General features: G+C 53.0%; 82 protein-coding genes, 1 pseudogene and 2 riboswitches (1 of these 85 running past the window's edge). Of the genes and pseudogenes, 25 read left to right on the forward strand and 58 right to left on the reverse strand.

Going from position 1 to position 89,374, the window contains the following annotated elements; genetic code table 11:
* Positions 1 to 462, reverse strand: the beginning of a protein-coding gene (locus M2298_RS23015) for a citrate synthase/methylcitrate synthase (protein WP_173597977.1). 642 nt of this gene lie to the left of the window's left edge; the window shows 462 of its 1,104 coding nt (coding positions 1-462); its start codon is at positions 460 to 462; its stop codon lies off the left edge, out of view.
* A gap of 119 nt (positions 463 to 581) precedes the next feature.
* Positions 582 to 1,496 carry a LysR family transcriptional regulator gene (locus M2298_RS23020; protein WP_280649137.1) on the reverse strand — a complete coding sequence of 305 codons (915 nt, stop codon included), beginning with the start codon at positions 1,494 to 1,496 and terminating at the stop codon, positions 582 to 584.
* A 261-nt stretch (positions 1,497 to 1,757) separates the two neighbouring features.
* Between M2298_RS23020 and M2298_RS23025 the strand changes: the two genes are divergently transcribed.
* Positions 1,758 to 3,404: a DUF6583 family protein gene (locus M2298_RS23025; protein WP_122966625.1), complete on the forward strand. Its 1,647-nt coding sequence runs from the start codon at positions 1,758 to 1,760 to the stop codon at positions 3,402 to 3,404.
* A 63-nt stretch (positions 3,405 to 3,467) separates the two neighbouring features.
* On the opposite strand, the gene M2298_RS23030 is transcribed toward M2298_RS23025, so the two are convergent.
* The 3 genes from M2298_RS23030 to M2298_RS23040 all read right to left on the reverse strand — a co-directional run bounded on the left by M2298_RS23030 (position 3,468) and on the right by M2298_RS23040 (position 6,237).
* Entirely contained in the window at positions 3,468 to 3,914 is a 447-nt protein-coding gene (locus M2298_RS23030) for a metal-dependent hydrolase (protein WP_229049798.1), read from the reverse strand.
* Positions 3,915 to 3,966: 52 nt separating this feature from the next.
* A complete protein-coding gene (locus M2298_RS23035; RefSeq protein ID WP_122966626.1) occupies positions 3,967 to 4,329 on the reverse strand; it encodes a cupin domain-containing protein in 363 nt (120 codons plus the stop codon).
* 84 nt (positions 4,330 to 4,413) lie between these two features.
* Positions 4,414 to 6,237 (reverse strand): SgrR family transcriptional regulator, encoded by a 1,824-nt coding sequence (locus M2298_RS23040; RefSeq protein ID WP_280649151.1) that lies wholly within the window; start codon positions 6,235 to 6,237, stop codon positions 4,414 to 4,416.
* Positions 6,238 to 6,357: 120 nt separating this feature from the next.
* Here M2298_RS23040 and M2298_RS23045 point away from each other — a divergent pair, with 120 nt between their 5' ends.
* Positions 6,358 to 7,545, forward strand: coding sequence for an MFS transporter (locus tag M2298_RS23045; RefSeq protein WP_242772962.1), 1,188 nt, complete (start codon positions 6,358 to 6,360; stop codon positions 7,543 to 7,545).
* Positions 7,546 to 7,680: 135 nt separating this feature from the next.
* Here the strand turns inward: M2298_RS23045 and M2298_RS23050 are convergent, their stop codons facing one another.
* The 5 genes from M2298_RS23050 to M2298_RS23070 all read right to left on the reverse strand — a co-directional run bounded on the left by M2298_RS23050 (position 7,681) and on the right by M2298_RS23070 (position 11,936).
* A complete protein-coding gene (locus M2298_RS23050) occupies positions 7,681 to 9,369 on the reverse strand; it encodes a methyl-accepting chemotaxis protein (protein WP_280649138.1) in 1,689 nt (562 codons plus the stop codon).
* Between the two features lie 190 nt (positions 9,370 to 9,559).
* Positions 9,560 to 10,141 (reverse strand): ATP-dependent Clp endopeptidase proteolytic subunit ClpP, encoded by a 582-nt coding sequence (clpP, locus tag M2298_RS23055; protein WP_122966630.1) that lies wholly within the window; start codon positions 10,139 to 10,141, stop codon positions 9,560 to 9,562.
* A gap of 30 nt (positions 10,142 to 10,171) precedes the next feature.
* A complete protein-coding gene (locus M2298_RS23060) occupies positions 10,172 to 10,426 on the reverse strand; it encodes a hypothetical protein (RefSeq protein WP_122966631.1) in 255 nt (84 codons plus the stop codon).
* Complete coding sequence (locus tag M2298_RS23065; protein ID WP_122966632.1) at positions 10,423 to 11,016, reverse strand: winged helix-turn-helix domain-containing protein; 594 nt, start codon at positions 11,014 to 11,016, stop codon at positions 10,423 to 10,425. Before M2298_RS23065 ends, M2298_RS23060 begins: the two co-directional genes overlap by 4 nt.
* Positions 11,017 to 11,177: 161 nt before the next feature.
* A complete protein-coding gene (locus M2298_RS23070) occupies positions 11,178 to 11,936 on the reverse strand; it encodes an MBL fold metallo-hydrolase (RefSeq protein ID WP_122966633.1) in 759 nt (252 codons plus the stop codon).
* A 123-nt stretch (positions 11,937 to 12,059) separates the two neighbouring features.
* On the opposite strand from M2298_RS23070, the gene M2298_RS23075 reads away from it, so the two are divergent.
* The 3 genes from M2298_RS23075 to M2298_RS23085 all read left to right on the forward strand — a co-directional run bounded on the left by M2298_RS23075 (position 12,060) and on the right by M2298_RS23085 (position 13,023).
* Entirely contained in the window at positions 12,060 to 12,473 is a 414-nt protein-coding gene (locus tag M2298_RS23075; protein WP_217023181.1) for an Lrp/AsnC family transcriptional regulator, read from the forward strand.
* Positions 12,474 to 12,580: 107 nt separating this feature from the next.
* Positions 12,581 to 12,862 (forward strand): hypothetical protein, encoded by a 282-nt coding sequence (locus tag M2298_RS23080; protein WP_217365341.1) that lies wholly within the window; start codon positions 12,581 to 12,583, stop codon positions 12,860 to 12,862.
* Between the two features lie 26 nt (positions 12,863 to 12,888).
* Complete coding sequence (locus tag M2298_RS23085; protein ID WP_280649139.1) at positions 12,889 to 13,023, forward strand: hypothetical protein; 135 nt, start codon at positions 12,889 to 12,891, stop codon at positions 13,021 to 13,023.
* 166 nt (positions 13,024 to 13,189) lie between these two features.
* Here the strand turns inward: M2298_RS23085 and M2298_RS23090 are convergent, their stop codons facing one another.
* Entirely contained in the window at positions 13,190 to 13,498 is a 309-nt protein-coding gene (locus tag M2298_RS23090) for a cupin domain-containing protein (protein WP_063229484.1), read from the reverse strand.
* A 299-nt stretch (positions 13,499 to 13,797) separates the two neighbouring features.
* On the opposite strand from M2298_RS23090, the gene M2298_RS23095 reads away from it, so the two are divergent.
* On the forward strand, positions 13,798 to 14,964 hold the full coding sequence (locus M2298_RS23095) for a cation:proton antiporter (protein WP_173599923.1): 1,167 nt from the start codon (positions 13,798 to 13,800) through the stop codon (positions 14,962 to 14,964).
* 116 nt (positions 14,965 to 15,080) lie between these two features.
* Positions 15,081 to 16,220: a glycerate kinase gene (locus M2298_RS23100; RefSeq protein WP_217023182.1), complete on the forward strand. Its 1,140-nt coding sequence runs from the start codon at positions 15,081 to 15,083 to the stop codon at positions 16,218 to 16,220.
* 186 nt (positions 16,221 to 16,406) lie between these two features.
* On the opposite strand, the gene rpmG is transcribed toward M2298_RS23100, so the two are convergent.
* Both rpmG and M2298_RS23110 read right to left on the reverse strand, forming a co-directional pair.
* Positions 16,407 to 16,556, reverse strand: a complete 150-nt coding sequence (gene rpmG, locus M2298_RS23105; RefSeq protein ID WP_063229390.1) for a 50S ribosomal protein L33 — start codon at positions 16,554 to 16,556, stop codon at positions 16,407 to 16,409.
* Between the two features lie 22 nt (positions 16,557 to 16,578).
* Positions 16,579 to 17,787: a GTP-binding protein gene (locus M2298_RS23110; protein WP_173599924.1), complete on the reverse strand. Its 1,209-nt coding sequence runs from the start codon at positions 17,785 to 17,787 to the stop codon at positions 16,579 to 16,581.
* A 202-nt stretch (positions 17,788 to 17,989) separates the two neighbouring features.
* Between M2298_RS23110 and M2298_RS23115 the strand changes: the two genes are divergently transcribed.
* Positions 17,990 to 18,751, forward strand: a complete 762-nt coding sequence (locus M2298_RS23115; RefSeq protein ID WP_122966639.1) for a DUF3800 domain-containing protein — start codon at positions 17,990 to 17,992, stop codon at positions 18,749 to 18,751.
* Between the two features lie 294 nt (positions 18,752 to 19,045).
* Here M2298_RS23115 and M2298_RS23120 read toward each other — a convergent pair whose 3' ends face one another.
* The gene (locus M2298_RS23120) at positions 19,046 to 19,996 is read right to left on the reverse strand and encodes a hypothetical protein (RefSeq protein WP_173599925.1); all 951 of its coding nucleotides are present in this window, start codon (positions 19,994 to 19,996) and stop codon (positions 19,046 to 19,048) included.
* 225 nt (positions 19,997 to 20,221) lie between these two features.
* Between M2298_RS23120 and M2298_RS23125 the strand changes: the two genes are divergently transcribed.
* The 3 genes from M2298_RS23125 (at position 20,222) to M2298_RS23135 (ending at position 23,795) form a co-directional block, all read left to right on the forward strand.
* Complete coding sequence (locus M2298_RS23125) at positions 20,222 to 21,583, forward strand: VCBS repeat-containing protein (RefSeq protein ID WP_173599926.1); 1,362 nt, start codon at positions 20,222 to 20,224, stop codon at positions 21,581 to 21,583.
* Positions 21,584 to 21,661: 78 nt separating this feature from the next.
* Positions 21,662 to 22,372, forward strand: coding sequence for a response regulator transcription factor (locus M2298_RS23130; RefSeq protein WP_173599927.1), 711 nt, complete (start codon positions 21,662 to 21,664; stop codon positions 22,370 to 22,372).
* On the forward strand, positions 22,359 to 23,795 hold the full coding sequence (locus tag M2298_RS23135; RefSeq protein WP_122966643.1) for an ATP-binding protein: 1,437 nt from the start codon (positions 22,359 to 22,361) through the stop codon (positions 23,793 to 23,795). The genes M2298_RS23130 and M2298_RS23135 overlap by 14 nt, the downstream gene beginning before the upstream one ends.
* A gap of 350 nt (positions 23,796 to 24,145) precedes the next feature.
* Here M2298_RS23135 and M2298_RS23140 read toward each other — a convergent pair whose 3' ends face one another.
* Both M2298_RS23140 and M2298_RS23145 read right to left on the reverse strand, forming a co-directional pair.
* Positions 24,146 to 25,561, reverse strand: coding sequence for an amidase (locus M2298_RS23140; RefSeq protein WP_280649140.1), 1,416 nt, complete (start codon positions 25,559 to 25,561; stop codon positions 24,146 to 24,148).
* The gene (locus M2298_RS23145) at positions 25,554 to 25,742 is read right to left on the reverse strand and encodes a hypothetical protein (RefSeq protein WP_173599929.1); all 189 of its coding nucleotides are present in this window, start codon (positions 25,740 to 25,742) and stop codon (positions 25,554 to 25,556) included. Before M2298_RS23145 ends, M2298_RS23140 begins: the two co-directional genes overlap by 8 nt.
* Positions 25,743 to 25,951: 209 nt before the next feature.
* Between M2298_RS23145 and M2298_RS23150 the strand changes: the two genes are divergently transcribed.
* Positions 25,952 to 28,270: a transporter substrate-binding protein gene (locus tag M2298_RS23150; RefSeq protein WP_173599930.1), complete on the forward strand. Its 2,319-nt coding sequence runs from the start codon at positions 25,952 to 25,954 to the stop codon at positions 28,268 to 28,270.
* Positions 28,271 to 28,279: 9 nt separating this feature from the next.
* Here M2298_RS23150 and M2298_RS23155 read toward each other — a convergent pair whose 3' ends face one another.
* A complete protein-coding gene (locus M2298_RS23155) occupies positions 28,280 to 28,912 on the reverse strand; it encodes a nitroreductase family protein (RefSeq protein WP_173597965.1) in 633 nt (210 codons plus the stop codon).
* A gap of 134 nt (positions 28,913 to 29,046) precedes the next feature.
* Between M2298_RS23155 and M2298_RS23160 the strand changes: the two genes are divergently transcribed.
* Positions 29,047 to 29,802, forward strand: a complete 756-nt coding sequence (locus tag M2298_RS23160; protein WP_280649141.1) for an SDR family NAD(P)-dependent oxidoreductase — start codon at positions 29,047 to 29,049, stop codon at positions 29,800 to 29,802.
* A gap of 230 nt (positions 29,803 to 30,032) precedes the next feature.
* On the opposite strand, the gene M2298_RS23165 is transcribed toward M2298_RS23160, so the two are convergent.
* The 10 genes from M2298_RS23165 to M2298_RS23210 all read right to left on the reverse strand — a co-directional run bounded on the left by M2298_RS23165 (position 30,033) and on the right by M2298_RS23210 (position 41,929).
* Entirely contained in the window at positions 30,033 to 31,706 is a 1,674-nt protein-coding gene (locus tag M2298_RS23165; protein ID WP_122966650.1) for a b(o/a)3-type cytochrome-c oxidase subunit 1, read from the reverse strand.
* Positions 31,707 to 31,722: 16 nt separating this feature from the next.
* Positions 31,723 to 32,190, reverse strand: a complete 468-nt coding sequence (locus M2298_RS23170) for a cytochrome c oxidase subunit II (RefSeq protein WP_063229376.1) — start codon at positions 32,188 to 32,190, stop codon at positions 31,723 to 31,725.
* 24 nt (positions 32,191 to 32,214) lie between these two features.
* The gene (locus M2298_RS23175) at positions 32,215 to 32,382 is read right to left on the reverse strand and encodes a cytochrome c oxidase subunit 2A (RefSeq protein ID WP_122966651.1); all 168 of its coding nucleotides are present in this window, start codon (positions 32,380 to 32,382) and stop codon (positions 32,215 to 32,217) included.
* A 218-nt stretch (positions 32,383 to 32,600) separates the two neighbouring features.
* Entirely contained in the window at positions 32,601 to 34,301 is a 1,701-nt protein-coding gene (locus M2298_RS23180) for a YcdB/YcdC domain-containing protein (RefSeq protein WP_280649142.1), read from the reverse strand.
* A 158-nt stretch (positions 34,302 to 34,459) separates the two neighbouring features.
* Complete coding sequence (locus M2298_RS23185; protein ID WP_063229374.1) at positions 34,460 to 35,116, reverse strand: response regulator; 657 nt, start codon at positions 35,114 to 35,116, stop codon at positions 34,460 to 34,462.
* Positions 35,091 to 36,182, reverse strand: coding sequence for a PAS domain-containing sensor histidine kinase (locus tag M2298_RS23190; protein ID WP_122966653.1), 1,092 nt, complete (start codon positions 36,180 to 36,182; stop codon positions 35,091 to 35,093). The genes M2298_RS23185 and M2298_RS23190 overlap by 26 nt, the downstream gene beginning before the upstream one ends.
* A 227-nt stretch (positions 36,183 to 36,409) precedes the next feature.
* The gene (locus tag M2298_RS23195) at positions 36,410 to 37,393 is read right to left on the reverse strand and encodes a copper amine oxidase N-terminal domain-containing protein (RefSeq protein ID WP_280649143.1); all 984 of its coding nucleotides are present in this window, start codon (positions 37,391 to 37,393) and stop codon (positions 36,410 to 36,412) included.
* 141 nt (positions 37,394 to 37,534) lie between these two features.
* Positions 37,535 to 38,236 (reverse strand): sporulation protein YunB, encoded by a 702-nt coding sequence (yunB, locus tag M2298_RS23200; RefSeq protein WP_122966655.1) that lies wholly within the window; start codon positions 38,234 to 38,236, stop codon positions 37,535 to 37,537.
* Between the two features lie 46 nt (positions 38,237 to 38,282).
* The gene (locus M2298_RS23205; RefSeq protein WP_173599935.1) at positions 38,283 to 41,087 is read right to left on the reverse strand and encodes a calcium-translocating P-type ATPase, SERCA-type; all 2,805 of its coding nucleotides are present in this window, start codon (positions 41,085 to 41,087) and stop codon (positions 38,283 to 38,285) included.
* A 107-nt stretch (positions 41,088 to 41,194) separates the two neighbouring features.
* Positions 41,195 to 41,929, reverse strand: a complete 735-nt coding sequence (locus tag M2298_RS23210; RefSeq protein WP_122966657.1) for an MntP/YtaF family protein — start codon at positions 41,927 to 41,929, stop codon at positions 41,195 to 41,197.
* A gap of 237 nt (positions 41,930 to 42,166) precedes the next feature.
* Between M2298_RS23210 and M2298_RS23215 the strand changes: the two genes are divergently transcribed.
* Together M2298_RS23215 and M2298_RS23220 are read left to right on the forward strand one after the other, a co-directional pair.
* Positions 42,167 to 42,754 carry a TetR/AcrR family transcriptional regulator gene (locus M2298_RS23215; protein ID WP_122966658.1) on the forward strand — a complete coding sequence of 196 codons (588 nt, stop codon included), beginning with the start codon at positions 42,167 to 42,169 and terminating at the stop codon, positions 42,752 to 42,754.
* A gap of 12 nt (positions 42,755 to 42,766) precedes the next feature.
* A complete protein-coding gene (locus M2298_RS23220) occupies positions 42,767 to 43,387 on the forward strand; it encodes an HXXEE domain-containing protein (RefSeq protein WP_173599974.1) in 621 nt (206 codons plus the stop codon).
* Between the two features lie 151 nt (positions 43,388 to 43,538).
* Here M2298_RS23220 and M2298_RS23225 read toward each other — a convergent pair whose 3' ends face one another.
* From M2298_RS23225 to kdpB (M2298_RS23265), 10 genes and pseudogenes are all read right to left on the reverse strand, one after another.
* Entirely contained in the window at positions 43,539 to 44,507 is a 969-nt protein-coding gene (locus tag M2298_RS23225) for a sporulation protein (protein ID WP_280649144.1), read from the reverse strand.
* A 35-nt stretch (positions 44,508 to 44,542) separates the two neighbouring features.
* Positions 44,543 to 45,412 carry an arginase family protein gene (locus M2298_RS23230; protein WP_274874766.1) on the reverse strand — a complete coding sequence of 290 codons (870 nt, stop codon included), beginning with the start codon at positions 45,410 to 45,412 and terminating at the stop codon, positions 44,543 to 44,545.
* A 35-nt stretch (positions 45,413 to 45,447) separates the two neighbouring features.
* Complete coding sequence (locus tag M2298_RS23235) at positions 45,448 to 46,227, reverse strand: hypothetical protein (protein ID WP_122966664.1); 780 nt, start codon at positions 46,225 to 46,227, stop codon at positions 45,448 to 45,450.
* Positions 46,228 to 46,240: 13 nt separating this feature from the next.
* Complete coding sequence (locus tag M2298_RS23240) at positions 46,241 to 48,574, reverse strand: universal stress protein (RefSeq protein WP_280649146.1); 2,334 nt, start codon at positions 48,572 to 48,574, stop codon at positions 46,241 to 46,243.
* 16 nt (positions 48,575 to 48,590) lie between these two features.
* The gene (gene kdpC, locus M2298_RS23245; protein WP_122966666.1) at positions 48,591 to 49,151 is read right to left on the reverse strand and encodes a potassium-transporting ATPase subunit KdpC; all 561 of its coding nucleotides are present in this window, start codon (positions 49,149 to 49,151) and stop codon (positions 48,591 to 48,593) included.
* A 44-nt stretch (positions 49,152 to 49,195) separates the two neighbouring features.
* A complete protein-coding gene (gene kdpB, locus M2298_RS23250; RefSeq protein WP_274874762.1) occupies positions 49,196 to 51,235 on the reverse strand; it encodes a potassium-transporting ATPase subunit KdpB in 2,040 nt (679 codons plus the stop codon).
* A 26-nt stretch (positions 51,236 to 51,261) separates the two neighbouring features.
* A complete protein-coding gene (kdpA, locus tag M2298_RS23255) occupies positions 51,262 to 52,935 on the reverse strand; it encodes a potassium-transporting ATPase subunit KdpA (protein WP_122966668.1) in 1,674 nt (557 codons plus the stop codon).
* A gap of 48 nt (positions 52,936 to 52,983) precedes the next feature.
* Positions 52,984 to 53,061 carry a potassium-transporting ATPase subunit F gene (locus M2298_RS28305; RefSeq protein ID WP_083955723.1) on the reverse strand — a complete coding sequence of 26 codons (78 nt, stop codon included), beginning with the start codon at positions 53,059 to 53,061 and terminating at the stop codon, positions 52,984 to 52,986.
* Between the two features lie 589 nt (positions 53,062 to 53,650).
* Positions 53,651 to 53,794, reverse strand: a riboswitch (cyclic di-AMP (ydaO/yuaA leader).
* A 112-nt stretch (positions 53,795 to 53,906) separates the two neighbouring features.
* A complete protein-coding gene (locus tag M2298_RS23260; RefSeq protein WP_173597952.1) occupies positions 53,907 to 54,608 on the reverse strand; it encodes a putative bifunctional diguanylate cyclase/phosphodiesterase in 702 nt (233 codons plus the stop codon).
* 68 nt (positions 54,609 to 54,676) lie between these two features.
* Positions 54,677 to 55,941 (reverse strand): annotated as a pseudogene (gene kdpB / locus M2298_RS23265) (potassium-transporting ATPase subunit KdpB); the annotation flags it as partial.
* Between the two features lie 186 nt (positions 55,942 to 56,127).
* Here kdpB (M2298_RS23265) and M2298_RS23270 point away from each other — a divergent pair.
* A complete protein-coding gene (locus M2298_RS23270; protein WP_063229353.1) occupies positions 56,128 to 56,496 on the forward strand; it encodes a Na-translocating system protein MpsC family protein in 369 nt (122 codons plus the stop codon).
* Positions 56,497 to 56,564: 68 nt separating this feature from the next.
* On the opposite strand, the gene M2298_RS23275 is transcribed toward M2298_RS23270, so the two are convergent.
* The 14 genes from M2298_RS23275 to M2298_RS23340 all read right to left on the reverse strand — a co-directional run bounded on the left by M2298_RS23275 (position 56,565) and on the right by M2298_RS23340 (position 72,227).
* The gene (locus M2298_RS23275) at positions 56,565 to 56,975 is read right to left on the reverse strand and encodes a hypothetical protein (protein WP_122966671.1); all 411 of its coding nucleotides are present in this window, start codon (positions 56,973 to 56,975) and stop codon (positions 56,565 to 56,567) included.
* A 21-nt stretch (positions 56,976 to 56,996) separates the two neighbouring features.
* Positions 56,997 to 57,929, reverse strand: a complete 933-nt coding sequence (locus tag M2298_RS23280; protein WP_122966672.1) for a glycine betaine ABC transporter substrate-binding protein — start codon at positions 57,927 to 57,929, stop codon at positions 56,997 to 56,999.
* The gene (locus M2298_RS23285; protein ID WP_122966673.1) at positions 57,926 to 58,768 is read right to left on the reverse strand and encodes an ABC transporter permease; all 843 of its coding nucleotides are present in this window, start codon (positions 58,766 to 58,768) and stop codon (positions 57,926 to 57,928) included. The genes M2298_RS23280 and M2298_RS23285 overlap by 4 nt, the downstream gene beginning before the upstream one ends.
* Positions 58,752 to 59,972 carry a quaternary amine ABC transporter ATP-binding protein gene (locus M2298_RS23290; RefSeq protein WP_217023200.1) on the reverse strand — a complete coding sequence of 407 codons (1,221 nt, stop codon included), beginning with the start codon at positions 59,970 to 59,972 and terminating at the stop codon, positions 58,752 to 58,754. Before M2298_RS23290 ends, M2298_RS23285 begins: the two co-directional genes overlap by 17 nt.
* Before the next feature lie 432 nt (positions 59,973 to 60,404).
* Positions 60,405 to 60,551, reverse strand: a riboswitch (cyclic di-AMP (ydaO/yuaA leader).
* 162 nt (positions 60,552 to 60,713) lie between these two features.
* Positions 60,714 to 61,769 carry an ABC transporter ATP-binding protein gene (locus M2298_RS23295; RefSeq protein ID WP_280649147.1) on the reverse strand — a complete coding sequence of 352 codons (1,056 nt, stop codon included), beginning with the start codon at positions 61,767 to 61,769 and terminating at the stop codon, positions 60,714 to 60,716.
* On the reverse strand, positions 61,766 to 63,508 hold the full coding sequence (locus M2298_RS23300) for an ABC transporter permease (protein ID WP_280649148.1): 1,743 nt from the start codon (positions 63,506 to 63,508) through the stop codon (positions 61,766 to 61,768). Before M2298_RS23300 ends, M2298_RS23295 begins: the two co-directional genes overlap by 4 nt.
* Positions 63,498 to 64,577, reverse strand: coding sequence for an ABC transporter substrate-binding protein (locus tag M2298_RS23305; protein WP_173597950.1), 1,080 nt, complete (start codon positions 64,575 to 64,577; stop codon positions 63,498 to 63,500). The genes M2298_RS23300 and M2298_RS23305 overlap by 11 nt, the downstream gene beginning before the upstream one ends.
* Positions 64,578 to 64,613: 36 nt before the next feature.
* Entirely contained in the window at positions 64,614 to 65,393 is a 780-nt protein-coding gene (surE, locus tag M2298_RS23310) for a 5'/3'-nucleotidase SurE (protein ID WP_122966676.1), read from the reverse strand.
* A 15-nt stretch (positions 65,394 to 65,408) separates the two neighbouring features.
* Complete coding sequence (locus tag M2298_RS23315; protein WP_173597949.1) at positions 65,409 to 66,191, reverse strand: sugar phosphate isomerase/epimerase family protein; 783 nt, start codon at positions 66,189 to 66,191, stop codon at positions 65,409 to 65,411.
* A complete protein-coding gene (locus M2298_RS23320) occupies positions 66,167 to 66,988 on the reverse strand; it encodes a PHP domain-containing protein (RefSeq protein ID WP_122966678.1) in 822 nt (273 codons plus the stop codon). Before M2298_RS23320 ends, M2298_RS23315 begins: the two co-directional genes overlap by 25 nt.
* A gap of 296 nt (positions 66,989 to 67,284) precedes the next feature.
* Positions 67,285 to 67,485, reverse strand: a complete 201-nt coding sequence (locus tag M2298_RS23325; protein ID WP_063229343.1) for a copper ion binding protein — start codon at positions 67,483 to 67,485, stop codon at positions 67,285 to 67,287.
* Positions 67,486 to 67,574: 89 nt separating this feature from the next.
* Complete coding sequence (locus M2298_RS23330) at positions 67,575 to 69,992, reverse strand: heavy metal translocating P-type ATPase (protein ID WP_173599968.1); 2,418 nt, start codon at positions 69,990 to 69,992, stop codon at positions 67,575 to 67,577.
* A gap of 204 nt (positions 69,993 to 70,196) precedes the next feature.
* Positions 70,197 to 71,123: a pseudouridine-5'-phosphate glycosidase gene (locus tag M2298_RS23335; protein ID WP_122966680.1), complete on the reverse strand. Its 927-nt coding sequence runs from the start codon at positions 71,121 to 71,123 to the stop codon at positions 70,197 to 70,199.
* Between the two features lie 3 nt (positions 71,124 to 71,126).
* Entirely contained in the window at positions 71,127 to 72,227 is a 1,101-nt protein-coding gene (locus tag M2298_RS23340; RefSeq protein WP_122966681.1) for a carbohydrate kinase, read from the reverse strand.
* 182 nt (positions 72,228 to 72,409) lie between these two features.
* Between M2298_RS23340 and M2298_RS23345 the strand changes: the two genes are divergently transcribed.
* The 4 genes from M2298_RS23345 (at position 72,410) to M2298_RS23360 (ending at position 74,874) form a co-directional block, all read left to right on the forward strand.
* Positions 72,410 to 72,844, forward strand: a complete 435-nt coding sequence (locus M2298_RS23345) for a MarR family winged helix-turn-helix transcriptional regulator (RefSeq protein WP_122966682.1) — start codon at positions 72,410 to 72,412, stop codon at positions 72,842 to 72,844.
* 125 nt (positions 72,845 to 72,969) lie between these two features.
* On the forward strand, positions 72,970 to 73,596 hold the full coding sequence (locus M2298_RS23350) for an FMN-dependent NADH-azoreductase (protein WP_122966683.1): 627 nt from the start codon (positions 72,970 to 72,972) through the stop codon (positions 73,594 to 73,596).
* Between the two features lie 76 nt (positions 73,597 to 73,672).
* Positions 73,673 to 74,059 (forward strand): DoxX family protein, encoded by a 387-nt coding sequence (locus tag M2298_RS23355; RefSeq protein ID WP_122966684.1) that lies wholly within the window; start codon positions 73,673 to 73,675, stop codon positions 74,057 to 74,059.
* A gap of 53 nt (positions 74,060 to 74,112) precedes the next feature.
* Positions 74,113 to 74,874 carry a pirin family protein gene (locus M2298_RS23360; protein ID WP_173599966.1) on the forward strand — a complete coding sequence of 254 codons (762 nt, stop codon included), beginning with the start codon at positions 74,113 to 74,115 and terminating at the stop codon, positions 74,872 to 74,874.
* Between the two features lie 164 nt (positions 74,875 to 75,038).
* Here the strand turns inward: M2298_RS23360 and M2298_RS23365 are convergent, their stop codons facing one another.
* On the reverse strand, positions 75,039 to 75,479 hold the full coding sequence (locus M2298_RS23365; RefSeq protein WP_167470392.1) for an Lrp/AsnC family transcriptional regulator: 441 nt from the start codon (positions 75,477 to 75,479) through the stop codon (positions 75,039 to 75,041).
* Between the two features lie 195 nt (positions 75,480 to 75,674).
* Between M2298_RS23365 and M2298_RS23370 the strand changes: the two genes are divergently transcribed.
* Positions 75,675 to 76,856 carry an MFS transporter gene (locus tag M2298_RS23370; protein WP_173599965.1) on the forward strand — a complete coding sequence of 394 codons (1,182 nt, stop codon included), beginning with the start codon at positions 75,675 to 75,677 and terminating at the stop codon, positions 76,854 to 76,856.
* A gap of 89 nt (positions 76,857 to 76,945) precedes the next feature.
* On the opposite strand, the gene M2298_RS23375 is transcribed toward M2298_RS23370, so the two are convergent.
* Together M2298_RS23375 and M2298_RS23380 are read right to left on the reverse strand one after the other, a co-directional pair.
* Positions 76,946 to 78,457 (reverse strand): acetyl-CoA hydrolase/transferase family protein, encoded by a 1,512-nt coding sequence (locus M2298_RS23375; RefSeq protein WP_122966687.1) that lies wholly within the window; start codon positions 78,455 to 78,457, stop codon positions 76,946 to 76,948.
* 150 nt (positions 78,458 to 78,607) lie between these two features.
* The gene (locus M2298_RS23380; protein ID WP_122966688.1) at positions 78,608 to 79,279 is read right to left on the reverse strand and encodes a LytTR family DNA-binding domain-containing protein; all 672 of its coding nucleotides are present in this window, start codon (positions 79,277 to 79,279) and stop codon (positions 78,608 to 78,610) included.
* 174 nt (positions 79,280 to 79,453) lie between these two features.
* On the opposite strand from M2298_RS23380, the gene M2298_RS23385 reads away from it, so the two are divergent.
* From M2298_RS23385 to menC, 4 genes are all read left to right on the forward strand, one after another.
* Positions 79,454 to 81,478, forward strand: coding sequence for a sigma-54 interaction domain-containing protein (locus M2298_RS23385; RefSeq protein WP_280649149.1), 2,025 nt, complete (start codon positions 79,454 to 79,456; stop codon positions 81,476 to 81,478).
* A gap of 180 nt (positions 81,479 to 81,658) precedes the next feature.
* The gene (locus M2298_RS23390; RefSeq protein ID WP_122966703.1) at positions 81,659 to 83,080 is read left to right on the forward strand and encodes a YfcC family protein; all 1,422 of its coding nucleotides are present in this window, start codon (positions 81,659 to 81,661) and stop codon (positions 83,078 to 83,080) included.
* Positions 83,081 to 83,152: 72 nt separating this feature from the next.
* Positions 83,153 to 84,295, forward strand: coding sequence for a M20 peptidase aminoacylase family protein (locus tag M2298_RS23395; protein WP_280649150.1), 1,143 nt, complete (start codon positions 83,153 to 83,155; stop codon positions 84,293 to 84,295).
* Positions 84,296 to 84,350: 55 nt separating this feature from the next.
* Complete coding sequence (gene menC, locus M2298_RS23400; protein WP_274874751.1) at positions 84,351 to 85,499, forward strand: o-succinylbenzoate synthase; 1,149 nt, start codon at positions 84,351 to 84,353, stop codon at positions 85,497 to 85,499.
* A gap of 66 nt (positions 85,500 to 85,565) precedes the next feature.
* On the opposite strand, the gene M2298_RS23405 is transcribed toward menC, so the two are convergent.
* From M2298_RS23405 to M2298_RS23420, 4 genes are all read right to left on the reverse strand, one after another.
* The gene (locus M2298_RS23405) at positions 85,566 to 86,474 is read right to left on the reverse strand and encodes a hypothetical protein (protein WP_173599964.1); all 909 of its coding nucleotides are present in this window, start codon (positions 86,472 to 86,474) and stop codon (positions 85,566 to 85,568) included.
* Positions 86,475 to 86,589: 115 nt separating this feature from the next.
* The gene (locus M2298_RS23410) at positions 86,590 to 86,883 is read right to left on the reverse strand and encodes a HesB/YadR/YfhF family protein (protein ID WP_173597943.1); all 294 of its coding nucleotides are present in this window, start codon (positions 86,881 to 86,883) and stop codon (positions 86,590 to 86,592) included.
* Between the two features lie 147 nt (positions 86,884 to 87,030).
* A complete protein-coding gene (locus M2298_RS23415; protein WP_122966694.1) occupies positions 87,031 to 88,320 on the reverse strand; it encodes a sensor histidine kinase in 1,290 nt (429 codons plus the stop codon).
* The gene (locus M2298_RS23420; RefSeq protein WP_122966695.1) at positions 88,320 to 88,994 is read right to left on the reverse strand and encodes a response regulator transcription factor; all 675 of its coding nucleotides are present in this window, start codon (positions 88,992 to 88,994) and stop codon (positions 88,320 to 88,322) included. The genes M2298_RS23415 and M2298_RS23420 overlap by 1 nt, the downstream gene beginning before the upstream one ends.
* Positions 88,995 to 89,374: the final 380 nt, after the last annotated feature.

Genomic DNA, 89,374 nt, shown 5'->3' on the forward strand with positions numbered 1-89,374 from the left:
CGCCGTGTGATCCAGTTCCGGGTTAGGGGAGATCGGCTCGCGGCCTTCCAGACAGGCGAAGCGATACGCCACGATTGTAGGCATTTTCGCAGCCAGCGCAATCACCTCGTCAATCGTTGGCGGGAAGCCTTGGGAGGAGCTGCCCAGCGCGGAAACGCCTGTGCGCAGCACACTCATCATATCGACATCTGCCGGGATCAGCTTCAGGATTCCTTTGACATGCTCCGGCAGTTCGCGGTTTGCTTTCAATTTATTCTTTAATTCCGTCAGCTCCTGCTCGCTTGGCAAATGGCCGAACCAGAGCAAGTGCGCTACTTCTTCAAACGTGTGGTGAATAGCCAGATCGCGCGCCCAATAGCCGCGGTATACGAGCAATCCGTTGATTCCGTCTACCAGGCTCAGGTCTGTCTCCGCTACGGCGATTCCTTCCAGACCGATTGCCAAAGGATGTTGTTTTGTCATGATCGCCACTCCTTTTTCTTCTCTTTTCCCTTCAGTATATCGATTATTAATATGGAAGGGAAATAAAAGAAAAACCCGCTATCAATCACATTTTATAATCATTTGGCCCTTTGCTCTCCCTACTGCCTTCCCCCTTGCACAACCGAAGGCATCGGCGGATAGAGCGCCTGCAAAATCTCCATGAAATGCTTGACTGGCTCGCTAATTCCCACTTTCGGCACGAGCAGGTAAGAAGCCACCTTTGGCAGCACAAGCCCCGGCGTCGGCAGCTCGATAAAGCGATTTTCAAACAAATCCCGACTGACAGCCGACCGGGGCAAAAAAGACACGCCAAGCCCGTCTTCAATGAAGCGTTTGGTGATGTCCACCTGCGATACCGCCATCGTGCGCAAAGCAAGTCCTCTCTGGCGCAAAAGCAGCAGCAAATCGTCCCAGTAGCCCGGGTGATTGTGGGTCAGCAAACGGTTCGCCTGCACTTCCTGCTCCCAATCAGGCAAAGGAGCATCCATGTCGCCTCCGCTATGCGGTACAGCGAACACCACCGGATCTTCATACAGCAAGTACGTATCCAGCTGAAACTCGCCTGGCACCATCCGGGTCAGTCCCAAATCAGCCTGTCCACTCTGCACGAGCGGGCCGATCTCCACAGATTCGGCAATTTTGATCGAAATGTCTACATCCGGATATTGCTTGGTGAAACGGTGGAGCAGATGGGAGAAGCGGGCGCGGGCAATAATCGGCGAGACAGCCAGATGAAGCTTCTCCCGGTATCCTTGCCGCCACGCCTGCAAATCTTCCATGCTGTGGTGCCACTGTTCCAAAAGACCTTTTGCATGCGGCAGATAGCGCTTGCCCGCTGCCGTCAGCCTGACGCGTTTCCCAACCCGTTCAAACAGCTTGATCCCCAATTCCTTCTCCAGTTGTCGAATATGCTGGCTGACCGTTGGCTGGGCGATAAACAGCGCCTCAGCTGTCTGATGAAAATTTTCTGTTGTAGCCGCTACCAAAAACGTCTGCAGCACGCGAAAGTCCACACAATCTCCTCCTATCCATCCCCTTGTCTCTGTAGCCCGAAAAGCCGTCTGCCTTACCTGTTGTCGATTAGACAAGCTGTCCAGGGTGAAAAATTGGAACAAACACTTATATTTTTGGGTCTTTCTTCCTCATTTTTGAAAAAATTTACTGGAAATCACTTTCATCCTTCCCCCTTATGGTACAATACAAAATCGAGTGCGAAAAACCATTTACGGTTCGTACGCAAAAAAAAGAGAGAGTGTTACAAAGGGGAGGAACTCATGGAAACCACTACAAACGTGAACCCGCCACGCAAAAGCTCCAAAAAACCGCTGCTGATTGCGGGAGCAGCTGCTGTCGTTATTTTGGGGGGGCTCGGAACGGCCTACGCCAAATTCGACTTGTTCAAAAGCGCAAAAACGATCTACCTGCAATCGGAAGCGGAGAGCATGATGAAGTTCTCGTCCAACGTTTCCAAGGCTTATGGGGAATACGAAGAGTACATGAAGCCATATCTGGAAAAGCCTGTGCACTCCACAACCGAACTGTCTGATATTGCGATAGATGCTACAATCCCAGACCCGCAAGCACAAAAAATTCTCGATCTGCTGAAGAGCGCGAAAGTCGTCATGCAAAGCAACATCGACGAGCAAAAGCACCAGCAGCAAGGAAATCTCGAAGTTCATCTGAAAGACAAGAAGCTGGCTACGATTGAGTACTTCATGAACGACTCGCAGTTTGGCTTCCGTCTGCCTGATTTTTACTCGAAATACGGCTACATGGACTTGAAAGACCGCGATGCCCTCAAGCAAAAATACGGTCAAGAGATGCCTAAGCGTTTCCTCACCTATCGCGAACTGATGGAAGCAGTCCGCTTCAACCAGGATGAAGTGAAAAGCGTGCTGACTCCGTATGCTTTGCTGTACGCAGATTCGATCAAGGACACGCAAGTAGCAATCAACAAGGATGCTTCCTTCTCGGAAGAAGGCTTCAAGGAAAGCGCTCGTGAAATCACTGTGACTTTTACCGAAGAAGAGGCAAAAGCGCTCGCAACCAAGCTGGCAGAAAAAGCGAAAGCGGACACGAAGCTGTTTGATCTGATCTACACCCGCTACCACAACGTCGCTACCTTGATGGCTGACAGCGGTTATGTGGTAGATGAAGTTTCCAAAGAAGAGTTCAAGAAAGACTACGATCAAGGCTTCGATGACTTGCTGAAAGACATTAGCGACAGCTCTACAGCGAGCAAGGAACAAGTGAAAATGGTCGTGCTCGTAGACGGCGATCACCAAATCTTGTCCCGCAAACTGATGTTTACTGGGGAAGACAACAAACAGGAAAACTTGTTCTTCTCAAGCACCGCTTACCAAAAAGGCGCGGACAGCTACTATCGCTTCGCCATCCACAACCCGGAAGATCCGAAAAACGGCGAAGTATCCTACACGTACAAAGCGACTGAGCAAAGCGGCAAAACAAACGGCAAGCTGAATCTCCTGGTAAAAGAGAACGAGCAGCCAGCGCTTGATCTGTCGACAACATTTGAAACCGTCAAAGAAGGCAAAAAAGTAGACGGCAAGTACGATTTCGCAGTCGTTCTGGCAGACGAATACTCCGAGCCGATCGCTCTGAGCGGGAACGTCACTGTATCCGAGACATCTACAGATGCCGGGCGCGATTCCGACGCCAGCGTGAAAATCAACTTTGACCAGGCGACTCCAGACATGCCAAAAGGTATCAGCCTGAAAATGAAGTCCAAGCAAGAATTTGGCAAAGCGCTGGAAATTCCAGCCATGACAGCTGACAATGCCCTCAACCTGGCAACCATGACCGATGAGCAAATGATGGAAGTCCAACAAGAGGCAGGAGCCGCAGCAGAAAAATTCATGGCGGAAAACGCCGAACTGGTCCAACAATTCATGATGCCATAAGCATCGCAACTGCGAGAATAAAAAGAACCTTGTCCACTGTGAAGTGCGGCAAGGTTCTTTTTCTTACATATATCCCATGTAGATGATGTAGACGATCGCCGCATAAAAGACGAGACGATCTACGGTTCCATAAAGCGCGCGCGACAGGCGCACACCTACCCAGCCCATTCGCAGCGGCCAAAACAGCTGAATACGCCCCACCAGCATGTCGCTGATCAGGTGCGAGAGCAATCCCCACAAGGCCGCCCAGCCCTCCGGGGAATCGCCCCAAAAAGCAGCCGGAAGCAACAAAATGACCCACGAATGCGTCAGCGTCCGGTGCCCAAGCCCTTTTTGCAGCATTTTGGACACAGGGCCCAGGAAATGCCCCAGCTTGCTTCTCGCCTGATCGATATCTGGCACTAGCGCCATCGTGGCACCGATTACGCTCCCCTTCCAGGAAGGGTACGCCCAGTATCCCGCGATTGCGCCAAGGAGCATATGTGTCTTCCACGTCATTTCTTTTTTCACACCGACTTTCTCAAGATGATCTTCCTCGTGCATGTGGAGTTGGCGTGAACCATTATGCTTCCAACAACGTCATGAAGCTGTCGGGATCAAGCTCCTCTCCCTCGATCACGATCGCTGTCATCCCAGACTCTGTTCCCGATTCGTGACCCTCGCCCGCCTGCCAAAAAGCCGCCTGGCCCGCCTGAATCGGAATCCGCTCGTCATCCTCTCCCCGCACCCAGCCCTCTCCGTTGACCACGAGAAAGAGCTGCGGGCAAACAGCCGGATGATAGCCTACTACCCCGCCGGCTTTTACATGAATACAGCCGATAGACACAGCATCTTTCGTACGCAAAATGCGGGAAAACACCGCGCCGACAGAATCAAAACGCTCGATCTCTCTCCCAGCCTGTTCGTCAAATCGGAATCGTCTCATCGTCTCTCCCCCATTTTTCGCACTGAACTCCTATCTTATCGCAATCGCCACATTCGTGACAGACTCTGTTTTCGGCGCTCTCCTTCATTTTGGTGTGGCGATATGCGCCTGTTTGAACCAGATGTCCTTGTAATTGGCTTGGCCCAGCGCATTTAACGAGACTCCGGCAAGTGCCGAGTGGTAAACCGAATGCTGCCTTGTATGGTACAAAAACAGCAGAGCGCACCGCTCGGCCAGTAGCATCTCGATACGCCGCAGCCTCCTTTGCTGCCCTTCCTCGCCCTGTTCCTCCGTCAAAAGCTCCAGTTCACGATCAATCCGCTCGCGCAAGGCCGGATTCCACAAGTTCCGGGCAAAGCTGATGTCCGAGCGAAAAAACTCGACCATCCCCAAAATCCACTGCTCATCAAAAACCTCTCCCGCCAAAACGAGATCGGCTTGAAGCAATACCTCCGGCTTTTTCAACGTTTCAATCGGCACAATCGTCACATCGACGTGGACACCATGCTCCATCAGCTGTTGCTGCACCCACTCGACGTTGTTTTCATTGCCCGCGCCTTCGTATGTATACAGCTTCAAGCGCTCTCCCCTGTAACCGCTGTCCTTTACGGCAGCCTGTTTTTCCTCGCGGCTTCCCGCTGCCAGAGCGGGTTCGATCCCCGGAACTTCCGGAAAAAAGCTGTAGGCCCGCCCGTAGCGGTTTCCTTTCAGTTCGGCAATCATCTGCTTGCGCGAGAGGATGCTATCCACAGCCTGACGAAAAGCGCGGTTTTGCTGCGGGCCTTGCCGATTCAGGTTAAACGCAAGGTAAGTAGCCCCTCGCTCCACTTGCTTCAACTCCTGCCAGCTGCCCAGCGGCTTCGGCATGCTCCAGGCTGTCTGGAAATGGACTTCTTTTTCCGTAGCAAAAAACTTCTCGCTGCGCTTGTCAAATTGCGGCACTACCCAGATTTCCACCCGATCCAAGTGTGCTCGTCCCTGAAAATAAGCGGGAAATGCCTCCAGAACAAACTGTTGCTCATCATTCGTCACCAGCCGAAAAGGCCCGCTTCCGACTGGCAAGCGACTGAACTCCTCGCCTTTTTGCTGCACCATGTCCACCGGAACGATGGACAGACGATCCGAAGCGAGACAGGCAGGCAGCAGCCGATTGGGCCGTCTTAGCCGGATGTGCAAAACGTTGGCGCCAAGAGCCGCCATTCGCTCCACATCTTCAAGCATCCAGCGATACGGCGATCCCGTCTGAGGATCAGCCACCCGCTCCAATGTCCGAACTACATCCTGCGCGGTCAACTCCCGCCCGTGATGAAACAAGACTCCTTTTCGCAAATAAAAGGTCCACTCCGTCCCTGCCGCATTCGTCTCCCAATGATGAGCCAAACGCGGCTTGTAGGCATGTTCCTTAGCATCGTAGCTGATCAGCGTATCGAAAATTTGCCTGACCATGTGCGACTCTGTGCGTCTGTTCACAAAAGCCGGGTCAAGACGGGGAATCGTTCTGTAAAAAGACATGCGCAGCGTGTCCAATGTCCGCTCTTCGACAATTTGACTGTGAAAGCCGAATTGCCCGGAGAGCCAGTCAAAAAAGCGTTCCCTGCCCCCGGCAGGAAGACGGGACTCTTGCAGCAACTGCATAGCCCGCTCCAGATCGCCTTGCTCAATCTGGGCTTTGGCGAGCGGCATGACAATCTGCTCGACACTGCGCAAAAAGACAAGCTGCGAGCCGATTCCCCGCCCTCTGCCCGGCGTCCATTCGATCCAGCCTTGTTCGACCAGCTGCTTGATGATTTTTTTGACGTTGCGTTCCGTACAGCACAAAATCTCCGCCAGCTCGTGAAGCGTAATCGCTTGCGCTTCGCCCTCCTGCCTGTTGGCAAAATGTTGGCGCAAGCGCAAGTAATGATACACAATCTGCAAAGTTGCCTCACTTCTTTCTGTAAAAAGGGGAACTGCCTCTGCTACTACTCTACCCTTTTTCTTCCCCTTTTTCCAACTACAATGGAGAACGAAAAGGGGGTTTTGATTTTCATGCCGATCTGGCGCAATCGACCGTTTCTCATCTTGTTTTGCACGTCCACACTGCTTGCTTGCGGCAGCAAAGTATACGAACTGGCCCTGCCGCTCATTTTGTACGACATGACGCAGTCAGCCATAGCGATGACCACGATGAAAAGCATCGAGTTTTTGCCCAACCTGCTGCTCGCCATGTTCATTGGCGTATGGGTCGACCGCTTTTCGAAAAAGCGCTGGTCGCAATGGATGGTCTTCGGGCAAATGGTGCTGCTGTTTTCACTGTACGCCTTGTCCGCGGCTGGGCACGCCCAGGTCATTCATTACTACATCGCCGGATTTTTTCTGATGGCGTTCAACTACGGCTTTCAAAATGCAAGGGTGAGCATGATCAAGCAAGTCGTGCCTACGCCGCTGCTCACCGCGGCAAATGCCCGTTTTTCGTTCATGAGCACGTTCATTGAAATTATGGGCCCAGCGATTACCGGATTTATTTTGCTGCTGTCCAGTCTGTACTCAGGGCTTCTGATCACAGGCGTAGCCTATATGCTCGCTTTCATCGCGATCTCGTTCCTGGAAAAAGCCGATCCACCTGCTGCGCAAAAAGCCGGGTTCTGGCAGGAGCTAAAAGCTGGCTGGGCCGAGCTGTTGAGCAATAAACCGCTTTGGCATATCACGCTGCTCGTCATTTTTCTCAACGCGACTTCCGGCATGTACGACGCCATGATCATTTTCTTTGCCAAAGATCATTTGCGTCTCGATACTTCTACATTGGGGCTGGTCTTGTCTGTCGCCGGGCTTGGCGGCTTGATCGGCAGCTCCATCGTCGCTCCGCTGCGGCGGCGCTTTCCGCTCGGGAAAATGATGGGCGTAACGATTCTGTCACTCGGCTTCTCCTCTCTGCTCATGGTCTTCGCCACCAGTACGTGGCTGCTCTGCCTGTCCCTGTTTCTCACCGGGCTGATCGCTACGATTGAAAATGTCTGTATCTGGACGTTTCGCCAGGAGACTACGCCCGCCCATCTGATCGGGCGGATTAGCGGCATTACCGGCTCGATTTTCAAGCTGGGAATCGTCTTCTCTATCTTCGGCTCCGGCTTCATGACGGTGTCGATCGGCCCGTGGGCAGTCTTTCTTGTCGCAGCTCTCGGCAACATGCTGATCTTTCTCGTCTACCGCAAGCTGTCCTTGTGGCGGCTGGCCTGATCCGGCAATCACCGCACTCTCGCTTTATGTGGCAAAGAAAAAGCCACTTGCAGTTTTTTCGTGCCTGCAAGTGGCTTTTCGTCTTCGCGCATGGTGTTTCGCTGCACGACAGCATTCCATTTGGTATCCTAGCCTTTATGCTTTGAAGCGGCTGATCATCTTCTCCAAATCCTCCGCCAAATTGGCGAGAGAAGCAGCCGAGGAATGAATTTCCTGCATGGAGGCAAGCTGCTGTTCTGTCGCCGCAGATACGTCCAAAGTCCGGCTGACAGCGGTGTGCGTGACGGAAGCGATCAGCTCCATCGACGCTGCGACTTTTCCCGTGCTCTCTGTCAAGGTACGCGAGGCTTCCGAAACGCTCTCCACGTCTTTTGCCACACTGACAACCGCATCGCGGATGTGCGAAAAGACTTCGCCCGCCGTCGCGACACCTTCCATCCCCGCTGCCACCTCGTCCGAGCCTTTTTGCATCGACGTTACTGCATCAAGTGTCTCTGCGCGTATGGCGCTAACCAGCTGGGTGATTTCCTGTGCGGACGCAGACGCCTGTTCGGCCAGCTTTCTCACCTCATCTGCGACTACCGCAAAGCCTCTGCCTTGCTCACCCGCCCGGGCCGCTTCGATGGCCGCATTGAGCGCGAGCAGATTGGTTTGACCCGCGATTTGCGTGATCACCTCGACAATTTGCCCAATCTGCTCCGAGCGGCTGCCCAGTCCGCTGACCGCATGAGCCAGTTGCTGCATCGTTTCACCGACGCCGTTCATCTGTTCTACCGCAAGCTGAATCGTCCGGGTTCCTCCCGTCGCCAGCTCCGAGGCGTTCAGTGCCGCAGCCGAGACATTTTGCGCACGCGCAGCGATTTGTCCGATGCCTGCGGTCATCTCCTGCACTTCCTTGTCGCCCTCTTCCACTTGATGCGCTTGCACATCTGCGCCTGTAGCCATTTCCTGGATCGTTTCCGCGATTTGCTCGGTTGCCTTGCTAGTCTGCTCCGAGCTGGCCGTCAACTGCTCTGCCGCAGCCGCTACTTGCTGGGCGTGCCCGCGAATCTGGGAAATGAGCGTGCGCAGATTGGCCAGCATCCGGTTAAAGGACGCAGCCAACTCGCCGATCTCGTCTTTGGAGGACACCGTCAGCTCCTTCGTCAGATCGCCTTCCCCATCTGCTATGGCAGCCAACTGCTCGTTAACGCGATTGAGCGGACGAATGATCGCCCGAATCAACAGTCCGCCAATGACGACAGCTACAAGAACTCCTGCGACACTAAAAGCAATCTGGATGTTGACGGACACGACTTCCCGTTCACGCAGCGACTGATCGTCGGCTTCTTTTTCCCGGCGAACATCCTCCATGAGCGTGCTTACCGTCGAATCAAGCTTCTTTCGCGCTTGCCGCTCCAATCCAAAATGATAGACCATCGATTCTTCCCGTCTGCCTTCGTCCAAAGCTGCCACGGCCTTGTCGCTTGCGGCCAAGTACCCTTGATAAAGTTTCTTCGCTTCTTGCAGCGTTGCTTTTTGCTGCTCCGTAATATCCTCGTACTCGTCCAGCTTTTGAAACAGCGCTTCGATTTTGCCTGCTTTCTCCTTCAACTCCTTGCGATACTCTTCATCGCCCGTGAGCACATAGCCGCGCTCGTCATTGTTTCGACCTGTGAGGGTAAACTGCATCTCGCGCAAATCGGTCAGGAACTCTCCGTCGTCGAGCATCTCCTCATAGGCAGATTTCAGTTGTTGCATATGAATGTACATATATGAGCCTGAGCTGAACATAACGGCCAAAATCAGGCTGAAAGCTAGAATGAATTTGGTTCTGATTTTCAAAAGAGTGCCTCCTCTTGTCGAAATGAATGTGATCATGTCGAAAATACTCGGATACCACCCTTTTTCTTTCCCTGTCCTTTTCCTCTTTAAACCAGGCTAAAAAAATATACGCATGTTTAGGGGCAAACGAAAAAGGCATCCTCGAAAACTAAGTTCCGAAGATGCCTCTGCGTCTATGTTTTACAAGCTTTTACAGCTTTTCAATAACTTTATCGATGATCCCGTACTCAAGCGCTTCGGCGGCGGACATGAAGTAGTCGCGGTCGGCATCCTTTTCGATCTGCTCAACCGACTTGCCTGTACGCTGGGCAATGATCGAGTAAAGCAGATTCCGATGCTTCATGATCCGCTCGGCAGCGATTTTAATATCGCTCGCCTGCCCCTGCGTGCCGCCCCATGGCTGGTGAATCATGACCTCTGCATTCGGCAGGGCGTAGCGTTTGCCGGGCGCTCCTGCCACCAGCAGCATCGCTCCCATCGAAGCAGCCATACCTGTGCAGATGGTGGATACGTCGGGCGCCACGAATTGCATGGTGTCGATGATCGCCATTCCCGCTGTCACCGAGCCGCCGGGGGAGTTGATGTACAAATGAATGTCTTTTTTCGGGTCCTCTGCCGCAAGAAACAGCAACTGGGCCACAATTGCATTTGCTACCTGATCATCAATGGCGCTGCCGAGAAAAATAATGCGATCTTTCAGCAGACGGGAGTAAATATCGTACGAACGCTCGCCATAACTCGTCTGCTCAACGACTACCGGAATCAAATTCATGCCAAACCCTCCTTTATATCCTTTAGGCTTTTAGGCTGCCATGCTCATACGTACGGACTGTGGCGGTACAGCCGCTGCCTTGCTTTTGCCAAACCCGGATGACACCTGAGTGATTACAGCAGGCTGGTCGCTCGAACCGATCGTCCACTCTGTCACTGCTGCTTCCCGTTCCACGTTGTTGCCGTTTGCCGGAAGCATGATGACGTTGTCTGCCTTCGGTTCGACCCGTCTTTCCCACACAACGACTGGTCTTGCTTTTACAGGCGCTGAAGCCTCTGCCTTCATGACGGCTCGCCTCCTTCTTTGGGATACACCGCGAGAATGACCTGATACGTCTCCTGTGCACTTGTCTTCGTCTGATACTTTTTGACGAGCTGATTGACGAGCTGCACGTATTCCTCGACAAAAGCTGCCCGCTGCTCCTCGCTGGCGAGGCGAATGCTCGTATCGAGCGTGGCACTCGGAATTTCTTTTTCCTGATCCGAGCGTTCCAGCAAAGCGAGGGCATCCCGCTTGATCCGCTCAGCCGTCTGGATCAAGTGCGACAAAGCTCCCTGATCCTTCATCTGCTGCACGGTGTCGTTAGCCCAGTTCAGCCCTTCGGAGAGCACGTACGTGCGAGCTATCGCCAAATACAGCACTTCAACCAGATTGCGGACCTGCCGACTCCCTACGCGCCTGACCAGCCCGACCTTTTCCAAAGCTTTCAGGTGATAATTCACCCGCTGTGGAATCTCGTTGATTCCCCGCGCTACTTCCGCCGCTGAAGCAGGCTCCGCCAATCGGCTCAAAATCTCGGCCCTGAGCGGATTCAACAACGCCATCGCCTGCTCGGGCGTTTCGACGATATACGTTTCCAGCTGTTCGTGCGCCACAACAACACCTCATGACATTAATCATTTACGTAAAAATAGTTTATTACGTGACAACTCGTTTGTCAAATGCTGGCCAAGCCCGAATTTGCTCGCAGACGAAAAAGCAGCTCCGTCCGTCAGCGAAGCTGCTTCCTTTTTTCGATCACACCTTACCTCACAGGTCACAGGTGTGCAACGATCTCCCCGTCATTCGGCACGAGGACGCGTTTTTGCAGTTTGTGCTCGCCCAAAAACTCGCGAAGCTCGCTGCGCGACAACAGGCAGTGATTCCACGTCTCCATGTGGGCTACCAGCACGTGACTATCCGGTGCGGCTGCCGCCACAGATGCTATGTCCTCTTTTGTCATCGTGATCGGATCGCCCGCCAAAAACCTTGCCGCCCCGGCGAACACGACGATGGCATCTGGCGAGAACCGTTGAATCGTCTGCCCTACCTCGTCGCACCAGATCGTATCTCCTGCCATGTACAAGGTCGGTTCGCCAGGGGCTTGCAGGACAAAACCGGAAACTGGCCCCATCGCTTTTCCGATCTCGCCTGTCCCGTGCTGCCCGGCTGTCCGATTCAGGCGAATCCCTTGCCAATCATGTTCGTCCTTGATGGCGGTAACCTGTGAAAATCCTTGTTGCAGCAGCATTTCCTCGTCTGGCTGCTGGCAGAACACAGGTAAATTCCGTGGCAACAGACTCATCGCTTTTTCGTCCAAATGATCGCGATGCGTATGGGTAATCACAATCGCGTCAACTCCTGCCAGCACTTCTTCCACAGAAAAAGGCAGGTCGACCAAAGGATTTGCCCGCTGATTCGGCGTGTTCGGTACAGCAGGCAGCTCCCCGGCATCGCTGAACATCGGGTCGATCAAAAACGTGCGGCCGCCGTAAGCCACTTTCAATGTGGCGTGTCTAACAAGTTGAATGTGCATCTCTTCACTGTCCTCCAGTCCCGATCGTATAATAGAAATGAGCTTGCTTTTATTGTAAAAAACAAACGCCTCTTCCCGCGAAACAAATACAGCGCCCCACTTTCACCGTGAAAGGAGATTTCCATGCCAGACCAAACCGACCTCGCCATTTTGGCCTTGCTGCGCCAAAACAGCCGCCTTTTGTGGAAAGACATCGGCGAACAGGTACATTTGAGCGGACAAGCCGTCGGCAACCGCATTCGCCGCCTGGAGGAACAAGGTATTATTACCGGCTACACTACACTCGTGGATGAAACAAAGCTGGCTCCGTCCCTCACTGCCATGGTCACCATGTTCATGAAGACGACCGATCACACGAGCTTTACTCGCTTCGTCACCTCCCGCAGCGAAGTTCTCGAAGCGCATCGCATCAGCGGAGAAGGCTGTTATACGATGAAAATCAACGTCCCTGACCAGTCCGCCCTCAACCGCTTTTTGGATGATCTCCTGCCCTTCGGCAACTATCGCGTCAACCTGTCTATCGGCAAAATCAAATAATCGGATCATTGGCAATGGAATCAATCCCCCTGCTTTTTAGGGTTGCTGGAATATGTGAACAGGAGTAGAATGATGGATACGAAAGGAGGAGGATCGCCGTGGAAGATATGCTGCTGCTGTTTTCACTGGATGATTTCTTCGCCTTGCTCGCCCTCTTTGTGGGTTGCTTCACCTCCGGCTTTTGCCTGAGACGTTGTGATCACCCGCAATTGCAGGCTTTTCGTTGGAGCACGAGTGACAGCTATCAACCCTCCATCAATCCTTGCTCGGTTGAAACTTATCCGATGGCAGCAAGGCAACCGCTGCGCTTCCGCATCATTCGGCGGATTCAGCACGCGAATGGCGACAAGGATACATACAGCTCCCTTTTTTTGGATCGCACGGCTTGAACCACATCCAAAAGGAGGTAGATCTTATGATCGCCAAATATATCGGAGAAGTTTTGTTGTTCGTTGTCGGTTTGCCTATCTTCGCTTACCAAACCGGAGAAAGCTTGCACGCTTTGGCAGACACATTCGCACAAATGTCCGATTTCGTTAACTGGAAATAAACATGTCCGCTAGTGGGCAACGATACAAAAAGACCTGGCCGTCCTGCGACAGTCAGGTCTTTTTCTGCGGAAAAAACCTCGGCGTATTTCGTAAACGCAGATGTGCCCGCATGCAGCAGCATCTTGTCCTTCAAAAAAAAGGAGCGCTTGGTCATGACCACTTGTGTTACTTGGTATGAATGCGGTCGCCTCGCGTTGTCGGCTGGGAAATGACCAGAAATTCCACGTCTGCGCTACTCTCGTTTTTCATCTGATGCTTGGCCCCCGGAGGTACTTCTACCCCTTCCTGGACGCCAATCTCATACCGAACGCCTTCTACTTCAAGTACGGCCTGTCCACAGAGCACGAAAAAAAATTGCCGGGAACGCTCATGATAATGGCGCACCTCCGCCGTATTGGCTGGCATTCGCTCAAAAATGACGCTCAAATCCTGGCCTTTGACCAGATGCCAACCGTCGCAATTGTCGCCCCACATGTAATGCTCGGCATTGTGCTTGCTCACTTTTAGCGTATCGTTTGCCTGTTCCGCCACTGACTTTCCCCCTGTTTTTTACTTTCCATGATGACATGCCCGCAGTCTTGCTGCCACTGTTTCTTTACTTTTTCTCCCCGTTATGTTAAAATGTAATTGTATCGCAAATGAATATTCGTTTCGTTTATGGAGGAGCCTGTCATCATAGGGTTCTTTTTGTCTTTTTTTAGCTGACAAAAAGAAAAACCCCTTGATTACGGGCTCTTTTTGTTTTTTTTCAAAAAGATAAAGGGGGAAACCACATGCTTATTTTTCAGCTGGCTGTCATCTTGATCGCCTCCAAAATCGCCGGTGACATCAGTGTGCGCCTGGGACAGCCGTCCGTTTTGGGGAAGTTGCTCATCGGTATCGTTCTCGGCCCTACTGTTCTCGGGCTTGTCACTGACACGGAAATTTTGAAAGAAATCAGCCAGATCGGGGTCATTCTGCTCATGTTCATCGCGGGTTTGGAAACCGATATAGACGAGTTCAAGCGCACCGCCAAATCCTCCACCAGTGTAGGTGTGGCGGGCATCATCGCCCCTCTGGCTCTCGGGTATGTAGCCGGAATCACGATGGGACTATCCTCGATCGAATCGGTCTTTTTGGGACTCTTGCTCTCCGCGACCAGCGTGAGTATTTCCGTCCAAACGCTGAAAGAACTGGGCAAGCTAAAATCACGGGAAGGCGCGACCATCATGGGTGCTGCTGTGATTGACGACGTTCTTGTCATTTTGGCCCTCGCCTTTTTGATGAGCTTTGCGGGCGGCGACGTCAACCTGGGAATGGTCGTTTTGAAAAAGGTCGCGTTTTTCGCCGCCGTCATTCTCCTGTCGTGGAAAGTGGTTCCATGGGTTCTGCGTAAATTCGCGCCTTTGCAAGTAACCGAATCCGTCATTTCCGCTGCCCTGATTATTTGTTTCCTGTTTGCCTACTTTGCCGAGTATACAGGTGTGGCCGCGATCATCGGCTCCTATATCGCTGGTGTGGCAATCAGCCTGACCACGTACAAGCAAGAAGTCACGCACAAGGTGGAAACGATCAGCTACGCGGTATTCGTTCCGGTCTTTTTCACCTCGATCGGGGTAACTGCGCAGTTTTCCGGTATTGTGGAAAATCTGTGGCTGATCGTCATCCTGAGTGTCATCGCCATTGTCTCCAAGCTCGTTGGCGGTGCCCTTGGCGCAAAAATGACCGGGTTCCCCTGGAAAAATTCAATGGCAATCGGAGCGGCCATGGTATCGCGGGGCGAAGTGGCGCTGATTATCGCCGCCATCGGGTTGGAAAACAATCTGCTGACAGACGATATGTTTGCCGTCTTGATCGTCGTTGTTCTTTTGACGACGATTGTTACCCCGCCGATGATGAAGTGGTTTTTTGCCGACAAGGACGGACAGGAAGAAAAGCTGTTGATGAAAAAGAATGCGTAACCACAAAAAACAGGCTGCTCCGCGTCACGCGACGCCGGGGCAGCTTTTTTCATCGGCAGACGTTTCTTTAACGAGTCGTTTCGGCTTATCATGAAGAAAAAAGGAGGGTGTCCCGCATGAAAGTCGTCATCGCTCCCGATTCTTTCAAAGGAAGTCTCACGGCCAAGCAAGCAGGTGAAGCGATTCGCGCAGGGGTACAACGCGCCTGCCCCCAAGCCGAAGTTGTCGTCTCGCCCATGGCAGACGGCGGCGAAGGAACCATGCAGTGCCTCGTTGATGCCACCAATGGCAAAGTTTTGACTGCGCAGGCCATGGACCCGCTCGGACGCACGATTGCAGCCCAGTTCGGCATTCTTGGCGACGGCGTGACCTGCGTCATCGAGCTTGCCTCAGCATCTGGTCTGTATCTCATCGCCAAAGACGAACGCAATCCGCTGCTCACTACTACATACGGCTTCGGCCAGCTGATTTTGGCGGGACTCGATCACGGGTGCCGACGCTTTATTCTCGGACTCGGCGGCAGCGCGACTAACGATGGCGGTGCCGGAATGCTGCAAGCGTTGGGCTACAGGCTGCTCGATGCAAACAATCAGCCGCTTGCTTTTGGCGGCGGCGAGCTTTCGCGGCTGTCGCATATCGACGACAGCGACAAAGACAAACGGCTGGATGCGTGCCAATTTGTCATCGCCTGCGATGTCGACAATCCGTTTGTCGGTCCAAACGGTGCTTCCCGCGTATTTGGCCCGCAAAAAGGCGCCACCCCGCAAATGGTTCTCGCACTGGACGAGCATTTGCGGCATTTTGCCGACGTGATCAAACAAACGACTGGCACCGCCATTCACGACTTGCCCGGGACAGGAGCGGCAGGCGGCGTGGCAGGGGCGCTTTTGGCTTTTCTCGGCGGCAAGCTGCAATCCGGGATTCAGATCGTCATGGAAACGACCCGGCTCGCTCTCGCCATGGACGGAGCCGATCTCGTCATCAGCGGAGAAGGCCAGGTCGATTTTCAAACAGCGCAAGGCAAGACACCATGGGGCGTAGCACAGCTCGCGCAGCAATGCGGCATTCCTGTCATCGTGCTGGCAGGCTCTGTCGGGGAAGGCATAGAAGCTTTGTACGAAAAAGGCGTTACCGCTGTCATCGGAATCACCAACAAGCCGATGACGCTGGATGAAGCCATGCAGAATGGCGCTTCCCTGTTGAAACAAGCCGCTGAGCAAGTCATGCGCGTCTACGCCTTGGGCAAAAACGGCTGAAACCGTCCGGCCCGTGGCTGGTTCACACTGTTTGCAACTTCCTTCCATCCTTCAGCAAAAAAGCCCTCCCTCGCCTGCGAAGGATCGGTCCGGAACTGACCTGATTTTCGCAGCATGAGAAAGGGCTTTTTTTCATGAAATGGGATGTGGCCGCTTGCGGTCAACAAACGGTCATGACCGCTTTGTTTACTTCGTCTCCCGGTGCAGCGTATGGCGTTTCAGGCGAGGCGAATATTTTTTCAGCTCCAGCCGCTCTGGATGCGTTCTTTTGTTTTTGGTCGTGATGTAGTTCCGATCTCCTGTTTCCGTACACTGCAAAGTAATGTTTACGCGCATGTGACGCTCCTCCTTTATCCTTTTACATCGACATCTCTACGACGGTGCTGGCTGTAGGCAACGGATCAGGGAGCATGCCCCAGTCCGACTCGTATTCCTCGTCCGTCAAGAGACAGGCATCGAGTTGCTCTGTCACCGCTGTCTGATCCAGCCCAATGCCGATGAACACCACCTCTGTCATCCTGTCGCCGTGATTCGGGTCCCAATTGTGCTGCCAATCCGTCTCTTCTGCAAGCACCGCCTGCTGTTCCTCTGGCGGCAGCGCTGCCGTCCAGTACCCGGCTGTTCCCACTTCAATGGACGGCCCTGCCTGACTGAGCGTCATCGCCAGATCATTTCGCGTTGCCAGCCAGAAAAAACCTTTGGCTCGCACGACCTCTTCCGGCCATTGCGCAAGCCATTCGCCAAATCGTTCCGGGTGAAAAGGTCGGCGCGCGCGGTAGACAAATGAAGAAATCCCGTACTCGTCAGTCTCCGGGGTGTGCTCCTCTTTTTGCAGCTCCGCAATCCAGCCCGCCGATTGGCTGGCAGCTTCGAAATCAAACAAGCCTGTATTCAAAATCTCGTGTGGATCGACCTGACCGCGTACGGAGCGAATCAAGCGCGCCTTTGGCTGCAATTTTCTCAGCACAGCTTCCAACTGCTCCAAATCCTCGGGAGCTACGCGATCGCACTTGTTCAAGATCAGCACGTCGCAAAACTCAATCTGATCCACCAGCAAATCGACCACTTCTCGCGTATCGTCCTCGCCCACAGCCTGATCCCTGTCCAACAAGCTTTCCCCCGAGGAAAAGTCATGCCAGAAACGGTAGGCATCCACCACTGTCACCATCGTGTCCAACCGGGTCAACAGCGACAAATTAATCCCGTTCTCCTCATCAACATATGTGAACGTTTGCGCGACCGGAACAGGCTCGCCGATCCCTGTCGATTCGATCAGTATGTAGTCATACCGTCCTTCGAGCGCCAACCGCTCCACTTCTGTCAGCAAATCTTCCCGCAAAGTGCAGCAAATGCAGCCGTTCGACATCTCCACGACCTTTTCATCTACGCGGGAAATGCCTCCCCCTTGCGCTACCAAAGCTCCATCCATATTCACTTCGCTAAGGTCGTTGACAATGATGGCGACGCGCAATCCGTCCCGGTTGTTCAAAACGTGATTGAGCAATGTCGTCTTCCCTGCTCCCAAGTAGCCGCTCAACACTGTTACCGGGATTCTTGTATCGTTCATCAGTTGCTCTCCTTTGTCTGTTTGTTTAACAAAACGTAATCATTACGATTTATGAATCATACTAAACCAACTGAAGTCGTCATGTCAACACAAAACGAAATAATTACGATTTAACGAACTCACCACGGTCCAAAACACGTCCTCTTTCTGTTCCTTTATTTGGTATAATCGAACTATGTCGCAGTCGAAAGTAGGAGCAAATGTGACTTTATACGGGTTTTACACGGATGAGTCAGGAAACAACGGCTTCAACGATATGAAAAACCAGCCGGTACTCTGCTATGCAGGCGTACTTGTTCCGATCCATCACCAAATCCACTTGCACCGTGAAGTGCAGAAAATAAAAGACAACCTGGAAAAAGATATAAAAGCAGCCATCCACGGGATACCCGCCGAGCAATTTCCGCACATCGATTTCTTCAAAAAGTTCGAGATACACGGAAAAGCGTTTATTGATGGCGAAAATTTTTACTATAATTTGTCAGATGCACAACGCTTCCGGGTCGTTGATGAATTGCTGTCTCTGGTGAAAGCTGCCGAGGTAAAAGTGGTGGCGGCCCTTGTCAACAAGCCGCTTTATCAGGCCAAGGCAAAAGAGACGAATCATAACCGGATGCACCTTCATGCGTATACGGAACTCGTGAAGTGCCTCTCAAACGAGATGAGTCATTCCGATTCTTACGCCTTCATCATCTGTGACGACGGCAAGCCTAGCGAACTCAACCATTTTCGTGACGCCTTGCGAAACCCGGCAAATCGCCGGGTGTACCCGGACCTTCAAATCAAATTGTCGCATGATACAAACGCAAACCTGATCCAGCTTGCCGACATGATCAACTTCATCACTTCCGTTTATTTTCGGGCGATCTACGGCTTTCCTCCGCGCAAACGGCACCAGGAGACCCTCTTCGCTCTTTACACCAGGCACCTGAAATCCAAGATCATCACATGGGAGTATAAATAAAAAGAGGAGAACGCACCCAACGTGCGAACTCCTCTTTTCGGTCGTACACAACGTGCGACCTGTTCCTACCCTATCCACAATCCGGCGCTTTTATGCCCAAAACAAATTAAGACACTCTGTTCATAGATCAAAAACTGAGCTACGCACAGAATGCCTTAATTTCATGTGGATTTAGTCGTACACAACGTGCGAGCAAATCCCTCGATTTCTATTGTATGCCTGGTTCCTTTTTTTGTCAAGGCTCATGAACAAGCAAGGAGAAGAGGATTTGCTCTTCTCCTTGCGCCAGTCGCTTTAGCGCAGTCTTTTCATCGCAACAGCTTCTCCATGCACGCCCATTACCGGCTGGTATACAGTGCGATTGTTCAACTGATCCTGCTCCACAACCGGACGAGGACGGTTCTCTTTCCAGGTGATCTGACTGTACACATTGCCTGCAGCCGTAGGCATGGTAACCAAAATGTCCTTCACCTGATCCTGATTGCCATCCGCGATCGCCAATTTTGGCAGCAATCCTTGATCGCGTTTGCCCACGGGGATGATCGTCTGTTGATGATCTTTTCCTTCCCGCACGACCAGCCGCAAATTTTTCGCTGTCTGGTTCATGGAGAAGCCCATTTTGTCTCCGATCAAAAGAATCTGGTCTTTTACCCCATCGCCCGTTACATCGGCATACTTGGTATCCAGTACATATGTACTGTCGCCCCGCATGCTAAAACCGCTATTAATCGAGACTTCCTGCGATGGCAAGTTGTCTTCGTCCGCTTTTTCCACCGTCAGTGACAGCAGTTGCGGCTTGTTGTCAACGACATTCCACACGCTGGTCGCCACTGCAACATAATCCTCGTTGTTGAATCCCCACATAATCTGTTTGCCCATCCAGCGCAGGTTGCCTTTGGCGTCGCGGAAAGGCACGAGTTCAACCAGCTTTTGCGTAAACCCGTCCATCGTCCTCAACAGCTTTCCGTCCGCTTGATAAATCCCTTTGTCCATATACTTCGTCTTGTTCGCGGACAAATCAATTGTCGTGACCGCTTTTGTGCGCAAGTTGGTCACCTTCGCCTGAAATCCAGCGGTAAACTGAACGGAAAACGGGATATCTTGCCCAGGCTGGAGCAGGACTACCGGAGCATATGCCTGCGTCTGGAAAGTGCTCGCATGAACCGGATCGGCTCCCACTCCTGATGCGATGAGAATCGCGCCGCTACATGCGATCGCTGCCATTGCCTTTTGCCATCGTTTCATAATTGTTCTCCTCCTCTGTAAATGGGCATGCTATTTCTTGCCAGATTATTACACCCGTGTATTTCCTTCCCTCTATACATCTCTAACGAGGGGGACAGGGTAAATGTTGCTAGTAAATAATTCCTAAGTTTTCTTGCTCGTTTTTACCGATTTGCAACAACTTTACAGAAGCGGCAAGCTACAATAGAGTCAAATGTGAAGCAGCTACAGAAAGGAACAATCACAATGAAAAAGGCTTGGCTCTTGTCTGCGGCATTCTGCGCTGCCTTGTTGAGCGGTTGCGGCCTGACAGATACTCCAAATGAATTGATGCGCGCCCCTTCGGCTGACGGCGACCAGAAATCGATCAATCAGGCCGTCATGCAATTTTTGCCTGCCGGTTCTCAACTGGCGGTCCCGCTGCACCCTGCGGAAGCAAGCGCTGTCTCCCTGCAAGACTTGAACGGAGACGGGGCTCCCGAGGTTGTCGCGTTTTACAAGTCAGATAAAACCGACTACGAGATCGGCGTGCTGGTGCTGACCCAAAAGCAGGGAAACTGGCAAAAGCTGACTTCTTTTACCGGGATCGGCAATGAGCTGGACTACGTTTCGTTCAACGACCTGACTGGCGACCATATCCCGGAGATGCTGATAGGACTGGGCGGCGGTGACGGCTTGAACAAAGAACTGTCCGTCTTTTCGATCGCCGATGACAAGACCCGGGAACTGATGAAGCAGTCGTATTCGGTAATGGCGGTTGGCGACCTGAACGGAGATCAACAACCCGAGCTTGCCCTGGTCATGCACGATCACACCAACTTCACCTCCAAAGCAGAGCTGTTCGGCGCAAAAGACGGGAAAATTACCAAACTGACTGAGATCGCGCTCGACGGCTACGTAAACGGATACGAACAGGCGATTATCGGCAAAGCATCGCCTACGCGCAATGCGCTGTTTATCGAATCGGGTGTCGGCGCACATTCCTCTGCCACCGACCTGCTGCTCTGGGAAAATGGCGAGCTGCGCAATCCGCTGGCTAAAGTAGAGGGAGAAATGGATTTGACCTTCAAGGCTTATTCTTTGTACAGTGAGGATATTAACGGGGATGGAATTATTGAGGTCGGCACGATGATTCAGCCGCTTGGGACGGAAGATATGGCGATGGCCGAAATTCCTTGGATCTCCTCCTACTTTCAATGGGATGGAAAAACGGGGCTGAAACACGTGGAGGATCACTACCAGAACTTTGCCCAGGGCATCGATCTGAAAATTCCCGATAAATGGCGGGACAAATACTCACTCGCGACCCTCCCCAGCTCCAATTCGTTCACGATGCGCTTTTTCTACTACGGAGAAAACGGGAAAAATAAAGCCGAGCTTTTGACTCTCCAAAGCGTTCCGCAAACCGAGTGGAGCAAATTCGAGAACGGACTCAAGCAGAAGCAAGTTCCTTACGTCCTGCTGAAAGAAGAGGGCAAGCAAGTTTTGATCGCGATTCTGCCGCAAGCAGCACCTAACCTCGGCAAGTCTGCCATGCAGGAGTACCGTGCCATGCAGCTCACTGCCGACGAAATACGCCAGCTCTACAAGCCTTTATCCATTCCGTGATAAAGGCCAGCGCTGTTTACCCGTCCATCGTCCATGGATAGCTGAAAAAGTCGAAATCAGATCAAGGGGATTTGCCTTATGAAGGTTTTATTGCTGGAAGATGAAAAATCGATCCGCGATTTTGTGCGCATCAATCTGAAACGCGAAGGCTGGGAAGTCATCGAGGCAACCACCGGAGAAGAAGCACTGGAGATCGCAGACGCCAATACCGATATCGAGATTGCCATTCTCGACGTCATGCTGCCTGGCATCGACGGCTTTGAAGTATGCGGGCATCTGCGCAAAAAATATCCGCGGCTGGGCATCATCATGCTCACCGCCAAAAGTCAGGAGCTGGACAAAGTAATGGGGCTGGAGTTCGGCGCCGACGACTATGTGTCCAAGCCGTTCAGTCCCGCAGAGCTGTTGGCTCGCGTCAAGGCGCTGCACCGCAGGCTCGCTCCTGTTCCCGCAGCTGTTGAAGACAAAAACGTCATTGATATTGCCCCGTTCACCTTGCTGCTCGATGAGCGGAAGCTGACGAAAAAGGACCAGGAAATTGTCCTGACCCCGAAAGAGTTCGCGATTATCAAGCTGTTGGCCGAGAACGCGAACAAAGCAATCAGCCGCGATGAGATTTTGACCAACGTCTGGGGCCAGTTTTTCGTCGGCGACTTGAAGATCGTCGACGTGAACATGCGGAGAATCCGGCAAAAAATTGAGGATGATCCTGCTCACCCGACTTTCCTGGAAACGGTTTGGGGATACGGGTACCTGTGGCGAAAGGATGCTCCTCATGAAAGGAATTAAAAGCAGGCTTGTCCTCTACTTCGGCATGATCCTGCTTTTGATTGTGTTGTTGCTGGAAGGCCTGTTTTATTGGGCTGTCCACACTTACTACTTCGGGACAGCGACCGAAGCATTGGAAACACGCAGCACGACATTCACCAATTTTATCAACAAATACGCTACCGGCTACCGCCTAAAGGATAAAGCTCGTTATATTTTGGAGAACATATCCAGTCAAGAGTATGCCAAAATCGAGGTTCTCGACCTGAATGGCAAAGTCATCCTCAACTCTTACGGGTTCCAGACAGGAGAGCTGATCCAGACTTCCGACGTCACAGATGCCATTCGCGGGCAAAAAGGACTGTTTGTCGGCAGAAGCCCGCAATCCCGCGAGCGGGTAATTGCCATCTCCAATCCGCTTACCTTTGCTTCTGAATACGTCGGCGTGCTGCGCTACACGATCTCCGCCGAGCCTTTATATCAGGCGGTTAATCGCATTGCCCTCTACGGGCTGAGTGTTGGGGCGGGCGTAGTTTTGCTGGCTTTTGCTCTCAGCCTGCTCATGGCAAAACGAATCGTCGACCCGATCGAAGAGCTGACCAACGCCGCGAAGCAAATGGCCGAGGGCAATTTCACCGCCCGCGCCCCCAAACGCTACGATGACGAGGTAGGAACGCTCGCCGATACATTCAACTACATGGCAGCGGAGATCGGCAAAAACGAGAAGCTGAAAAACGACTTTATCTCCTCCGTCTCCCACGAGCTGCGCACGCCGCTCACTTCGATAAAGGGCTGGGGGGAAACGCTCATTTCTGGCGGCTTGGAGGAGCCGGAGGAAACGATGCTCGGCCTTGAAGTCATCTCCAAGGAAACGGATCGGCTCATCGGCCTGGTAGAAGAACTGCTCGACTTTTCCAAGTTTCAGTCCGGCGAGATGAAGCTTTCCCGCGAACGGATGGACTTGCGCGAGATTTTGGACGATATGCATGTGCAATTCGCCATCCGCTCTCAGGAGAAGCAAATCGATTTTCAACTCGACCTGCCCGCTTCTCCGCTGATCGTCATGGGCGATCCAAACAGGTTGAAGCAAGTGTTTGTCAATCTGCTGGACAACGCCTTCAAATTCACGCCAAAAGGCGGCACGATATGCGTAGCGGCAACGGCCTCGGAAGACAGGCTGACGGTCACCGTAACGGATAGCGGAGAGGGCATCCATCCGAACGATTTGCCGCATGTCACGGAAAAGTTTTTCAAAGGCACCTCCAAGCTGTCTGGAAGCGGCCTGGGGCTTGCGATCTGCAAGGAGATCATTCAACTCCACACAGGTCGATTCCTGGTCAGCAGCGAGCAAGGGCGCGGCACTTCCATCATGGTTGATTTGCCTCTGGCCCCTCCCCTTGCCGGACTTGCCGGAAGCGCGTCGACGGTGGAACGAACGGAGTGAAAACGGCAATCGCTTACTTCCTCGACGTACACACCCGGCACGGAGGTTTTGCCTCGCCGATCGGTTTTGATTCTACCTGCAATTGTACTCTCGCTTCCCAAAAGCTGTCCGAACAGCGCAGCCTGCTTGAATGCGAAGGTTGCGCAGCAAAAAGCTGTCCGATATCGCCAGGCACATGCATCGCTAATAAAACACGTGTTTATACCATACAAAAAGGCAGCGCTGTCCCATGACTTTTTCCTGTCCGGGACAGCCGCTGCCTTTTTCCTTGCTTGCCTTGGCACATGCACATGCGCTGCCTGTTCCGCTCGTTCCCTGTGCCATTTTTCCTTGGTGTTTACAGTTACACGCTACACTCGCACCAGCTCCGGTTTTTTGCCTTGCAACGGATTCGTCTGCTCCACCGCGTAGCCCACATTCAGCACCAGCCCTTCTTGCAGAGCTGGCCCAATGATTTGCAAGCCTACCGGCATTCCGCTCTTCAGCCCACACGGAACCGTCAAAGCGGGCAGTCCGGTGAGATTGCTCGGCCCGGTAAAGCGAATGATCTGATTGATCAAGTCGACCTGCTCACCATTCAAGTCAGCGAACGCCTCTCCGATATTAGGCGCAATAATCGGCAAAGTCGGGGCGATGATCACATTCACCTTTTCAAAAGCCTTGCGGAAGTCGCGCTTGATTTGGCGGCGAAGCTGCTGCGCCTGCAAGTATTCGACCGCAGACGGAAGCTCTCCCAGCTCAAACAACAGGCGGATATCGCTGCCAAAGTCGTCCGGCCGCTTCAGCAAATTGCGATGATGGATGGTAGCGGCCTCTGACAAAATCGTAATCATCTCTGCGTACTCCGCGTAGGCAAGTGCCGGAATCTCGACCACCTCCACTCTGGCGCCTTGATCTGCGAGTGCCTGGATCGCCTTCCTCACCAGCCGCTCCACTTCCGTATCCACCTGCTTGAAGAAATAGTCCTCGTTCACCCCGATCACCAGCTTGCTCACATCGCCAGTCAGCTCAGCCATGTATGTAGCAACAGGCGCATTTACAGATGTCGGATCGTTTGGATCGTAGCCTGCAATGATTTCCAGCAAGCCTGCCGCATCCTTCACTGTTTTCGTCATCGGGCCGATATGGTCAAGCGACCAGGAGAGCGGAAAGCAGCCGTATTTGCTTACCCTGCCGTGCGTCGGCTTCAACCCGACAATCCCGCAAGCAGAAGACGGAATGCGAATGGAGCCAGCCGTATCCGTGCCAAGCGAAGCGACGCACATATCCGCTGCCACTGCTGCTCCCGAGCCGCCGCTTGAACCGCCTGGGATTTTATCCGGGTTCCACGGGTTCCGGCACGCGCCGTAATGCGGATTGTTGTTCGTAATCCCCCACGCGTATTCATGCATGTTCAGCTTTCCGGTAAAGACAGCCCCGGCTTCCCGCAGCTTGGCAATAATCGTCGCATCGTAATCCGGAACAAAATGCTGATGAATTTTCGATGCCATCGTCGTCACTTCATTTTGAAAGTACAAGTTGTCCTTGATCCCCATTGGAATCCCGTGATACATCCCGCGATACCCGCCGGAAGCAATCTCCGCATCTGCTTTTGCGGCCGCTTTCTCAGCCGCTTCTCTCGTAATGGACAAATACGCATTGATCGTCGGATTCAACGCTTCGGCGTGATCCAAAACAGCCCTCGTCAGTTCCAGCGAGGAGACATCCCGCTTTTCCAGCAGGCCAGCCAGCTCTTCTGCCGACTTGCCGATCAACTCTTTACTCAAAATGGTCACCCCCCGGGATATTTCGCAATGCGATATCGTGATCATCCAGCAAAGCCGCTTCTGTCTCTTGCTTCAAACTGACGATCCCCCGCCATCTCATCTCCAGTTCATCGAGATGCTCCTTGGGCACCCTCACGCCTTTTGTTTCCAGACTATCGAGAATGAACAATTTCAAAGCCATTCCCCTCCTTCCTTTTGCGCTTTTCTTATCGCAACTCTTATGCCAATCAAAAACAGAGGCAGGACAAGCATTTGCCGCGAAGAATCTGTTTCATTAACAGACTTCCACGCGTAATTTTCTGATTTTTCTATACAAAACTCGCGGCAAACACGCTCTTTCTCATTTTGAGACTGGTTTTCGCAAATCAAGACATGAAACGAGGGGATATTGTGCGCATCCAAATCGGCTTGCTTTTTTCCTTGACGGGAACTACCTCGCTCACCGAAAAAGGGCAATGCGATGCTGCCAGGTTCGCCATCGAGGAATACAATCGCGCTTCCTGCCAAGTCGAAGCTGTCATAGCGGATATTGGCTCCGATCCGCGAAAAGGGGCACAAGCAGCGGAAAAGCTGGCCCGGCAAGGAGTTCGCATCTTCGTAGGCTGCTACACGTCGACCTGCCGCCAAGCCATCCTCCCTGTGCTGGAAGCATACCATTGCCTGCTTGTTTATCCGACGTTATACGAGGGGAAGGAGTGCCACCCAAACGTCATCTACACCGGGGAGCTGCCGAACCAGCAAATTCATACGCTGCTGGACTATATGACCAGCCATTACGGCAAGCGCGTCTACTGCATCGGCACTGATTACTACTATCCGCGCGAAACGCATCGGCAGGTGCATTCCTTTTTGGCGCAACGCAATGGCATGGTTGTAAAAGAGCATTACGTGCCGTTCGGACACCAGCATTTTCACGATGTCTTGTCCGATATCGCCGAAGAACAGCCGGATGCCGTCTTTTCCACGCTGGTCGGGAAAAGCATCGCGCCCTTTTACCGGGATTTTCACCGCATGGCGGCTCCGCGAAAAAAGATTCCCATTTTCAGTCCGATCACAAAAGAGACGGAACTGGCTGCAATCGGCACGCCATACCGCGCGGGTCATTACAGCTCCGCCAGCTATTTTCAGTCGCTGCCTGGCGAGGACAACAAAGCGTTCATCGCTACTTTCCAGCGGTTTCTCGGGGAAAAGCGCCCGATTTCCTCTGTCATGTACAACACGTACCTGGGAACCAAGCTCATCCTGGAAAGCTTGCTGGACACAAAAAGCATTAGCCACCGGGACATTGTGAAGCAGATCAAGGGCCGCACATTCCCGACCGTATGCGGCCCGATGGCGCTGGACACCTCTGATCGCCATCTGTCCAGACCCGTCAAAATCGGCAAATCGCTCCCCAACGGACAATTCGAGATCGTGTGGGATTCCAAGCGCAGCATCTCGCCTGCTCCCTTCCTGACAGATACGAAGCTTCCTGGCGCTTTGCCTGAAACGGTCTTGAACGGTTGGAGCCGAATCAGCGACGAAGCGCTTATCGTGGCCACCACGGACGGCTTGATCGTCTACATGAGCGAGCAGGCATCTGCTTTGACGCAGCTCTCCCCTGGTCAAACGGTGGCAAAAAACAACTGGGCTGACCTCTCTTCCCGCTATGAGGTGACATGCTCCGAGCAAGCGCCTTATCTTTTTTACTTGTTGAAAGCGAAAGCAAGCGCAACACCCACCGTTCAGCTTGCCAGTCCTGCCGCTTCCTTTGGCCGCGTGCGAACATCCCATCCCGGCTACCAAGCGGAGCTGAATGTCGCTCGTCTGGCGGCGGAATCGCAAGCCAATGTGCTTATTTTGGGCGAAACGGGAACAGGCAAGGAAGTTTTGGCCGAAGCGATTCACCGGGAAAGCGAGCGCCGCCACGGTCCTTTTCTTGCGATAAACGCTGCCTCGCTGCCGCGGGATTTGATCGCCAGCGAGCTGTTCGGGTTTGTCGACGGGGCATTTACAGGAGCAAAAAAGGGCGGGGCGATCGGCAAATTTGAGGCGGCCAACAACGGAACGATTTTTCTCGACGAAATTGGCGACATGCCGCTTGACTTGCAGGCTGTCCTGCTTCGCGTCATCGAATCGAGAAAGATCGTCCGCCTTGGCGATACAAAGGAACGAGCCATAAACGTCCGCATCATCGCCGCCACCAACCGCAATCTGCTGCAAGCCGTGGCGAATGGCGATACGTTCCGGGCCGATTTGTTTTACCGTTTGAACGTGCTGTCCATCACCATTCCGCCGCTGCGCGAGCGCAGCGAAGATATCCGGCAGCTCGCCCAGCAATTCCTGCACGACTTGTGTGCCCTTTACGGCAACGGGCCACATCTCATCGAAAAGGCAGCCTGGAATGCCCTCTTAGGCTACCAGTGGCCGGGAAATGTACGCGAGCTGCGCAATGTCGTGGAACGGGCTTTTTTGTTAGCCAAAAGAGCAGGCGAACCGATTCGCCCGGAACACTTGCCCAGCCAGATTCGCGAAGATGTTCCCCTCCCGTCCGCTTCTCCTTTTTCCTTGAAAAAGCTGGAGCAAAAAGTGATCGAAGAAGCCCTGCAAAAATCGCCCAACGTGGAAGCGGCCGCGCAAATGCTCGGTATCGCCCGCAGCACCTTGTATCGAAAAATAAAAGAAAGCACAAAAAAACTGCCGGAAAATCCGGCAGCCTGGGAACGCTAAAGTAAACATTTAGAAGCTGTTCGTGATCACGAGTTCATCCAATCCGAAGCGGGCAGTTGGGTACGCCTGCACACTCGCTGTTCCGATGGTGAGCATCAAGGTCGGCAAATAACGCGATGGGATGTTCAGCTCTTTGATCAGCGCATCGCGGTTGTATCCGCCCATTGGGCATGTGTCATAGCCTTTTGCTTTTGCTGCCAGCATGAGCTGCATAGCGGCATAGGAAGAGTTGCGGATGGCCTCGTCACGGGCGATCTCAGGGTTGTTTTTGTAAGCCCCTTCGATTTGTCCGATCAAGGTGTCGCGTACTTCCTGGGTGACATAGCCTTTTTCCAGCGCGGCGTCATAAATCGTATAGGCGGACTTGTTTGCTTCCAAATCGCCCAGGATGATGATGGTCGCGTAAGCATCCACAACCTGCTGCTGACCGTAAGCGATTGGCAGCAGCTTTTCCTTGATCGCCGGGTCGGTTACGACGAGAAAACGCCAATGTTGCAAATTCCAGGAAGACGGAGCGCTGGCTGCGAGACGCAAAATTTCATTCAGCTCTCCTTGGGGAATCGTTGCATTCGGATCGTATTTGCGTACGCTGTGGCGTGCTTCCATCACCTGTTCAGCGGTCATTTTCAATTCTGTGTTCATACTCATTCTCCTCTCAGTATTGAAATACCCTTGTTGAAGTATATAACTTACTTTAATATAGTTACAAACATTATTCAATCATTTTTTCTTACGCTTTACCGCTTTTCATCCCCTATTGTTTGGAGGCGCTTCGTTTGAAATACACGGATAACATTGTCATCGTCACTGGCGGCGGTCAAGGCATCGGTTTGGCTGTCGCCTCCATGTACGCAGCTCACGGCGCTCACGTCGTCATCGCGGAGCAAAATCCCGCAGCAGGCGAAGCCGCTGTCGAAAAAATAAACGCTGCCCGAGATACTCCCGGAACGGCTTTATTTGTCCAAACAGACGTAAGCTCGCCCGAGCAGATCGAGCAACTGATGCAAACAGTCGACTCCCGCTGGGGGCGTCTCGATGTGCTGATCAACAACGCTGGCCTGTCCGTCTGGGAATCGCCTTACGACTTGGCCGTCGACGCATGGGATCGCATCTTGAACACCAACCTGCGCAGCGTCTTTCTCGCTTCGCGGGAAGCAGCCAAAATCATGCGTCGCAACGGCGGCGGCGCCATCGTCAACCTCGCTTCTACAAGAGCGCATATGTCCGAGCCGCACTCCGAGGCATACGCCGCTTCCAAAGGGGGCATTCTCGCACTCACCCACGCTTTGGGCGTGTCGCTTGGACCTGACGGAATACGCGTGAACGCCATATCACCGGGCTGGATCGAAAATGGCGATTACTCCGCCCTGCGCCCGCAGGATCATGCGCAGCACCCGGCGGGACGGGTCGGCACTCCCGACGATATCGCTCGTGCCTGCCTCTTCTTGACGAGCAAGGACAACGACTTCATTACCGGCACAGAGCTTGTCATCGATGGAGGCATGACGCGCAAAATGATTTACGAGCCATAAAGCTAAACCAATGCCCCTCCTCCTGAATACTTTGTGGGTAACAAGAGATAAAGGAGGAGTTCGATGTCTTTTGAAGAGGAAGACCTCAGGCTGCTTGCCCTCTGGCTGTTGGCGATCGGTTATTTGATTCTCGCCTTCACTGAGTTCGCCGCCCTTGGATATTGGTAAATAAGCAAAAAAGAGCCGCCCCCCTGCACGGGAAGCGGCTCTTTGTCTTTGCCTTTGTATCACTACCAGGTTCGGAACGGAGGCGAGCCTGGCGCCTGATGCTGGATTTGCTCCATAATCGGGTAACCGTAGGCCAGAATGATCAGGAATGCAACCAGTCCGACCCATACAGGCCAACGCTCCAAAATGCGGGGAACTTCTTGCTTCGTTTCGGTTTCGGCAATCGGATATTCCGTATTGCCTTTTGGCGCGTAGAACGTCAAGTACAGCAAAATGAGGATCAGCAGAACCGCCGACACAAACAGCAGTCCTCCACCAAAAGCCATGACGCGTTGGTAGTCCATCCAGCCGAGAGCGGTCGGATGATCCATGTACGTCGTATAGTCTGTGCGGCGCGGCGCTCCTTGCAGCCCCATCGTATGCATCGCAAGCGACATCAGAAACATCCCGACAGCCCAGAATACCGTCTGCACCATACCCATCCGGTTGGCTATTTTGGTCAGTTTGCGTCCGGTCAAGGCAGGGATCAGCCAGAAGCTGACTCCGAAGAACGTGAGGGCAACTGCCGCCCCGACCGTGATGTGAAAGTGTCCCGTTACCCAAATCGTATTGTGAATAACCGCGTTGATCTGGTTACTTGCGTTAATGATTCCGCCCGCTCCCCCAGGAATGAAGAACAGCATTCCGACAAATGGAGCGAAGAAGCGAACGTCAGTCCAAGGCAATTTTTTGAGCCAGCCGAACAGGCCGCTTCCGCCTTTTTTGCGTCCCGTCGTCTCGAAGACAGCGAACATCGAAAAGGCGGTCATCAGCGAAGGAATAACGACAATCAAGGTCAATACAACGTGAATCATTTTCCAGCCTGCGGAAATTCCCGGCTCCATCAACTGGTGGTGGAAACCGACCGGAATCGAGAACAGCAACAGACAGATGAACGCAAGACGGCTTAACGAATCACTGAACACATGTCCGCCGATAATTCGCGGGATGCATACATACCAAGCCATGTAAGCAGGCATCAGCCAGAAGTACACAAGCGGGTGGCCGAAAAACCAGAACAGCGTACGGCTGAGCATGATATTGATCGTCGGCACCAGTCCGAGTGACCACGGAATGAGTTGGAACAGTACCTCTACAGCTACCGGGAGAGTAGCGATAATCCACATGACGTATGTGGTAACTCCCATGAACACGAACAGCGGAGACATTTTACCCGGATTTTCTTTTTTCCATTTGCGATAGCTGGCAAAAACCCCGAAGCCAGCCAGCCAGCTGCCCACGACGAGCAGGGCCGAACCGATGTAAAAGTATGGAGAAGCTTTTAACGGTGCGTAAAACGTGTACAAGACCGAAGCTTCGTTCATCACGATCGTGACGACCGCCATCAGCGTTCCCGTCACCATGAGAATCCAGCCTGCCCAACCAAATTTCAGCGCTGCTCCGTGCAAGGAGCCGCCTGTCGTTCGGGCAACACCTGAGAAAATAAAGCCGACGATAAAGAACGTGGTAAAAATGAGTGCCATCAATACGCCATGAGCCGTTAAAATTTGATAGTAGTTCGTCCAGCTTGGCAGCTCAATAATACCGCCGCGAACCATCCCTTGGAGCATACCTGCCAATGCTGCCAGCCCAAAAGCCGCATACGCCACCCAGACATAAGCCAGACTCAGTGTGGCTGCAGAACGCTGTATCGGAGTGTGAGGAATTGCTTCATCCAATTTTCTTGCGATGACCATTAAGGTTCACCTACCTTTATTTCACAATAATTGTGGTTGCCATCACCTGATGGCCTGCGCCACAGTATTCGTTGCAAAGGATCAGGTATTCACCTGGCTTGTCAAACGTATGGGTAGCTGAGCTGATGTGCCCTGGCAAAACCATGAAGTTGATGTTTGTTTCCGGAATCTGGAAGCCGTGAACAACGTCCGGACTTGTTACATGAAAATTGATGGTGGAGCCCGCCGGAACCTCCATCTTTGTCGGTGAGAAACCAAAGGCAAACGCCGTCATGTAAGCGTCGTACTCCTTGTCTCCCACTTGCTTCAAGCCTGGTTTATCAAAGGGAGGAGTCTCCATCACTTTTTCCGGATCGATCATTTCCATATTGCTTGGCGGAGCCATCCCCATCGCAAACGCGTTGACACACAACAACACGATAAACAGCGCCAATCCGCCTGCACCAAGCATCAGCCATATTTTTTCATAACGGTGCAAATGCATACGTATCCTCCTTCTCTTCCTCTATTACGCCCGTTCCAGGAAAAGCCCGAATACACCTAGCCAGCCAACGAGAATGATGCCTCCCACAATTAGCACAGCAGCAAACGTTCCTTTGAGCTCTTCTTTCTCTGGTTGTGTCTTTTTTTCTTTTGACTTTTTGTTTTGCTCCAATTTGTCGATTTGCGTCTCCATCGCACTTTTCTCCTTTCTGTGTGCCGCGCAGGCGCATCACATCTATCACGCCTTCATTCTACCCTTGGGACCAGTTGGAAGTAATTCGGGGAAATCCCCTAAAATGGTCCGGGAAAATCCCCATTCTGACTCATTTACGACACAATTCCGACATAATATCCGCCACATTTTCGACAAAAAAGCCGACTGCTGCAAGAGCAATCGGCTTTGGGGCACGTTTAGCGATATTTGACTGTAATGATTTTTCCCGTAGTGGCGTCAATAAAGCGGTAGCTGTTCTTCTCTTTTGTCTGGTAGATCAACTGCGGTTCAGGCGCCCGCTGTCCTTCGTATTGGTCCCAGTAATAGTTCAGTTCCAGCTCTACTTCCTGCTGATACGCTTCTTTGGCTTCTTGCTCGCTCACGATCTTGCCCGCGTCTGGCAAAACGATGCCCGGCTGGATCGGATGAAGGTTCAGCCCTGCGATCGCCCCCGTCTCCTTGTTTATCTCCACTCCATAAAATTCGTCTGACACAGGAATCCCGTTGCGTTTGCCCTGGAAGTGGAACGAATACTCCTGAGGTTCGTCCTGTTTATGCAGCTTGCTCTTGTCTACCCAATCGGGGATTTCCGCTTCATCCGTTCGCACGAAAAGCGTCAGCTCGGCAAGCGATGGATCAACATACGGTTCCAATGCTGCAATCGCCTTTTTCTTTGCTTCCTCAATGCTGATTGTCTTCCCCTGTTTCCGCCCGTCCGGCAAATGCAGATTGAAACCGATCAGGCGGTCACTCACAGCGTCAGTCGTAATCGAAATGCTGTCAAAGGACGAGGCACTCTTGCCGGAAAAGTTCAACCAATGATACGATTCGATTTGCTGAAGTCCATCTGTCAAGTTTTCCTTATGATCATCGTATTCAAAGTCAGCACCTGCGACATCAATGCCAAACTGCTCCTTCAGCCATTGCTCGCCCTCTGCTTTGGATGCGATTTTGACAGACTTCCCTCCGCCTTTCACTCGCACGCTTTGTTGCTCCGGTATTTTGTCCTCTCCCACTACCTTGCCTGTCACGGCGTCAATTCCGAATGGCTCGTTAGCCTGATAAATCAGCATCGGCTTTTTCTCGGACGGTCTTCCCGGCCCGGCATACGCTGTCGGTTGTTCAGCAACGTACTCCAGCTGCATTTTCAACTGCTCCTGATACAGCTGCTTCGCTTTGTCCGGCGAGATCGCTTTTTCTGGGGCGGGCCACTTGGCCTCGTCAGGCTGAATTTGGCGGTAAGCGTCGTAGCGAACAATATGTCCGGCATGGTCAACAGATACAACGAGAGAGTAGTCGTTCAGCGGAATCTCATTGATCAGGGTTTGGTAATAGACGCTCGACCTCGCCCACTCGATCATTTTGCCTGTTTCTCCGCTCCCCCTTCCGGCCTTCCCTCTGCCCATTGCCTGCGACTGTTTCAGAGAACTGGTTTCTTTTCCGAGCCATTTGTGCAGAAATTCGTCCGCTTTTTCGCGTGCCAGCTTTTCGTCCGGATAATTGGCTGACGCCCAGTCCGGATTGCGAATATCCAGGAAAAGCAGTCGCCCTGTCTGCGCATCCAGTTCAATCGAGGCAGTCGCATATTCGGTGCGATTTTTTTCTGCCCCTGTCTCTGGCCTGTTTGTCAGCATCACGTTCCAGACCGGATTCGGGTAGTCGCGGAAGTTGTTTTCTTTCAAAAACTTCTCTTCCAGGCGAAGTGTCTTTAATTCCGGCATCTGCTCGAACAGCTTGTCCAACGAGCTTTGCACTTCTTTTGAAATTTCACTCTTTTTCGCCTGTTGTTCTTTTGCTATATTGGCTGCTTCTGCCCGCGAAGTTTCCGTCCACATTGGCGTTGCAGCCAGCAAGCATGCCGCCACAATCGTCATGACCGACTGATTGATTCTTTTCATCTCGCGCCTCCAAAGTAACTGGATTATTTTTACACATAAGTAATGACGAGACGAACGGGCACATGGTTACATAATATTCCATTCCTGTCCAAAATCTTCGGAATAAAAAACACGCCCTCAAACAGCTGCAAGGACGTGATGAAAGCATTCGGTCTGGTTTACTCAAAGTCGAGCCAGCCTTTTTTGATCGCATACCGCACCAGATCAGGCCGCGTGCGCAAGTGCAGCTTTTCCATGATATGCGCCTTGTGCGACTCGACCGTCTTCACGGAAACGGTGAGCTGCTCCGCGATTTCTTTGTTGCTGAAACCTTTGGCGATCAGCACGAGCACTTCTTTTTCGCGCTCGGTCAAAATCTCGTACTTCGCCTGTTCCTCGCCGTTTTTGACCATCTGCAAAAATTCCTCAATCAGCGATTTCGTGGCCGATGGATACAAATAAGCCATACCGCTGTTGACGGAACGAATGGCAGCGATCAGATCGAGGTCAGGGGCGCTTTTCAAAATATATCCGGCAGCTCCGGCCTGCAGGACACGAAACAAATACTCCTCGTCGTCGTGCATCGTCAAAACGAGCACCTGTATGTCCGGTGCTGCTTCCTTCAGTCTCGCTGTTGCCGTCAAGCCGTTCTCCCCTGGCGGCATGCTCAAATCCATCAACACCACGTTCGGGCGGATTTCCAGCGCTTTTTCGCAAGCTTCCTTGCCGTCAGCTGCATAGCCGACAACATCCATGTCCTCCTGGGCATTGATCAGCATTCCCAGCCCGGACCGTACAATCGCGTGATCGTCAGCGATCAGCACGCGAATGGTCATCCAAAATCCCCTCCTTTGGCAACGGAACGCGGACAATGACTGTCGTTCCTTCTTGCGGTGCCGAACGAATATCGACGGTACCGCCAAGCAGTTGCGCCCGTTCCTTCATCCCGAACACGCCAAGTCCTTTGCCGACACTCAACGTCTTCTCCACTTCAAAACCGATGCCGTCGTCCACGATGGTCACGACGACTTCTTTTTCCCGATTTTCGAACATGATCGCCAGCTGGCTTGCCTGCGCGTACTTGGCGGTGTTGGTCATGGCTTCTTGAACGATCCGGTACAACGCGGTTTCCATCGCGGCCGAATACCTCCGCTTCTCGCCTTGTACGTGCAATTCGACTTGTATGTGAAAAGTCTTTTCCACTCGTTTCATCAAAGAGCGCAACGCGGGCAAAAGTCCGAGATCATCGAGAGCAGACGGGCGCAGCTCCAAAGCCATGCGCTTGACTTCCTCCATCGCCTTGGATGTCATGTTCACCAGCTCTGTAACGTGCTGCATGACCTGTTCTCCGGGATTTCCCTGCCTGACCACGTTCAGTCCGACCAAAATGCTGTAAAGCGCCTGCCCTACGCCGTCGTGCAGCTCGCGAGCAATGCGCTTCCGCTCTTCTTCCTGCGCCTGAATCGCAAAATGAGTCAGCTTGTGCTGATAACGCTCTTTTTCCACACGCTGTTGAGCTGACATGTCACGCAAGATCATCACCAGCTTGCCACTTGAGTCGTCGGGCAGTCGGGCTGAGCTGGCTGCCACAGGATGTTCGTGTCCGTCTTTTGTACGGAGCCGCATTTCAAAAGACGGCATTTGCACCCGCTTGAAAAAGCAATCGGTGCAACTCGTCTCCTCCGTACAGGTTGCCATGCCCAAGCAAAGCTCGCAAATGTGCTTTTCCCGGACCAGCTCTTCTTCTGTCCAGCCTGACATTTGTGCCAGCGCTGCGTTGGCCTTGACAATCCGTCCCTCATGGTCGATCACCAGGATGGCGTCACTGACGTTGGCAAAGATGGACTGCATCAGGGAAAAAGCTTCATTGGATGTTCCCAGATCTTCTTTCCACGTACTCATGCGCTCCTCCTTTGAGACAATCATCTACATGCTATTGTAGAGTTTACATGACCAGTTGTGTATCAGGGAATTCCCTTAACCTGCCCCGTTCCGCGCAAAGTCGGCATTGACAAAATATGACACTGGAATAGACCTTGAGACCCTTGACCGATTCACCTGCATGCCGTACGTCGTCAGCGACATGCGTCAAAAAAACCGGGACAGCAACTGCCATCCCGGATTCTCTCTTACTCTACTACGATTTTTTCGGCTACACCGATTGGCGGCAAGCTGCGCGTCAGTTTAGGACCGTAGAACGCGATTACGTTCATGTCTGCCTTCAATTCTTCCGGCTTGAGCGCTTTGTTGTCCTTGGCGCTTACGATTACGGTTTTGTCGTTGATGATCAGCGCCACTTTTTCCGGAGAAGTAATGGTCAAGCCGTGTCCTTCTACCACCATTTTGTACGTGCCTTGCTGGTCAGGCGCAATGCTCGCTACTTTGCCTGCTGTTCCCATTACTTCCGCAGATTCCAGGCTTTTCTTCACCACGATGGTCAGCGCACCTGTTTGCGGCGGCATGCTCATCGCCATGTATTTGTGGTGAGTCGCTTCCACTTCCATGCCCAGCTTCAAGTCTTCCGGCTTCAATACTTTGCCCGCAGCGTCGGTGATTTTGGTCTCTTCGCTGATGTGCAGGATGATGCCTGTCTCATATCCGTCCAGCGCAATAGAGATATTTCCTTTTTCCGATTTGTTGATGGTAGAAATCGTACCTGTACGCACTGGCGCTTTTTCTGCTTCTTCGTCCACAACGGTCACCGCACTGTCTGTCACATTAACTTCGGCTTGCAAGATTTCATCTACAAGCGCGACTGGCACATACGTGCTGCCGTTCAGCACGCGCGGCTCCGCTCCGAGCGTTTTGTACATTTTCGCGTATGGATAGCGATCCTCGCCCGCTTTTGCGTAGCTAGAGATAGCGCCTTTTTGCACTTCTGCCGCTTTCAGATTGTCGTTCCAGCTTACTTTGAAGCCGAGGGATTCAGCCACCGGGCGAAGCGGAACCAATACCGTTTGTTGACCTTTATCAAAAATCGCTGCTTGCGTAATCGCGCTTCCGTTTACATTCACCGACAGTTCTTTAACTGGTTCGGAGGTAGCCGATACGATATTCGTGCCCAATACGGCGAGTGCCGCCAGAGTCATCATTCCTGTACGAATTGTTTTCATGTTGTATTCCTCCAATGTTTGTTTTTTCTCTTGTGTTGTGTTTCTATTCATTGGACGGAGCCATTTCGCAAACGTTTCAACAAATTTTTATGGATAGAAAAAAAGAAGGCAGCTTCGTCGCTGCCCCCTTCCTATAAACGGTTATGGCTGACTGATGATTTGCGTATTTTTCGGCATCGGCACATCCGGCTTCCCGGAAGGATTGTTGTACAAATAACTCGGCACCTTGCCGACAATGAGCGCTTCGCTGATCGGAATCTGCGTCGTCACGGTCTGCTGTTTGGTGGCAAACGGAATGACGACACGCAAATCTACTTCTACGTAAATGTAGACCGTGACGAGCACCATGTTGATGCCTGCCTGCTTCAATCCTGTTTCCAGCCTGGTTTTTACCGCGCCAATCGGGACAAACGAAACGGGGATGTCCGGGCCCAAGTGCTCCAGAAAAACGTTCTTGGTAGCCAGCCCGAGCGGAATCGTCGTCTGGACGTTCTCTTGCTCGAACTCTTTCAAGCGATTCTGGATGCGGGCCGTCGTCTCCCCCACGATTCGGGAGTATTCGCGGAAATTGAAATTGACCGCCTTGATACTGCCTGCCTCGTCCTTTTCCATCATCACGATTTCGTTAAAATCGACTCCTTGCTGTGTCAACCGCTTCGTGACTGCATCCGTAATCGCCAGCTTTGCCACCTGATCGGCTTTGGCTTGCGCAATCAGGATCAAGGTTGGCTCCACCCTTCTTTCCACGACCACGAACAAGATCGCCAATCCGACGATGATCACCAAAAACGTAGCGAAAATTTTTCTGCCGCGCCTTTTCCAGCCTCCTTTTCGAAAACGCACGCTTTCTTCCACTCCCTCGTTTCGCCGTACGAAACTATATCAATGCTCAATCAGGACGTACCGTACGCATGGAAGAACGCTTTTGCTTGCCGCGACGCGGTCGGCCGCTTGCGAGCACGCCGCCGATGCCTGCCACAAAAGTAGGTACGCCGGATGTGACGAGAATCAGCGCCCAATCGCGGATGGACAAGTCTGTCGTCTTGAAGATGGGCTGAAGCGTGTCGATGTAGACGACACCGAGCACCAGTACCAACGACGAGATGACTGCCCAGACGAGGTATTTGTTTTCAAACACATTGCGATGAAACACGCTGTACTGGCTGCGGCAGTCGAAAACGTGGATCAGCTGCGCCATCACCAAAGTGACGAAAGCGACCGTCTGGGCGTGGACCAGATCGTTTGGATTCTCGCGCAGCGTCAGCCAGAAAGCGAGCAGCGTCATGGCGCCGATCAAAAAGCCGCGGCTGATGATTTTCCAGCCCAAGCCTCTGCCGAAAATGTTTTCCGCCTTGTTGCGCGGGTGCTGGTACATCGTGTCTGCCTCTGCCTGATCGACTCCGAGAGCCATAGCCGGCAACCCGTCCGTGACCAGATTGACCCACAAAATCTGAATCGGCACCAGCGGCAACGGCAAGCCGAGCAGCATGGCAAAAAACATGACGAGAATCTCGCCCACGTTGGAAGCGAGCAAATAGCGGATGAATTTGCGGATGTTGTCGTAGATGTTGCGCCCTTCCTCGACTGCGGCCACAATCGTCGCGAAGTTGTCGTCGCGCAGCACCAGGTCTGCCGCTTCTTTTGTCACGTCTGTTCCGGTAATGCCCATGGCGATCCCGATGTCAGATGTCTTGATCGCCGGAGCATCGTTCACGCCGTCACCCGTCATCGCCACCACATGCCCTTTGCTTTGCAGGGCGCGTACGATGCGCAGCTTGTGTTCGGGAGAAACCCGCGCGTACACCGTCACCCGTTCGGCGTGATCCGCCAGGACAGCATCAGACATCGCATCCAGCTCCCGGCCTTCCAGCACCTCGCCATAGCCGCGCATCAGCCCGATCTGGCGAGCGATCGCTTCGGCCGTCACCTTGTGGTCGCCCGTAATCATGACCGTCTTGATGCCCGCCTGGTGGCACAGATTGATCGCAGAGCGAACCTCTTCCCGCGGCGGATCGATCATCCCGACAAGCCCGACGAAAACGAGATTGTTTTCAATCGCCGTGATCGGTTGTCCGGGACGGTAGCCTTGCAATGTTTTGTAGGCAAAGCCGAGAACCCGCAGTGCTTTGCCCGCCATCACCTCTGTCTGCTCCAATACCCGGTGGCGAAGCGAGGCTGTAAGCGGCTGTAGCTCGCCTCCCCACAAAATGTGCGTGGATCTCGCCAGCACAGCCTCGGCAGCGCCTTTGGTCAGCAGCGAGTGCGCTCCGTCTGCGCCTTTTTCCACCACAGACATCATTTTGCGATCGGAATCAAACGGCAGCTCCTCGACGCGCATCGACTGGCTTTTCTGAGTGCTGCGCTCTGCGGCATTTCCGTTTGCTTTGGCAGCGAGCACCTTCAGCGCTCCCTCTGTCGGGTCGCCCACTACTTGCCAATGCCGCGTCGCTTTGCCCATCCCAAGCAAACTGCGTGTGCTCTGCTCTTCACAAATCAGTTGGGCATTGTTGCACCGCTCGGCGATACGGATGATTTGCGTGAGCGCTCCATCGCGGGCAGGAGACACCATTTTGCCCTGATGATGAAAAGCTCCTTCCGGCACATAGCCGCTTCCGCTCACTTCGTACGTAGCATCGCTGTGCCAGACATGGGTAACGGTCATTTTGTTCTGGGTCAGCGTGCCTGTCTTGTCAGAGCAGATGACGGAAGCGCAGCCAAGCGTCTCTACCGATGGCAGCTTGCGCACGATGGCGTTGCGTCTGATCATTCGCTGTACGCCGAGCGCCAGCGCCACCGTCACAATCGCCGGCAAGCCTTCCGGGATGGCTGCTACCGCAAGACTCACCCCTGCGAGAAACATCGTGAACAGTTCGTGTCCGTGCCACACACCAGCTACGATGACGACTATCGTCAAGAGCAGGGCGACAACCACGAGAATTTTGCCCATTTGCTCCAAACGCACTTGCAGCGGCGTCTCCGCTTCTTCGGCGGTATTCATCAAGTGGGCGATTTTCCCGATTTCAGTGGTCATCCCGGTTGCCACGACGATTCCGCTCCCGGTCCCCCCTGTCACCATCGTGCCCATGAAAGCGAGATTTTTCTGATCTCCCAGCGGCACGGTGGAAGCTTGCGCCGTATCGAGCGTTTTCACATTTTTTCCTACAGGGACAGATTCACCCGTCAGCGCCGACTCTTCTACCTCCAGCCGATTGGCAGTAAGCAGTCGCAAATCGGCTGGAACCCGATCGCCCGCTTCAAGCTGAACCAGATCGCCCGGCACCAGGCGAGAAGCAGGAATCATGGAAATGTGCCCCTCCCGGATGACGCGCGCCATCGGGGATGCCAGCTCCTTGAGAGCTTGCAGGGACCGCTCCGCCTTTGCCTCCTGAATGAACCCGAGTATTCCGTTAATGATGATGATCGCGATAATCGTAATCGCATCCAGATACTCTCCGAGGAAGTAAGAAATCAGCGTGGCGATGAACAGGATGAGTACCATAAAATCTTTGAACTGGTCGAGAAAGACCGAGTAGAGAGGCTTGCGTTTGTTTTCAGCCAACTGGTTGGCACCTTGCTTGGCCAGTCTCCGCTCTGCCTCCTGCTGAGTCAATCCCTGCGCCGCATCGCTATGAAGGGCTTCGGTCACGTCGGCCGCCGCCAGCGTGTACCATTTTCGAATTGGCTGTGTATCCACCTACATCTCCTCCATCCACTTCTCACTCCTTCTCATGTGTATGCAGACGAGCCAGAAAATAAAACAACCCGTCCTTTTCCGTGGACGGGTCTTCATGTGGAGAGATATTATTTCAAGCTTTTGACCAACCCGATGCAAATGAGCAAAATCGGCGGAAGCCATGTCAGTCGTGTAAGCCATCTGGCTTTTCCTGCGCGTCGTCCCATCGCCAGCCCGACGACAAGCAGCAGTCCGCTCATGATGGCGATACAGAGCGCGACGACGAGTGGAGAGTATCCTAAAAACGTAAGACTGATTCCCGCGCCAAATGCATCCAGCGAGAGCGCCAGCCCAAGCATGACCGCCTCCCAGCCCATGATGTGCCCCGAACGGTCCGCATCTGCTTTGGAGGGGTCTTTCAAAATTTGAATCATCACGCCGAAAATCCGAAATTGGGTCAAGACTGTGCGATCCAGTTCTACCTGATTTGCCGCTTGTGGTACAACGGACACTTCACCCGCAGCTGTCGATCCCCCGGCCTGAGCTGTCAGCAAACATGGCTGGGCTTGCTCTGGTCCCTTCTCCCCTTCTTGCCTGGAAAAGAAAAGTCGCCAAAGAGTAAACAACCCCATCAGGATTAGCACTGCCGCACCAATATGTTTGCCAATCTCAGGCGTCAGCCAATTGGTCAGGGAAGACCCTACAAGCATGACACCATACACAACGGCAAAGGAACATCCTGAAATGACGACCAGCGACAAAAAGGGCATTTTCATGTTGCGCAAGCCATACGTCAATCCTACGCTGACACTGTCCATGCTGATGGCCAGGGAAACGAGCAGGAGTGCGAGCCATCCGCTCATATGTGGTCACCTCTTTCCCATTGCCTATTAGGTATACGCGAGAAAGAGGAGTGTTGTGCCAACAAACAGGCAGGGCATGTTTGCACCAGTCAGTCCCTTCTTGGCTTTTTTATCCCGGCCAAAAGACTTGTTGCCAAATAAAAGAAAAGCTGCTATCCTTCAATTAAACAATGTTTAAAACGTCGTTTAAGACGTTGTTCTGAACTTCCCCACCAGAAGGAGGTTGTCCGGCCAAAAATGGATAAAAACAGTGACACGAAAGCAAAAATTTTGCAGACTACCCTGGAGTTGATCAAGTCGGAAGGATTCGAGAGCGTCACGGTGCGCAAAATCGCAGCAGATTCGGGAACGAATGTCGCACTGGTCAACTATTATTTCGGGTCCAAGGATCGCCTGATCAACGAAGCTCTCAGCAGTTTTCTCGGCAGCTTTCAAGACACCTTTGATGTGCTCGACGATTTGACAGTCGCCCCAAAAGCGCGGCTCAGACAATTTTTGACCAGCTACGTCTCTGTCATTTCGCAATACCCCGAGCTGGTTGCGCGGATTTTCGCCATCGGCGGGGCCGTTTTTACCTCGCAATACCAATACGGACAGTTTTTGCGCAGCATCGGGTTCGTCAAGGTGCGCTCTGTGCTCCAGGAACTGACCGGGGAAGCCGATCAGGAGCTTTTGCAAATGATGATCATGCAATTGTTTGGAGCGATTTTCCTTCCGGCTCTGCTGAAATCGACGCTGTCGACAGGCGCTGGCATCGAGGTCGGCTCCGTCGAACAGCAAATGGACTTGTTGTTTGCACGCTATTTTCATGAAAATGCAAAATAGGAGTGAAAGAGTATGAACTTTCTGCGCTCGTATTGGCAAGATCTCGGACTACTCGTGGCAGCAATCGTGGGAGTTTATTTGCTGGCGGGGTGGGCGGACATCCCGGAGATTGAGCAAATTCTTTGGTTGAGCTTCATCGCGATCCTCGTGCACCAGTTTGAAGAATATCGTTGGCCTGGCTATTTTCCCGGACTGTTCAACGGACTGATTTTTCCCAGCAAGCATCCGGAGCGCTATCCGCTGAATCGACAGTCGGCCATGGTGATCAACCTCGTCATCGCCTATCTTTTCTATCTCGTTCCTGTCTTTTTCCCCACCGTCGTATGGCTGGCGCTCGGGCCGATTTTCATGGGATTTTTCCAGTTTGTCTGGCACGGCATTTTTGCGAATCGGAAAGCTGGTACCTTGTACAATCCGGGCTTGTTCGCCGTCATCGTCTTCCATATTCCGGTCGGCGGCTGGTACATCCAGCACATCGTCGCCAACAACATGGCTACGGTACTGGACTGGATCGTCGGAACGCTGTACTTTGCCGTCGCTGTGTACATTTTGATCGTCAAAGGCAACATGTGGCTGAAAGACGAGAAGTCTCCCTACGCCTTTTCCCGTCAGCAGCTTGGACCTTATTCTTAGAAATCATGACTGGCGAAAAAGGAGTCGATCGGCCACGGTCGCTCCTTTTTTCCAGGCAAGACGATCATGAACGTTTGGCACAACAAAAGCCGCCGCCCGCTGTCTTTCAGCAAGCGACGGCTCTTTTTCCTGTATGGGAATAGGTACGTTTTTACAGTTCGTCGTCAAAACCGCCAAAGTCAAAATCTGCTTCTTCCTCTTCGCTGCCATGCTCCTCTTGTGCATCGTCGGAAGCCATTTCCTCGTCTGGCGACATCAGCTCGCCAAGCAGCATGCCCCCGAGAAGCCCGGCTGCCATGCCTCCGATCATGCCGCCCATGCCACTGCCGCGATGGCCGCGGTGACCGTAATGGCCCTGTTGGTAGGCAGACAGCTGCACGTACGGGATGGCTTGCGGGTTGTTGGCGTAATCGCGAATCTTCGCCAGCAAATAGCGGGACAACTCTTCCTCTTGCCCAGCGGCAAGCAATTCGTTTGACACCACGATTTCTGCCTTGTACTCTTTTTCGCGGCGCAGGAAGCCACTAGCCAGATCAAGCTCCACAAGCATGCGCAGTTCGTCAGGAGTCGAGAAGAAGATCACTTCCAGTTCTTTGAGCGGGATTCCGAGATCGCCAGCCGGGAAAAAGGCGAACTCCTGCCCGTACGGCGTCAGCTTGCCGGAATCAGCTTTTTGCCGCAGATTTGCGCGATCAAAAGCACGCAACACGCGCTCCACCCGTTCTGGCGGCAAAATGTCCAGACGGTCAAAATCAGTCGGATCGAGCGCCATTTCTACATCCAGCTTGGTTTGCAATGCAAATTGAACGGCTGGAGTAGACATAGCCAGTCCATCCGGCATGTCAAAGGAAAAAGGGATCTCTTGCACAAACGGCTTCGGCTGTACCGTAAACTGGCGGCTGATCGGATAAACCTGCACTTGTCTGGTTACTTCTTGCCCACGCACATTCACTCTCATGAGCAGGACAGCGCTCAGCTCGGAAATGCGCTGCTCTACGTTGCCGCCCTCAATCCGCACGACGCCTGTCACCTTTTCCCCCAGTCGGAATCCAGGTGCGTCTAGTTGCAAATCAACAGTTGCTGCTCCTACACCGAATTTTGCCATCAGCTTTTTGAACATCGGCTTCTCCTCCAAATATAAGCAATTACTTATATTTATAGTGTAGCAGAAAAAGTTCCCGTAGCGCGAGTAGCCAATGCGCGAGCGAGCAATTGCACCAAGTTGGCGGCGTATTTCCCTTCCGTATCCCTGAGAGCGGAAAACTCCGTCACTTCCAGTCCCGTGACGCGCCGATCGCTGACTACAGTCGCAAGCAGCATCTCCGCTTCCTCCAGGGAAAGCCCGATCTCGCTTGGCGAATAGGCCGCAGCCATCGCTTCCTTGTTCATCACATCCACGTCAAAATGAACGAGTATGCGGGCATCTGGCGGAATCTCCTGCATGATCCGGGTGATGGATTCGTGTACGCCTGCCCTTTTGAGCTGCTCCAGCAACGTGATCTCCACTCCGTACGTTTCCGCAGGCGGTTGCTGACAGCCCGCCAACCGGATTCGCTCTGCACGCCAACCGCTGCGTTCAATCCATTGCCCCTGATCTTGCAGCAAAAACCACAGTCCCATCCCTGCCGCTCCAATGCAGCGCGAAGCAGAAGGCACTACCGCGTCCAAATGCCCGTCGATGACCAACAAGTACGCCTTTTCTTGGTGACGCGCCTGGTGGGCCAAAGCCGTCCCGACGATCAGGCTACAGTCGCCGCCAAGCATCAGGACGATCTCGTCGTCGCTTGCAAACCACGCCTGCGCTTCTTTCCCAAGCACGTCCCACAGCATGCACGGCGCAGGCCAATTGCGAACAGGCGGAATATTGTGACGAGGCAAATAATCAGGTAGCCTCAAATCGCCGCTATCCGCCACTGTCAAGCCAGCTTGCTGCAATTGCTCGATGAGCCCCGCTTTTCTCAGTGCGTCCGGGGCCAGCTCCGTTCCAGACACATACGCTCCCGTGAAATGCGGGATACCAGCCACTTTTACGTTAATAGACAGCTCCTCCAGTACCTCATTTATTGGAAATCACCATCAGTATAGCACCTCGATTGGACGAACTGCATTAGTTCGTTGACAGAAGGTTTCAGCCAGCCATCAGGCATGACAGCAGGCTCGCCGCGCAACAATTGGCAGGCAAGCGTGTTCGGATGGGCGCCCGGACTCAAAAAATACACTTGCCCTCGCGGATTCGGTACGGCATCCATCGCTTCTACACATTTGCTGACGTACGTTTGCAAAGCTTCCCGGTACACTGGCGCAGTAAGGGCCGAACCGCACCAGACGTCGATTCCGGTCAAAGCCTTGGCGTGTTGGGCATCCAGACTTTTGGCGAGAGAGCACACCACAAACAAAAGCTTGCCAGGCGCCAGCTTGTAACGCTTTTCATACTGTTTGGCAAACCGGGCAATCGTCGCATTCCACGACGGAGTATCGTAGCTGCCCAAGTCGGGAATGCATTTGATCGCCGCGACCGTCTGTTCCTGCACTTGCAAAAACAGCAGGCCGTCCATCACTTGAAAAGAAATCCCTGCAATCCGCTCTGCCAGAAACGCCCCCATCCGCTCGTGCATGACGCGGGAGATTCGCTGGGACGATTTGCGCTTCAGCTTTTGCCTCACCCGGATTTCTTCTTCCTCGACGTAAATTCGTATCAGTTCTAAAAACAGCAATGCTTCTGTACTCGGCTCCGGCTGGCTCTTCTGGTCCTGTCCGGCGCACTCATTGATCAGGCACTCCAAACGGCTGTAGGCGTCTGCCAGGCTTTTCGCCCATTGCCCTGCTTTTTCTGTGCCCATTGTGATCCTCCCTTTACCTCATATCCGGCATCTGATCGGCTACGACGAGGACGTCCATGTGCCGAGCCTCGCGCAGCAATCGCTGGACGACCGAGCCTTCGCGTATTTCCTTCCACCTCGTCCGCGCCGATTGTCCGATAATGACCTGTGTCGTGCCTTTTTCGTTCATCTGCTTGATCAACTGGGTAAAAACTTTGCGCCTTCCCGCTGCTTCGTATTGTTCAAAGCGACCTCCCAGCCGCTTGGTCAACGCGCGCAGCTTTGCCAGTTGCGCCTCTTCCTCTTCGGTAAGCGGCTCGTGATCCTTGACGTACGCCACATGCCAAACGGCCTTGAGCCGATAGGCAAGACGAAAGCCCCTGCGAATCAGCCGCTCACTGTCGGAACGCAAATTGACGCAAACAAAAATGACCTCCTGTTGTCGCCACGGCCCCCTGAGCGTCCGCCGCTCCCACGCCTCCAGCCGCTCGTCAACGTCGTCTGCCACTTCGCGCAAAGCCAATTCCCGCAGCGCTATCAAATTGCCCGTCCGGAAAAAATTCGCCAGAGACTGCTCCACCTTTTCCAGCGCGTAAATGTTTCCCTCGCGCATTCGTTGCCGCAGCGCTTTCGGGGAAATATCAATCAGCTCAACCTCGTCCGCCTGATGCAAAATATGGTCGGGCACTGTTTCCCGCACACGTACTCCCGTAATTTGTTCGACGCTGTCATTCAGACTTTCCAGATGCTGAATATTCATCGTGGAAATCACGGAAATACCTGCTGCAAGCAGCTTCTCCACATCTTGATACCTTTTTTCGCGCTCGCTCCCGGGCACATTCGTATGCGCCAGCTCGTCGACCAGGACGACCTCGGGATTGCGCCGAATGATTTCGTCCGTGTCCATCTCCGTCAAGGTCACGTTTTTGTACGGGATGCGCTTGCGCGGAATCAGGGGCAGTCCGCCGACCTGCTCGATCGTTTCTTTTCGCCCGTGCGTTTCCAGCAGGCCGATCACTACATCGATGCCATTTTCGGCCAGCTCGTTTCCTTCCCGCAGCATCGTGTAAGTTTTGCCCACGCCAGGCGCTGCCCCGACGTATACCTTTAACGCTCCACGCCTGATTTTTCCGATCTCCTGCTCCATTTCTTCCTGCGACAGGCGGCGATACGGATTGATTGTTTCCGTAGTGTGGCGCTTGGCTGGCATCACTCGCTCCCCGTCGCGCTCTGAGCGGTCGGCGACAATTAAAATATCGATATTTTTCGTTTTCCGGAGAATTTTATGGACGATCGAGCCGTGCCAAATTTCTTCCCAGCGGGTTCGCTTCGACTGCCCCATGACGATCCGGGTTACATTGCGCGCCATCGCGTAGGCGACCAGCTCGCTTGCCACGTCCTTTTCCCGCTGCAAAGGCGTTTCCTCAAACGTACCGCCTACCTTGTCAACCAGCTTTGCAATCGCTCTGCGAAAAGTCGCTTCTTCTTTGCTCAGCTTTTTGGAGGCCGGACGAAAGCAGACGACCAACAGCTCTCCGCCGAGCCGCTTGGCAACCTGTTGTCCGCGCCGCACCAGGATGGAGCCGTTCCAATGATACTGGGCCGATACCAAAATGCGCTCGGTTGCCCCGGATGCTCCCACCATGCCGTGCTTCTCGCGGTACTCCTCCAAATCTTCGTTCACGCCTGTGGCTACGAACCGCAGCGCCAGCTCGCGCAGCACATGCAGATTGTCTCTGCGCAGCAAGGGATGGTTGCTGCGCATCGAAGCAGCACCATCCTCTTCCTGCAACCGTTTCAGGATCGCTTCCGGCGTCACGTCCAGTAGCTTTACCTCGTCGGCAAGAGCCAGCGTCTCTTCCGGCACGCACTGATCGATGTGCACCTGTGCGCGGGTCAGTCGTTCCGCCATCTCTTTCATTCCCGCCAATTCGTAAATGTTGACGGTCCCAATCACGCTGATATTGTGGTCGAGCAAATAACGAACGTCATCGAGCCGGGTCGGGCGTGGCGCATCCGGACGGTTCCGGTGAGCCAGCCCGTCCACCAGCACGACTTCGGGATCTCGCTCCAAAATTTTGCCGACATCCAGGTCATGCTTCGCCTCGCCTTGCGCATGCCAGAGAAGGGAAGGGATTTCCTCCAGACCTTCCCGCTTGGGAGCAAGCTTCGGCGATGCGGCCGCACCGGAAGCGGCGATAACCACGTCGATTCCTTTTTTTCGGAGACTCTGCCCTTCCATCAGCAAATGATACGTTTTCCCTGAGCCGCTCACTGCCCCCAGAATGATTTTCAGCCTGCCCCGGTGCATTCTGGAGATGGACTGCAAGATTTCTTCCGGGGTCTTTCGGCGAAACTGCTCGACCATCTCGCAGCCCTCCTGTTTATTTCAGCTGATCCAAAGCCAGATTCAGCTTCAGTACGTTGACTCGCGGTTCTCCAAATACTCCCATGCTTCTTCCTTCCGTGTTTTCCGCAACCAAAGCCTGAACTTTTGCCGGATCGAGATTGCGCGCCTTCGCAACGCGCTGCACCTGAATGGCTGCCGCTTTTGGCGAGATGTGCGGATCAAGGCCCGAACCGGAGTTGGTCAGCAAATCGGCCGGGATATCTGCTTGCGCGACGCCCGGGTTGGCAGCCAGGAAAGCAGCGATGTCTTTTTGCACGCGCTCGGTCAGTGCCGGGTTGGATGGCGCGTAGTTGTTCGAGCCAGAGCCTGCTGCATTGTTGTCGATAGACGAGATGCGGCCCCAGAAGTACTGCGGATCGGTGAACGTTTGCCCGATCAGCTCGGAGCCGACTACTTTGCCGTTCGCATCGGCAATCAGACTGCCGCTCGCCTGCGTCGGCATGACGACCTGCGCCACCCCTGTCATCGCAAGCGGGTAAATCAGTCCGCATATGAGAAGTAAAACGACAGACAATCGGAGGTTTTTCAAAATCATGGATATTCACCTTTGCTTTCCTGTTTCGATTGTGGCGGTTTCGCCTATACGAGATTCAATCCGACCAGCACCAGGTCAATCAGCTTGATACCGACAAAAGGCACCAGAATGCCGCCCAAACCATAGATCACCAGATTGCGGCTGAGCAGCTTGGTCGCGCTCATCGGCGAGTATTTTACGCCTTTCATCGCCAGCGGAATCAAGATCGGAATGATGATCGCGTTGAAGATCAGCGCGGACAAAATGGCGCTCTGCGGCGTAGCCAAGCCCATGATGTTGAGGGCGCTCATTTGCGGGATCGCCAGCATGAACATCGCCGGAATGATCGCAAAATACTTCGCCACGTCGTTTGCGATACTGAAAGTCGTCAGTGCGCCGCGCGTCATCAAAAGCTGCTTGCCGATCGCCACTACCTCAATAATTTTCGTCGGGTCGGAATCGAGGTCGACCATGTTGGCCGCTTCCTTCGCCGCAACCGTCCCGCTGTTCATCGCCAGACCGACATCCGCCTGGGCGAGCGCTGGCGCATCATTCGTGCCATCGCCTGTCATCGCGACCAGTTTGCCCGCTGCCTGTTCTTTGCGGATCAAGGCAATCTTGTCCTCCGGCTTCGCTTCCGCCACAAAATCGTCTACCCCTGCCTCGCGGGCAATCGTCGCTGCTGTGAGCGGATTATCCCCCGTGCACATCACCGTGCGAATCCCCATGCGTCGCAGTTCTTCAAAGCGCTCTCTCATCCCCGGTTTGACGGTATCCTTCAAATAAATCAGCCCGAGAATGACATTTCCCTCCACCACTGCCAGCGGCGTTCCGCCTGCGGTTGCGATCCGGTTTGCCTTTTCGTCGAGGTCTGCCGGGATACGGCCTCCCAATTCCTTGACGTACGTTTTGATCGCGTCTACTGCACCTTTGCGAATTTGCGTGCCGTTTGCCAAATTCGTGCCGCTCATGCGTGTCTCGGCTCTAAATTCCACGCCCTCTGCGCCCGGCAGTTCCAGCTCGCTTGCTGCAAGACCTTGCTTTTTCGCCAGTTCCACAATCGAGCGGCCTTCCGGTGTTTCATCGAGTATGGAGCTTTGTGCTGCCGCCCTGTTCAAAGCGTCTGCCTTGCTGTTGCCCACTGGCACAAATTCCGCTGCCATGCGGTTTCCGTGGGTGATCGTGCCCGTTTTGTCCAAAATAATCGTGTTGATGTCGCCCGAAGCTTCCACCGCTTTCCCCGACATCGCAATGACGTTGAACTGCGTAACCCGGTCCATCCCGGCAATCCCGATGGCGGAAAGCAAACCGCCAATCGTCGTCGGAATCAGGCAGACGAGCAAAGCCACGAGCGTAGCAATCGGAATGGCGGCATTGACGTAGCTTGCGATCGGCTGCAAAGTCGTGCAGACGATCAGGAAAATCAACGTCAAGCTGACCAGCAACGTATTGAGCGCAATTTCGTTCGGAGTTTTTTGCCGTTTGGCACCTTCGACCAAAGAAATCATCCGGTCGAGGAACGACTCGCCAGGATCAGTCGTCACACGGACGCGAATCCGGTCGCTCACTACACGCGTACCGCCTGTAACGGAGCTGAAATCGCCACCCGCTTCTTTAATGACAGGCGCGGATTCACCCGTAATCGCCGACTCATCCACGGAGGCGACACCTTCGACAATCTCCCCGTCACTCGGAATCAGCTCGCCCGCTTCGACGATAACCAGATCGCCTTTGCGCAGTTCCGTCGAGCTGACCATTTGGATCGAGCCATCTTTGGCGAGCTTTCTCGCTTTTGTATCCTGCTTCGTTTTTTTCAGACTCTCAGCCTGTGCTTTTCCGCGCCCTTCTGCCAATGCCTCGGCGAAGTTGGCGAACAGAATGGTCACAAACAGGATCAGGCTGACGATCCCGTTGTATCCGCGATCAGAGGCTCCCCCGAACAGATCGGGCAAGATCGTCAAAAGCAGGGTCACGACAAATCCGACTTCGACCACAAACATGACCGGGTTTTTGATCATGACCCGCGGGTCCAGTTTTTTCAGCGCCTCGACAAAGGCACGCTGGTACAAATCTTTTGGAAACGCAACCGTGCGCGTTCTGCTCATTGGAAATATCTCCTTTGCCTTTTGAATTATCGGATGGTCAACCACTCGGCTACCGGGCCAAGTGCCAGTACCGGCAAGAACGTCAGCGCACCCACGATCACGACCGTCGCGATCAAAATGACCAGAAACACACCATTGTCTGTGCGAAGCGTACCCATCGTTTCAGGTACAGGCGTTTTCGCGAGCAACGAACCGGCTACCGCCAGCATCGCGATGATCGACACGTATCGGCCAAACAGCATGACCAGCCCAGTCGAAATGTTCCAGAAAGGCGTATTGTCGCCCAGTCCTTCAAAGCCAGAGCCGTTGTTGGCTGCCGAGGACGTAAATTCGTACAAAACTTGCGAGATGCCGTGGAAGCCCGGATTGGAGATTCCGGCTGTGCCCATTTCCGAGGCCAGCGCAATCGCGGTCGGAGCCAAAATGATCAGCGGGTGGGCGAGAATCGCAATCGCGATCAGCTTCATCTCTTTCCCTTCGATTTTTCGTCCGAGAAACTCGGGCGTCCGTCCGACCATCAAGCCCGCGATAAACACAGCCAAAATCGCATACATCAAAATGTTTACCGTACCGACGCCATCTCCGCCGAATACGCAGTTCAGCATCATTTCCCCGAGCGGCACCAGTCCGCCCAGCGGCGTCAGCGTGTCGTGCATGTTGTTGACCGTTCCGGTCGTCGCCGCAGTCGTCACCGCTGTAAACAGGGCGCTCTGCGCAATGCCGAAACGCACTTCTTTTCCTTCCATGCTGCCCACGGCCTGTGACAAACCTGCACGTTCAAGCGCCGGGTTGCCATTGATCTCGCTTCCGTAGGCAATCCCGAGGAACACGAGAAACATCAAACTCATGGCGCCAAAAATGATCCAGCCTTGCTTGCGGCTCTTCGTCATGAAACCGAAGGCAAAAGGCAGAGACGCCGGAATGAGGAACATCGACAAAATCTCCAGCACGTTCGTCAAAGGAGTCGGATTCTCAAACGGATGCGCAGAGTTGACCCCAAAGAACCCGCCGCCGTTCGTTCCCAAATGCTTGATCGACACAAGCGAAGCTACCGGACCGCGTGCGATTTGCTGTTCAGCCCCGCTCAATGTAGTCGCCGTCGCTGTCGGTTCCATCGTCTGCGGCACGCCTTGCGCCACCAGAAGAAGTGTCACGACTACTGCCAAGGGAAGCAGCACACGCGTATGCGCCCGCACCAGGTCGACATAGTAGTTTCCGATGCTGCGCTGTCCGGTCAATCCGCGCATGAATGCCATGACGACCGCAATCCCCGTAGCAGGTGTCGTAAACATCAGGTAGATAATCACCATCATCTGCGACAGATAGGACAAACCGCTTTCTCCGCTGTAATGCTGGAGATTGGTATTCGTCAAAAAGCTTACCGCCGTATTGAACGACAGCAACGGGTCCATCGCCGCCACACCGCTCGGATTCCCCGGCAGCATCCCTTGCAAGCGCAAGAGCAGATAAGCAATCGCAACCATCGTGATATTGCTGACCAAAACCGCCGTCGCGTACTGCTTCCAGGTCATGTCTGCGATGCGAATGCCAGACCATTTGTAAATGACTTTTTCCACCCCGCCAAAAGCGCGGTCCAATCGCGTATTTTCCAGGGAAAAGGCCCGCGCCAGATAGCGTCCCGTCGGAATCGCCAACAAGAGCAGCACCACCAAAACCACCGATATTTGTATAAAGTCCACGGACAATTCCTCCTACTTCCTCTATGAAATGAATCGCTCGACCAATCCTTAATACTTTTCCGGATAGATCAGTGCGTGGCCCAGGTAGATCGCCAGTCCGGCCACAATCAACAGCAGCAAGATCATTTTTCTTTTCCTCCCTGTTCTTTTACTACCGCATCACAAAACTTGATCAGGGCAAAAAATGTAACAAACGAGATTGCCAAGAGCAGTATGGCAACTAAGTCCATGAAAAGTCCCTCCTTTTTCCGCTTGCAGTTTGCCGTTTTTGTCGCGCCAGCTTCCTTCAGGCGCCCACCTCCATCTACCTTGAACAAAGTCGTGCCGGTTCGCCTCTTTCGCTCACTTCCTGGTACAAGCTTTCTCCCCTGAAAAAACCTGCCATGGAAGCAAAAAAATAGACCAATGCTTACTCATTCCCCGAAAAGATCGCCACAATGGACCAGCAAAGCTCAACAGACAGGGCAAGCCCCGCCCGCACTTTAGCGGTATGAAAGACGATCACTTCTTCGGAGAAAAAGTACTCATTGGTCTACCGAACGCCCAGCCGACTTGAATGTGCCTTCTTTGCGTTTTGTCTCCCGTTTCCTTTTTCCGAAAAACGTGTATTCATTTTTTGGGCAAAACGAAAAGACCTGCATCTTTCGTTTCGAGCAAGCTTCTTTGCTCATCCAAAAGGACAACAAAAAAAGCCTCCTCAAACAGGCGGTCTTTAGACCTCCCTCGCTTTAGCCGACGAAGTTAGCTGACGGGTAGGATGGCGAAAGAGTTACTCATCCCTTCCACGAATCGTGGAATTAACCCCTACAAAATTGGGTCCTCCGTTCCCGAGTGCCTCGGGATTTGGCCAGATTTGCAATTGTTGGTTACGAGTCTCATTATACGTCTGGCATAATCGGTTGTTAATGTCTTGTTTCTCGCTTTTTAGCACGATTTGTGCAGTCTTTATCGATGTAAGCGATTTAATCCTGTCAGGACTCAGCCGCGCAAGATATTTCGTCGATTATCTCGCGTTTTCTCGCAACGCATGGACCGCGTTCGGAAATGCCCTGTCCGATTTTTTGCAGCCATTGCTTTATTTCTTCTGCCGACAAAGGCTTGCTGTAAAGGTATCCTTGCATTTCATCACACTTCTGTTCACGCAAAAAAGCAAACTGAAGCTCGTTTTCCACCCCTTCAGCCAAAACGCTGAGGTGCAGATTATGGGCCATGGCAATGATCGACTGGGCAATCACGGCATCGTCCTTTTCCGTAATAGCACTTACGAAGGAGCGATCAATTTTCAGACGATCTATGGGAAAATCGCGCAAGTAGCTAAGCGAAGAGTATCCGGTGCCAAAGTCGTCAATCGACAGCTTCATCCCCAATCGCTTTAACTCATGCAGAACACCGATCACCGCATCCGGATTTTTCATGACGGCGCTTTCTGTAATCTCTAGCTCCAGAAGCTCGGGCTGCATGTCCGTCTCCTGAAGAACTTGCTGAATCATCTGTACCAGATTCTCTTGTTGAAACTGACGGGCAGACAAGTTGACGGCAACTCGCAACGGGTCATATCCTGCCTGCTCCCAGAGCTTGGCTTGGTTACAGGCTGTTCGCAGCGCCCACTCGCCAATCGGTACAATACAAAGCTTTGTGAAGTTCCTGTTCCATCGCAAGACATTCTGATGCATGATTGCTCATCGTAAAGGAGTACACAATGTATCGATTTCGTCCCTTCTCTTTTGCACTGTACATAGCGGGAGATTTGGGCGCTTCGTTCCTCCAAGTCTTTCGGGATTGTTCCTTGCCGCTCGCCCACGTAGTCACATATGGCGCGAACCGCTCCCTTCCGATATTGAACCCCTCTGTAATTCAGCCCGCTCATCCGTTCTTCTGCGGTAAACGGTACGACCTGGCCTTCGTATGCCTTCACGTCGCAAACGACATGCTTTTGCTTGGCGAGCATGAGGATCGAGCTGCCTTCTGGCGTATCGTCAAACAGAGAGGTAAGTACCGCTACCTCTATCAACTCCTTCTCCTCTGCTCCTGCGACTGGAACAAACTGCGCCGCCAGCCGATTGCCGTACGTGATCGTGCCTGTTTTGTCCAAAATAATCGTATTGACGTCACCAGCCGCCTCTACTGCCTTGCCTGACATCGCAATGACACCGAAGCGGGTAACCCGATCCATGCCTGCGATTCCGATCGCAGACAAAAGACCGCCAATCGTCGTCGGAATCAAACAAACTAACAGTACGACCAGGACAGAAATATTGAGATGAATGCCCGCATAGGCGGCGATTGGCACCAGTGTGACTACGACGATGAGAAAAATAAGCGTAAATACGATCAATACCGTATTCAGGGCGATTTCGTTTGGGGCCTTTTGCCGTTTGGCGCCTTCGATCAAGGCAATCATCCTGTCCAAAAAAGAATCGCCCGGGTTCGTAGTTATTTTGATCAAGATAGAATCACTCGTGACCCGCGTACCGCCAGTCACGGACGACTGATCACTTCCCGCCCGTTTGATTACAGGTGCAGATTCGCCTGTAATCGCTGATTCATCAATCGAAGCCAGCCCCTCGACAATTTCACCGTCGCCAGGAATGAAGTCACCCGTCTCTACCAGAACAAGATCCCCTCTTCGCAGTTCCTCCGCAGACACCACATGGATGCCCCCGTCTGCCTTCAGCCGTTTCGCCTCAGTATCTCTTTTGGCCCTGCGCAACGTATCTGCCTGCGCTTTTCCCCGCCCTTCTGCCAGTGCTTCGGCAAAATTGGCAAACAGGACGGTAACAGCAAAACCAAAAATACGCCTGTGTTCCAGCCTATCTGATTCTCTGTTCCGAAATAATGGGGGAAAAGGATCATGAGCAGGATTAGCACAGTTCCCATCTCAACCACAAACAGTACAGGATTCGATTTCATAACCAGCGGGTTTAGCTTGCGTACACTCTCCAACAAAGCTGTTCCGATTATTTTATTGTGGAATGTCGAATGCTCTTCTACTTGTTTCACGGCCATTCACCTTTCTATCCTATGAAATTCACAATTGTTCTACATGACATAAGGCGTGAACCAAATACAAAAAAATCCCCACGGCAAAAATCGTTACGATTACCACAAAATCATCCCTCCTCAGGCGTGTTGACAGCCCAAAGTCGGCTGAGTAATATAAGGCACAATGATAAATAATGGGAGGTATGGCGTTTGGCCATCTCTAACAAAAAAAAGCTGGAAGCTGAAATCAGCGAAACTTTCATCAAATTTCAACGCGACTTGATCGGACGTGGCCCTCAAGAAGCAAAAACCTACATCGTCGGCGACATGGTCCTCGTTCGCTTCAAGGGAGTGCTCACCGTTGAAGAAAAACATCTCTCCAGCCACGATAAAGGCCGTCGCATTGTAAAAGAAATGCGCGAGGTGCTTCGTGAGATGTATAGCGAGGAATCAGAAGAAATCGTAGAAAAGCTGACCGGCTGCAAAGTGCTGTCCAGTCATAGCGACATCAGCACCAAGATGGGGGAGCGAATCGAGGTTTACGTGTTGGACAAGGACCTCGAAAAAATGCTGGGCTGATTCCTCAACTGAATACCTGTGCATCGAAAAGGCGGCTCCGCCTGCTTACTGACGGAGCCTTTTTCCAATCAACCGCTGAGTTGTTCTGCCAGCCATCGATATCCCTTGTACCCTGGCTTGCTGATGATGACATAATGGGCACCTAACCCTTTGTATAAACTCGCATTTTGCTGCTCCTGTGTCAGAACGAAAATGCGGCAAGTGCCCAACTGCCGAAACAAAGTAATGAAATCACGCCCTTCTGGCCATTCGTCCACAAACAGATAGACAGACTGATAGACTAACAACTCCTCTTGATGAAGATAGCTTTCATCGAAAGAAATGGGCGACAACTTTTCTGTGCAGGAGTGACGCTCTCCCCTGATCAGCGAATAGGCAACAGGACTTTTCCGGAAGAACAGAGAGTCACTGCCTCCTCTGATCGTCTGCACAAAAGACGTGAATGCCTCTCCCACCCCAATGACCAGACAATTTTTCATGCCAGCCCCTCCTCTTCCCGTTTATTTGAGCTCCTCAATCGACTGGATGTTCATATAGCCTGGAACCACCAATCCGATTTTGGTTCCGTCCAGATTGGGGCCAAGGTCTTCCAACTGATCCCCGAACTTTTTGAGATAGCTCGCATCGGTAGAGGGAAGCCAGGCTGCTACCATCCCGTCCACATCGCCCATGGCTACGCCTGCCCACATCGGTCCAGCCTGGACCTGACTCAATTCCACCTCATATCCGAGCTTTGTCTCCAGCACTTCCTTCACTATGTGCGAACTGGCAATTTCCGAGTCCCATGCCACGTAAGCGATGGTCAGCTTTTCTTTTTGAACCGGAGCAAGCCCCTCTACCCACTTCCCGACCTTGTCTTCGTTGTTTTTCACCCACTCCGCAGCCGCTTCCTCTGGTTTTTTCCCGTCCAAAATATGTACCATCACAGCTTCCATGTCCGCAGGCTTCCATTGGAACGCGTCCAGAAACCGATAGGCGGCAGGGTGATCCTGCTTCAATCCTTTTCGAACGATGGTATGAATCTGTTCAGCTCCGCCAAAGCCGTTTTTCGGGTCCTGCAAATATTTCAGATCCAGTTTTTTGAACATCCAATGCGGCGTCCAACCCGTGATGATAATTGGTTGCTTCTGTTCGTAGGCACGCGTCAGCGCGGCAGTCATCGCCGCATCCGATCCTTCTACAAGCTGCCAGTTGTCCAGGCCGTACAGCTTCATGACTTCCTCAGTCTTCACCATCGAGCCGGCACCAGCGTCAATTCCAATGATTTTATATCCCACTGCTTCCCCAATCGCGTTCTTCGGCACCTGGACGGGATTCGGATTGTGCCCAATCGTCGCCCCTGTCGGTGTAGAGCCTTGCTGAGAGCAGCCTGCCAGCATAATAGCCGCAGCCACCACCCATGTCAGTGCATTTTTTCGCGTGAACTTGTTCATAACGCTTTTCTCTCCTTTTGTTTGGCATGCTGGGAAATGCGGTCCAGAACGATAGCAATAATCACGATCGATAACCCCGCTTCAAAACCTTTGCCGATATCCACCTGGGATACAGCCCGATAAACATCGGCTCCCAATCCTTTTGCTCCGATCATGGCGGCGATAACCACCATCGAAAGCGCAAGCATGATGCACTGGTTGACTCCCGCCATGATGGTCGTCTTCGCCAAAGGCAGTTGCACCTTCATCAACTTTTGCCATCTCGATGAGCCGAAAGCATCCGCTGCTTCTGCAAGCTCCGGCGGAACCTGACGTATGCCGAGATTCGTAAATCGGACGATCGGCGGCAGCGCAAAGATAACGGAAGCAATGACCCCTGGTACTTCGCCCAGTCCAAAAAAGAAAATGGCCGGGATCAAGTAAACGAATGCTGGCATCGTCTGCATCAAATCTAGCAACGGCATGACCAGCTTCGTGAAAGTATCGCTTCGCGCGCAGGCAATACCCGCAGGAATCCCTACAGTGATGGACAACAGGGCAGAAGCAATAACCAAGCCGAGCGTTTCGACCGTTTCATCCCAGTACCCCAGATTGGCAATGAGAAACAGCCCAAGCAATGTGAAAAACATCGAAGATCGCCCGCCAAATACCCAGGCCAGCGCCCCGAACAGCAAAATGAGAATAACAGACGGTATCGCAGCCAAAACCTCGGTAAAGTACGTGACCATTCCCGAAATGATGATCGCGATCGGATCGAACAAAATGCCTTTGTGCTGACCGAGCGCCTCAACGATTCGTTCCACCCACTCACCGATCGGCAACTTAGGCACGGAATCCATGGGGCATCACCTCTGCTCCCTGCTGCGGATTGACCTTGCCGACAAGCCCGCCGAGCACCGCTCCCTTGACAATGACGCCCAACAGACGCCGCTCCTCACCCACGACAGCAATCGGAACGTGCAAATCTGCCATCAGAGGAAACAGGCTGTTCAGACGGGCATCTGGCCCCACGCTGGGGATATCTTTTTTCATGATGGCTTCAAGCGACTCGCCCGTATTGATCGCAAGCGAAACGTCATAGGCGGTAACAAGCCCAAGCAATGCCCGCTTTTTGTCTACGATGTACAGACTGGATACCCCGTTGTCCATCATGAGCTGGAGGGCCACCCTCGCACCTTTGTCAGGAGTAATCGCTTCTGCCCTTTTCATCACGTGTTTTGCCACCAGCACTTTGGACAAGTCTGCATCCTCAACGAATTTTTTCACGAATTCATCCGCAGGATCGGTCATGATTTCTTCGGGACGCCCGACCTGGATGAAGCGACCGTCTTTCATCAGGGCGATCCGGTCACCGAGCCGCAATGCCTCATGCAGATCGTGAGTAATGAACAAAATAGTCTTTTTCATCGTTAGCTGAAGCTCTAGCAGCTCATCCTGCATGTCTTTTCGAATCAGCGGATCAAGGGCACTGAACGCTTCGTCCATCAGCAAAATGTCGGGATTGTTGGCGAGCGCCCGGGCCAGGCCGACCCTCTGCCTCATTCCGCCGCTCAATTGATCAGGGAAGGCATTTTCCCACTCGGAAAGCCCGACGAGCGCAAGCGCTTCGCGTGCTTTTTCTTGCCTCAATCCATGCGGTACTTGCTGAATCTCCAAACCGAATTCGATGTTTTCCCGTACCGTTCGCTGTGGGAAGAGCGCGAAATTTTGAAAAACCATGCCGAGCTTTCTCCTGCGTACCTCGCGCAAATGAGCCGGCTTCATACCAATGAGTTCTTCGCCATCGATCTGAACGCTCCCAGTGGTTGGCTCAATCAGGCGGTTGCAAAGTCGGATCAAGGTAGATTTGCCGCTGCCTGACAGCCCCATAATGACGAAAATTTCGCCCTCTGCTACCGAGAAGCTGATCTGGTTCACACCGATCGATTGCCCTGTCTCTTTAAAAATTTGCTCCTTTGTCCATCCTTGCTCCAACAGCTTTAACGCTGCCTGCGGCTGCTTGCCAAACACTTTCGTCAATTGCCTGACTGTCATTTTGGGCATGAGCCTTTCCTCCCTTTCTTGTTTTCCCAAATGAAAAAACCTGCGAAGTTCCGCTTCCAACCGGACGAACCACCTGCAGACGCTGCCGCTTGTGTACGCTCGATTTTTGCAGAACTAACGCAGGCTTACCTAATACCTGGCGCCCCTGTGCAAAAGGCTCCCTGTACGCTGTCTTCCTGATTTCGCTGTTCGTTTTTTGGTTTCATGCACCGGGTTTATGCTGAAATTCATTTGCCGCCCGCCATCCTCGCACATCGACATGCACGCGTATGACAAAAGCCACACATGAAAATCGCCATAAAAAATAGACCTATTTCATCCTTTTTCTCAAGAACAAAGGTCCCAAAGAAAAAGTCTGAAATGGCCTATAAACGCGCCCGAAGAGGACCGCTCCTCTTTTTTCGCATCATTGCCCAGACTTCATCGCTTCATGAACCTTCCCTGCTTTGGCCGACGAGGTTAGCTGACGGGTAGGATGGCAGAGAAGACTTATCTCATCCCTCCTGATTGCTCAGGATTAACCCCAAAAGATTGGTTCCCCCGCTTCCGGGTTGCCCCGGAACTAGGCCGTATGAAATGTTTGAATCAGATTCGGTAATGTGATTTGATTATACGCCTGCTGCCAATTATTGTGAATGCTCGCTTCTGCCTGCTTGCCTCATGCTTGATCGTTCTTTATTTATATCCTGACATTAGCTATCGGTTGCTCACCAATGAAAGCTATTTCGCCTGCTTTCCAGCTTACACGCAAATGCTCACCAGTACAGAATCATCGTAAGCAAACCGCTCGCTAATATCGGTGACCACTTCCCATTCCTCTTCCCCGACGCGAATCGAGTAAATCAGCTCCCGGCCCTGAAACTGGACGTGAGCGACCTTGCCCATGATCCCGTCCGCGCCTTGTTGCCAGGTGGACAGCTTCAACTGGTCCGGGCGAACAGGCAATACTTGCTGATCGAAAAAAGCGGAAAAATCACGCGAAACGGTGATCGGCAACGATGACGCTCCCTGTTTTTCCAGCAAAAAGGTGTTCGCGGCAGCCCAGTTCCCTTTTAAAAAGTTGGCTCTGCCGACAAACTTGGCGACAAACGGCGACTCCGGGGCGTAGTAAATGTCGTGCGGAGTGCCTGCCTGCTCAACTCTGCCGCCCTTCATCACGACAATGCGATCAGCCATGGCCAGTGCCTCGGATTGATCGTGCGTCACATAGACAATCGACGTACCCAGTTCGCGGTGAATGAACTGGATTTCTTTTCGCATCTGCATGCGCAGCTCGGCGTCCAGACTGCTCAACGGTTCGTCCATCAGCAACAAGGTCGGATTGAACACGATGGCGCGCGCCAGCGCCACACGCTGCTTTTGCCCACCGGAAAGCTGACTGGGGAACCGCTCCTCCATACCGCCCAGACCGACCATCTCCAGCATCTGGGCTACCCGCGCTTTCGGGTTTTGCTTGTACGCTTCCGGCACCTGCTGTTGATGCTGCAAAGGAAACGCCACGTTTTCGTAGACCGTCAAATGCGGCCAGAGGGCGAACGACTGAAACACCATGCCAATCCGCCGTTCTTCCGGCGGCTTGCGCTTGGCCGCGCTGGCTACACACTCGTTGTTGATCCAGATTTCTCCGCTTGTCGGGGATTCGAACCCGGCAAGGAGCCGCAGCAGCGTCGTTTTGCCGCAGCCGCTCGGACCGAGCAAAGCGACAAACTCGCCCTGGCCGATCTGCAAATCGAGATGGTGGAGCGCCGTGACATTCCCGAATTTTTTCGATACCCCTATTACCCGCGCACTGTTCATTGTTCGATCCTCCGTTGCCAGTATCGTTTCCACAGACTGCCCGCCGCGAGCACCAGCAGGATGGCTCCTACGATCAAAGTCGAGAGGGCCGTGCTGTACGTTGTCGATCCCGCCTGCTCAAAGCTGAAAATGACGACACCGATCGTTTCCGAGCCGGATGACCACAAGAGCGACGAAATCGTCAGCTCTGTAAAAGCGGTGAGAAAGACCAGAAACAAACCTGTTGCCATGCCCGGCGCGTAGAGCGGGAGCAAAATGCGCCGCCATCTCGTCCAGAAGCGCCCGCCGTTGATCCGTGCCGCTTCCTCCACTTCTTTGCCCACTTGCATGATCGAAACCGTACTGCTTTTGACTTGCAAAATGAGAAAGCGCGTCACGTAAGCGATCATGATCAGCCAAACCGTTCCGTATATGCCTGGCTGCCAGCCGGGAATCGGTTCAATCCAGGTCAAAATCATCGCAAGTCCGAGCACCATGCCCGGAAGCGCATACGGCAGCGCTACAGCCCCTTCCATCGCTTTGCCAAGCGCAGACGGCTTATGAATGCGCCAGTAGGCGAACAGCGTGCCCGCGACGACGCACAAGACACCCGTCATGCTGGCAAGCATCAAGCTGTTGCCGATGGCTCCCTTCGTACCTGCGTGGTCGAACATTACGAAGGCAAAGTGCTTCCACGTCAAATTTTCCGGGACAAACGGCAAGCCGTACGCTTTGACAAAAGCGGTTGCGGCCATCGACAAAAGCGGAAGCAGGCTCGTCACAAGCAAAAACCCGCCCACCAAAACCTCCGCCGTCAAACGGTGCTTGCCCAAAGACCGCCGGATGGACTTGTCCTCGGCACTGGTCTGGTCTACCCGGCTTTTCCGCAGCAAAACCCACTGCATCCCTGTCCCTGCCAGCGCAATGACGCCGAGCAAAACAGACAGGACAGCCGCCCTGGCAAAAGCGCTCGGCCCAAATCCGATCACTTCCTCGTAGATCAGTGTACTGAGTACAGAGATATTTTCCGGGATACCCAAAAATGCCGGAATCCCGAAGTTGTCCAGCCCGGAGATAAACGCCAGCAGTCCGCCTCCCGCAATGCCTGGCAAGGCGAGCGGAAGCGTCACTTTGGCAAACACAGCCCGCGCGCTTGCTCCCGCGGAATGCGCCGCCCACTCCAGCTCTTTCGGAATCCGGTACAGCACAGACAGCGTCAACATGTACACCAGCGGATAATGAGTCAGCCCCATCACGACGATGATCCCATCCAGCCCGTACACGTTCCACAGCTCGACCGGACTGCCCATCACCCAGCTCGCAGCCCTGTTCAGCACACCCTGCGGCCCTGCCAGCTGCGTCCAGGCCAGCGTCATTACATAGGACGGGATGAGCAGCGGCAAAAGGGCAAACGCGTGAATCGCACCTTTCCAGCGTATATCGGTATACGCGCACAGCCAGGCAAGCGCCACGCCGACGACTACCGAGATGACGGTGGAAATACCTGCTGCCAGCACAGTATGACCGACTGCATCCCACGTCCGGGCATTGACAAGCACCTCCTGAAAGTAGTGCAAGCCAAGCCCTGCTTCTGTCTGGATACTAAGCACAATCAGCTTCCACAACGGATAGACAAAAAAGAAGGCGACCGGCACCAGCACGAACCAGGTAGCCGCCTTATCCATGGACAGGGAGGCGGCGAACTTGCGCCGCTCCCCCATCTGTCTCTCGCTCACTACCGTCTGCCAGTTACTTGCCACCCATCATCTCTCCAAATTTCTTTTTGTCCGCTTCCCTGGAAGCTTCCAGTTCGTCAATATTGGCGGAAAGCGCCTTGATTTGATCTTGTGCGTACAGTCCTTCCGGTGCTGCTACTCCTTTGCGGATCGGTGTATAGCCCAGGCCGCTGGCGAGCTTTTGCCCTTCTTCGGAGAGGACGAAATCGACAAACGCTTTGGCAGCCTCCTGGTTTTTGGTCGCTTTCATGATGCCGATCGGCTCCGTGATGACAGGCACGCCTTCTTTTGGATACACGATCTCGACGGGCGAACCGTCTTTTTTGGCGCGGGCAACCAGATAGTCGACGACCATGCCGTAATCTTTTTCGCCGCCCGCTACACTTTTGAGCACGGCGCCATTTCCTTTAATGACGGTCATTTGATTCGTTTTCAGCCCGCTGATGTAATCCCAGCCCAAATCAGGCTGGCGCGTAAACACCCCGACATTGTAAGCCGCTGCGCCTGAGTAGAGCGGGCTTGGCATAATCGCTTTGTTCGCCGCTTCCGGACTCGTCAGCACTTTCCAGCTGTCCGGGAGAGCTTTGACCTTGCTCGTGTTGACCGCGAGCACAGTCGCCATGACTTTCGTTCCGGTGTACGCGCCGTCCGCGTCTTTCCACTCCGCCGGAATGTCCGCCGCTTCAGGCGAAGTGTACGGCATGAGCAAATCTTGTTTTTTCAGGCTGACAAAGGTGGGCGCATCCGCGACCAACAGCACGTCAGCTTTTACTTGCCCTGCCTGTGCTTCGGCCTGCAAGCGGCTGATGACTTCCTCCGTTCCCGAGCGGAACAGATCTACTTTCACGTCAGGATACTTCTTGGAAAAAGCGTCGATCAAAGAAGCTGCATCCGCATCCGGCTGGGACGTGTAAAAGCTCAAGGTTCCCGCTACTTTCGGGGCAGCAGGCTCCGTTGTGGCAGCCGGAGTCGACTGCGACGCTGGCTGGGATGGGGTCGACGAAGAAGGCTGGGAACCGCAGGCAGCAAGTCCGAAGACCGATACGGCCGCGAACAAAGAAAGAGTCCATTTTTGCAACAGAACACGTTTCATTTTTTATTCCTCCTGATCATTAAGTAGGCTTATGAGTTAAGAGCTTTGCTTCGCACCTTGAAACCATTTTCCGATCTTCGTCTTCATGGCCGTGTTGGTCATGTTCAATTGCAGAGGCGTAATCGTGATGAACCCGTCGCGCAGCTTGTAGTAATCCGACTCCTCATCCTCAAAGTTCAGTTCGCTCAAATGATCGGATAGCCAGTAGCACAGGTAGCCCTGCGGGTCGTTCAGTCCGACGTACTGATAGCGCAGCACATCCATTGCCAATGGCGTCACCGCAACGCCTTTTACCATTTCTTTGGACAAGTACGGCAAGTTGATATTCAGTACCGCTTCCGGGCTGAGCTTGTGCCTGAATAGCGTTTCAAACACTTCGTAGGCCAACGGCTCCACGATCGAAAAGTTCGGGTTCGGCTTCAGCGTGGCGAGCGAGATCGCGACAGAAGGAATCTGGTACATCGCCCCCTCGATCGCAGCCGAGATCGTGCCCGAGTAAAACACGTCCCGCCCGAGATTCGGCCCGCGGTTGATCCCGGAAACAATCACGTCCGGCTTTTCTTTGAGAATCACCTCAATCGCCATTTTGACGCAGTCGGCGGGAGTGCCGTTGACAGCCCACGCTTCCAATGAAGTATCGAAAAAGTTTACTTTGTTTGCTTTTACAGGTGATTTCAGTGTGATCGCATGGCTGATCGCACTTCGTTCCTGATCCGGGCAGACAATGGATACATTGCCGAACGGCTGCAGGGCTTGCGCCAGACACAGCACGCCGCTGGAGAAAATTCCATCATCATTCACTACGAGAATGTTCAAAATAATACAAACCTCCTATCCAAATGAGACACTGTGGCCTTGTTGCAAAAAGAGCAGGTTTTGCTTGAGTTGGGACAAATTCCGCGCATCGTCGAAGCCTTCTACAACCAGCGGCTTCTCTTCCGCAAGCAAGAGCGGCCAAATCGTCGGCAGGTCAATTTCCCCTGTTCCGAGTGGCACATGCAGCTTGGTTGCTGTCGCATCGCTCACATGGATTTTGTCGACTCCCTCCAGTTCTCCGAGAAACTGCGGCAGAGAACAGGTCAGGGGCACATGGGCGATATCCAAGGTCGCTGCCGTCGGATAGTTCAGCGCTGCACGCAGCCTGTTCAAATCCCCCGGCGTCACGATCAGTTCTTTTGGCAACGGCTCGATATGCTCGATGGACAGCACCCTTCCCAGACGCACAGCCTCTTGCGCCAGCTCGTTCAGGCTCTCGATGAGCACCGCTTCGTGCCATTCCCGGTTTTTGTGGGTCAAAGTCAATCGTCCCGGATGGATCGTCACGCTTTTCGCTCCGATCTCCCCCGCGAGAGCCAACGACCGCTTGATTTCCTCCACCGATTGTTTGCGAATGCCGCTATTCAGCGAGCACAAGTTCAAGTCCCAGCTAGCCGCATGCAAAGTCAGCTTCATGCCGACGCGTTTGGCGGCCTGCTGAATTTCCCGCGGGTTGCTTTTGTGGAACCAGACGTGCTCGGCCCAGACCTCCATCCCGGCAAATCCGTACTGCCTGGCAATCAAAATCGCCGCTTCTACCGGGTAGGACCACATCAATGTCGATGAAACATACAGCATGTCCACCACTCCTTTACCTCTGCCGGAATCGGCACACTGCCAACCGGGTAAGGGTTGCGAGAGCCGTGCCCGTGAAAGTCGCTGCCTCCCGAGCGGATCAGGTGATTCACCTTGGCTTGCCGCTCCCAAAATGCCATCTGTTGCGCGGAATGCTTCGAATAGTACACCTCGATGCCATCGATGCCGTAGGCAAGCAACGCATCCAGCTTCACTTCAAACGAGTAAATACCCGGATGGGCCAAAATCGCAATGCCGCCTACTTCATGAGTAAGCTCAATCGCTTCGCGTGCCGAGAAGGAAGGACGGGGCACATAGGCCGGGCAGCCTTTTCGCAAATACGTCTCGAACGCCGCTTGCGGAGTGGAGCAAAAGCCGCGTGCTGCCAAAACTTCTGCCACATCTGTGCGCACCAGCACGTCGCCTTTTGCCCGGGCTGTGCATTCTTCCATGGTGATCGCCATACCTAAACGATTGCAGCGTTCGACGATTTCGGCGATCCACTCGATCCGCTCCCGTTGGCGCCTGTCCATGACGTGCAGGAGCCGGGCATCCGATATATCGAGGCCGTAACCCAAAATATGCAACTCGTCTTCTGGGCCGTCCGTGTTCCATTCGATTCCCGGTATGAGCTTCAGACCGAGACGTTCGGCCTCATCGCGAGCCAGCAGATATCCATCGACGGTATCATGGTCTGTAATGGCTAGGTGAGTCACTCCCCGCTCGCTTGCCTCGGCAAGCAGCTCTGCGGGAGTGAGCTTCCCGTCAGAAGCGGTGGTGTGCATATGCAAGTCCATCATCTGACCACTCCTCCTGTTCTTTTCCGACTTGTTTGATTTCGTTTGATTTCATTGTAGCTGTCGTTTTTGAAGGGCGTATAAAGCAGGCGACAAGGTTTGATAAAGGCCAGACGCCTGTCCATGCGCCTTTTCGGTCGATCCCCTGCCGGATTGTTGAGGAGGTGTTAACGATTTACAAAGTCTTTACAAAAGCGAAAAGTTCGTGGACAAACGGCGCTGGTGGAGAGGAAAACGAAAAACCCCCACCCGAACTAATGTTCAGGCAGGGGCTTTGTGTTCAAAGAGACAGTCGCTATTTAAACGACATCGTATCCTTGTTCTTCGATTGCTTCCTTGATGGCATCCAGCGTCAACGTGCTTTCGTTGAAGGAAACCTCTACTGTTTTGGCCGCCAGATTGACTTTGCCTTCTGCTCCCAGCTCTTTCAACGTTTTTTCCACGGTATTCACGCAATGGTTGCAAGACATGCCTTCTACATTCAATGTTACGTTTTTCATTCTCAATCTCTCCTTTGAGTGTATGTGTATAAATGATGCGGACAAAGCCGCTTGTTGCTGTTTGTAAACGACAGATGGCAGATGGCAGCTTACAGCTTCACTCGCTGCAAGCGCAGGGCGTTGAGCACGACGGAGACGGAGCTGAAAGCCATCGCGGCTCCGGCTAACCATGGAGCGAGGAAGCCCAAGGCTGCAAACGGAATGCCGAGCGTGTTGTAGGCAAAAGCCCAGAACAGGTTTTGCTTGATGTTGCGAATGGTTCGCTTGCTCATTTCGATGGCGTCAGCGACACTGGTCAGCTCGCCGCGCATCAAGGTAATGTCGGCCGCTTCCATCGCCACATCTGTTCCCGTGCCGATCGCCATGCCGATATCAGCGGTAGCCAGTGCCGGAGCATCGTTGATTCCGTCGCCGACCATAGCCACTTTCTTGCCCTCTGCCTGAAGCTTTTTCACCTCGGCAGCCTTGCCTTCGGGCAGGACTTCGGCGATGACGTGCTCAATTCCTGCCTCGCGAGCAATCGCTTCGGCGGTTTGACGGTTGTCGCCCGTCATCATGATGACCGTCAGCCCCATCGCTTTCAGGCGTTCGATTGCTTGCTTCGAAGTCGGCTTGATCGTATCCGCTACGGCAATCAACCCGGCAAGTTTGCCGTCGATGACCGCGAGCATCGCCGTTTTACCCGCTTGTTCCAGCGAGAGCATGGTGTCTGATACAGCCTGATACGATATGTGGTGCTGTTCGAGCAGACGGCGGGTTCCGACCAGCACTTCTCTGCTGTCGACAGTTGCCCGAATCCCGAAGCCGGGAATCGCTTCAAACACGCTGGTTTGCCCAAGCGCTATGCCTTTTTCCGCGATCCCGCGAACGATCGCCTGGGCCAGTGGATGCTCGGAGTTTTTCTCGGCCGCGCCTACCAGCGCAAGCAGTTCTGGCTCGGCAAAATCAAGCGAAATCACGTCTGTCAGCTCCGGCTCTCCTTTGGTTACGGTTCCTGTCTTGTCGAGGACAATCGTATCCAAATGGTGCGCCGTCTCCAGATGCTCTCCCCCTTTGAACAAAATGCCCAGTTCCGCTGCGCGGCCAGAGCCAGCCATAATCGAGGTCGGAGTCGCCAGGCCAAGTGCGCACGGGCAAGCGATTACCAGCACGGCGATAGCCTTTTCCAGCGCCTCAGCAAAGTTGCCGGGAATGACGGCGAAATACCAGATGAGAAAAGTCACCACCGCAATTCCGACGACAATCGGAACGAAAATCCCGGAAATGCTGTCTGCGAGTCGTTGGATCGGCGCTTTTGTCCCTTGCGCTTCCTCCACGACTTTGATGATTTGCGCCAGCGCCGTTTCCTTCCCGACTTTGGTCGCTTTTACCTTCAGAAAACCGTTTTTGTTCAAGGTGGCTCCGATGACGGCATCTCCAGCCGCTTTATCTACCGGGATGCTTTCCCCCGTCAGCATGGATTCATCGACCGCAGACTGCCCCTCCAGCACGATGCCATCCACTGGCACCTTGTCGCCTGGCTTCACGTTCACGATATCTCCAGGCCGCACTTCTTCAACAGGGATCGTAATTTCCACACCGTCGCGGACGACTACGGCTGTTTTCGCTTGCAAGCCCATCAGCTTGCGGATTGCTTCCGAAGAGCGTCCCTTCGCCTTGGCTTCAAACAGTTTGCCCAGCAAAATCAAGGTAATCAGCACAGCACTCGTTTCAAAGTAAAGCTCCAGCATGTGGGCGTGCGACCCGATGGACGAGATCGCCACGTACAGACTGTAAAAATAGGCAGCCGAGGTGCCGAGCGCGACCAGCACATCCATGTTCGCGCTCTTGTTGCGAAGCGCTTTGTAGGCCCCTGCGTAAAACTGCGCCCCGATGATGAACTGCACAGGAGTCGCCAAGGCCAGTTGTACCCACGGGTTCATCAGGAAGTCCGGCAACCAGATGAACGAAGTGAAGGAAAAGTGGCTGACCATCGACCAGAGCAGCGGCAGCGACAGCACGAGGGAAATCCAGAACTTTTGCGTTTGCCGCTTGATCTCGGCCATGCGGCGGTCAACCTGCTCCTCTTCTTTGCCCTCTTCCTTGCGCGTTGCCTGGTATCCCAGCTTTTCTACCTGCCGCACAAGATCAGACACGCCCACCTGAGCAGAATCGTATTCGACCGTAGCTGTTTCCATCGCCAGGTTCACGTTTGCCTTCAACACGCCAGGCATTTTGTTCAGACCCTTTTCGATCCGCGTCGAGCAGGCCGCACAAGTCATGCCTGTAATATTCAGCTCGACTTTGTCGGCGACGACGCCGTAGCCAAGCGCCTCGATCTTCGAGCGTATATCGTCGAGACTCGTTTTGGCCGGATCGAAGACGACTGTCGATTTTTCCAAAGCCAAATTCACATTGGCTGTTTCTACACCATCCAGCTTCTTCAAGCCTTTTTCAATGCGCAGCGCGCAGGCTGCACATGTCATCCCTGAAATCGGAACTGTAGCTTCTGCCGTTTTGGCACTCATACCAATTCCCCCAAATACCCTTAGAGGGTATATTTCATTGTATAGTTCCCCTTACGTTCATTTCTTATCACACTCTCAATATACAATACCCCCACAGGGTATATCAAGTGATTTTTTAAAAATTTTTCTCCTCTGCTTCTTTGGCTTTTCTCGACGCACAAAAAAAGCCCCCGATTTTCATCATCGGGAGCCTGGAATGACTGCTTATTTTCCTGCGTTCACTTCTTTTTGGTAGGCAGCAGCTACTTTTGCCGCTACTTCCGCATTGTGTCTTACGAGAGCGATATTCGTTTGCAAGCTTTTGCCTGCTGTCAGTTGTTTCACTTTGTCGAGCAGGAACGGTGTTACTTTTTTGCCTGCGATGTTGTTTTCCTTCGCTTCTTTGAGCGCCTGCAAAATTACGCCTTCGATTTGCTTGTGGTCAAGCGCGTCTGCTTCCGGTACCGGGTTGGCGATGATCAAGCCGCCAGTCAGACCGAGCTTCCATTTGGTGTTCATTAAAGTGCCGACTTCTTCTGGCGTATCCAGACGGAAGTCTACGCCAAATCCGCTTTCGCGAGCGAAGAAGGACGGGAACTCGGCAGTGCGGTAGCCGACCACCGGCACGCCTTGCGTCTCCAAGTATTCCAGCGTGCGTCCGATATCCAGGATCGATTTTGCGCCAGCGCATACAACCGCAACGCTTGTTTGCGCCAGCTCAGTCAAGTCAGCAGATACGTCCCACGTGATTTCGCCATCGCGGTGTACCCCGCCGATACCGCCAGTCGCAAACATGCGGATGCCAGCCAGATCGGCTGCGATCATGGTTGCCGCTACTGTCGTCGCACCGATTTTGCCGCTTGCGAGGATGTAAGGGAAGTCGCGGCGGCTCACTTTTTCCACCGATTTGTTGGTCGCGAACTCTTCCAGCTCGCTCTCGGTCAAACCGATTTTGATTTTGCCGTCCATGATTCCGATTGTCGCTGGCACTGCGCCATTGTCGCGGATGATTTGCTCTACTTCTTTTGCCATTTCGATGTTTTGCGGGTATGGCATCCCGTGGGAGATAATCGTAGTCTCCAGGGCAACTACTGGCAGGTTGTTCTCCAGCGCGTGGCGTACTTCCTCAGTAAAGGTCAGGTATTGTTTCATCTTTTATCGCTCCTTTTCGTATTGTTCAACGGTCAATTGCAGTTGTTCCGCTTTGAGCAAGGGAGAAACGGACTGCTCTGTCTGCAAAGTCAGAGCGGATGCTGCCAAACCGAGACGGCAAGCAGCCTGGAACGACTCCCCGTTCACGATGCCGTACAACAGGCCGGACGCAAACGCATCGCCTGCCCCTGTTACATCAACTACCTCAGTCGGATACGGCGCCATCTGCTCCGATACGTCCTCCGACTGATAAAAAATTCCTGCTTCGCCCATGGTGACGATGACGTGCTTGACGCCTCTCTCCCTGATTTTCTTGCACGCTTCGGCGCAATCCTCGATGGAGTTGATCGTCATGCCGGAAAGCAGCTCCGCTTCCTCCCGATTGGGCAGGATCGCTTCGACTCCGTCCAATTGCTGTGGGAGCTTTTTCGCTTTTGCAGAAGAGACCGGGTCAACAAAGAGTCGGATGTTTTCCTCCCGGCAACGGCTAATGATGTAGGCCAAGCAATCCTCCGGTATGTTCGTATCGATAAAAATCGCGTGGGCTGCTGCAATGTGCGACCATTTCTCGGCAAACATCTCCGGTGTGAGCGCGTCGTAAATATCCATGTTCGCCAAAGAAACGACCATTTCTCCATCGATATCGAGCAATGCGGTATACGTGCCTGTGCGCTGCGTAGGCAAGCGCCACACCTGGCTGATATCTACTCCGTGCTTTTTCGTCTCCTGCACGATCCACTCGCCTTCCTTATCTTCACCGATGCTGGTGAACAAGGATGTATTGCATCCCAGTCGTCCAAGGTTCTCCGCGATATTGCGGGCAACCCCGCCACACGATTCCATGATCGTAACCGGATTGGAGGAATGCAGACGCACGGCTTGCTTTCCACGCGCTTTTCGGTCGAGGTTCGCTCCACCGATGCAAGCGATCATGCCTTCGTCCCGCAATACGTACGCTCTGCCTTTAATCTCGCCGCGCTTGGTCAACTGAGCGATATACCCCGCTACAGCCGACCGCGAAATCCCGATCAAGTCAGCCAGCTCTTGCTGGGAAATGAACGGATTTTGCCGGATGTGATGAAGGATCAACATATCTTTCTCCACGGTCATCCTCCTTTCTTCTGATTAGCATTCACAGCTTTGTTTACAAACAAAAGTCTATCACAAAAACATTTGTTTTGCAAAGGATGATTTTATCCCCCCTCTATTTGACAAACGGATGCGACTTCATGTAAAGTTATCTTAAATTCAAGATATCGAAAATTCGTTGGAAAGGAGGGTTTTTCATGGATCGCAATGATTCCCTCGATCTTTTTGTCGTATTATCGAGATCATATAACTGGGTCACTGCCCACTCCAATCGGCACATCCGCCTGCACGGGCTGAATCCTACCGAGTTTGGCGTCCTGGAAGTTCTCTATCATAAGGGCCCGCAGCCATTGCAGCAAATTGGCGAAAAGATCCTGATCTCCAGTGGAAATATCACCTACGTTGTGGACAAGCTAGAAAAGAAGCAACTGTTGATTCGCAAACCCTGTTCGGCCGACCGCCGGGTCATTTACGCCGAGCTGACGGAAAAAGGCCATGCGTTTCTGGCAGACATTTTTCCTTCTCATCAAGAGGCGATTGAAAAAGCGGTCGCGGGACTTACCCCGGAAGAACAACAGCAAGCGATTGCTTTGTTAAAAAAGTTGGGACGTGCTGCTCAGGAGAATTATTAGACTGGGCAGCACCCACCGAGGGTAAAAAAGGTGTTGACAAAACCTTCAACACGTAATAATCTTAAAATCAAGATTTACACATTAAAAGTTATCTGCTTACAAAAAGAAAGGGGAATATTTTTCTCATGAGCAAAGTACTTTTCATTAAAGCAAATGATCGCCCAGTTGAGCAGGCAGTAAGCGTAAAGCTGTACGAGGCTTTCGTAAAATCTTATAAAGAAACGCATCCAAACGACGAGATCGCCGAGCTGGACCTGTTCGCAGAAAACCTTCCTTACTACGGAAACGACCTGCTCACTGCCATGTTCAAAGCTGGACGCGGCATGGAGCTGACTGCTGAAGAACAAAAAGGCGCTGAACTGGTGAGCAAATATTTGAACCAATTCACTGATGCAGAAAAAGTAGTTATCGCATTCCCTATGTGGAACTTCACCGTTCCTGCTGTTCTGCACACCTACGTTGATTACCTGTCGCAAGCAGGCAAAACGTTCAAATATACAGCGGAAGGCCCTGTTGGACTGATGGGCGACAAAAAAGTAGCTCTCCTGAGCGCACGCGGCGGCGTATACTCCGAAGGCCCAATGGCTGAAATCGAGCTGGCTAACCGCTACGTTCGCACGGTGCTTGGCTTCTGGGGCATCAGCAATGTGACAGAAGTGATCGTAGAAGGTCACAACCAATTCCCGGACAAAGCAGAAGCAATCGTAGCAGCAGGCATCGAAAAAGCAGCAAAACTGGCGGAATCCTTCTAAGGCCCGCCAGCCTTTCTTGTCCTAATATCTCAAATTTGAAATACTATAATTTAAAATAATTAAGGAGAGATGAAAAATGATGGATCTTGGATTGTTGATTATTCGCTTGGTGATTGGGTTGTCGTTTGCAGGTCACGGTGCGCAAAAGCTGTTTGGCTGGTTCGGTGGCTACGGTTTGAAAGGCACAGGCGGCTGGCTGGAGTCCATCGGGGTCAAACCTGGTGTTGCCATGGCCCTGCTTGCCGGATTGGCTGAACTGGTCGGCGGCTTGCTGTTTGCAGCAGGTGTCGGTACATGGGTCGGCGCTCTCCTCATTGTCTTCACAATGTTGGTTGCGATTGTGAAGGTTCACGGTCAAAATGGATATTGGGTAACGCAAAACGGCTACGAGTACAACCTGACTTTGATCGCTGTCGCTATCGGTGTCGCTTTGATCGGTCCAGGAGCATACGTTTTGTTTTAAGCAACACTCGCTAAGCCCGTAAGCCAGCATTCCACCAAGGGAGGACACAGCAGATGGAAATCCGCGTCTATACACAGAATGAACAAGCAAAAGGACACTTTGGCGACGGTGAAATCGTAGAAAACAAACCGATTGGCTTCCCCCACGAAGGTTCCGTCGTAAAACGGGTTGGCCCACTTTTTTACTGGGCATGGGCAAAATCACTGCAAACGTTTGAAATTCCTCTTCACCCGCATTCCGGCTTTGAAATTTTGTCCTATGTCTTGAAAGGTACAGTGGGTCATCGGGATACGCTGGGCAATTTGCAGCAAGTGACAACAGGCGGCGCTCAGATCATGCAAACAGGATCAGGAGCTTACCACGCCGAAGAATTGGGCAAAGATACGGAAATGTTCCAAATCTGGTTTGAGCCGCACCTGGCAAAAACCACAAAGACTCCGCCGACTTACAACCAGTATGATCACGAAGAGTTTCCAAGCGAAACGACGGATGGCGTATCGGTGAAAAGCATCATTGGTTCTCAAGCTCCCATTTCGCTCGTGACCGACTCTTCAATGAAAGACATTGCCATTCCGGCAGGCAAAGCTTTTTCGCTGGAGCTTCCGGCTGGCTACGCTCACGCTGTCGTCGTCGTGGAAGGCAGCGGGAACATTTTGGGTAGTGAACAGTCAGCAACTGCGAACACAGGCGACTTTGTCGTCGTTTCAACCGAAGCAGCGGAAACCATCACCTATCAGGCAAAAGACGATGCTCCCCTGCGCTTGGTGCTGATCCAGGTGCCGCTCGAAGTCGACTATCCGCTTTACCGCAAATAATTTCTTGTATCCAAACTGCAAACAAAAACCGCCCTTATGCATGAATATAGCCATAGCTTCACAAAGACCGTCACCTGCTCGTGGCGGTCTTTATTTTTTGTACATGAACGAAAGCGGCCCCGCCTGGCCTGGCTACAGCGGAGCCTTTTTTGCTGGGAAAACGCTCAAAAAATCTTCTCTTCCTCCAGCATCATTTTTTGTTCAAAAGGAGCCGTCAACACAATCAGCGTATAAGAGTAACCGAAATCTCCGGTGCGTTCCGAAAAAGCTACCAACTCCTCCGTAGAACGGGTGACGACCTTCAGCATGTAGTTGTACTCCCCGCTGATCCGGTACATGTCGGTCACTTCAGGCGCCTGCTTGCAAAAGTCGATAAAAGCGGCGCACTGCTTGGTGCGGAACATGACAAAAGCAGTCGTGTGCTTGCCCAGCTTCTCCTGCGAGATCGCCGCGTGATAGCCGGTGATCACGCCTTGTTCTTCCAGACGGCGCACCCTCTCCTTGACCGCTGGCTGCGTCATCCCGATGATTCGCCCCATCTCCGCCAACGGTATCCGCGAATTTTCATGCAACAGGCTAATGATTTTGTAATCGACCTGATCCACTTTTATCACCCTTTCGATTTCATAAGCGCTAACCTGCAAATAACTTGCTTCTATATAGAAATACAAGAGAAACACCTTGGTTCATGCATGTAAATTATAAAAATTGTTTCGTAAAATGTCACTACCGAGATGCTCACTGACCAGCGCGCGGTCAGGCGGCATGAAAAGCTTGTTTTTCCAAGGAGTGAAGCCGCTTTGTCCAGACGTACACTGATTTTGTTGCTGGCACTGGGAGAATTTATGGTGGGCACCGCCGAATCGATCGTAACAGGCATCATCGGCATGATCGCAAATGACACCCACGTCTCCGTCTCCCTGGCTGGCCAGCTTGTTACAGCCTTTTCCCTGGCTTTTGCTTTCGGTTCACCGATTTTGATTGCGCTCACGGCAAAAATGGAGCGCAAAAAGCTCATCCTCTGGGCGCTTTTTGTGTTCATCCTGACGAATTTGCTCGCTTTCGTCAGCCCTGGGTTCTCCCTGCTGTTGTTCTCGCGTATTTTGCTCGGGCTTTGCGGCGGCATTTACACGGTGGTTGCTCTCGCGCAAGCCGCCAATATGGCCTCCCCCGAGAAAAAGGGCAGCTCCATTGCCATCATTCTCATGGGCTTTAGCCTCTCGCTTGTGCTCGGCGTTCCGGCTGGCACGATGCTCGGCGAACTGTGGGGCTGGCGGTCTGTATTCGCCCTGATCGGCGTCCTGACCATCATTCCGTTCGCAGCCATTCTTGCCTTTTTGCCAAAAGAACAAGGCGAGGCAGCCATCCCCTTGCGCCAGCAGCTGGCAGCGTTACGCAACCGCCGCGTGATTCACGCCCTGCTCCTCTCTTTGTTCTTCGTCACAGGGTACTCGACGGTTTACACGTACATCACCCCGCTCTTGCAGAGCACGACCGCCATGTCTACCGCCTGGGTAAGCGCTACGCTGTTCATGGCTGGTCTCGCCAGTGTCGCGGGTTCGCGAATCGGCGGTGTCGCCACTGACAAATGGGGCGTCCGTCGCACCTTGTACATCAGCCTGGTAGTGCATGCGCTCGTCCTGTTGTTTTTGCCCTTGTCCACCATGCTGTTCGCAGGCGCGATTGTGGCAGTCATGTTCTGGGTGGCTGCGGTTCAGACGACTGTCCCTGCCCAGCAGTATTACCTGATTACTTTGTCTCCGCACTCGTCCCAAGTCGCGCTCAGCATCAACACCTCGGTTTTTCAACTGGGGCTGGCACTTGGCGCAGGGCTGGGCGGATTGATCGTCAACCATGCGGCGATTGTGCATGTGAGCTGGGTTGGCGGCTTGCTCGTGCTCGCAGGGCTGGGCTTTGCCGTCGCATCCTTTTCTCAGCCAAAAGAAAGCGGAACAGTAACAATCGCTTCCGCCAAAAGGTAAAGCAAGCACAGACACAAGCAAACCCGTCCAGGCATCGACGCCCGGGCGGGTTTGTTTTTTACCGCTGTTATTCTCCTACAACTCTTAAACTATACGAGAGCCGGCTCATGCGCAAGCATCGTGCCTTCCTGCGCGTACCGCACATGCCAGGAGAACGCTTTTTCCAATACGTGCGGAGTATGCCCGCCGCGTGTGAGCGCTTCTTCATAATACGCTCTCAATTGATCCCGATAGAGCGGATGGGCGCAGTTCTCGATGATTTTCAAGGCGCGCTCTCTTGGAGCCAGGCCGCGCAAATCAGCCAGTCCTTGTTCCGTGACGATAATATCGACATCGTGCTCGGTGTGATCCACATGAGACGCAAACGGAACGATGCTGGAAATTTTCCCGCCTTTGGCAATCGACTTGGTGACGAAAATGCCAAGACGAGAGTTGCGGGCGAAGTCGCCGGAGCCGCCGATGCCGTTCATCATTTTGCTGCCGGATACATTCGTGGAATTGACGTTGCCGTAAATATCCACCTCAATCGCCGTGTTGATCGCAATCAGTCCGAGACGGCGGATGATTTCCGGATGGTTAGTAATTTCCTGCGGACGCAGCAACAGCTTGTCGCGGTATTGGGCAAAATGACGCGTGACGTGCTCCATTTTTTCGGCAGTCAGCGTGATCGAACAGCCGGAAGCAAACGAGATTTTTCCCGCATCGATCAAGTCAAATACCGCATCCTGCAATACTTCCGAATAAACAGTCAGGTCGGTGAACTCCGAGTCCAAAAAGCCGTTGAACACCGCGTTGGCTACAGACCCGATGCCCGATTGCAGCGGCGCGAGATTTTTCGGCAAACGGGAAGCTTTCACTTCCTCGCGCAAAAACGCAATCAGATGGGCGGCGATCTGAGCTGTCTCCTCATCCGGCTCCACAATCGTCGATGGCGAGTCGAGCTGGTTCGTCAACACGATGCCTTTGATTTTATCCATATCGACCACAATTCCCGCTGTGCCGATTCGCTGATCGACTGCTGTAAGCGGGATCGGCTCGCGCTCTCCCTGTTTCCCTGGTGTGTAGATGTCGTGAATGCCTTCCAGTTCAGCAGACTGAGCCAGATTCAGCTCAACGATGACATGCTTCGCATAATCGACGAAGATGTTCGAATTGCCGACGGATGTGGCCGGAATGATCATACCATCCTCCGTAATTGCAACCGCTTCCACAATCGCGTAATCAATGGCGGCCATTGCTCCCTGACGAATCAGCTCTGCCGTGTGGGACAGATGCTGGTCGACAAACATCATGCTGCCGTCATTGATTTTTTTGCGCATCACGGGATCGGCCTGAAAAGGCAAGCGTTTGCTGACGATTCCCGCTTCCGCCATCACGGCATCCACATCGGAACCGAGCGATGCGCCTGTATATACGTTCACTCCAAAAGGTTTGTTTTCTCTTTTGACCAGCTCGGCCAATGCGAGCGGCACGACTTTGGCATCCCCTGCACGAGTGAAGCCACTTAACCCGATCGTCATGCCATCCTCGATCCAACTCGCTGCTTCCTCAGCTGTCACGATTTTATCTGCCATTCGTTTATCGCGTAAGCGCTCCCACATCATTGTGACCCCCTATGCCATCTTTTCTTGCTCCTACACTAGCACAAGGAATCTGAGCGGGCACTCAATTTTCAACAAAGCAGAATATTTGAGCAGATAATTAGAAAAAAAGACAGCGAACCATTCTCAGCGAAACGACGTTGTTCCTTGTTAAAAGCCGAGCAGTTGCCGGAACGCACTGGCATACGTCTGACTCACGGGCACTCTCGTCTTCTGCTTGTCCTTCATCTCCAGCAAAAACGTCGAGTGAAAATGCGGATGGATGAAGCCAATCGCCTCCATGTTCACAAAATACGAGCGATGGCAACGCACGAACCGCTCCGGCGGAAGCATGTATTCCAGCTCGGACATGCTGTACTTGTTCGCGTACGATCCAGTGGCCGCATGCAACAGCGTCTTGCCTTCATTCGAGCTGATATACACAATCTCATGCAACGGAATCGGCAGCCAGCCATCTTCCCCTTTTCCAATCAAAAACGACAGCCGCGGCTGCGGATTGGCAAGCGGAACGCTTTGCAAAGGGTAGATGGCGGTGATACAGCCCATGACCTCTCCACTTTTGAACAACGGAAGCGACAAACCGTAGTACGGCACTCCAAAAATCCGGCTTTCTACCTGATGCCCTACTTTGCCTCTTTCCATCAATGCCTTGTGAGTCGCTGAGCCAACCGGAACCTGATCGCCCGGTGCAATTTTCAAGTCTATGTTTGAGCTAGGCTGATAATACAAATATTGCGTTCCATCCGATATGGCAATGGACACTTCTTCTGGCACAGCTTGACCGATCATTTGCAGCATCTCTGGAACAAATGTGTTCTCCATGCTGAATCCCCCTGCTCCTCTTCTCGCTTTTTCCTTCTCCTTCTATTAAACCACACTTCCCGCCTGGCAGATCAATCCTTGTCTTTCCTTTGCAGACAAGGGAATCCATCCATCGCCGGACAGCCGTTGTGCTATCATTAGTAGCAACAGTTTTCCCAGAAAAGGCGGTGCACCATGGATCACACCATTGTCTTGATTGCAAAAGGAACCGATACGCTCGCTTTTTTGCTGAAAGAGCTGCGGGCGTACTTCGAACCGTATTGCAAGGTCATCGGTTATGCCAGCCACGAGCCAATCCCGGACCTCTCCGGGGTATCACACGTCTTCATCACGACAAGGGCACCCGAGTTGTATACGATCGCCCGTCAGGCTGTACCCGAGACGGTGCCGATTACCGTCCTCAACCGTTTCTTTGAATTGCGCAAAATCAAGGCGCTCATGCAAATTCCGCCCGGAACGACCGTACCTGTCATGAACAACTCGCCCGTCACCGCGCAAGAAGTCATTCAAAACTTGCGGGAAGCCAACATCGATCACTTGCACTACGTTCCGTTCCACCCCGGCTGTACGTTCGAAGAGGCGGAATTTCAGTATGCGATCATCATGAGCATTCCCGACGTTCCGCTGCCGCCTCATGTGGAAATCATCGACCTCGGCTTCCGCAAAATCAGCATCCACGATCTGATCGATACTGGGCGCAAGGTAGGGGTTCCGATTGAATGGGAGCGGCAATATCTCTCCACTTTTATCGCCGAAATGTCCGAGTTGGCCAAAATGCTCGGAACTTCCTATGCGGAGGTGCAGAAGCTGAACAGTCAGCTGCAATCTACGTTTCAAGCTGTAAAAGACCCGGTCATCGCCTGCAATGAAGCTGGCTTGATCACGTTTATTAACGATGCGGCCGTCGAACTGTTCTGTCCACTCGAAACAGCGATCATCGGCAAACCGTATACCACGCTGAAAGAGTCAAGCCAGCTCGCCCCCTTTTTCAAGCAGGAGGGCCAGGAAGACACGCTCATTGCCATCGAGCAGAGACAATTCATTGTCCGCAGCCACAGCATTCGCAGAGGCCACGAGCAGCTTGGCTTCGTCTGCACGTTAAAAGACGTGACCGAGATTCAGCGCCTGCGCACGCAGCTCACTTTGCGCGGGCACACGGCTACTTATTCTTTTGCGGATATAAAAGGAGACAGCCAACCGCTGCTACACGCCATCGAGCTAAGCAAAAAAATGGCGAAAAACAACCAGACGATCTTGCTGACGGGGGAAAACGGCACGGGAAAAGAGTTGTTTGCCCACGCCATTCACCAGCATTCCTTGCAAAAAAACGGCCCTTTTGTCGCCATCAACTGCGCGTCGCTGCCGGAAAACTTGCTGGAAAGCGAGCTGTTCGGCTACGATGATGGAGCTTTTACGGGGGCGCGAAAAGGCGGCAAGCCAGGTCTGTTCGAACAGGCAGATGGCGGGACGATTTTCCTCGACGAGGTTGGCGATATCTCCCCAGCGATCCAGGTCAAGCTGCTTCGCGTCCTTCAGGAAAAGCAAGTGATTCGCGTCGGCGGCACAGGCATTTTGTCCGTAGACTGCCGGGTGATCGCGGCAACCAACCGCAATCTGGAGGATGCCGTCAAAGAAGGGGCGTTTCGCGAAGACTTGTTTTACCGCCTCGCCGTCTTGCCAATCGAGATTCCGGCGTTGCGGGAACGGATCAGTGACATCCCGCTGCTGATTGACGATCACCTCAAGCAGCAAGGCATTCGCAAAAGCTGGTCGCCGGAAGTGATGGAGCTTTTGCTTGCCCATGATTGGAGGGGAAATATTCGGGAGCTGAAAAACGTGGTGGACTACGCCATTACGGTAAGCGAGCATCCTGTCATTGGCGTATCCGATCTCCCCAAGAGGCTGACCGAGCGTATTTTTCAAAAGCAATCACTGGCTGCCGTCGTGCCGCTTGACGATGAACGAAATCTCGATATTTTAATCGCCCTGTATCAATATTACCTCTCCAACAAACCAGTAGGGCGCTACCAACTGGCGCATTCCCCCGCTCTGCAAGCGAACGGCTGGACGGAAAGCGCGCTGCGCAACCGCTTGAAACAGCTGGAGCAGCTAGGCTTGGTGCGCTCTGGAACAACACGTCAAGGAACCTTGATAACGCGAGACGGCATCGAGGTGCTGAGGAAGCATGGGAAAATCTAGGGAAAGATTTTTGAATATTAGGATGTATTAGGTCGAATAAATCCTAATAAACATTCCTAAAGAGTGCGTTTTCTATTGGAGGAGCACCTTCTTCGTCCGATGAAAACGCCTTTTTTCGTGAATTTTCGACACTTGGCATGCCACTTGCTTATAAAAAGCCAAAAAAAGCGAGGTGACCTCATGGCTACACAACATCCTTCTCCTCAAGCAACGCCAGCCAAGAAACGTTTTTCGGTCCCACACACTTATGCCATTCTCTTTATCATCATTATTTTGGCAGCGCTTGCTTCTTACGTGCTCCCTACTGGCGAGTTCGAACGCGTCAAGGACGCAGCCTCGGGTAAAACGATTGTCGTGAACGGCAGCTACCACCCTGTCGAAAGCAGTCCTGTCGGATTTTTTGACATGTTCAAAGCGATTCCGGAGGGCATGCAAAAAGGCTCGCAAATCATCTTCTACATCTTCATCGTCAGCGGCGTTTTCGGAATCATCCGTCAAACGGGCGCGATTGAGGCGGGCATCAACAAAGGCGTCCGCTATCTGGAGGGCAGGGAAAAGCTCCTGATCCCCGCTTCCATGTTCCTCTTCTCCATCGGGGGCTTCACGATGGGGATGGCGGAAGAAAGCATCATTTTCGTCCCGATCGGGATTGCGCTCGCCCGGGCAATGGGCTTCGATGCGGTAACGGGTACGGCCATGATCACGATGGGCGCGGCTGCCGGGTTCATGGGCGGTATGCTCAACCCGTTCACGGTAGGGGTAGCACAATCTCTGGCGCAACTGCCGCTCTTCTCCGGCTTGACTTTCCGCGCCGTAGTTTACGTTTTCGTCCTCGGCTTTGCCATCTGGTACGTCATGCGCTATGCCTACCGTGTCAAAGCTGACCCGACCCAAAGCGTGATTTACTCGATCGAAAAACAGGAAAGCACCGATCAGGTCGCTGTCGAGATTCCAGACCTCAACGGACGCCACAAGCTTGTCTTTTTGGTGATGGTCTGTGGGCTGTCCTTCAACGTCTACGGCGTGTTCGAGTACGAATGGTTCCTGACTGAACTGACGGCTTCGTTTTTAATCATGGGTCTGGTTGCCGGGCTTGTCGGCGGCCTGAATGTAGACAAGCTGTTTGACTCCTTTGTCGCTGGCGCCAAAGCCGTTACCTTCGGCGCCCTGATCGTCGGCTTTGCCCGGGCGATCACCGTCGTGCTGGAAGAAGGAAAAATTATCGATACGATGATTTACGCCCTGACTTCCGCCATCGGCCATTTGCCGGATGCGATCAACGTACTGGCTATGTTCCTGATTCAAGCGGTGCTCAACCTGTTCATTTCGTCCGGAAGCGGCCAGGCTGCGACAACGATGCCGATCATGGTGCCGATTGCAGACCTGCTTGGCATTCAGCGCCAGATCGCCGTTCTTGCGTTCCAGTACGGTGATGCGGTGACCAACTCGATCATCCCGACTTCTTCGGCACTGATGGGCTACTTGGCTGTCGCAGGCATCCCGTACGAGAAATGGGTCAAATTCATCTGGAAGCTGCTGTTGGGCTGGGCACTCATCGCCGCTGTCGCTCTGATCGTTGCTGTCACCATCGGCGTTTCCTAGACACGATTTTTGCCAATTGACTGGCTGGGCCATGACGTGGCGCAGCCCCGGTCGTAAACCTATGGAGGAACCATGCGCACAACTATCGAACAATTGCAGCCCGCCATTTTTTCTCTGTATGAGCACTTGCACCAACATCCTGAGGTTAGCTGGCAGGAAGTCGAGACGACCGCTTATATCGCCCGCTTTTTGCAAGAACACCGTTGCCGGGTCACTACTTTTGCCGATGTGACAGGCGTAGTAGCTGAGTGGGGAGACTTGACCCCCGGCGGATTGACGGTCGGCGTGCGGGCTGACATGGACGCTCTCTGGCAAGAAGTAAACGGCGTCTTCCAGGCCAACCACTCTTGCGGGCACGATGCTCACATGACGATGGTGCTGGGAGTGCTCATGATCTTGCAGGCGCAAAATATTCAGCTTCCCGGACGTCTCAAGCTGATTTTCCAGCCGGCTGAGGAAAGCGGAAACGGCGCTCTGGCTATGGTCAAAAAGCAAGTTGTCGACGATATCGACTACTTGTACGGCGTCCACCTCCGGCCGATTCAGGAGATTGGGCAAGGTACGGCTGCCTCGGCGATTATGCACGGCGCGGCAGGCACCATTTTTGGACAAATCAAGGGAGACGATGCCCACGGAGCGCGTCCGCATCTCGGGGTCAATGCCATCGAGGTCGCAGCCGCCATCGTCGAGCAGCTCAAAGGCATTCATCTCGATCCGCTCATCCCGTATTCCGTGAAAATGACGCAGCTTTCTGCGGGCAGCAAGAGCAGCAATATCATTCCCGGCTCCGCCCAGTTCCATCTGGATTTGCGCGCGCAGACGAACCCTGTCATCGACGCGCTCTTTTCCCGAGTCGAACACATTTTGCAACATGTAGCCCGGCTTTATGAGGTAGACTTGTCTTATGACATCACCGAGCGGGTATACGCGGCTGAAGTCCATGAGGAAGCTCGGCAAATCATGGCCGATGCGATTGTCCAGACGCTTGGCGCAGACAAGCTGGAAGCGCCGATCCAGACGCCGGGCGCGGAAGACTTCCACTACTACACCAAAGAACGGCCTCATCTGCGCGCAACCATGCTGGGGCTGGGCTGCGGCCTGGCACCCGGATTGCACCATCCGCAAATGACTTTTGCAAAAGAATCGCTGCTGGATGGCATCGAAATTTTGGCCCGAACGGTACTCACCACGTTTGAGCGGCATGCAGGCAAGTAATCTCGCCTGCAACCCGCCTTCGCTCATCCGAATACATGTCTGAGGAGAGATGGTCATGAAAATCGAACGCGTCGATCTGCAAAGAATCAAGATTCCCCTGACTGCCCCGTTTGTCACCAGCATGGGGCTGGAAACTCACAAGGAATGTATTCTCGTCCGCGCCTACAGCGGCAATCACGTAGGCTTTGGCGAGAGCGTCGCGATGGATGTCCCGGTTTACAACGAAGAAGATGTCGACACCGTCTGGTACATGCTTGAAAAGTACCTGATTCCCCAACTGTTTACCCGCGACATCGAGCATCCTGATCAAGTTTCGGAAATCTTCTCCTGGATGCGCCGCAACCAGATGGCCAAATCCGCTCTGGAAGGCGCTGTCTGGGACTTGTACGCCAAAATGAACGGGCTGTCCCTCTCCCAGGCGCTTGGCGGCACACGCACGACAATCGATGTCGGCGTCAGCATCGGAATCGAGCCAACCATCGAAAAATTGCTGGAACGAGTCGACGGCTTTATCCGCGACGGGTACAAAAAAATCAAGGTGAAAATCAAGCCGGGCTTTGACGTAGAGCCGATGCGCGCCATCCGTCACACCTTTGGCCCTGACGTCCCGCTGATGGCTGATGCCAACTCGGCTTACACGCTCGCAGACATCGACATGCTGAAACAGCTCGACGAGTTTGGCCTGATCATGATTGAGCAGCCTTTGGGACACGACGACATCATCGACCATGCGACATTGCAACGCGAGCTGAAAACGCCTATTTGCCTTGACGAGTCGATCCACACCGTCGAGGATGCCCGCAAAGCGATTGAACTCGGCAGCTGCCGCATCATCAACATCAAGATCGGACGCGTCGGCGGCCTGACAGATGCGAAGAAGCTCCATGACTTGTGTGCGGCAAAAGGCGTTCCGGTCTGGTGCGGCGGCATGCAGGAAGTCGGGATTGGCCGCGCCCACAACATCGCCATCGCTTCGCTGTCCAACTTCACCATCCCGGGCGACACGTCGCCATCTCACCGCTACTTTACAGAGGATGTCGTTACGCCGATGATCGATTTCGTTTCGCCGGGCGTTCTGTCCGTCCCTACCGGAGCAGGCATAGGTTTCACGATTAATGAAGCCGCCATTCTCCGATCGCTGGTGGAGCATAAGAGCTACTACGCGAATCAAGAGTCCACGACGACCGTCATTCCGGGCTGGTAATGCATTGATGAAAATGAAAACAGGGACGCCACAGCGGCTTCCCTGTTTTTTCGTTATCGAGCGCTTTTAGTCCATAATCGTCAACAGCTTGCACAGGTTGCGCTCGGCGCCTGCCCTGTCTTCTGCCGGCAATTTTTTCAGCAAGTCCAGCGCAGCGTACGGCAGCTTTAGCGCGTGAGGGTCGCTATACGTCTTCTCCCAATACGCCGGCGCGAAAATCTCGGCAAAAGCTGGCTCTTTTACTTCATCCTCCAGCACAAACTCCGGTCGCTGACGGTCGAGATAGGTTTGAATCCGATGATTGGCGATTCCCGCCTTGACCATCTCTCCGTAGCCGAAACGCTCCAACTCAGTCAAAGCCTGGGCATGCGTCACGCTGTGGACGACCTCGCCTGCAAAGTGATAGCGCTGCCCATCAATCACCCGCCCAGGGATGACTGTATGTAGCTCGTCAAACGTCCTGACCGCCATCTCGTCGGTCGTGTCGTATGGCGCCACTTCCGAAGCCACGTCCTCCGTCCTGATCGCAAAATAGTTGGCGATGCCCCAATAGCGGGTTGGTCTGTCTTCTTTTGTCCTTTTCAGCAATTCAACCAGCCCGCTGACAATGCTCGGACGGATCAGATCGGGACGTTCCTTGAGCGCTTTCAATGCCAGCACGCCCAATGCCAAACCATGTCCGGAGGTGCGCAGCTGCTGCGTATTTTGCTTGAGTCTGTAAATGACGCTGTCCAGCAAGGCGGGATCAGCTTCTTCTTCCTGGTCCAACGGGGCGAACCATTCCGGCTTCAATTTCCGGAAAGCTTCACAGGTTCGCTCAATCCCCTCTATTACGTGACGAGGCAAATCATGCTCCTGATTCATGTAGTAGCCTGCCAGCAATGCCGCACCGTAATGACCCTCGAACCATCCTTCTTGCGCCGCGCGCGCCATTCCCACCAAGCCTAGCTCCAAATACGAATCGAGTAACCGCATGTAACATCCTCCTTTTACCAATTGGATCTTGCATTTATAATATAACATATATTTTAGTTTGTTAAGTGTAAAAATAAAAATGACTCCATCTCGCGGAGTCATTTGCTTCTCATCATTATTGTTCATCCAGACGGAAATCGACTTCGTCAGTCGCTGGACGGTAGTCCACGATCAGTCCTTTTCCGTTCATATACCACAACTCGTCTTGTTCCATATAAAAAGTAATGCCATCTATTACGGTAGACAGTCCGATTTCGTTCGGCAGTTCTTTGGCGATCCCCATGGAAAAGGAATCCTGAACCGTGCTTACCCCTCCATATCGGACAAAAAAGCGAATGCTGTCGCCCTCTTGGCAGCCCCACTCTTCTTTAAACCACGCTACAGCTGCTTCCGTTACCGTCATCTTCATCAAACGCCACTCCTCTCTTCCCTTGTAGTTTACCTTACTTTCTAAATATGTAAAGCAAAAAAGTATACTATCAGCACTTTATCCTTGTCTGCAAAAGAAAAACCGATTCCCTTGAAGTGGAAATCGGTTCTGCCTCTGTTCCTCTGTTTACTTTACTGGAAGTGTAACCAAAAAGCTGGTTCCTATGCCTTCCTCGCTGCTCACGTGAATTTTGCCATGGTGGGCGTCCACAATCCATTTGGCGATGGACAGGCCCAATCCCGTGCCTTCTGTGGAGCGGGAGCGCATTTTGTCCACGCGGAAGAAACGGTCGAACAAATACGGAATGTTTTCTTTGGAAATGCCGATTCCGCTGTCTTTTACCAGGATGGCGACGCGGTTCCCGTCTTTTTTGCAAGAAACGTAAATGCTGCCGCCTTTGTTTGTGTACTTGAGGGCGTTGTCCAGCAAAATGACCAGCAACTGATGCAGACGCTCTTCATCTCCGGCAATTTCCAGCGGCCCTTCGATGTTCGTCTCCAGGCTGATTTCTTTTACGATCGCAAGCTGGGTAAACACCTGTGTGCATTTTTGCACGACCTCGTCCAGACGGATGCGTTTGCTCATGATTTGCAGCTCGTTGGAATCGCTGCGAGCCAAGGTCAGCAAATCAGCCACCAGCTTGCTCAGCCGCTTCGCCTCCTGCATGCCAATCATGATTTTCTCGCTTTCCTGCTCTATCGTATGGTCCGGGTGGCGAAACAGGCGCTCCAGATTGACCATGATCGCGGTCAACGGAGTGCGCAGCTCATGCGAGGCATCGGCGATGAACTGCTGCTGCTTTTCCCACGAAACCTGGATCGGAATAAGCGCGCGCCTTGCCAAAAACCAGCCCGCCACGATGGCAATGACGACGCTGACAGCACCACCGATCACGACGACGTACAACAAGCTGCTCAGCATGTTTTGCTCAGGTGCGAGATTGTAGATCAATTGAAACTGATAGGCGATTTGCACTCGATCGCCCACGACGACTTTTTTGGGCACAGTTACTGTCTGTACCCGATACATCTGGCCTCTGATGGATACCGTCTCAGTCCCGTCTGGTTTGTCGATGTGCAGAAACTCGGGGAAATCCTCCGGCTCCAGCCGATCTCCAAAGGCTGTTCCCATCACTTGACCAAAGCTGTCCCAGACGAGCAACGTGTACCTGCGCTCCAGGTCGATATACTTTTTTCGCTCCATCCGGTTGTACGGAAAAGATTCATCGTCCATTCGCTGCAAGCGAGGCAAGGGATCTACGGTAAGACGCTGACTCACTTTTTCCAGTTCGCGGTCTACTTGCGAGTAAAGCCGATACTTCATCGTGTAGTAAACAGCGCCTCCTAGCAGGTTGAGCAGCAGAAATACCACGATGACATTCAGTGTCACCAGGCGAATCCGCGTTTTTCGAAACATTAACGTTCTTCCTTTTTCAAAATATAGCCCACGTTGCGGATCGTGCGGATAAAGCTTTCGTACGCTCCCAGCTTTTTGCGCAAATAGTGGACGTACAAATCAACTACCCCGTAATTCGCTTCTGAGTCAATTCCCCATACACGGTCAAAAATTTGCTGACGCGTCAAGATTTGCTCCCGATTTTGCAGAAAATACTTGAGCAGTTCGTACTCCTTGGTCGTCAGCTTCATCGGCTCATCATCCACGAAACCGTCGTATTCATTTACTTTTAAAGAAATGGGACCGTATGTCATTTCGCCTTCCGTACCCGTCTTCCCATTGCGGCGCAGCAAAGCTCTCGCTCTCGCTGTCAGCTCTTCCGCAGCAAACGGCTTGACCAGATAATCGTCAGCTCCTGCATCCAGTCCTTCCACTCTTGCCTTGACGCTGTCCTTTGCTGTCAGGAACAAAACAGGTGTCATAATTCCTTTGGCACGAAGCGTTTTTACCAGAGTCAGGCCATCCATACCGGGCATCATGATATCGAGCACCAGCAAATCGTAGATGTCTCGCTGCGCCAGCAACAAGCCGTCATCTCCCCGATCAGCCGTATCTACCTGATAGCCTTCATCACTCAAAACGCCAGCAATAGTCTGTAACAGGGCTTGTTCGTCTTCGACTGCAAGAATCAGCATGGAAATCCCCTTTCATGAAAAGTGCTAGCTGTGTGCGTATCCGTTGCGACTTCTTGTTCCATGTTCCTCTGCCGTTTTCAGCATGAATCACTATTTCATCCAGCATAGCATAAACAGCTGGAATCACAATGCACATAAATAGACAGACACTTTCATTACAGCACGCCTTTTTTTGAATTGGATTTGAAAAAAGAAACAGACCATCGTTTTTTGCAAATACGCGCAAACAAAAAAAGCTGCATTCTCCATTACTCGCAAAAGTAATCGAGAATACAGCTTTTCTGCTTGTTCCTTCAAAACTGAATACGCATGATTGCTAAGCATGTGTGGATAAGTCCTCGACCGATTAGTATTCGTCAGCTCCACGCGTTACCGCGCTT

Origin of the sequence: Brevibacillus sp. 1238 (genome assembly GCF_029892995.1) — a bacterium.
Taxonomy (GTDB): Bacteria; Bacillota; Bacilli; order Brevibacillales; family Brevibacillaceae; genus Brevibacillus; species Brevibacillus parabrevis.

Bases quoted from the DNA above. Each gene is read 5' to 3' on its own strand.
- M2298_RS23275 (WP_122966671.1), bottom strand. From the start codon at position 56,975: ATGAAAAATTGTCTGGTCATTGGGGTGGGAGAGGCATTCACGTCTTTT.
- M2298_RS23075 (WP_217023181.1), top strand. From the start codon at position 12,060: ATGCCAGACCAAACCGACCTCGCCATTTTGGCCTTGCTGCGCCAAAAC.
- M2298_RS23035 (WP_122966626.1), bottom strand. From the start codon at position 4,329: ATGAGACGATTCCGATTTGACGAACAGGCTGGGAGAGAGATCGAGCGT.
- M2298_RS28305 (WP_083955723.1), bottom strand. From the start codon at position 53,061: ATGATCTTGCTGCTGTTGATTGTGGCCGGACTGGCGATCTACCTGGGC.
- M2298_RS23145 (WP_173599929.1), bottom strand. From the start codon at position 25,742: ATGGCTTTGAAATTGTTCATTCTCGATAGTCTGGAAACAAAAGGCGTG.
- M2298_RS23350 (WP_122966683.1), top strand. From the start codon at position 72,970: ATGAGCAAAGTACTTTTCATTAAAGCAAATGATCGCCCAGTTGAGCAG.
- kdpB (WP_274874762.1), bottom strand. From the start codon at position 51,235: ATGAGCAGAACGCGCACGGTTGCGTTTCCAAAAGATTTGTACCAGCGT.
- kdpC (WP_122966666.1), bottom strand. From the start codon at position 49,151: ATGATTTTGAAAAACCTCCGATTGTCTGTCGTTTTACTTCTCATATGC.
- M2298_RS23385 (WP_280649149.1), top strand. From the start codon at position 79,454: ATGGATCACACCATTGTCTTGATTGCAAAAGGAACCGATACGCTCGCT.
- M2298_RS23090 (WP_063229484.1), bottom strand. From the start codon at position 13,498: ATGTGGGGCGACAATTGCGACGGTTGGCATCTGGTCAAAGGCCAGGAT.
- M2298_RS23085 (WP_280649139.1), top strand. From the start codon at position 12,889: ATGATCGCCAAATATATCGGAGAAGTTTTGTTGTTCGTTGTCGGTTTG.
- M2298_RS23095 (WP_173599923.1), top strand. From the start codon at position 13,798: ATGCTTATTTTTCAGCTGGCTGTCATCTTGATCGCCTCCAAAATCGCC.
- M2298_RS23070 (WP_122966633.1), bottom strand. From the start codon at position 11,936: ATGCACATTCAACTTGTTAGACACGCCACATTGAAAGTGGCTTACGGC.
- M2298_RS23330 (WP_173599968.1), bottom strand. From the start codon at position 69,992: ATGAGTGCCAAAACGGCAGAAGCTACAGTTCCGATTTCAGGGATGACA.
- M2298_RS23165 (WP_122966650.1), bottom strand. From the start codon at position 31,706: ATGGTCATCGCAAGAAAATTGGATGAAGCAATTCCTCACACTCCGATA.
- M2298_RS23135 (WP_122966643.1), top strand. From the start codon at position 22,359: ATGAAAGGAATTAAAAGCAGGCTTGTCCTCTACTTCGGCATGATCCTG.
- M2298_RS23285 (WP_122966673.1), bottom strand. From the start codon at position 58,768: ATGGATTCCGTGCCTAAGTTGCCGATCGGTGAGTGGGTGGAACGAATC.
- M2298_RS23190 (WP_122966653.1), bottom strand. From the start codon at position 36,182: ATGAGTACGTGGAAAGAAGATCTGGGAACATCCAATGAAGCTTTTTCC.
- M2298_RS23415 (WP_122966694.1), bottom strand. From the start codon at position 88,320: ATGTTTCGAAAAACGCGGATTCGCCTGGTGACACTGAATGTCATCGTG.
- M2298_RS23175 (WP_122966651.1), bottom strand. From the start codon at position 32,382: ATGGAGACGCAAATCGACAAATTGGAGCAAAACAAAAAGTCAAAAGAA.
- M2298_RS23045 (WP_242772962.1), top strand. From the start codon at position 6,358: ATGCCGATCTGGCGCAATCGACCGTTTCTCATCTTGTTTTGCACGTCC.
- M2298_RS23325 (WP_063229343.1), bottom strand. From the start codon at position 67,485: ATGAAAAACGTAACATTGAATGTAGAAGGCATGTCTTGCAACCATTGC.
- M2298_RS23155 (WP_173597965.1), bottom strand. From the start codon at position 28,912: ATGAACACAGAATTGAAAATGACCGCTGAACAGGTGATGGAAGCACGC.
- M2298_RS23240 (WP_280649146.1), bottom strand. From the start codon at position 48,574: ATGGTCGAGCAGTTTCGCCGAAAGACCCCGGAAGAAATCTTGCAGTCC.
- M2298_RS23025 (WP_122966625.1), top strand. From the start codon at position 1,758: ATGGAAACCACTACAAACGTGAACCCGCCACGCAAAAGCTCCAAAAAA.
- M2298_RS23235 (WP_122966664.1), bottom strand. From the start codon at position 46,227: ATGGGCACAGAAAAAGCAGGGCAATGGGCGAAAAGCCTGGCAGACGCC.
- M2298_RS23405 (WP_173599964.1), bottom strand. From the start codon at position 86,474: ATGCGGTTACTCGATTCGTATTTGGAGCTAGGCTTGGTGGGAATGGCG.
- M2298_RS23305 (WP_173597950.1), bottom strand. From the start codon at position 64,577: ATGAAACGTGTTCTGTTGCAAAAATGGACTCTTTCTTTGTTCGCGGCC.
- menC (WP_274874751.1), top strand. From the start codon at position 84,351: ATGAAAATCGAACGCGTCGATCTGCAAAGAATCAAGATTCCCCTGACT.
- M2298_RS23410 (WP_173597943.1), bottom strand. From the start codon at position 86,883: ATGAAGATGACGGTAACGGAAGCAGCTGTAGCGTGGTTTAAAGAAGAG.
- M2298_RS23215 (WP_122966658.1), top strand. From the start codon at position 42,167: ATGGATAAAAACAGTGACACGAAAGCAAAAATTTTGCAGACTACCCTG.
- M2298_RS23395 (WP_280649150.1), top strand. From the start codon at position 83,153: ATGCGCACAACTATCGAACAATTGCAGCCCGCCATTTTTTCTCTGTAT.
- M2298_RS23315 (WP_173597949.1), bottom strand. From the start codon at position 66,191: ATGCTGTATGTTTCATCGACATTGATGTGGTCCTACCCGGTAGAAGCG.
- M2298_RS23335 (WP_122966680.1), bottom strand. From the start codon at position 71,123: ATGAAACAATACCTGACCTTTACTGAGGAAGTACGCCACGCGCTGGAG.
- M2298_RS23260 (WP_173597952.1), bottom strand. From the start codon at position 54,608: ATGCATCAGAATGTCTTGCGATGGAACAGGAACTTCACAAAGCTTTGT.
- M2298_RS23355 (WP_122966684.1), top strand. From the start codon at position 73,673: ATGATGGATCTTGGATTGTTGATTATTCGCTTGGTGATTGGGTTGTCG.
- M2298_RS23390 (WP_122966703.1), top strand. From the start codon at position 81,659: ATGGCTACACAACATCCTTCTCCTCAAGCAACGCCAGCCAAGAAACGT.
- M2298_RS23110 (WP_173599924.1), bottom strand. From the start codon at position 17,787: ATGAACGATACAAGAATCCCGGTAACAGTGTTGAGCGGCTACTTGGGA.
- M2298_RS23125 (WP_173599926.1), top strand. From the start codon at position 20,222: ATGAAAAAGGCTTGGCTCTTGTCTGCGGCATTCTGCGCTGCCTTGTTG.
- M2298_RS23080 (WP_217365341.1), top strand. From the start codon at position 12,581: ATGCTGCTGCTGTTTTCACTGGATGATTTCTTCGCCTTGCTCGCCCTC.
- rpmG (WP_063229390.1), bottom strand. From the start codon at position 16,556: ATGCGCGTAAACATTACTTTGCAGTGTACGGAAACAGGAGATCGGAAC.
- M2298_RS23360 (WP_173599966.1), top strand. From the start codon at position 74,113: ATGGAAATCCGCGTCTATACACAGAATGAACAAGCAAAAGGACACTTT.
- M2298_RS23100 (WP_217023182.1), top strand. From the start codon at position 15,081: ATGAAAGTCGTCATCGCTCCCGATTCTTTCAAAGGAAGTCTCACGGCC.
- M2298_RS23345 (WP_122966682.1), top strand. From the start codon at position 72,410: ATGGATCGCAATGATTCCCTCGATCTTTTTGTCGTATTATCGAGATCA.
- clpP (WP_122966630.1), bottom strand. From the start codon at position 10,141: ATGAATTTGATTCCGGTAGTCGTTGAGCAGACGAGTTATGGCGAGCGT.
- M2298_RS23185 (WP_063229374.1), bottom strand. From the start codon at position 35,116: ATGACCATTCGCGTGCTGATCGCTGACGATCACGCGATTGTACGGTCC.
- M2298_RS23130 (WP_173599927.1), top strand. From the start codon at position 21,662: ATGAAGGTTTTATTGCTGGAAGATGAAAAATCGATCCGCGATTTTGTG.
- M2298_RS23170 (WP_063229376.1), bottom strand. From the start codon at position 32,190: ATGCATTTGCACCGTTATGAAAAAATATGGCTGATGCTTGGTGCAGGC.
- M2298_RS23060 (WP_122966631.1), bottom strand. From the start codon at position 10,426: ATGAAGGCAGAGGCTTCAGCGCCTGTAAAAGCAAGACCAGTCGTTGTG.
- M2298_RS23225 (WP_280649144.1), bottom strand. From the start codon at position 44,507: ATGTTCAAAAAGCTGATGGCAAAATTCGGTGTAGGAGCAGCAACTGTT.
- M2298_RS23195 (WP_280649143.1), bottom strand. From the start codon at position 37,393: ATGAAAACAATTCGTACAGGAATGATGACTCTGGCGGCACTCGCCGTA.
- M2298_RS23295 (WP_280649147.1), bottom strand. From the start codon at position 61,769: ATGAACAGTGCGCGGGTAATAGGGGTATCGAAAAAATTCGGGAATGTC.
- M2298_RS23220 (WP_173599974.1), top strand. From the start codon at position 42,767: ATGAACTTTCTGCGCTCGTATTGGCAAGATCTCGGACTACTCGTGGCA.
- M2298_RS23210 (WP_122966657.1), bottom strand. From the start codon at position 41,929: ATGAGCGGATGGCTCGCACTCCTGCTCGTTTCCCTGGCCATCAGCATG.
- M2298_RS23420 (WP_122966695.1), bottom strand. From the start codon at position 88,994: ATGCTGATTCTTGCAGTCGAAGACGAACAAGCCCTGTTACAGACTATT.
- M2298_RS23320 (WP_122966678.1), bottom strand. From the start codon at position 66,988: ATGATGGACTTGCATATGCACACCACCGCTTCTGACGGGAAGCTCACT.
- M2298_RS23290 (WP_217023200.1), bottom strand. From the start codon at position 59,972: ATGCCCAAAATGACAGTCAGGCAATTGACGAAAGTGTTTGGCAAGCAG.
- M2298_RS23380 (WP_122966688.1), bottom strand. From the start codon at position 79,279: ATGGAGAACACATTTGTTCCAGAGATGCTGCAAATGATCGGTCAAGCT.
- M2298_RS23280 (WP_122966672.1), bottom strand. From the start codon at position 57,929: ATGAACAAGTTCACGCGAAAAAATGCACTGACATGGGTGGTGGCTGCG.
- M2298_RS23180 (WP_280649142.1), bottom strand. From the start codon at position 34,301: ATGAAAAGAATCAATCAGTCGGTCATGACGATTGTGGCGGCATGCTTG.
- M2298_RS23120 (WP_173599925.1), bottom strand. From the start codon at position 19,996: ATGAAACGATGGCAAAAGGCAATGGCAGCGATCGCATGTAGCGGCGCG.
- M2298_RS23375 (WP_122966687.1), bottom strand. From the start codon at position 78,457: ATGTGGGAGCGCTTACGCGATAAACGAATGGCAGATAAAATCGTGACA.